Origin of the sequence: Nocardioides panzhihuensis (assembly GCF_013408335.1) — a bacterium.
Lineage (GTDB): Bacteria > Actinomycetota > Actinomycetes > Propionibacteriales > Nocardioidaceae > Nocardioides > Nocardioides panzhihuensis.
This window is the reverse complement of record NZ_JACBZR010000001.1, coordinates 1,868,985-1,982,382: the sequence shown is the minus strand read 5'-3', so window position 1 is coordinate 1,982,382 and position 113,398 is coordinate 1,868,985. Positions and strand designations below refer to the sequence as shown.

Below are 113,398 nucleotides of genomic sequence, written 5' to 3'. Positions count from 1 at the left end.
CCGGGACCTCGTCATGACGACCCCTCGGGCGGGATCGAAACGGTCGGCGGCAGCACGCTCCAGGCGCATCAGGCCGTCGAGGTCGTCGCGCGAGACCGCGTCGACCCGCGCCCACATCGCGTTGCGGACCATGATCTCGAACGCGCGGGTCTGCTGCGACAACGACCGCGGCGGCGGTGGTGTCTCGTGGTGGGCGACCGCCGACGGGATGTGCTCGGGGTCGGAGAGCGCCTCCCACTCGTCCAGCAGCGAGGAGTCGGTCTGCCGGATGGTCTCCCCCAGCCACTCGACCAGGTCCTCGACCTCGGGACTCTTGTGGGACTCGGGGAGGGTGTGCCGGAAGGTGCGGTAGGCGTCGGTCAGATAGCGCAGCACCAGGCCCTCGGAGCGCGCGAGCTGGTAGCGGCGTACGACGTCGGTGAAGGTCATCCCCTGCTCGTACATCTCGCGCAGGATCGACTTGGGGTCGAGCGCGTCCTCGGGCAGCCACGGGTGGGTCCCGCGGTAGACCTCGAACAGCGCCTCGAGCCGCTCGGCCATCGGCTTGGGCCAGGTGATCTCCTCGATGAGCGCCATCCGGTCGTCGTACTCGACACCGTCGGCCTTCATGTTCTCGATCGCCTTGCCGCGGGCCTCGTGCTGCTGGGCGAAGAGGATCTGGCGCGGGGGCTCGAGGACGGCCTCGATCACCGAGACGATCTCCAGCGTGTGCTCCGGGGACTCGGGGTCGAGCGTGTCGAGCGCGGCGAGGGCGAAGTGCGCCAACGGCTGGTTGAGCGCGAAGTCGGCGGGAAGGTCCTCGGTGAGGACATAGCGGCGACCGTACGCATCGGGCTCCGCGAGCCTCGTCAGCACCCCGCTGTGGACCAGGGAGCGCGTCAGCCGCAGGGCCCGGCGAGCGAGCTTGAGCTGGGTGCGTGGCTCCTCGTGGTTGTCCATGGTGATCCGGCGCATCACCGTGAAGGCGTCCTCGTCGCGGGCGACGACGTTGAGGAGCATCGAGTTGTCGACCTTCATCTTGCTCTGCAGCGGCTCGGGGGTGCCGTCGACGAGCTTGGTGAAGGTCGCCTCGGTCCACACGACGGTGCCCTCGGGCGGCTTCTTGAGCTGTGCCTTGGAGTTCTTCTTGCCGGCCTTGCGGCGCTCCTCGGACTTCGCCTTGGCCTTCTCGTTCTCGATGATGTGCTCGGGAGCCTGGACGACGACGTAGCCCTGGGTGTCGAAGCCGGCCCGGCCGGCCCGGCCGGCGATCTGGAGGAACTCCCTGGTCCGCAGGATCCGTTGGCGGCGGCCGTCGAACTTGGCCAGGCCGGTGAAGAGCACCGTGCGGATCGGGACGTTGATGCCGACGCCGAGGGTGTCGGTGCCGGCGATGACCTTGAGCAGACCGGCCTGGGCGAGCTGCTCGACAAGTCTTCGATATCTGGGGAGCATGCCGGCGTGATGGACGCCGATGCCCTTGCGCAGCAGCTTGGACAGCGTCTTACCGAAGCCGGCGGCGAACCGGACCGGCTCGAGCCGCTTGGCGATCTGCTCCTTCTCCTCGGTCGAGAGCTTCAGCCAGCTGGCGTTGAGCAGCGTGGTCCCGTGAGTGACCGCGTCCTTCTGGGTGAAGTGGACGACGTAGACGGGCGCCTGCCCTGTGGTGACGAGCTCTTCGAGAGTCTCCTGGAGCGGTGTCAGCCGCCAGTCGAACGCGAGCGGAACGGGTCGTTCCGCCTGGTCGACGAGGATGGTGTCGCGGCCGTTTCGCCGGGTGAGGTCCTCGGCGAGGGCGCTGGTGTCGCCCAGGGTCGCGCTCAGCAGCAGGAACTGCGCCTGCGGGAGCTCCAGCAGCGGCACCTGCCACGCCCAGCCGCGGTCGGGCTCGCCGTAGTAGTGGAACTCGTCCATGATCACGAGCCCGACGTCGGCGCGCTTGCCTTCCCTGAGGGCGAGGTTGGCGAGCACCTCGGCGGTGCAGCAGATGATCGGCGCGTCCGCGTTGACGCTGGCGTCGCCGGTGAGCATCCCGACGTTCTCGGCACCGAAGGTCTCGACCAGGTCGAAGAACTTCTCGCTCACCAGCGCCTTGATCGGCGCGGTGTAGAAGGAGACCTTGTCCTCGGCAAGCGCCGCGGCGTGGGCACCCGCCGCGACCAGCGACTTACCCGAGCCCGTCGGCGTCGCCAGGATGACGTTGTCGCCGGCCAGGATGGACATGATCGCCTCGTCCTGGTGGGGGTAGAGGCTACGGCCACTCCCCTCGGCCCACGCCACGACCGCCTCATAGACGTCGTCTGGGCTCGCGCCGACCTTCGGGATCCAGTCGCCGGGCCTGGTCGGAGCGCCGGGTTCGGTCGAAGCGGTCACAGGGCCCTCGGGTGTGCGGTCACGAAGACCTCTCGGAGATTGTCCACGGTGACAAGAGTGTAGATCTGCGTCGTGGTCACCGACGCATGGCCCAGCAACTCCTGCACGACACGTACGTCGGCGCCGCCGTCGAGCAGGTGGGTGGCGAAGGAGTGGCGCAGGGTGTGCGGGGAGACATCCTTGTCGATCCCGGCACGCTCGGCGGCGCGGGTCAGGACGGTCCAGGCCGACTGACGGGAGAGCCGGCCACCGCGGGCGTTGAGGAAGAGTGCGCCCCCTGATCGGGCGGCCGCGAGGTCGGGGCGAGCCCGGGTCAGGTACGCCTCGACCGCCTCGATGGCATAGGAGCCGACCGGGACGATCCGCTCCTTGCCACCCTTGCCTCGCAGGAGGACGACGTGGTCGACCCGGTCGAGGTCGTCGACGTCGAGACCGACAGCCTCCGAGATGCGCGCGCCGGTGCCGTAGAGCACCTCCAGGAGCGCACGGTCGCGCAACGAGAGGGCTGTTCCGGGCGCGCCCGCCGCTTCCAGGATCGCCTCGACGTCGGCCAGCGGGAGCGCCTTCGGCAGCCGCTTCTCCGCCCGCGGCGGCTTCACGTGGCCGGCCGGGTTGGCCTCGACCAGCCCGTCGGCGACCGCGAACTTGTGGAACCCACGCACCGCGACGACCGTCCGAGCCGCCGAGGTCGCGCTCAGCGCCGGATGCTCATCGCTGCCCTCGCGCAGGTGCGCCAGGAACGCCGAGACCGTCGTCTCGGAGATCCCGGCCAGATCATCGACACCTTGTTGGCTGAGGAACTCGGCGTACCTCCGCAGGTCGCGCCGGTACGACGACAACGTGTTGGCCGCGAGGCCTCGCTCGACGCTCAGATGGTCGAGATACGTACGCATCGCATGCTCCACCGCCGTCACCCTCTCATCCAACCAGGGGTGATGGAACCGGTCGGGAAGGAATACCCGGTTAACCGGGTATTCCTGCACTTCTCGGGCATTGCATTGCCTGAGAAGTGCAGGAACTCCCTGTACGGCGTGATTCCTGTGACCGTTGTGACTCCGGAGGAGATCAGCCGAGCACGTCCGCGAGCGCGACCGAGTCGATGCCGACCGCCTCTCCGACGGGAGCGTTGGTCAGCTCTCCGGCGTGGGTGTTGAGGCCCTTGGCGAGCGCGGCGTCGTCCCGCAGCGCCTGGGTCCAGCCCTTGTTGGCCAGGGCGACGGCGTAGGGCATGGTCGCGTTGGTGAGCGCGTAGGTGGAGGTGTTCGGGACCGCACCGGGCATGTTGGCCACGCAGTAGAAGGTCGAGTTGTGGACCTGGTAGGTCGGGTCGGCGTGGGTGGTGGCGTGGGAGTCCTCGAAGCAGCCGCCCTGGTCGATGGCGATGTCGACGAGCACCGAGCCGGGCTTCATCCGCGAGACCAGGTCGTTGGTGACCAGCTTGGGCGCGGCCGCACCGGGGATGAGGACGGCGCCGATGACCAGGTCGGCCTGGAGCACCTGCTCCTCGAGCGCGAGCTTGTTGGACGCGAGCCCGTGGACCTGGTTGGAGTAGCGCCAGAACGACATCCGCAGCTTCTCCAGGTCGGTGTCGAGCAGCGTGACGTCGGCGCCCATCCCCAACGCGATGTTGGCGGCGTTCTGGCCGGAGACGCCGGCGCCGATGATGACGACCTTGGCGTTGGCGACACCGCCGACGCCGCCCATCAGCGTGCCGCGGCCGCCTTGGGCCTTCAGCAGGCTGTAGGCCCCGACCTGGGGCGCCAGGCAGCCGGCGACCTCCGACATCGGGTAGAGCAGCGGCAGCGACCGGTTGGGCAGCTCGACGGTCTCGTACGCGATCGCGGTGACCTTCTTGGCGAGCAGCTCCTGGGTGAGGGGCTTGTCGGCGGCCAGGTGAAGATAGGTGAACAGGGTCAGCCCCTCGCGCAGGCGGTGGTACTCCTCCGCGACCGGCTCCTTGACCTTGAGCACCAGGTCGGCGTTGCCCCAGGTCTCGTCGGCGTCACCGAGGATCTTGGCACCGACCGCGGCGTAGTCGCCGTCCGAGATCGAGGAGCCGACACCGGCACCGGCCTCCACGAAGACCTCGTGGCCGTTGGCGACCAGCTCGTGGACGCCTGAGGGGGTGATCGCCACCCGGTACTCGTGGTTCTTGACTTCCTTGGGTACGCCGATTCTCATTTTTCTTCCCCTGAATGTGATCGTCCGCGGGACTGGCCAGGCCGGATGTTCGCCGCCTGATGCGGCAGTTCTAACCCCGTGTGGCGCAAGTCACCAAAACCGCGTCCCCCAGCGGTTGACGCGCCTGGTCAGACTCTGCCACGGGATTTGAGCGCGGCGTACGCAAGCACGGCCTGGACGACCGGCGAGTCGGTCGCCCGGCCGCTCAGCACGGCGTCGAGGAGCTCCTCGAAGGGCACCCGGTGGATGCTCATCTCGGCCTCCTCGTGCTCGAGGACGAAGCCGTCGCGGTCGGTCGCGGTGAGGCCGCGGGCGAGGTAGAAGTGGTGGATCTCCTCGGAGATCCCCGGTGAGGCGTAGGTCGAGAGCAGATGGGTCCACTCGCTCGCCTCGTGGGCGACCTCCTCGCGCAGCTCACGCACGGCCACGTCGAGCGGGTCCTCGCCGGGATAGTCGATCAGGCCGGCCGGCAGCTCGACGAAGCGCCGCTTGGCGGGATGGCGGTACTGGGTGATGACCAGCGCCCGCTCCTCCTCGTCGAGAGCCAGCACCACCGCGGCGCCCGGGTGCTCGACCACCAGCCGCCGGAACGGCTCCTCGTCCTCGTGGCCGGGGCGGTTGATCCGGTCCGCACGCAGCGCGACCACCCAACCGTCTCGATGGAGGTCCTCGCTCGAGGCGATCGGCCAGCTCTCGGGTCCATCCCACTCGGTGAGCGGGTCCAGGTCCAGCGGCACGGCCGCGTCCGAAAATCGTGCGTCCGATGTCATGGCCCGAGGCTACCCTCGGCTCATGTCTGAGACCTCCGCCGCCGCCCCTGCATCACTCACCCAGGACGAGGCCGCAGCGCGGGCCGCCACCGTCACCGTCGAGCGCTACGACATCACGCTCGACATGACCGGCCTGCTCGAGGGCCAGACGCTCTCCAGCGTCTCCACGATCACGTTCTCGGCGACCCCCGGCACGAGCACGTTCGTCGACTGCGTGGCCGAGGTGGCGGCCGCCACGCTCAACGGCACCGAGCTCGACCTCGCCACGATCACCGCCGGGCGGATCCCGCTCGAGGACCTCGCCGAGACCAACACCCTCGTCGTCGCCGCCTCGCAGTCCGAGACCGCCTCCTCGGAGGGGATCCTGCGCACCGTCGATCCCTCTGACGGCAACGTCTATGTGTGGACCTCCTTCGAGCCCGACGACGCCCGCCGGCTGTGGGCCTGCTTCGACCAGCCCGACCTCAAGGCCGTGCACGCGTTCACCGTGACCGCACCGGGGCAGTGGACGGTGCTGTCCAACTCCGCACCGGCCGAGGTCTCGGACCAGGACGCCGGTGCGCGGACCTGGGTCTTCGAGGACACTCCCCCGCTCTCGACGTACGTCGTGGTGGTCAACGCCGGCCCGTTCGTCGAGGTCCGGGCCGAGCGCGGCGGCTACGACCTGGGTCTCTACGCCCGTCAGTCGCTGCGCAGCCAGCTCGAGCGGGACCGCGAGGAGATCCTGCAGATCACCGAGCACGGGCTGGCCTGGTTCGGCGCCAAGTTCGCGATGCCGTTCCCGCAACGACGCTACGACCAGATCTTCGTCCCCGACATGGGCGGGGCGATGGAGAACTGGGGCGCGGTGACGCACAGCGACGCGTTCCTCTACCGCACGACTCCGACCCACGCCGACCGCACCGATCGCACCAACGTGATCCTGCACGAGATGGCGCACATGTGGTTCGGCGACCTGGTCACGATGCGCTGGTGGGACGACCTGTGGCTCAACGAGGCCTTCGCCTCGTGGGCGGCGGTGTGGGCCTCCGCCGCGCTCCCCGACTACGCCGACGTGTGGGCCTCGATCGCCCTGACCGAGAAGAAGATGGCCTACGACGTCGACGCGACGCCCGCCACCCACCCGATCCGCGGGGTGGTGCCCAGCGTCGACGTCGCGATGGCCAACTTCGACGCGATCACCTACATGAAGGGCCAGGCGGTGCTGCAGCAGCTGCACGCCTACATCGGCGAGGAGGCGTACCTGGCTGGGCTGCAGGCCTACTTCGCCGAGCACGCCTACGGCAACACGGTCCTAGATGACCTGATGGGTGCCTTCGGGGCAGCCGCGGGCACGGACCTCTCCGCCTGGACCACCGCCTGGCTCGACCATGCCGGGACCGACGTGATCACCCTCGCTGACGGCAAGGTCTCGGTCACCAGCGCCGACGGGACGGCGCGTCCCCATCGCTTCGACATCGCCTCGTACGCCGCCTCCGGCGCGCTCCTCGCGACCACCCCGGTCACCGTGGACGGCGCGCCCGTCGAGGTCTCGCTGCCCGATGCCGCCGCACACCTGGTCAACGCGACCGACGTGACCTTCGCCGCGGTGCGCTCCGACGATGCCAGCGAGGGCTGGCTCGGGCAGAACGCCGGACTCCTCCCCGACTCGCTGGCGCGGGCGGTCGCGGTCAACAGCGCCTGGGCGGCGCTGTTCCGTGGTGAGATCGCCGGCCCCGAGGTCGTCTCGCGAGTCGTCTCGGTCCTCGAGCGCGAGCAGAACCCGCAGGTCACCGGCGAGTACCTGAGCATGGCAGTGGCCGCGGCCGAGCTGTGGACGCCACCGGCCCGGGTGGCGGAGCAGCGCGCTCTGGTCGCCGGCGCGGCGGCGGCCCTCGCCGAGGACCCCGCCAACCGCGACACCGCGCTACGGGTGCTCGCCTCGCACGCCTCCACGCCCGAGCAGCTCGCGCTGGCCGAGAAGGGGGCAGCCGACGACGTACAGGTGGCCTGGCGGTTGCTCGGGCGACGCGCCGAGACCGGCGACTACGACGCAGAGGCCGTCGCTGCCCTGGAGGAACGCGACCCGGACCCCGAGGCCTGGGTCAGTGCCCTGGGCGTACGCACCGCGCAGCCGCTCGCCGAGGCCAAGGAGGAGGCCTGGCAGGTGACCATGGTCGAGCGCCGGCTGCCGCGCACCGACAGCGCCTACGCGCTCGCCTCCGCGTTCTGGCGGCCGGGGCAGGACGAGATCCTGGCGCCGTACGCCCAGCGCTACCTCGACGCCGTCGCCGCCATCAGGGGCGGAGGGCTGCTCGCCTTCGGGCTCCAGCTCCGGTTCTACCCGGCACAGGCCGGCGAGGATGTCGCCGCCGCGGCGCGAGCCGCGTGCGAAGGCGAGACTCTCGTGCCGTTCGTGCGTCAGGCGGTCGTCCGCCTCGCCGACGTGCACTCTCGTCAGGTCGCCGCTCGCGCGCTGTGAACTGCCGACGGCGTGAGGGTATGGCCGGCGAGGACGACGGGTACCCACCGGTCGTACGCAATCGAGAGGAGACACGACATGAGCACCATCGAGAAGAGCGTCCAGGTCGAGGTCCCGGTCCACACGGCGTACGACCAGTGGACCCAGTTCGAGTCGTTCCCCCAGTTCATGGAGGGCGTCGAGTCCGTCAAACAGCTCGACGACAAGCACCTGCACTGGAAGGCCGAGATCGGCGGGGTGACCCGTGAGTGGGACGCCGAGATCGTTCACCAGGTCCCCGACGAGCGCATCACCTGGCGCGCCGTGGAAGGCAGCCAGAACCAGGGGACGGTGTCGTTCGCCCAGGACCAGATGGGGAAGGCGACGCGCGTGACGCTGCGTCTGGAGTACGAGCCCGAGGGCATGGTCGAGAAGACCGGTGACCTCCTCAACATCGTCGACAGGCGAGCCAAGGGAGACCTCGAGCGGTTCAAGGACTTCATCGAGCAGCGCGGCACCGAGACCGGTGCCTGGCGCGGCGAGGTGAAGCCGACCGGCGAGGTCAACCGCTAGGTCACATACAACGAGCCCCTGGGGTCGGCACACGCCGACCCCAGGGGCTCGTCAGTGGTTGCTCAGGCCTCAGCCGGCTCCGGCAGATCGACCTGGCTGACGTCGCTCTCGCTGACATCGCTGGCGTCGCTGCTGTCGCGGCGCAGGTTGGTCTCGTCGATCGGGAACCGCTGCTCCTTCTGCCGGTCGAGGGCCGCCTTCACCAGCCCGGCGAAGAGCGGGTGCGGGCGGGTCGGCCGCGAGCGAAGCTCGGGGTGAGCCTGCGTGGAGACGTAGTAGGGGTGTACGTCGCGGGGCAGCTCGACGAACTCGACGAGCTGGTTGTCGGGCGAGAGGCCGGAGAAGACCAGGCCGGCCTCCTCGAGCTGGTCGCGATAGGCGTTGTTGACCTCGTAGCGGTGGCGGTGACGCTCTTCGATCGAGGACTCGCCGTAGACCTCGGCCGCGATCGAGCCCTTCTTGAGCTCGGCCGGGTAGAGGCCCAGACGCATGGTGCCACCGAGGTCGCCGGCGCCCTCGACGTACGCCTTCTGCTCCTCCATCGTCGCGATGACGGGCTCGGGGGTATCGGCGTCGAACTCGGTCGAGTCGGCCTTCTCCAGGCCGAGCATGTTGCGGGCGTACTCGATGACCATGCACTGCAGGCCCAGACACAGGCCGAGCGTGGGGATCTGATGGGTGCGGGTGTAGGTCAGCGCGCCGAGCTTGCCCTCCAGGCCACGGATGCCGAAGCCACCGGGGACGCAGACTGCGTCCACGTCGTGGAGGTTCTTGGCCGCGCCCTCGGGGGTCTCGCACTCGTCCGAGGCGATCCAGCGGATGTGGACCTTCGCCTCGTTGGCGAACCCGCCGGCGCGCAGCGCTTCGCCGACGCTCAGGTAGGCGTCGGGCAGGTCGATGTACTTGCCGACCAGACCGATGGTGATCTCTTCCTTGGGGTGGTGGACCCGGCGGAGCAGGTCCTCCCACAGCGTCCAGTCGACGTCGCGGAAGGGCAGGTCGAGCTTGCGTACGACATAGGCGTCGAGGCCCTCGCGGTGGAGCACCTTCGGGATGTCGTAGATGCTCGGGGCGTCGGCCGCCGTCACCACGGCGTCCTCGTCGACGTCGCACATGAGCGCGATCTTGCGCTTGATGCCCTCGGGCAGCTCGCGGTCGGCGCGGCACACGATGGCGTCGGGCTGGATGCCGATCTGGCGCAGCGCCATCACCGAGTGCTGGGTGGGCTTCGTCTTCAGCTCCTTGGACGGGCCGATGTACGGCACCAGGGAGACGTGCACGAAGAAGACGTTGTCGCGGCCCAGGCGCTGGCGCACCTGACGGGCGGCCTCGAGGAACGGCAGGGACTCGATGTCGCCGACCGTGCCGCCGATCTCGGTGATCACGACGTCGACCTCGGGGCCGTGCATGGCCAGGACCCGCTCGGAGATCTCGTCGGTGATGTGCGGGATCACCTGGACGGTCTCGCCGAGGTAGTCGCCGCGTCGCTCCTTGGCGATCACGTTGGAGTAGACCTGCCCGGTGGTCACGTTGGCGTGGCCGACCAGGTCGGTGTCGAGGAACCGCTCGTAGTGGCCGATGTCGAGATCGGTCTCGGCACCGTCGTTGGTCACGAAGACCTCACCGTGCTGGAACGGGTTCATGGTGCCGGGATCCACGTTGAGATACGGGTCCAGCTTCTGCATGGTCACGCTCAGACCACGCGAACGGAGAAGGCGGCCGAGGGACGATGCCGTCAGACCCTTTCCCAAGGAGGAGGCGACGCCTCCGGTGACAAAAATGTGCTTGGTCAAGCTCGCCGACTTCATGGACCTCAATCCTATCAATCCTTCAGCAGGCCGCCGAAACCTGACGCACCGAATTCGCCACCTTCTTGGTTCTTCTGTCGGGCCAGGGCCAGCGGAGCGACGATCTGACCGGTGCTCGACTCGATGCCGTCGACCGACGCGAACCAGCCCGGCCAGTCGTTGGCGCGCAGCGCGGCGAGGTCCCCGGAGTCGGTCGTTCCCGCCACGACCAGCCCTTTCGTGGTCGCCCCCAAGCCGTCGGTCAGGCCCTCGACCGCGGTCGAGTCGTCGTTGTCCTCGCCGAGGACGACCAGAACGAGGTCGGCCGGCCCGGTCGGTCGGCCATGGGCCTTGACCAGGTCTCCGGTGAGCAACGCCACAGCGGCGGTCTTGGCCTGCTTGTCGAACGCCGCGGGTGGCTTCCGGCCGGCGTAGGTCTCCCCGATCACCTGCCCCATGCGCTGATAGGTGGCCTGGTCCCCGTCGCCTCGGCCCAGCTGATCGACCAGCTGGGTGGCCAGACTGTCGACGTACTGCTTACGGTCCGGATCCAGCAGATTCGGTCGTACGTCGAGCACTCCTGCCATGTCGGCACCGGCCGCGGTGATGTTGCCGGTGAGCGCGTCGACCGTCTTACGGTCCGCACCCGGGAAGGTGACGACGGCGACCTTCTGCCCGGCGAGCTTGCCGGGGAGGAGCGCGTCGCCGGCCTCGGCGACGAACTGGGCCTCGGCGCTCTGTCGCGAGCCGGTCTCGGTCCGGCTGCTGCCGCTCTGACCGGAGGTGGTGTCGACCGTGTCTCCTGCGCCGGCGTTGCCCCCGGCTCCGGCGCCGATCTCGCTGAGGCCGCGGCCGGTGAGTCCGTGATCGGCGGCCCAGACACCGGCGGGAAGGCCGATCGCCAGCGCCGTCACCGCGGTGAGGACCGGGAGGACGAGCCGGCGGGCGAGCGGCTCCTTGCGGCGCACCGCGGGGACCGCGGAGGCGTCGATCAGCGTCGGGCCGAGCGCGAGCCGGGTCAGGTACGTGCCGGCCAGCCCCGGACGCTGGTCCTCGAGAAAGTCGGTCAGCGTGGTGCTCAGCCCCGCCCCGACGACCAGCGAGGGGTGCTGGGCGTAGGCGATCAGCAGGGCCGCGTCCTCGGGAGCCAGGGAGGAATCGAAGCGCTTCGGCTGCACCCCGACGCGATCGAGGAGCTCGGCGGCCTGCTCGCTCCCGGAGCCGCCGGGCGCGAGCACGACCTCGGCCGCGCCGGTGAGCACCTTCGGCTCGGGGAACGTGTCGGTGTCGGCGCCCAGGACGAGCACGGCGTGGCGTACCTGCTTCTTGGTCAGCCTCTTCGCCACGGGGCCTACCGCGATGATCGTCGGGCGCTGCTCGCGCAGGAAGCCCTCGAGATCCCTCAGGAGGCGGTCCAGCTCTGGGTGGTCGGCGACCACGACGACGGGACGGCCGGCCAGGGGCGTGTCGAGGGGCGGTACGCCGCGGCCGTGCAGCAGCACCTCTTCCTCGCGCCTGAGCAGCTCGCTGCTGTTGTGGGTGAAGAGCTCCAGATGGGAGCTCAGACCCCGCTTGGCGTTCTCGAGCTCGCTCTCGAGCAACTCCTGGTCGAGCGCCCGGCCCGAGGCCAGCAACCGCTCGCCGTCGAAGATCTCTCCGTCGAGGATGCGCGCCTTGCGCCCGTCGACCAGCTTCTCCAGCCCCGCGTCGCTGATCTGGTCGATCAGCTCGATCCCGGCATCAGCCAGCGCCTTCGGGCCCCGGTTCGGGTAGCGCCCCGACACCATCGGCTGGGCGTTGACCACGGCGACCACGCCCGTGGCCGCGATCGCCAGCGCGGTGCTGCGGTCGAGGTCGATATGGTCGATGACCGCGATGTCGCCCTCTTTGAGCCGCGGGACCAGTGCCCTGGTCGGCCGGCCCGTGCGGAGCGTGCCGCGGAGGCCGGGAAGTACGGAAGGAATCTGGCGTGTCGGCAGTCTCATGTCTCGCCAATCCTCCCCCGGTATCGCTCGGTGTCCCCGGATCTCACCCCGGCGAGTCCCCCTCACGCCGAGACGTCACCCCCGTCGGCCGAGACGTCAGGCGCGTCGGCCGAGTGGGCACCAAGATGACGTCTCGGCCGGCCGCAGTGACGCCTCGGCCGACCGCCGTGACGTCTCGGCCGACCGCAGTGACGTCTCGGCGGGGGACGTCAGGCTTTGGCGGAGCGGGCCATCTCGAGGAGCTCGCGCGCGTGGGCGATGGCGGTGTCGGAGGCCGTCAGCCCGGCCAGCATGCGGGAGAGCTCCCGCTCACGGGCCTCGTCGTCGAGGACGGTGAGGCCGGAGCTGGTGACCACGCCGTCGCTGGTCTTCTCGACGGCGACGTGGTGGTCGGCGAAGGCGGCGACCTGGGGAAGGTGGGTGACCACCAGGACCTGTGCGGTGCGGGCGAGGTGGGCGAGACGACGGCCGATCTCGACCGCTGCGGTGCCGCCGACGCCGGCGTCGACCTCGTCGAAGACGAAGGTCGGGACCGGGCTGGTGGCCGCCAGGACCACCTCGATCGCGAGCATCACCCGGGAGAGCTCACCGCCGGAGGCGCCCTTGTGGAGTGGGCGGGGCTCCGAGCCGGTGTTGGCGGCCAGCAGCAGCTCGATCTCGTCGAGGCCGTTGGAGCCGTAGCGCAGCCAGCGTTCGCCCTTGCCCTTCCCCTTTCCAGAAGACGGGAACCTCAACGGTGCGTGCGGCTCGTCCTCGGAGGCCGGTGCGTCAGTCTCCTTCTGGCGTACGTCGACAACCAGCCGGGCGTGGGGCATGGCCAGTCCGGTCAGCTCGTCACTGACCGCCTCGGCCAAGGCACCGGCGGCGGCGGTGCGTGCGGTCGAAAGCATGGCACCGGCGTCGGCGAGATCGGCTCGCAGCCGCGTACGTTCATTCTTGAGCTCCTCGATCCGGTCGTCGTCGGAGTCGAGCTCGAGCAGGCGCTTGGCACCGGTCTCGGACCAGGCGAGCACCTCATCGATCGTCTCGCCGTACTTCCGCGTCAGCGCGGTCAAGGCCGCACGCCGCTCGGAGACGACGGCCAGCCGGGCGGGGTCGGTCTCGACGCCGGACGCGTAGGAGGCGACGTCGGCGGCGACGTCAGAGAGCAGGTAGGTGACCTCGGCAAGACGCTCGGCCAAGGCAGCGGCGTCGGGATCATGATCTCGGACGCTGTCCAGCGCCTGCCGCGCGACCGATACCGCGCCGAGGGCGTCCGGGGAGTCGATGTCCTCGGAGGAGAGGGCCTCGCGCGCCTGCTCCGCGGCCGTGCGGAGGGTGTCGGCGTAACCGAGCCTCTCCTCCTCCTGGGCAAGGGTGGCGTCCTCGCCCGCCTCCGGGGAGACCGCCTCGATCTCACCGAGACCGAAGCGCAGCAGATCAGCCTCCTGTGCGCGCTCGCGGGCGTGGGTCGTCACGTCGTCGAGTTCGCGCTCGACCTTCTGGAGCTCGGCGTGGAGCTCGCGGTATGCCGTAAGCAGCTTGGCGACGGCGTCGCCGCCGAAGCGGTCCAGCGAGTCGCGCTGGGCACGCGGCTGCAGGAGCCGGTGCTGGTCGGACTGGCCGTGGACGGCGACCAGGGGCGAGGTCACCGAGCCGAGGGTGGCGACCGGGACGGTCGCTCCCCCGACGTACGCCCTTGCTCGGCCTTCGGCCGCGACCGTGCGAGCCACGAGAACCCGGCCCTCTTCGACCTCTCCCCCAGCCTCCTCGGTCGCTTCGATGACGGCGGGCAGCGACCGGGCGTCGATGACACCCTCGACGCGGGCCGTCTTCTTGCCCTTGCGGACCGCGCCGGCGTCGCCACGGCCGCCGAGCAGCAGCCCGAGCGCAGTCACGATCATCGTCTTGCCCGCGCCGGTCTCACCGGTCACCACGGTCAGCCCTGGTCCGAGCTCCAAGGTCGAGGACTCGATGATCCCGAGTCCGGAGATCCTGATCTCCTCAAGCATGCTCGCCTCCGTTCATCCTGAACGGACGCCGTTCCGCGGCGCCTCGCCATCCCTCCACAGACAGTCCGAACTTCCGCACCAGACGATCCGTGAACGGAGCCTGGTGCAGGCGTACGAGTCTGACTGGCTCCACCCCCCGGGTGACCTCGATCCGGGCGCCGGGGCCCAGGTCATAAGAGCGCCGACCGTCGCACCAGAGCACCCCGGCACCGTCGGCGCGGGAGATGACCTCGACGGCCAGCACCGAGGTCGGCGCGACCACCATGGCCCGCGCGAAGAGCGCGTGAGCGCTGATCGGGGTCAGCAGCAGCGCCTCGACGCCGGGCCACACGACCGGGCCGCCGGCGGAGAAGTTGTAGGCCGTCGAGCCGGTCGGGGTCGCGCAGACGACGCCGTCGCAGCCCCACCTCGACAGCGGTCGGCCGTCGATCTCGACGACCACCTCGAGCATCCGCTCGCGGGCCGCCTTCTCGACGCTGGCCTCGTTGACCGCGAACGTACGAAAGACCTTCTTCCCGTCCTCGAAGACACTGACCTCGAGCGCGAGGCGGTCCTCGGAGGTGTAACGACGCTGCACGATCGCCTCGATCGTGGACTCGACGTCGTCGTACTCCGCCTCCGCGAGGAATCCGACGTGTCCCAGATTGACCCCGAGCACCGGCGTGCGGTGGGGCTGGACGATCTCGGCAGCGCGCAGGATCGTGCCGTCGCCGCCGATGACCAGCGCCAGCTCGCATTCTCTGCTGGCCTCCTGCTCGTCGGCGGCCAGCTCGATCGCCGGCTGATAGGCACCCGGGTCGATGCCCAGGTCACCGGCCTCACGAGCCAGCATCCTGACCACGATCCCGTGGACCGCGAGCGACTTGGCACAGGCGAGGGCGACCTCGCGGGCCTCCTCCCGCCCGGTGTGGATGAGCATGAGGACGCGCCGGACCTCGGCTGGGTCCACCGGGCCTGGGACTACAGAGCCTGGGTCCACAGCGGGGGCATCGGCGTCGGTCACGGATCAACCCTCTCAGACGGCACCGACACAGCCCCGGTGGCGGGGCTCTCCAGGCCACGCTGCTCACGCACGGCCTCCTCGATCTCCGTCTCGTCGACGGTGGCCTCGCCGCGGCGCAGCCAGAGGAAGAACTCCACGTTGCCCGACGGGCCCGGCAGCGGGCTGGTCGTGACCGCGCGGGCACCCCAGCCGCGCCTCGCTGCCGCCGCGGCGACGGCGTTGACCGCCTCCGCCCGCAGCGCCGGGTCGCGCACCACGCCGCCCTTGCCGACCCGGTCCTTGCCGACCTCGAACTGGGGCTTGACCATCAGCGCCAGGTCGCCCTCAGGGCTGGTGACTCGGATCAGCGCGTCGAGGACGAGCTCGAGGGAGATGAAGGACAGGTCGCCGACGACCACGTCGACGGGTTCGCCGACCAGCTCGAGAGAGAGGTCGCGGATGTTGGTGCGGTCGTGGACCACGACCCGCTCGTCCTGCTGCAGGCGCCAGGCGAGCTGGCCGTAGCCGACGTCGACGGCGACGACCTGGTTGGCGCCGTTGCGGAGCAGCACGTCGGTGAAGCCGCCCGTCGACGCGCCGGCGTCCAGGCACCGGCGGCCCTTGACCGAGAGGCCGAGCGGTTCGAACGCGGCCAGCGCTCCGGCGAGCTTGTGCCCACCACGGGAGACGAAGTCGGGGCGGCCGGGGTCTTCGGTCACCACGATGGCGACGTCCGTGGTGACACCCGTGGCCGGCTTGGTGGCGCGGTTGCCCGAGACCGTGACGCGGCCGGCTGCGATCAGCTCGCTGGCGTGCTCGCGGGATCGGGCCAGCTTGCGTCGGACCAGCTCGGCGTCGAGGCGCAGGCGACGAGGGGGCATGCGCTCGCCTCTCAGGGCTGGTCGGTCGGCTGGGACTCACCGGACGCCGCGGCGATCCGGGCCATCGCGTCGTGGGCGCCGGTGTCGGGGTCCAGGGCGCGACGCAGCTCGGTGTGTGCGGCCTCGAAGACGCCGACGTGCTCGGCCAGCGGCAGCTCCTCGAGCCGGTCGAGGGTCTCGAGGACCGCGTCGACGCGGGCGACACCGGTGTGCGGCGCCGTGTCGGCGCCACCCAGCCCGGCCGGGGCCGGAGTCTCGTCGAAGTGCTGCTCGCTCATGAGCCCGAGACTACCGTCTCGCCGTCGGCACCCGGGCGAGGCGGCGCGGCCTGTGCGCCGAGCCTCACCACTGCCTCGGTCTCGTCCAGGTGCGCCCAGGCGCTGGTCGCGGCGACCCGCCACCAGTCGTCGGTGCTGCCCTGGCCGGTGACGCGCAGCTCGCCGTCGCGTACCTCCGCCGTCCAGCCGCCCAGTCGCGCGGTCGTGCCATCGCTCTCGGGCGCCGCGTGGGCCTCCAGCAGCCCGCCGAGGTCGGAGGCGATGTACGTCGGGCGCTGGTGCGGCGGGGCGGCGACAAGATCCTCGAGCCCGGTCACGCCGGTGAGCACCAGCAGGGTGTCGACATCGGCGTTGCGCCCACCTTCGATGTCGGTGTCGAGCCGGTCGCCGACCATCAGCGGATGCTCGGCCTCGGTGCGCCGGATGGTCTCCTCCAGCAGCGGACGCGACGGTTTGCCCGCGACGACCGGCTCGACCCCAGAGAAGCGGCGCAGGGTGTCGACCAGGACCCCGTGGCCCGGCGCGATCCCGTAGGCGGCCGGGAAGGTCATGTCGGTGTTGCTGGCGACCCAGAAGAGTCCGTCCTTGATCCGGACGGCCCCGCGGAGGATGTCCTTCCACAGCAGGTCAGGGTTGTAGCCGGTGACGATCGCCTCGGCGTCCTCGTCGACGGCCACCGGCACAAGTCCGGCTGTTTCGAGCGGCTCACGCAGGCCGGCGGCACCCAGGTTGACCACCTTCGCCCCCGGAGCGAGACGCTCGGCCAGGACGTGCACGGCGGCCTGCGCCGAGGTGACCACGTCCTCGGCGGTCGCCTCGATCCCCAGGTTGCGGATGTTCTCGGCCACCTTGGCCGGCGGCCGGGCGGCGTTGTTGGTGATGAACGCCAGGCGCAGGCCGGACTCACGTGCTGCCGCGAGCGACTCGCGGGCTCGCGGGACCGCGGCCCCGCCGATGTAGACCACGCCGTCGAGGTCGAGCATCGCGACGTCGTGGACCGCGGCGAGCGCCCGGTCTGAGCCCTTCAACTGATGGCCGGTCAGCACAGTAAGTTCCTCACTCTGAGTCGGGGGTGCGGCGAATGGGACCAGTGTGACCCTACGATGTGTGGATGGGCGATACAGGTGTGGTGAGGGCGCCGTACCTCCGCCGTCCGCTCCGTCTGGAGCCTTTTCGAGCGCTCTCCTTGGCGCCGTCACGGATCGGGGACCCGACCTCGGCGCGGCTCTACTCCCGCCCCTATCGCGGGGTCACCTCCCGGATCAGCTCGTGGCTGGCCCGTGGTGACCTGCACGAGCACCGCGACGCCGCGCTCTACCTGCACGAGTACACCGCAGCCGGGATCACGGTGCGTGGCGTGGTCGGGATCCTCGACGTCTCGCACCGCACCGACGAGCCCGGTGAGGCCGCCGTGCTCCCCCACGAGGGCGTACGGACCGCTCAGGCCGAGCAGCTGGCCTCCAGGATGCGTCAGATGCGGGTGCACCCGGCGCCGATCCTGCTCACCTACCACGCGCCCGACGGCGTCGCCGAGCTGCTCGACCGGGTGCAGAGCAGTCCTCCCCACGAGCAGTACGACGACCACGGGGGCCAGCATCACCGGGTCTGGGCGATCACCGACGAGGCTGTGATCGGGCAGCTGCGCGCCGCCTGGGCCACCGAGCAGGCGCTGATCGCCGACGGACACCACCGCTACTCGGCCTACGCCGAGCTCCAGGGACCGGCCGATCCCGGCGACGCGGCCGCGACCGACTTCGGCCTGGCGATGCTCATCGACCAGGACGACACCCCGTTGCAGCTCGGCGCGATCCACCGGGTGCTCGCCGGGGTGAACCTGCGCGACCTTCGGGCCGCGGCCGAGTCCGTCGGTGCCGCCTGGACCGCGGGTGGACGTGAGGCTGCCCTGGGCAGGCTCGGCCCCGGCGTCATCGTGGTCAGTGACGGCCGTGGTTGGGCCACGCTCGAGGTCGACACCTCCGAGATCCCTGCGACCGGCGACGTCGGCTACCTGCACGACCGGGTTCTTCCGGAGCTGCGCCGGCAGCCGTCTCGGGTGTTGCACGCGCACCAGGTCGATGCCGCGCTCAAGCGGGCCCGCCCGGGCCGCGATGTCGCCGTGCTGCTGGCGGCGCCGACGTTCGACACCATCCTCTCCTCGGCCTCCGTCGGCCGGCTGCTCCCGGAGAAGGCGACCTCGTTCCAGCCCAAACCGCACCCAGGGGTGCTCATCCGTCTCCTCGACGCCGCGCATCTGGAGAAGTCTCGGCACTAGCTGGCCTGCTTCGTCGCGGCACCGGCCCGGCTGACCCGTCTGGCCGAGAGCACCTCCACCTCGGTCATCGACTGCAGCCGCCCACCGGTCTTGAAGAACCGGCGGCGCAGAGACCCGTTGACCTCGATGACGTCTCCCACCTGCCAGGTCATCGCCGCACGCCGAACCCGAGCGATCCAGGTGTGGCACTCGAGGGCGTCGATCTGCACCCGGCTCCCCCGGCGTTTGTCGCGTGGCCTGTTCACGACCACCCTGAACGCGGTCAGCTGGTCACCGCTCGGCAGCTCCCTCTCCTCCGCGGCCAGCGACAGCCGGCCGATCAGCCGCACCTCGTTGACCGTTGCCAGCCCTTCGGCACGCCCCGCGCGTCCGCCATCGTCCGGGGATGGCTCCTTCTCTACCCTTGCGACCGTCATCTCGATCACCTCCGACCATCATCCTGGTCAGGGGCGCCGACAGTTCTGGCAGTGCGAACAGGCCCTGTGGACAACTCGTGTCTGAACAGGTCCTGTGGATGGCGATCGGCCCGCTCGGAGAGTCAGCGCGCCGGTCGGCCGGGTAACGCTCGCGAGGAAGAACCTCCGCCGGGAATCGCCTCAGTCTCCTGCGACCGGCTTGACTCTCGGACTCAGCCGGTAGGCCGAGACCGTCGGGTCATCAGCCACGTAGAAGCGGTGCTGCCAGTCGTGGGCCTTGCTCACCCCCACCCGAGGACCAGCCTGGATGAGCTCGGTCGGCACCGACTCGCCCTCGGACAGCCTGATCGACGTGCCTGTCAGAAGATCTGCACCGTTGTGCTCTCCGGTGATGCCAAGCGCCTGGCCGACGTTCCCCGGACCCTTGGCGAGGCGCGTGCTCTCCACCCGCTCCCCACGCCGCTCCCGCGCCAGGTCCTCGCCCGCGACAACTCTGCCCGCCCGGATGAGGACTCCCGCGGCAACACCATCGGTCGCAGTGACGACGTTCGCACACCAGTGAATGCCATGGGAACGGTAGACATAGAGATGCCCTGCGGGGCCAAACATGGTGGCGTTGCGGGCGCTGCGGCCGCGGTAGGCGTGAGAGGCCGGGTCAGCTGTACCGGAGTACGCCTCGGTCTCCGTGATGACGATGGTCACAACGCCCTCAGTGGTCTCGCAGGAAAGGGTCTTCCCGAGCAGTTCGGGAGCGACCTCTTCAGCGGCACGGGCAAGGAAGTCCTGATTCATACTGAGCTCCTCGACACGCAGTAGGTGAAGCAGACCCAGCGCCCTCGGGCGGCGACCGCGGGGCGCTGGGCGAGCATCTCGGCGCAAATCTAGCTGGTGCGGAATCCGGCAGACTTGGACCGAAGCTCGGCGAGCTGCTCGGTGACCCGGTCGGGCGCGGTGCCGCCGCGGCCGTCGCGGGAGGCGACCGATCCTTCGATGGTCAGCACCAGGCGTACGTCCGGGGTGAGCGCCGGCGAGATCGTGGCGAACTCCTCGTCGGTGAGCTCGGCAAGCTCCACGCCGCGCTTCTCCGCTGCCTGGACGCAAGCCCCGGCCAGTTCGTGGGCGATCCGGAAGGGCGTGCCCTGCCGGACCAGCCACTCGGCGATGTCGGTGGCCAGCGAGAACCCCTGCGGGGCGAGCTCGGCCATCCGGTCGGTGTTGTAGACCAGCGTCGCGACCTGGCCGGTGAAGGCCGGGAGCAGCACCTCGAGGGTGTCCAGGGAGTCGAAGACCGGCTCCTTGTCCTCCTGCAGGTCGCGGTTGTACGCCAGTGGCAGCGCCTTCAGCGTCGTCAGCAGCCCGGTCAGGTTGCCGACCAGGCGTCCGGCCTTGCCACGGGCCAGCTCGGAGATGTCGGGGTTCTTCTTCTGCGGCATGATGCTCGACCCGGTGGACCAGGAGTCGTGCAGCGTGACGAAGTCGAACTCCCTGGTCGCCCACAGGATGATCTCCTCGGCGATCCGGCTGATGTCGACGCCGATCTGAGCGCACACGTAGGCGAACTCGGCCACGAAGTCACGCGAGGCGGTGCCGTCGATCGAGTTGGCGCTCGAGCCGGTGAAGCCGAGCTCGGAGGCGACCAGCTCCGGGTCCAGCCCGAGCGACTGGCCCGCGAGCGCCCCGGACCCGTAGGGCGAGTCGCAGATCACCCGCTCGCGCCAGTCGCCGAGCCGGTCGACGTCTCGCAGCAGCGACCAGGCATGAGCCATCAGGTGGTGCGAGAGCAGCACCGGCTGGGCGTGCTGGAGGTGCGTACGCCCCGGCATGATCGCGCCCATGTTCTCATCGGCCTGCGCCGCGAGCGCGTCGATGAGGTCGAGCACGAGCCCACGCAGCACCCGCTCGTGGTCGAGCAGGTAGCTGCGGAACAGCGTCGCGATCTGGTCGTTGCGCGAGCGGCCCGCGCGCAGCTTGCCGCCCACCTCCGGCCCGATCTCCTCGATCAGCAGCCGCTCCAGCGCGCCGTGCACGTCCTCGTCGGAGTCGGCCGGGAGAAGCCGACCGGCGGTGAACCGGTCTGCGAGCACGTCGAGACCACGGTGGATCTCGTTCTCCTCGTCGCCGCTCAGCAGCCCCGCGGCGCCCAGCGCCTTGGCGTGGGCGTGCGACCCGGCGATGTCGTAGAGCGCCAGCCGCCAGTCGAACTGCGTCGAGCGGGAGAGCGCCTCGAGCTCCGGCGAAGGACCGCCGGCGAACCGGCCGCCCCAGAGCTTGCCCTCGTTGGTGGTGTTGGCAGGTGTGTTCGACATCAGTCGTTCCCGGCCTCGATCGCCGCCTCGTCCAGGAACGTGTCGTCCAGGACCGGCCCGTCGACGGGCAGTGCGGTCGGGAGCGGCTTGCCGTCGGTCGCGGCGATGCGGTCGAAGCCACCGGCGGGGAGCTCGCCGAAGAGAGTGCCGTTCTCGACCAGGACCGTGCCCTGGTCGAGGGGGTGCCCGGCGTAGACCTCGAGCTTGGAGCGCGAGTCGGCGATGTCGAGGTTGCGCATGGTGAGCTGGCCGATGCGGTCGACGGGGCCGAAGGCGGCGTTCTCGACGCGCTCCATGGAGAGCTTCTCGGGGTGGTAGGAGAAGTGCGACCCCTCGGTGTTGAGGATCGTGTAGTCCTCGCCGCGGCGCAGCCGCAGGGTGACCGTGCCGGAGACCAGCGAGGCGATCCAGCGCTGGATGGACTCGCGCACCATCAGCGCCTGCGGGTCGAGCCAGCGGCCCTCGTAGAGCAGCCGGCCGAGCTTGCGGCCCTCGTTGTAGTAGTTGGACATGGTGTCCTCGTTGTGCACCGCGTTGAGCAGCCGCTCGTACGCCGCCCACAGCAGCGCCATCCCCGGCGCCTCGTAGATGCCGCGGGACTTCGCCTCGATGATCCGGTTCTCGATCTGGTCCGACATACCGAGGCCGTGCCGGCCGCCGATCGCGTTGGCCTCGTAGACCAGCTCCACCGGGTCGGTGTAGGACTTGCCGTTGATCGCCACCGGGCGGCCCTCGACGAAGCTGATCGAGACGTCCTCGGTCTCGATGGCGACCGAGGGGTCCCAGAACTTCACGCCCATGATCGGCTCGACGGTCTCCAGCGAGACGTCGAGGTGCTCCAGCGTCTTGGCCTCGTGGGTGGCGCCCCAGATGTTGGCGTCGGTGGAGTAGGCCTTCTCGGTGGAGTCGCGGTAGGGCAGGTCGTGAGCCACCAGCCACTCCGACATCTCGTGACGCCCGCCGAGCTCGTGGACGAAGTCGGCGTCGAGCCACGGCTTGTAGATGCGCAGCTCGGGGTTGGCCATCAGGCCGTAGCGGTAGAACCGCTCGATGTCGTTGCCCTTGAAGGTCGACCCGTCGCCCCAGATGTTGACGTCGTCGGCCTGCATGGCCCGCACCAGCATGGTGCCGGTGACGGCGCGGCCGAGCGGGGTGGTGTTGAAGTAGGCGCGGCCACCGGAGCGGATGTGGAAGGCGCCGCAGGCGAGCGCGGCCAGGCCCTCCTCGACGAGCTGCGGCTTGATGTCGATGGCGCGGGCGATCTCGGCGCCGTACGCCATCGCGCGGTCCGGCACACCGGAGATGTCGGGCTCGTCGTACTGCCCGATATCAGCGGTGTAGGTGCACGGCACCGCGCCCTTGTCGCGCATCCAGGCGACCGCCACGGAGGTGTCGAGGCCTCCGGAGAAGGCGATGCCGACGCGCTCGCCCTTGGGGAGGGAGGTCAGTACCTTGCTCACGAGATGTTGCTCCTTGCTTAGAAATCTATTGAATGTCTGGGGTCTTGCCGGCGAGGCTGAGGAAGCGGTCGACGAGCGCCGCTCCGCCCTGAGGCTCGCGGCCGATGACGAGCACGGTGTCGTCGCCGGCGATGGTGCCGAGGATGTCGGGATAGTCCGCCCGGTCGACGGCCGAGGCGAAGTACTGCGCAGCCCCCGGAGGCGTACGCAGCACCACCAGGTTGGCGCTCCCGTCCGCGCTCACCAGGAGCTCGCGGGCGAGTCGACCGAGCTTGCTTCGGCCGCTGGCGGACTCCCCCGGTGCCACCGAGCTGCGGTCGCCGCCCTCGCCGGGGATCGCGTAGACGAGAGACCCCTTGGCCGCCCGCACCTTCACCGCGTCGAGCTCGTCCAGATCGCGCGAGAGCGTCGCCTGGGTGACGTGGACGCCGTGCGAGAGCAGCGCCTCGGCCAGCTCCGTCTGCGACTTGATCTCGGTGCTCCAGATGATGTCGACGATCAGGGACTGACGCGCTCCCTTCGTCGCCGGCCGCTGGGCCTCGTTCGTGGTCATCGCCGCTCCCACAAGAAGGCCAGGATCGCCTTCTGCGCGTGGCGCCGGTTCTCCGCCTCGTCCCACACCAGGCTGCGCGGGCCGTCGAGCACCCCGGCCTCGATCTCCTTGCCGCGGTAGGCGGGCAGGCAGTGGAGCACGACCGCGTCGTCGTCGGCATGGCCGATCAGTTCGGTGGTCAGCGCGTAGGGCGAGAAGACCGCGAGCCTGGCGGCCGTCTCGCTCTCCTTGCCCATCGAGATCCAGGTGTCGGTGATGAGTACGTCGGCCCCCGCAGCCGCCGCGACGGGGTCAGGAGTCACGGTGACCGAGCCGCCGGTCTCCTCGGCGATCTCCTTCGCCCGGACCAGCACGTCGGCGTCGGGGGCGTAGCCCTCCGGGGCGCCGAACCGGACGTGCATCCCGGCGGTGGCTCCGGCCAGCGCCCACGAGTTGCCCATGTTGCAGGCGGCGTCGCCCAGGAAGGCCGCGGTCAGACCCGCCAACGATCCCTTGTGCTCCTGGATCGTCAACAGGTCGGCGAGCAGCTGGCATGGGTGGAAGTCGTCGGTCAGTGCGTTGATGACCGGCGCTCCGGCGTACGCCGCCATCTCCTCGATGCTCGACTGGGCGAACGTACGCCACACGATCTCGCCCGCCTGCCGGCCGAGCACCCGGGCGACGTCGGCGACCGACTCCCGCTCGCCGATCCCGGCCAGACGGCCGTCGACGAGCATCGAGTGGCCGCCGAGCTCGGCGATCCCGGAGGAGAAGGAGGCCTGGGTCCGCAGCGTCGGCTTGTCGTAGATCGTCGCGACGGTCACCGGCCCGGCGAGCGGCTTGGCGGCGAACGGGTCCTGCTTCATCGTCGCCGCGAGCGCCAGCACCTCGGCCTGCTCGGCCGGGGTGAGGTCGTCGTCTCGGAGGAAGTGTCTGGTCACTTCGCCCCCTGTGGTTCCTGGGCGGCATCGAGGATCGCGGGCCAGGCGGCCAGGAGGCTCTCGGCGTCGTCCTCGGTGAGCACCAGCGGCGGGACGAGCCGGATCCGCTCGGGCGTGGCGTTGTTGATGATGAAGCCGGCCTCGAGCGCGGCGGCAGCGACAGCGCCCGAGTCGAGACCGGCGAGAACCACTCCGATGAAGAGGCCTTCGCCATCAACGCGCACGACCCGCGGGTCGGCTGCGAGACCGTCGCGCAGCTTCTGCCCGAGCACGGTGACGTGCTCGAGGAGGCCGTCGGACTCGATGGTGTTCACCACCGCGAGGCCCGCCGCGCAGGCGACGGGGTTGCCACCGAAGGTGGTGCCGTGGTTGCCGGGCTCGAAGAGCGTCGCCGCCCGGCCCAGACCGATGCAGGCACCGATCGGGAAGCCGCCACCGAGACCCTTGGCCAGGGTGACGATGTCGGCGGTGACGCCGGAGGTCTCGTGGGCGAACCAGCGGCCGGTACGCCCCAGGCCGGACTGCACCTCGTCGAGCCAGAGCAGCGCGCCGTGCTCGTCGGCCACCGCCCGCGCGGAGGCGAGGTAGTCGGCGGGCGGGACGATCACGCCGGCCTCACCCTGGATCGGCTCCAGGATGATCGCCGCGGTCTCGTCGGTGACCACGGCCGCCAGCGCCTCGGCGTCGCCGTACTGGACGAAGGTGACATCGCCCGGCAGCGGCTCGAACGGGGCCCGGTAGGCCTCCTTGGCGGTCAGCGCCAAGGCACCCATCGAGCGGCCGTGGAAGGCGCCCTGGGCAGCCACGATGTGCTTGCGCCCGGTCCGTCGGGTCAGCTTGAAGCCGGCCTCGTTGGCCTCGGTGCCGGAGTTGGTGAAGAAGACCCGTCCGCTCTCCCCTCCCGGCACCCGAGCCAGCAGCGCCTCGGCCAGCTCGACCTGCGGCTGGGAGGTGAAGAAGTTGGAGATGTGGCCGAGGGACTCCAGCTGCGAGGTCACCGCGGAGACGAGCGCCGGGTGGGCGTGGCCGAGCGCGTTGACCGCGATGCCGGCCAACAGGTCGACGTACTCCTTGCCGTCCTCGTCCCACACGTGGGCACCCTGACCTCGGGTGAGGACCAGCTTGGGCGCGCCGAAGGTGTTCATCAGGGAGGCGGCGTAGCGCTTCCTCCAAGAAATGGGCTCAGCCGTGCTCATCGATCCAGCTCCCTTGCCTTGCGAGTCTTGGTGGTGACGCCGGGGAGCACCTGGGTGCCGACTCCCTCGGCGGTGAACAGCTCCAGCAGCACGGCGTGCTCCTCGCGGCCGTCGACGACGGTGGCGCGTTTGACGCCGCCCTTGACCGCCTCGAGGCAGGCGCTCATCTTCGGGATCATCCCGCTGGCGAGATCGGGCAGGATGCCCTCCAGCGCCTCGGGGCTGATCTCGCCGATGACCTCCTCGGGGTCGGGCCAGTCGAGGTAGAGGCCTTCGACATCGGTGAGCACGAGCAGCTTCTCGGCCTTCAGCGCGACCGCGAGCGCCGAGGCGGCGCGGTCGGCGTTGACGTTGTAGATGGCCCCGTCGGCGTCGGGGGCGACGCTGGAGACGACCGGGATCCGGCCCGCCTCGATGATGTCGAGAACCGACGAGGGACGTACGTCGACGACCTCGCCGACCTGGCCGAGGTCGACCTCCTCGCCGTCCACGACGGTGCTGGCCGGCTCGGCGGTGAAGAGTCCGGCGTCCTCGCCCGAGAGCCCGACGGCCAGCGGCCCGTGCTCGTTGATCAGCCCGACCAGCTCGCGCTGGACCTGGCCGACCAGGACCATGCGTACGACGTCCATCGCCTCCGGCGTGGTCACCCGCAGCCCGCCCCGGAACTCCGACTCGATGCCGAGCCGGTCGAGCATCGAGGAGATCTGCGGACCACCGCCGTGTACGACCACCGGCTTGAAGCCGGCGAACCGCATGAAGGCGATGTCCTCGGCGAAGGCGCGCTTGAGCTTGTCGTCGGTCATGGCGTTGCCGCCGTACTTCACCACGACGATCTTGCCGTGATACTCCATCAGCCACGGCAGCGCACCGGCGAGGGTGCGGGCCTTGGCGGGATCGGGTCGACCAGGCTCGTGGGCGACGGTCTCCAAATCGATCACGGCGCGACTCCGACCGTGCTCAGCCCGGAGGTCTCCTCGAGACCGAGCGCCAGGTTCATGCACTGGATCGCTCCCCCGGCGGTGCCCTTGGCGAGGTTGTCCTCGGCACCGACGACGACCAGCCGCCCGGCGGCCTCGTCGACGGTCACCTGCAGGTGGACGGCGTTGGAGCCGAGCACGGCCTGCGTCTGGGGCCACTGCCCCTCGGGAAGCAGGTGGACGAAGGGCTCATCGCCGTACGCCTTCTCGTAGACAGCACGCGCATCCGCCGCGGTCACGCTGCCGGCGAGCTTTGCCGAGCAGGTCGCCAGGATGCCGCGCGGCATCGGCACCAGGACCGGGGTGAACGAGACCGAGACCTCGCCGTCGACCAGCGCGGAGAGGTTCTGGATGATCTCGGGGGTGTGCCGGTGGGCGCCGCCGACGCCGTAGGCGCTGACGTTGCCCATGACCTCGGCACCGATCAGATGCGGCTTGGACGACTTCCCGGCACCGCTGGTGCCGGTGGCGGCGACCACGACGACCTCGGGCTCGACGATGCCGGCCTCGACCGCCGGGGCCAGCGCCAGGGTGGAGACGGTCGGGAAGCATCCCGGCACCGCGATCCGGCTGGCCGCGGAGAGTGCCGCCCGCTGTCCGGGCAGCTCGGGCAGTCCGTAGGGCCACGTGCCGGCGTGGTCGGTGCCGTAGAACCTCGTCCACGTCTCGGCGTCGGCGAGCCGGTAGTCGGCACCGCAGTCGATCACGACCACGTCGTCGGGAAGGCCGGCCGCGATCGGCCCGGACTCACCGTGCGGCAGCGCCAGGAAGACGACGTCGTGACCGGCGAGAGTCTCGGCGTTGGTGGGCTCCAGCACCCGGTCGGCCAACGGGACCAGGTGTGGTTGCAGGCTGCCCAGGGTCTTGCCCGCGCTGGAGGCGGCGGTCATGGCGCCGATCTCCACCTCGGGGTGGGCCAGCAGCAGCCTGAGCAGCTCACCTCCGGCGTATCCACTGGCACCGGCGACTGCGACGCGCTTCTTCGTCATATGCATGACCATACGCCCACCTGCATGCCTCGCGCAAAACCCGTTCGCACCCTGAGACACCAGCATTTAGTGTTCGCTCCATGACACGCCTCACCCCCACCGCCTACCTCGACCACATCAGGTCGGAGTCGGCGCTCTTCCGCTCGGCGCTCGCGAACACAGATCCCGCGGCCCCGGTCCCGACCGCTCCCGAGTGGACCGCCGCCGACCTGCTGTGGCACGTCGCCGGCGAGGTGCAGCACTTCTGGACGTACGTCCTGGAGACCCGCCCGGCCGCGCCGACGAGCGAGACCTACGACGAGCCCGAGCGGCCGAAGGACGCCACCTACCAGGATCTGCTCGACTACTTCGACCAGATCAACGCCAAGTTCGTGGCGACCCTGGAGAAGACCGGGCCCGAGGAGCCCACCTGGTCGTGGTCCCACGAGCGGACCGCCGGCTTCACCTACCGCCGACAGGCCCACGAGATCCTCATCCACCGCCTCGACGCCGAGCTCACCGCCGGCGCCGTGACGCCGCTCGACCCGGCCCTGGCCGCCGACGGGATCGATGAGGTCCTCGACGTCTTCTACGGTGGCAAGCCCGAGTGGGCGACTTTCGCGGGCAGCGACCAGTACGTGCGGATCGACGCCGTCGACACCGACACCCGCACCTGGGTCCAGCTCGGCCTCGTCTCCGGCACCCGTCCCGACGGCGACAGCATGCAGGACGAGCCAGATCTCAGCGTCGTCGCAGCGCAGTCGATCCCCGCCGGCACCGAGCCGGACGCCGTCGTCGCGGGCACCGCAGCCGACCTGGTCGCCTGGCTCTGGCGTCGCCGCGACGACGAGGGCATCGCGGTCACCGGCGACAAGGACGTCTACGACCGCTTCCGCGCGTTGACCAACCAGCCGATCACGGACGACTAGCCTCTCCCGCATGATCAAGCACCTGGCGGTCTTCCTCGGGTCCCGCGACGGCAACGATCCCACGCTCTCGGAGAGTGCCTACGAGGTCGGCAAGGACCTCGCGGAGCGCGGGATCGAGCTGGTCTACGGAGCCGGTGGTGGCGGCCTGATGGGCCAGATCTCCCAGGGCGCGATCGACGGCAACGGCAAGGTCTTCGGCGTGATCCCACGGTTCATGGTCGACCGCGAGTGGGGTCGCGTCGAAGGCGCGCCGGGGATGCAGACGCTCGTGGTCGACACGATGCACGAGCGCAAGGCGCTCATGGCCGAGCGGGCCGACGCGTTCCTCGCCCTCCCCGGCGGGATCGGCACCCTCGAGGAGCTCTTCGAGGTCTGGACCTGGCAGACCCTGTCGCTGCACGGCAAACCGGTGGGCCTCCTCAACGTCAACGGCTTCTGGGACCCGCTCGTCGAGATGATGGAGCGCATCGCCGCGGCGGGGTTCCTGCACGGCTCCCCCGCCGAGACCCTGGTGGTCGGCGACGACCTCGACGACGTCCTCGCCCGCCTGGACGCCGCCCGCTGACTGGGCCTGTTGAAACCGGAGGATGAGTCGTGAAACCGCAGTGAAGGCGGCCTGAAACCGGCGGCCCACACCCTGGGAGCATGACAACCAACACCGAACTGGCCGTATCGGCCACTGGTCTGGTCAAGACCTTCGGCGACTTCACCGCGGTCGACGGGATCGACCTCGAGATCCGCCGCGGCGAGGTCTTCGGCGTGCTCGGCCCCAACGGCGCCGGCAAGACCACGATGCTCAAGATGCTCGCGACCCTGCTCCCGATCGATGCCGGCAAGGCAGAGATCTTCGGGGTCGACGTCAAGGCCTCCCCCCATCAGGTGCGCCAGCTCGTCGGCGTGACGGGGCAGTACGCCTCCGTCGACGAGAACCTCACCGCCACCGAGAACCTCGTCCTCTTCGGTCGTCTGCTGGGCATGTCCGGCAAGTCCGCCCGCGCGGCCTCGGAGGAGCTCTTGGAGTCCTTCGGCCTCGAAGAGGCCGCCAAGCGGCAGATCTCGAAGTTCTCCGGCGGCATGCGCCGCCGCCTCGACCTCGCCGCCTCGCTCCTGAGCCGACCGCCGCTGATCTTCCTCGACGAGCCGACCACCGGCCTGGACCCACGCACCCGGGGTCAGATGTGGGACACCATCCGTACGCTGGTGGCCGGCGGCTCCACCGTCCTGCTGACCACCCAGTATCTCGACGAGGCCGACCAGCTCGCCGACCGGATCGCGGTCATCGACCGCGGCGTCAAGGTCGCCGAGGGCACCTCGGAGCAGCTCAAGACCTCCGTCGGCAGCTCCACGCTGCACCTTCGTCTGAGCGACAAGACGCAGATCGCCGCAGCAGCCGCAGTGGTCGAGAGGGTCACCGGCGACCGTCCGGTGCTCACGCCCGAGGCCGGCGGCGTCAACGTGCCGCTGGCGGACGCCGACCGAGCCGCCGACGTGCTCATCGGCCTTCGCCACGCCGACATCTCGATCACCACCGCCAACGTGCAGCAGCCGACCCTCGACGAGGTCTTCCTCGCCCTGACCGGCCACGGCACCGCGAGCTCCGAGAACCCAGAGAACCCCGACCGCTCCCAGCCCGCCGACCACGACATCCACACCGAGGAGGTGGCCTGAGATGGCTGCACTGATCTCCACGTACGCCGTCGCCGACCGTCCGCTCAGGGCCCGCCCGGGCGTGGGCGAGACGATCAGCCAGACGATGACCATGGCCCGTCGGGCCTACATCAAGATGATGCGTAGCCCCGAGCAGTTCTTCGACGTCACGTTGCAGCCGCTGCTGTTCACCGCGATGTTCGCCTTCATCTTCGGCGGCGCGATCTCGGGTGATGTGAAGGCCTACCTGCCGATCGTGATCACCGGCATCCTGGCGCAGACCGCGCTGACCGCCTCGATGGCGCGTGGCACCCAGCTGCGCGAGGACATGGACAGGGGAGTCTTCGACCGGTTCAAGGCGCTCCCGATCGCGCGGATCGCGCCGCTGGCCGGACCGGCGGTGGCCGACCTGCTCCGTTACGGGATCGCGGCGACGCTGACCATCGCGGTCGGCCTCGCCATGGGCTACCGGCCCGGTGGCGGGGTGAGCGGGGTGCTCGCCGGCTGGGCGCTGACCATCTTCGCCGGCTGGTCGCTGAGCTGGATCTTCACCTGGCTGGGCACTGTGATGAGGTCCGCCGGCGGAGTCCAGGGGCTCGGGATGATGATCATGTTCCCGCTGACCTTCCTCTCCCCCGCGTTCGTGCCGAAGGAGACCATGCCTGGGTGGCTGCAGAACTTCGTCGACATCAACCCGGTCACCCTGGTCATCAACGCCACCCGCGACCTGATGAACGAAGGTGACCTCACCCTGAGCGTCGTGTGGGCACTCGTCGGCTGCACCGCGGTGGTGGCGATCTTCGCCCCGCTCTCGGTGTGGACCTACAGCAAGAAGCTCTAGCCCGGCATCGATCCTCTCAACCGGGCGACCACGCCGCGGGCCTCGTCCATCAGGGCGGGTCCGCGGCGTTCGGCGTACTCCGCCTCGATCCGGGCCAGCACCCCCGGCGCAAGGCGCTCAGCGTCCGCTACGGCAAGGGCCCAGCGCATGTCGAGCGATGACCGGGAGTAGCCGAACCGGTCGGCGAGCACGAGGAGGCGTACTGAGTCCTCCGACGTCAGCACCTCACGCAACAGCCCCGTCAGGCCGATCGCGAGGAACGCCATGCCGGTGACGGGGTAGTCCTGCGACTGACGTTCCTCGGCCACCAGCAGCGGCGCCTTGGCCCTCAGGACGTCGAAGAGATCATCGCCGTCCGGGGCTGCGCCATGCCGGACGCAGGCCACCAGCGTGACCGCCTCGGCAGCGACCCGCCACGGCATCAGGTCCGGGTCCTGGTTGTAGCCGGGGAACGGCAACCCGCCCATCGTCGCCACCATCTCCCGCAGCAGTGCCAGCCCCTCCTCGGTCCTGCCCTGCGCCAGCAGGAGCTGCGCCCGGGCGCCGTGGACCGCGCCGCGGGACCCGAAGCCGCCACAGGACTGCTCGTGCTCGATCTCGTCGAGCATGGCGGCGGCCTCGTCCAGACGGCCCTGCTCCAGGACGTACGTCACCACGATCGTGTGGGTCTGGACGAGGTCGTCATCGGCGCCCAGCCGACGCAGGACCGGGATCGCCTCGCGCGCGTGATGGGCGGCTTCGGAGAGACGGCCGAGCTGGGCGTAGAGACCGCTGAGCTGCGCATGCAGCATCGCGTGTGGCCAGGGGCCGCCATCGGTGCCCGCGAGGCGCAGTGCCTCCATCCCCGCAGCGACCGCACCCTCGGCATCGCCGAGGTTCTCCCGCTCATGACTGAGGAAGGTGAGAGCACGGGCCCGCACGTCCGGGTCAGGGTCGAGGACCAGCTCGGTCAGCTCATCCTCCAGGGACCGGCCGGGCCGGCCAGCTGTGGCGCTCGACATCGTCTGCATGATCTGCAGCATCACCCTGAGCTGAGCGTCCGCGGCGTCGGCGCCGATCCGGTCGAGGATCTTGCCGAGCCGCTCCAGATCGGACCCACCGGTGACCGCGGCGCCGAAGAGCAGCAGCGCCAGGACCAGCCGGGTCTTCTCCAGCGTCTGAACAGGCGGCTCCCAGTCCTCGAGCAGATCGGTGACCGCGCCGGCCAGCATGATCACCCGCTGGTGCTCGCCCGCGATGGTCCAGAAGACACCCATCGCGCAGAACAGGCGCACCACGGACTCGGTCTCGCCGTCGGCCAGGACCTGACGCAGGATGTCGGCCAGGTTGCTCTCCTCCGCGCGCAGCTCGTCCATCGCGTCGAACTGCTCCGCGGAGTAGATCCTGCCCGCGCTCGCGTCCGCGAACGCCACCGCCCACCCCCGCTGCGCGGATCGTGCCGCGGCATCCTCACCGGCATCGACCAGGTGCATACGCCCGAACTCCCGCACGGTCTCGAGCATCCGGTAGCGGACCCCGCCACGGCCGTCGTCGACGACCGTCAGCAGCGACTGGTCGACGAGCTCCTCGATCGCGGCGAAGGTGTCGGCGCCGAGCATCGACTCCGCCGCCGCGAGAGTGAACCCGTCATGGAAGACGGAGAGCCAGCGCATCGCCCGCCGCTCCTGCTCGGCGAGGAGGTTCCAGGACCAGTCGATCACCGCGATCAGGGTCTGGTGGCGGTCGGGAGCGTTGCGGTCGCCGCCGCGCAGCAGCTCGAACCGGTTCTCCAGCCGCCGGGATATGTCGTCGACCGACATCGCGCGCACCTTCACCGCGGCCAGCTCGATCGCCAGCGGAAGCCCGTCGAGCCGGATGACGATCTCATCGACCTCGGCCTCGTCGAGGTGGACACCGGGACGGGCGGCGACCGCGCGGCGCCGGAACAGCTCGCGACCGTCGTACGTCCCCAGCCGGCCGAGCGGGTAGACCCGCTCCGCGCCGATGGCGAGGGGGCTGCGGGAGGTCGTGAGGACCGTCAGGTCGCGCACCGTGGAAACCAGGAAGGCGACCAGGTCGGCGACTGCCGTCACGATGTGCTCGCAGTTGTCGAGCACCAGCAGGGTCGGCGGCCCATCGAGCTGCTGCGCGATCCGCGACCGCACATCAGCCCGCTGCCCGGGGGTGAGCCGGTCGCGCCGGGCAACCGAGTCACGCACGCCGAGGGCAGACCCGACCTCGCTGACCAGGTCGTCGGGTGCGGTCACGCCGACCAGCTCGACGACGTGGACCACCGGCTGCTCGGCACCATGGGCGATCACCTGGGCCAGGCTGGTCTTCCCCAGCCCGCCGGGGCCCAGGATCGTGACGACCCGCGAGCTCTTCATCAGGGCGGAGATGTCGGCGGTGTCCTGCTCGCGCCCGATCAGCACATCGGCGTCGTGGCGTAGCCCCGAGCGCACCGGACGATCGCGCGCGAGCAGCTCGGCGTGGACGGCACGCAGCCGCGGGCTCGGGTCGACGCCGAGCCCGTCGGCCAGCCCGGACCGGTAGGCCTCGAAGCGCTCGAGCGCCGCCGGCGCACCGTGCACCGCGGCGACCGCACGGAGCAGTGCCTCGGTGACCCCTTCGTCCGGGTCGCGGCGGTCCAGCCGTTCGAGGAGCGGGAGCGCCTCGGCGTACTTCTTCTCCGCCGCCAGCCTCAGCGCCTGCGGGCGCAGCGACCAAGCGTCGACGTCACCGGCCTCGAGGCCGAGGCGGTAGCCCCGCGGCGTACGTTCGATGGCGCCGGCGTCGGTCGCCGACCTGGCCCGGGAGACCACGACCTGGAGCGCCTTGGCGGGATTGGCCGGGATGTCGTCGCGGCCCCAGATCTCCTCGACCAGCGCGGCCTCGGAAGCACCTCGAGGGCCGGCCTCGACCAGGGCGCGAAACAGCGCCCTGGTCCGCTCGCCGGCCACCGGCGCACCTGCCCAGGTGACCTCGTCCAGCACACTCAGCGTCGTCACAGCGGCCATTCTGTCATAGCGATATATCGCGTACGTACGGGATTTAAGGACCTCGCGCAGGCGAGCGGAACCGTCATGACGAGAATAGAACCGTGACCGTCGAACTGCGCTCTGACAACGCCGCCTCCGTCTCCCCCGCGATCCTGGAGGCGATGGCCACCGTCAACTCCGGCTCCGCACTCGCCTACGGCGGTGACGAGGTGACCGCCGCGCTCGAGAACCGGGTGCGCGAGGTCTTCGAGCACCCCACCGCCCGTGTCTTCCCGGTGCTGAGCGGCACCGCCGCCAACGCCCTCTCGCTCTCCGCGCTGACCCCGCCCTGGGGCTCGGTGGTGTGCCACGAGACCGCTCACATCATGACCAGCGAGGGCGGCGCGACCTCGTTGCTGGCCGGCGGCGCGGTGATGACCGGCGTCGCAGGCGAGGGCTACAAGATGGCGCCGGAGGCGCTGCAGGCTCACCTGGACGGCGTACGTTGGGGCGACCCGCACCACTCCCAGCCCACCGTCCTCTCGCTGACCTCACCGTCCGACTACGGCACGGTCTACTCCGTCCCGGAGATCTCCGAGCTGACCGGGATCGCGAAGACCCGCGACCTGCGGGTGCACCTGGACGGCGCCCGCTTCGCCAACGCTGTCGTGGCCACCGGCGCGACGCCCGCCGACCTGACCTGGCGAGCCGGTGTGGACGTGCTGTCCCTGGGCGCCACCAAGAACGGCGCCCTCTCGGCCGAGGCGATCGTCTGCTTCTCCGAAGCCCCCGCCGACGAGCTGGTCTACCGCACCAAGCGCAGCGGCCACGTCACCTCGAAGATGCGCTACCAGTCCGCCCAGCTGCTGGCCTACCTCACCGACGACCTGTGGCTCCGCAACGCCCGCAACGCCAACGAGCGAATGCGCGAGCTCTGCGCCGGGCTGGGCTCGCTGGGGATCCCGCTGCTCAACTCCCCCGACGCCAACCTGGTCTTCGCCGAGATCCCGGACGCGGTCGCCGACCGCCTAGAGACCTCGGGCGTGCTCTTCTACCGTCTCGGCGGCCAGGTCCGCTTCGTCACCTCCTGGGAGACGACGCCAGAGGAAATCGACGGCGTACTGGGTTGCCTCGGCCGCCAGGCAGACCCGAGGTGACCGGGCGCCGAATTCTAGGAATCCAGGGAGTCGACTCGGTAATCTCTGCCGCCTATGTCTCAAGACGTCGAGGTCCCCCACCTTTCCCCCAGCTCGTCCGTCTCAACGAAGCCGTCCGCGACGCCGGCGAAGCGTCTACGCGGTGACGTCCAGGGATTGCGCGCCGTCGCGATCCTCACCGTCCTCGCCGCTCATGCGGGAGTCTCCTGGTTCGCTGGTGGTTTCGTGGGCGTCGACGTCTTCTTCGTCATCTCCGGTTTCCTCATCACCCAGCAGCTCGTGGGCGAGCTCGGCCGCACCGGCCGGATCTCGCTGAGACGCTTCTACGCGCGCAGGGCCCGCCGGATCCTTCCGGCTGCCACGTTCACCCTGGCAGCCACCGTGATAGCAGCGGTGGTCCTGCTGGGTCCGGCCGAGGTCAGCACGCTCGCCGTCGACGCCGTCTGGGCATCGGCGTTCGCCGCCAACATCCGGATGGCCATCTCCGGGACCGACTACTTCCAGGCAGAGCTGCCACCCTCGCCGGTGCAGCATTTCTGGTCGCTGGCGGTCGAGGAGCAGTTCTATCTGGTCTGGCCGCTCGTCGCGGTGATCTGCATCGTCCTGGCAAGCAGGATCGGCGCCGCGCGCGGTGCAACGCAGGACGTCGAGCGAGACTCCGCACGGCCTCGCCGATTTCTGCTCCTGGCCATCGTGCTGATCACCCTGGCGAGCCTGGCGCGGTCGGTCGTCCACACGCCTGGAGAGGCCACCGCGGCTTACTTCTCCTCGCTCACCCGGGCCTGGGAGCTCGGGATCGGCGCTGCTCTGGCGATCCTGGTCACCAGCGGCCGGCTGATGCAGCGGATCGCGGGCTCTGCCTGGGCCCGCGAGGTCCTCGTGCTGGGCGGACTGGCCGCCATCGCCGGCGCCTGCCTCGTCTATGACGAGTCCACCCCGTTCCCCGGCTACCACGCCGCGCTCCCGGTGCTCGGGACCGCGGCCGTGATCCTCGCCGGCTCAACGCCCGCGGGAGACACGACACTGGGCGCCCGACTGCTGTCGGTGGCGCCCATGCGAGCGATCGGCGACTGGTCCTTCTCGCTCTACCTGTGGCACTGGCCCCTGCTGGTGCTGCCCGAGATCGTCCTCCAGCGCGAGCTCACCTGGCCCGAGCGCGGCTTGGCCGTCGCGGGCGCCTTCGTCCTCGCGTACGTCTCCTTCCGGCTCATCGAGGCGCCGTTTCGCGAGGGCGCCTTCTGGCGGCCGACCGGGCGCGCGCTGACCTTCTACCCGGTCACCATCGCGCTGGTGGCGGCCGTGGCGCTCGGCGGCGCCCGTTACGCCGACTTCGAGGCCACCCGAGGTGCCTACCAGCCCGCCATCGCCGTAACCGATGCGCCAGCGGCCGATCCGTCTCTGGACGACCAGGAGGCGCTGGTGCGCGCCTCGGTGCTCGCGGCACGCGACAACACGGCGATCCCGACGGAGCTCCGCCCCGGGCTCACCGAGCTCGACTCCCTCAAACCACACCGGACCAGGTGTGACTACACCGACGACACCGAGCGCGATCTGTGTGTGGACGGCGACCCCGACGGGGATCGGACCATGGTGGTCTTCGGCAACTCCCACGCCTTGCATTGGGTCCCGACGTTGAACAGGATCGCCAAGAAGCATGGCTTCCGGGTCTACTTCCTCGTCAAGAACCGCTGCGTCTCTGCCTCGATCACCACCGACCGGGGCAGCAGCGAGCACGACCCCTACACCGAGTGTGACGACTTCAACCGTTGGGCCTTCAAGCAGTACAAGCGTCTCGACGCGGACCTGACCGTCGTCTCCACCGCTCCCCCGATCAACGGCGTCTTCGACGATGACGGCTCCTGGGTCGGGGACAAAGAGACGATCAACTCGCTGATGCACCCGGCCTACACCGACTTCCTCCGCCGGGTGGACAAGCACACCGGACGTACGGTGCTCATCCGCGACATCCAGGGCTTCGACGCCAACGCCGGGGCCTGCCTCTCACGCCCCGGAGCGGCGCTGGGCGACTGCCTGATGGGCCCGGTGGAGTCGCGGGAGACGGCGATCGACGTGCAGGTCCAGGCAGCCGAGGAGGTGGGTGTCGACGTCGTCGACATGAGCTCCTACTTCTGCTGGGACGGGTCCTGCCCCGCCGTGGTCGGCGACACCATCACCCACTACGACGGCACCCACATGTCGCGCCAGTACGCACCCCAGCTCGCCAAGCCACTGGCCCGCCAGCTGGGACTCCGCGGCCGAGAGTAGGAGCCGCACACAGACCGCGAGGAGGGCGCCCGCACGGATGTGGGCGCCCTCCTCGGTCGAGTCGGTCGAGTTGGGCCGTCAGCGCTGGACGGCGCCGGTCAGCTCGGCAGCCTTGGCGACCGCCGCCTCACGCGCGGCCGCGGTCTCCTCGGCCTTCAGCGTGCGGTCCGGAGCGCGGAATCGCAGCGCGAAGGCGAGCGACTTCTTGCCCTCGCCGACCTGGTCACCCTCATAGACGTCGAAGAGCCGGACGGTCTCCAGCAGCTCGCCGGCACCCTCGCGCAGCGCCGCCTCGACGGCAGCGACGGTGACGTTGACGGACACCGTCAGCGCGACGTCCTCCTTCGCCACCGGCATGGTCGAGAAGACCGGGCCGGCGGCGGTGGCGGGCACCTTCGAGATCAGGTGATCCAGGTCGATCTCGACCGCGGCCGAGCGGGCAGGCAGGCCGAACGCCTTGCACACGTTGGGGTGCAGCTCACCGGCGTGGCCGAACTCGACACCGTCGACAGAGACGACCGCGCAGCGACCCGGGTGCCACGGCGCCCGCGAGGCCGAGGCGACCTCGACGGGGACACCGAGCTCGGCGCCCAGGCGACGTACGACGTCGATGGCGTCGGACCACGAAGCGGTCTCGGCAGCGCCCCACCAGCCGCCCTTCGTACGCTCCCCGGCGAGCACGACGGCGAGGTGCAGCGGCTGACGCGGGATCGCGGCGAGGAGCTTCTCCATCTCCTCGGCCGACGGCCGCCGGTCGACACCGTAAATCGGCGCCGCCTGGTCGACCGGGAAGGCGACGGTCGCGGTCTCGAAGAGAGAGACCCCGTCCTGACCTCGGGAGATGTTGCGGGCAGCGACCTTCAGCAGGCCCGGGAGCAGTGTCGTGGTGTAGCCGGGCTCCTCGCTGCTGAGCGGGTTGGCCAGCTTCACGGTGTGCCGCAGGACGTCGTCGGCGGGCAGCCCGAGACGATCGAAGTCGGCCTCGCCCACGAACGGGAAGTCGACGACCTCGACCAGCCCGGCGCCGGCCAGGGCACGCCCGATCCGGCGGCGCAGCTGCTGAGCGCGGGTCAGCCCACCACCGGTCGCCCGGCGCGGCAGCACCGAGGGGACCTTGTCGTAGCCGACGATGCGGGCGACCTCCTCGACCAGGTCGTAGGGGTCGGTGAGGTCGACCCGGTAGGTCGGGACGGTCGCGGTCAGCGAGTCGCCCGACACGGTCACGCCGGCACCGATCAGCTCGAGCGACTTCACCACCGTCGCCTCGTCGATGTCGAGCCCGATGATGCGAGCCGGCAGGTCGACGGGGATGGTGATCGTCTTCAGCGGCTCACGCGTCTCGGGCGACGCGCCCGGGCCGACCTCGGAGACGCCGACGGCCTGGCCGCCACCGTGCTCGACGAGCAGCTCGACGACGCGCTGCGCCGCGACCGGCGGCAGCAGCGGGTCGACCCCGCGCTCGAAACGCTTGGAGGCCTCCGAGGGCAGCTTGTGGCGCTTCTGGGAGCGGAAGACGGTGGTCGGGTCGAAGTGCGCGGCCTCGACCACGATCTCCGTGGTCGTCTCCGAGATCTCGGTCGACGCCCCGCCCATGACACCGGCGATGCCGATCGGGCCGGAGCCGTCGGTGATCAGCAGGTCCTCGGGCGACAGCTCACGCACGACGTCGTCGAGCGTGGTGATCTTCTCGCCCTCGCCCGCACGCCGCACCACGATGTCGCCGGACAGCTTGGCCCTGTCGTAGCAGTGCGTCGGCTGGCCGAGCTCCATCATCACGTAGTTGGAGACGTCGACGGCCAGCGAGATGGAACGTACGCCGGTGGCCTCCAGCCGCTTCACGATGAACTCCGGCGTCGGCGCCGTCGGGTCGAACCCGGTGATCACGCGCGTGACGAAGTAGTCGCAGGCGTCGTCCTCGAGCCGGACCGGGTAGCCCGATCCGTCGGCCACGGGGAAGTCGATCTGAGCCGGGTCGTGGAAGGGCACGTCGAAGCCCAGCGCGGCGTCGCGCGCGATGCCGCGCATCGAGAGCGCGTAGGCGCGGTCGGGGTTGATCTCGAACTCGATGATCTCCTCACCGAGCCCGAGCACCTCGCGCGCGTCGGTCCCGGGCGCGGGGGCGTCCGCCGGCAGCACGATGATGCCGTCGGCCTCCTCCCCCAGCCCGAGCTCACGCGCGGAGCAGATCATCCCGGCCGACATGTGGCCGTAGGTCTTGCGCGCCGAGATCTGGAAGTTGCCCGGCAGCACGCCGCCGGGCAGGATCACCACGACCTTGTCGCCGGGCTTGAAGTTGTGCGCACCGCAGACGATCCCCTGCGGCTCTCCCGTCCCGTTCGCCGAGCCGACGTCGACGGTGCACCAGTTGATGACCTTGCCGTTCTTCTGCGGCTCGGGCTCCTGGGTGAGCACCTGGCCCACCACGAGCGGACCCTCGATGCCGGCACCCGAGGTCTCGATCGCCTCCAGCTTGAGGCCGAGCGCGGTCAGCCGGTCGGTGATCTCCTCGATGCCGAGCTCGTCGGGCAGCGAGACGTACTCCTTGATCCAGGAGAGGGGGGCCTTCACAGTTCACTCCCGAAAGCAGTAGTAAGCCGGACGTCGCCCTCGAAGAGGGTGCGCAGGTCGGACAGGCCGGTGCGGAACATCAGGGTGCGGTCGATGCCCATCCCGAACGCGAATCCGCTGTACTTCTCGGGGTCGACACCGCACGCGACCAGCACGCGCGGGTTCACGATCCCGCAGCCGCCCCACTCGATCCAACCCTCGCCCTTGCAGGTTCGGCAGGTGATGGTCTGACCGTCTCCGGCATCGACGACCTGGGCGCCACGGCAGACGAAGCAGGTCAGGTCGACCTCGGCGGAGGGCTCGGTGAAGGGGAAGTACGACGGCCGGAACCGGGTCACGATGCCCTCGCCGAACATCTGGCTGGCGAAGTGGTCCAGGGTGCCCTTCAGGTTCGCCATCGAGATGCCCTCGTCGATGGCGAGGCCCTCGACCTGGTGGAACATCGGCGAGTGGGTCGCGTCGTACTCGTCGGTGCGGAAGACCCGTCCCGGGCACACCACGTAGATCGGCGCCTCGCGGGTGAGCATCGTCCGTGCCTGGACGGGCGAGGTGTGGGTCCGGAGAACCACGTGGTTCTCGGCAGGCTCGGTCCAGAAGGTGTCCTGCATGGTGCGGGCCGGGTGGTCCGGGCCCAGGTTGAGGGCGTCGAAGTTGAGCCACTCGGCCTCGATGAGCGGGCCCTCGGCGACCTCCCAGCCCATCGCCACGAAGATGTCGGCGATGTATTCGGCGCCGGTGGTGAGCGGGTGTCGCCCACCGGTCGGCTGCCGGTCGGTCGGGAGCGTCACGTCGACGGTCTCCTCCACCAGCATCCGCGCCTCGTGCTCGGCCTCGAGCACCTTCTGCCGCGCCGCGAGCGCCTGGTTGACCGCGCCACGCGCCTTGCCGACGCGCTGGCCGGCCTCCTTGCGCGCTGCCGGCGGCAGCGCGCCGATCTCGCGGTTGGCCAGGGCCAGCGGCGAACGGTCGCCGGCGTGGTCGAGCCGTGTCTGCTTGAGCTCCTCGAGACTGGTCGCGGCGTCGATGGCCTTCAGCGCAGCATCGCGCGCAGCCTCGACCTCCTCAGCCTTCAAGGGTGTGACCTCTACCGGGTCATAGTCGGTGTTGGGACCGGACATCACTGGCTTTCGTCGCGTCGAGTGTTAAGAGATCGCGATCTCTGGCGACAGTCTAGGAATCCCGCGGCCCGTGACGCGAACCGGTAACCGGTGAAGGGTGTCGCCGGCCCCGGAATCGGCTGACCGAATGTCGAGCCCCTCTAGACAGTAAAGGACTTAGTTAGGCTAGCCTCACCTCATGCCCCCCGCCCTTTCCGGTCATGACCTCGTCCTCGGCTACGCCCGTGCCACGGTGGTCCATGGCGTCTCGATCGGTCTCGAGTCGGGCCGGGTGACCGCGCTGATCGGGCCGAACGGCTCCGGAAAGTCCACCGTGCTGCGCTCCCTGGCCCGGCTGCACCGGGTGACCTCCGGGTCGGTCCAGATCGAGGGCGCCGACAGCGCGCCGCTGAACGCGCGGGCGTTCGCGCGCAAGGTCACGCTGCTCTCCCAGTCCCGGCCGCACCCCTCCGGCCTGACCGTCCGCGACGTCGTCGGCTTCGGGCGCCACCCCCACCGGCGGCGCTTCGCCGCGCTGACGGAGGAGGACCTGGCGAGCATCGGTCGGGCGATGGAGCTCACCGGGACCGCCAAGATGGCGGACCGCTCGGTCGACCAGCTCTCCGGGGGTGAGCTGCAGCGGGTGTGGCTGGCCAGCTGCCTGGCCCAAGACACCGGCGTGCTGCTCCTGGACGAGCCCACCAACCATCTCGACCTGCGCTACCAGGTCGAGATCCTTGACCTGGTCCGCGACCTCGCGGACCACCATGGGACGGCCATCGGCGTCGTCCTGCACGACCTGAACCAGACCGCCGCAGTGGCGGACCAGGTCGTACTGCTGCACCACGGCGATGTGCACGCCGTCGGCGAACCCGCCGACGTGCTCACCGCCGAACACCTCTCCGAGGTGTACGGGCTCCCGATCGAGGTGACCTCCGATCTGGAGACCGGGCGCGTCCGGGTCGAGCCACGCGGCAGGCATCACGCCCGGCTCTGAGCCGGCGGACACGAACACGAAGAGGAATGACGATGTTTCGACGTACGACGACTGCTGCCCTGACGGCGGCCGGCGCCCTGATGCTGGCCGCCTGCGGACAGACCACGACCGCCGCCGACTCCGGTGGGTCCGAGAAGAAGGCGACCGCTGGCTGCGAGGACGTCGCGACCTCCACCGGCCCGGTCAGCCTGACCGACGCCTTCGGCAACAAGGTCGAGCTCGACAAGCCCGCCGAGCGGGTCGCGGTGCTCGAGTGGCAGCAGACCGAGGACCTGCTCACCCTCTGCGTCGACCCGGTCGCGGTCGCCGACGGCGAGGGCTTCCGCACCTGGGACTCCGCCGAGGAGCTCCCCGAGAGTGCCACCGAGGTCGGCACCCGCGGCGAGCCGAACCTGGAGACGCTCTTCGGCACCAACCCCGATCTGATCGTCGTCGAGGCCTACACCGCCGAGGACGAGATCCTCGAGCAGCTCGCCGAGTACGACGTCCCGGTCCTCGCCACCAAGGGAGCGGACGCCAAGGACCCCGTCGGCAACATGGTGACCACCTTCGAGATGATCGCCGAGGCGACCGGCCGTGAGGAGCAGGCCGAAAAGGTCGTCGGCGAGCTCGACGACAAGATCGCCGAGTCGAAGAAGGCTGTCGCCGACGCCGGTGCCGCGGGGACCGAGTTCGTCTACTACGACGGCTGGGTCGACGGCGCCAACGTCGCCATCCGCCCCTTCGGTCAGGGTTCGCTGATCGGCGAGCTCGGCGAGGAGATCGGCCTGAAGAACGCCTGGACGGGCAAGGTCGACCCGGCGTACGGCCTCGGACAGACCGACATCGAGGGCATGACCACGCTCGGTGAGGCCACCTTCTTCCACACCGGCACCGTCGACCCCGCCGGTGACGTCAACGCCGAGCTGGCCAAGAACAAGGTCTGGAAGTCGATCCCCGCCGTGAGCGAGGGCCGCGACCACGCCTTCCCCGCGGGCATCTGGACCTTCGGGGGTCCCCGCTCCGCCGAGCAGGTGCTGGACGCGTACGTGGACCTGCTCGACAAGTGACCGATGCCGCCAACGCCCCGCGGGCGGGTGCCGGAGGGGCCTCTGTCGTCCTCCTGTGCCTGCTCGCCGGGCTGCTGCTGACCGCCGGCTGGCACCTCACCCAGGGCACCTCCGGGGTCGGCCCCGCCGACTTCCTCGACGCGATGCTCGGGCGGGAGCAGATCCACGGCGCGACCGCGTCGACGATGGACATCATCACCGGCTCGCGGATCCCACGTCTCGCCGCGGGCATCGCGGTCGGGTTCGCCCTCGGCGTCGCCGGGGCGCTCCTCCAGTCGCTCGCCCGCAACGCGATGGCCTCTCCCGACACGCTGGCCGTGACCGGTGGGGCCTACTTCGCGGTGACGCTGGTCGCCGCGTTCGGTCTCTCGGTGCCCCTGTGGGCGTCGGGCATCACGGCGTTCCTCGGCGGCCTGGTGGCCGCCGGCATCGTGCTCGCTCTCGCCGGTGGCGCAGGCACGTCCACGACCCGCCTCATCCTGGCCGGGTCCGCCGTCGCGCTCGCCCTCCAGGCCGGTACGTCGACGCTCCTCATCCTCTACGCGGAGGAGACGACGAGCCTGTTCGCCTGGGGCAGCGGATCACTGAGCCAGCTCGGGCTGCAGGCGTTCTGGCAGGTGGCTCCGGTGGTGATAGTCGCGACGGTCGCCGGTCTGCTGCTGGCGCGCCGGCTCGACCTGCTCTCCGCGGGCGACGACGCCGCCTCGGTCCTCGGCGTGCCGGTCCGCTCAACCCGGGCGATCGGGACGATCCTCGCGGTGCTGCTCACCTCGGCGGCGGTCACCCTGGCGGGGCCGATCGGCTTCGTCGGTCTCTGTGCCCCGGTCTTGGTGCGTCTGCTGGGCCGGTTCGTCCCGGCCCTGAACCGGCATGCGGTGCTGCTGCCGGCCGCGGGCCTCGTGGGCGCGCTCGTCGTCGTCGTCGCGGACGTCGTCGTCCGCGCCGCCCTGGGCCCGGACGAGGCCATGTCCGTCCCGACCGGGGTGACCACGACGATCGCCGGCGCCATCGTGATGGTGCTCCTGGCTCGCGGCGGACGCGACTCCGGCCCCACCCGCCGACCGCCCGGCGCCGCCGTCACGATCCGCAGCCGGCTCCGGTTCCTCGTCGTTCTCGTCGTCCTGCTCGCCCTGACCCTCGGTGCCATCGTGGTCGCTCTGCTCGCCGGCCACCAGTGGCTCTACACCGGCGACATCGTCGCCTGGTTGCAGGGCGAGGGCATCCCGCTGGTCCAGTTCGCGCTCGACGAGCGGGCGCCACGTGTCGCCGCGGCCGTACTCGCCGGAGGCGCCCTGGCGCTCGCCGGCTCCTTCGTCCAGGCCACCTGCCGCAACCCGCTGGCGGAGCCCGGGATCCTCGGCATCACCGGCGGTGCGGGCGTGGGCGCGGTCGTCGTGGTGACCGGTCTGTCGACGGGCTGGAGCGGCGGCACCTCCGCCGCCGCATCGACCACGTCCGTGCTCATCGCCGCGACAGTGGGTGCGCTGGTCGCCTTCGGCCTCGTCTACGGCCTGGCCTGGCGACACGGGATCGACACCGACCGGCTGGTGCTCATCGGCATCGGCGTCTGGTACGGATCGGTCTCCCTCAGCACCTTCCTGCTGGTGCGCTCCAACCCCTGGGACACGCCGCGGATCTACACCTGGCTCTCCGGCTCTACCTACGGTCGCAGCTGGGAGCAGGTCATCCCGGTCGCCGTCGCCCTGGCTGCCGCGATCCCGATCGCCTTCGTGGTACGCCGCGAGCTCGACCTGCTCACGCTGGACGAGGACACGCCGCGGCTCGTCGGGGTCTCCTCGGAGCGGGCTCGGCTGCTGATCCTGCTGACTGCCGCGGTGCTCACCGCGATGGCTGTCTCCGCGGTCGGCGTCGTCGGCTTCGTGGGCCTGGTCGCCCCGCACATCGCCCGGGCGCTCGTCGGCGCACGAAGCGCGCGGGTCGTCCCGGTCGCCATCCTGGTCGGGGCGTTGCTCCTCGTGGTCGCCGACACCATCGGCCGCACCGCGATCAGCCCTGCGCAGGTCCCCGCCGGCCTCGTCGTCGCGCTCATCGGCGCGCCGTACTTCATCTTCCTGCTGGCCCGCTCCCGCGCCTGAGCCCGCCGAGCCGCCAAGCCCGGCGGTCTCAGTCTCAGGTGGCGGGCTGCTCCCTGGGCCAGGTGACCTCGATCCGGGCGCCGCCGCTGTCGGCGTCAGCGATCCTGACCGTGCCACCGTGGGCGTGGGTGAGGCCGCCGACGATGTAGAGCCCCAGGCCGGAGCCGCCGCGGGCACCGTGCTTCCAGAACTTCGTGAACACGCGCTGGCGGAGCTCGGCAGGGATGCCCTCACCGTGGTCCTCGACGACCAGCAGGACCTGGGCGGGGTCGTCCGGCGACGCACTCAGGCTCACGGTGACGACACCGTCACCGTGGCGTACGGCGTTCTCGACGAGGTTGGTGACGACCTGGGTGAACTTGTCCGGGTCGGCGTGGATCTCCAGCTCGTCCTCGGCCGCGCCGTCGATCCCGCCGTCGATGCCGCCCTCGATGCCGCCGTCGATGCCGCCCTCGACATGGAGCTCGATCGGCCGCGAGGTGGCCGACCGCACCGACTCGACCACCCGGGTGACCAGCACGGTCGCGTCGCTGGCGCGCGGATAGAGCTGCAGCCGACCGGTGTCGATCCGGGCGACGTCGAGGAGCTCGGCGATCAGCCTCGAGAGCCGGTCGGAGTCGGAGGCGACCGTCTTGAGCATCAGCTTCTTCTGATCGTCGTTGAGCTTGTCCCACCGGTTCAGGAGCGCCTGGACGAACCCCTTGACCCCGGTCAGCGGCGAGCGCAGCTCGTGGGCGACGGTGGCGACCAGGTCGGACCGCTCGCGGTCCAGGCGCTTGCGGCCCCTGCCCGAGCGCAGCGAGATCGCGACCTGGTCGACCGGCACATTCAGGGACGGGCGCCGGATCGTCGAGACGACCAGCACCTCGGTGCCGTCCGGCAGCAGCCAGGCCTGCTCGGGGGTGCCGGTGACGGTCCGCAAGGTGTCGTAGGGCCGGTTGGCCTCGGCCCAGGTCTGCCCTTCGGTGTTGCTCAGGGTGAGTACGTCGCCCAGCGGCCGCCCCAGGCTCGCGCCCGGGTCCACGCCGAGCATCCGCCCGGCCAGGGCGGAGACCAGGACGACCGCTCCGGCCGCATCGGCGACGACGACACCGTCGGGCAGGGCATCGGCGAGTTCTCTGGCGTCCACGCCGATACCCTAGTGGTGCGTCCTGGAAGTTCCTGGATGCTTGGCGTCGTCAGGGTGCGTGCATCGCAAGGCCGGCGTCGCGAAGTCATACCGGGCGTCTTCCGAGCGGCGCCAACGCCGCGAGGCGATGTCCTGAGCTTGTCGAAGGGTGCGTGCCATGGCGGCGCGAAGCGCCTAGGAACTTCCGGGACGCGCCACTAGACCGCCCACGGCGTCCGGGCGCTACTGCGGCCGATTGCCCAACGGCAGCGTGATCGGCGCCGGGTCTCCGGGCGAGAAGTAGATCTTGATGAAGGTGTGCACTGCCTCCGGGAGCAGGTTGGAGACGATCGGGATGTTGGGGACGGTGCTCTGGTAGGAGGTCACCAGCAGCGGCACCGTGGTCGCCCACAGCGACGCGAGCAGCGGGTCCTTGTCGAAGCCGATCATGTCGGCGTACGCATCCCCGATCACGTACCGCCCCAGCGACTCCAGCTCGTGGCGCAGCAGCGGGTTGCCCTCGCCGATCACCGAGTCGAGCAGTGCCTGGGCGAGCTCGACGCCCTCCCGCGTGCCGCCGGTCGCCGGGCCCATCACCTGGTCGTACTGTGAGTACGCCGCGGACCAGTCCTTCGGCAGATACTGCTCCTGCACGCCGAGGAGGTGGAGGTCGACGTTCCAGGCGTGCAGGAACGCGTCGGCGAGCTCCTGGGTCGGCTCGATGTTCCACTCGGTGAACTTCTTCATCACCCAGGTGCCAAGGCTGTGGAAGGTGACCAGGATGTCGGCCTGGCTGATCGGGATCTTCTGCCCGGCACCGACGCTCGACCAGTGGGGAGACTGCGGCAGGAGATGACGCACCGCGGCGTGGACCATCCTGGTCTTGACCGAGTTCACCATGAGCCGGCCCGATGCGGTCCAGCCCTGGGCGTCCATCACGTCGTAGCCGAGCACGGTCGTCTTGGCGATCCGGTCGCGCATGTCGGACCCGCCGTAGGAGTAGTAGACCGACCAGGCCTCGCGCTTGATCGCGCAGCTGATCAGGCCGCTGCCGAGGGTGTAGAGGAGAGCGAGGAAGAAGCCGTACTTCTCCTCGTTGAACGTGCCGGCCAGCTTCAGCTTCCCCTGGTCGGCCCAGGCCGGGAGCCGGCGCGCCTCCTCGATGAAGTCGACCAGGTAGCCCGGCAGACCACCGGGAAGCGGCTGGTCGTTGGTGGTCCAGCTTTTCAGGATCTCGTTGACCTCGGCGACCTTGTCGATCCCCTCGCCGTAGAGGCGCTCGATGACCGGATCGGCGCGGACGTCCCAGACGTGATCGGGGTCGAGGCCCGCTCCCGTGCCCGCGATCGAGGCACTCGGCGACCACGTCCACAGCGGGAGGGTTGCGCCCGCGGCAGCCGCACCGCTCGAGGCCAGCAGCCTTCGTCTGCTCAGGTTCGTCATGCCGTGCTCCTTCGCAACGCCTGGAGAGCTTCCGCATCCGAGTGAAACAGGTTTGCCTTTCGTGTATCAGACCCCCACGGGTATCCCCGGCGGGCGGTGTCCGTTACCCGCTGATCCCCGCGAGATCGCCGGGCTGAGGCAACCGCGCGACCCGGACAGCCGCCGGCACGGTGGCCAGGAGCAGTGCGGCGATGACGGCAAGAGCCAGCCGTACGTCGACCCCGGCCGCCACTCCGAGCAGCGGTGTCGCCAGCAGGACCGGTCCCGTCTGGGCCAGCTGGGTCAGGCTCGAGAACCGGGCGAGCATCTCCGGCGGGGTGCGCGCGACGTAGGCCGGGAAGAGGTACGTGGTCAGCATGGTGGTGCCGACGCCGACGAGGCCGATCGCGAGGATCCCTGCCCAGATCTCCGTACGCACCGCCAGCAGGAGCACCCCGCCGGCCGCCAGCGCCGGGCCGGCGACCGCGACGGGCGCGCGCGGGGCACCCCAGCGAGCCACCGCGAGGGTCACCACCAGTCCCCCGGCCACCCAGGCGCCGGAGACGAGCCCGGTCTGGGCCGCCGTCCAACCACGCTCGCGACCGGCGAGCGGCAGCGCGAGCATCACCAGCGGGAGCACCGTCGCGGCGAGGCCGGTGATGGCGACCAGAACAGGGACGACCCCGGGCGTACGCACCGCCGTCCTGGCACCGTCGGTCAGGCTGTGCCAGACCGAGCCATGGTCAGGGTCGGGGGTCGGCTCGTGCGGCGGGCGGATCGCCAGCAGCGCGACGAGCACGAGTGCGAAGGTCGCGGCGTCCAGGCCGGCGGTCAACGGCAGACCGCCGTGGCCGATCAGGAAGCCGCCGACCGCGGGCCCCGCGGCGCGAGCGACCTGGTGGGCCGAGCCGACTAGAGCCATCCTCCGGTCCAGATGCTCGGTGCCGAACAACCGCGGGAAGACCCCCTCAGCGGGTCGGCGAAGCGCCTGGATCGTGCCCGACAGGGCGCCGACCCCGACCAGCAGCCACAGCTCGGCGCCACCGATCGCACCGAAGGCGAACGCAACCATGAGCAGCACCATCGCGGCATCGCACGCGGCCATCGTGCGCCGGATACCGATCCGGTCGGCGAGCACTCCCCCAGCGAGCACCAGCACCGCGAGCGGGATGCCCTCGACGGTCAGCACCAGGCTGGCCGCGTCGGCGCCGAAGCCCGCCGCGGCCCAGCCGATCGCGAAGAAGGTCACCGAGTCACCGAAGACGGACGCGGTCGATGCCGCCAGCCAGAGGCGGAACCCCCGAGCCGGTCTATACACGTTCATCTCAGCCGGCGGGGTCGTGGCGCACAGGCATGACCAACGCGGTGAAACCGGGCTGGTACGGCGAGGTGAGCACCATCGGCCGGTCGGGCGCGGTCACCGCCAGCTGCACCTCCTCCCCCAGGGACGCAACCAGCGCGCGCCCGAACAGGGCCGTGCCGAGCCGGAGCCGGATCGGCGGGCCGGTCACCACGCCGCGTACGTCGATCTGCTCGGCAGTGCTCGGCGAGCGAAGACGTGTCTGCTCGCCGAGGAAGAGGTCGACCTCGGCGTAGGCGGCCGCATCGAGGCCGGCGAGCAGGTCGGCCTTGGTGAGGACTGCGCGGGTGGAGGCAGGCTCGAGCCCGCCGAGCACGAGCCGGTGGGCCGGGTAGGTGGTGTCGCGACCCAGCTCCTGTCCGACGAGCGTCAGGGTGCCGTCGGCGATGTGGAGCTCGGCCGTGGTGATCGCGTCGAGCCGGTCGGCCAGTGCCACGGCATCGGGCAGGGCCAGCACCGCTCGACCACCGTCGCCTTCCGCAGCTGCTGGCAGTGATCGAACCGCCATCCAGTAGCGGTTGGTGGCCACCACGTCGACGCCGGCGCCCCCGACGTCGACAAGGACCGAGGCGAGCTCGGAGGCCGGATCGGACTCGGCTGCGTGCCGCACCTGACGGATCGCCGCTGCCAGCACGGGACCGGGGAGCTCGACGAGCGCCGGCCTAGCGGCAGGCCCGGCGTCGACGGCGGCCAGGACGCCGCGTACGGCCTCCTCGGCCCGCGCCGTGCGTGCACTCTGGTCCTCGAGGAACTCCGCCAGTGCGGCCCTGGCCTCACCAGTCGGCGAGTCGAGGACCACCCGCATCGTCTCGATCGGGACTCCCGCCTCGCGCATGCCGACGATCAGCCGAGCCCGGTCGGCGAGCTCGGGCGTGTAGTAGCGATAGCCCGTCCCGGTGTCGACCTCCGCCGGCACCAGCAACCCGCACTCGTCGTAGTGACGCAGCGCGCTCGCGGTCAGGCCCACGGCCCGTGCGAACGCCCCGATCGTCAACAGTGGCTCATCCATGCCTGCAACCATCGTCCTTCACGCGAGTTGAAGGTCAAGCCCCGCCGAAGCGTCACGTACGTCGGCCGAGACGTCACGCACGTCGGCCGAGACGTCACGTACGTCGGCCGAGACGTCACCGAAGTGCCCACTCGGCCGACGCGAGCGACGCCTCGGCCAGTGAGAGTGACGCTTCGGCCGACGGGAGTGACGCCTCGGCGTGCCGGAGAGGGCGGGATGCTCACCGAGTCACCTCGGTGAGCATTCACCGGCGCTGAGCCCGCGCCGAGGCGTAGAGACAGAGCGCGGCAGCGGTGGAGAGGTTGAGCGACTCGGCCTTGCCGAAGATCGGGATGCTCACGATCTCGTCGGCCTCGGCGGCGAGCTCGGCCGGGATACCCCAGGCCTCGTTGCCCATCAGCCAGGCAGTGGGTCGGGCGAGGAGCTCGTCGGCGGTGAAGAGATCGGCCGTGCCGTGCATGTCGGCGGCCAGGACGGTCAGGCCCGCGGCCTTGGCGGCCTTGACCGCCGCCAGTGGGTCGCGCTCGATGGCGACCGGGAGGTGGAACGCGGAGCCGACCGAGGCTCGGATGGTCTTGGGGTTGTAGAGGTCGACCGAGTCGCCCGCGAGGATGACCCCGGAGGCACCGGCCGCGTCGGCGCACCGGATGACGGTGCCGGCGTTGCCGGGGTCGCGTACGTCGGCACAGACCACCACGAGCGGGCCGGAGATGTCGGCGAGCGGAACGTCCAGGAAACGGCACAGTGCCACCACCCCGGCCGGGGTGACCGAGTCGGAGAGCCCCGCCATCGCTCGGTCATCGACGAGCGTGACCGGCTGGTCGGCCAGTACCGAGGCGTACGCCTCGGCTCCGGCTTCGGTCGCGAAGATCTCCTGCACACAGCCCGGGACACCGAGCGCACCCTCGACCGCCTTCGGGCCGTCGGCAACGAAGAGCCGCCGCTCGGTGCGTACCGAGCGGCGGCTCAACTTGCGAGCCTCTTTGACGCGGGCGTTCGCCGCAGACAGAGGCGTCATATGACTCAGGCGTTCGCCGGGGCGTTGACGTCCTCAGGCAGCGCAGCCTTGGCCTGGGCGACGATCGCGTTGAACGCGGCCACGTCGTTGACGGCGAGGTCGGCGAGGATCTTGCGGTCGACCTCGATGCCGGCCAGGTGGAGACCCTGGATGAAGCGGTTGTAGGTCATGCCCTCCGCACGCGCAGCCGCGTTGATCCGCTGGATCCACAGCTTGCGGAAGTTGCCCTTGTTCTTGCGGCGGTCGTTGTAGGCGTAGACCAGGGAGTGAGTGACCTGCTCCTTCGCCTTGCGGTAGAGGCGCGAGCGCTGGCCACGGTAACCGGAGGCCCGCTCGAGGGTGGTGCGACGCTTCTTCGCAGCGTTCACTGCGCGCTTGACGCGTGCCATTTCAATGCTCCTTGAATGCTTTGGGGAAAGTTCGGGTGATCAGACGGTCAGCGACCGAGAAGCCTCTTCGCGCGCTTGACGTCGGCGGGAGCGAGCTCCACCAAGCCAGCGTTGCGACGGTGCTTCTTGCGCGAACCGGTCGTCGGCGCAGAGGCGAACGCAGCGCCGGACTTGCGGCCGGCCTGCAGGCGCTGGATCTTCCCGGAACCGGTCACCTTGAAGCGCTTCTTGGAACCGGAGTGGGTCTTGTTCTTCGGCATGTTCTTCTCTCTCTCGTCGTCCGGCCGGTCACGGGGCGCCGCGGCGGCGGAAGTCTCTTGCTGGGCCAGGGAGGCTCAGACGTCGATGTCGGGGTCGAGGTTCTCCGAGCGGCGCTTGGCCTTCGGGGCGGAGACCGGACGGGCAGCGTTCGCGGCCGTACGCTCCGCCTTCTCGGCGGCCTCGTCGGCGGCGCGCTCGGCGGCCTTCTCCTCCTTGGCCTCCTTGGCCTCGACCTTGGCGTCGGCCTTCTTCTTGTGCGGCCCGAGCACCATGATCATGTTGCGGCCGTCCTGCTTCGGCGAGGACTCGACGAAGCCCAGCTCCGCGACGTCGTCGGCCAGCTGCTGCAGCAGGCGGAAACCGAGCTCGGGACGGTGCTGCTCACGACCGCGGAACATGATCGTGATCTTGACCTTGTCCCCGGCGTTGAGGAACCGCACTACGTGACCCTTCTTGGTCTCGTAGTCGTGCTTGTCGATCTTCGGACGAAGCTTCATCTCCTTGATGATGACGTTCGTCTGGTTTCGACGGGTTTCACGGGCCTTCTGGGCGTTCTCGTACTTGAACTTCCCGTAGTCCATGAGCTTGCAGACCGGCGGCTTGCCCTGCGGGGCGATCTCGACCAGGTCGAGGTCGGCCTCCTGGGCCAGGCGCAGCGCGTCAGGGGTCGGCACGATGCCGACCGTCTCTCCGTTGGGACCAACGAGGCGGACCTCGGGAACCCGGATCCGATCGTTGATACGAAGCTCAGTGCTGATGTGTCCTCCAGTTGTTGTGGCTGCGGAGGCTCTGGATCTCGGTCTCCGGGCCGCGTGCACGGGCGGTCCGGAAATCAAAAAAGGCTTCCGCTTGATTGTCACAAGCGGAAGCCAGTCAGGACGCTCACCCGAGCAGGGCTCGCACCACCGAATCCTCTGACCCATCAGTTTCCTGGGACATCTTCTTCGGGACCGGACCCGACGACCTTTGTTGCTTGCGGTCGATGCGGGTGGGAGAACGCTTTCGTGATCTCCGCTTGTTGGATCAGAACGACGGCGTACGTCGGTCTGATCGGTCAACACGGAACATTACTGCAACATTCCGCACCGGACCAATCCCCGGAGCGCTCCGGGCGTCGGTCAGCCCCTCAGGGGCGCACCCAGGCCGTACGCTGCCCGACCATCGCCAGCTGCCAGCCCTCGGCCACCTTGCGCAGGTCGTCCCCCTCGATCGCGAACGGGACCGGCCCGGCGAGATCGAGCACGAGGGCATCAGCCCCGTCGTGGACAGCGGCCTGGGCGGCGTCGCGCAACCCGACCGGCACCGGCCGCGCATCGGCCTGCCACGCCCGCAGCGGCGCCAGGCCGGTGAACCCGAGCAGCGCCTGTCGCCCGTCGGCCCCGGTGAGCAGCACGGTGGCCATGTCGGAGGTCTTGTCGTGGGCCAGACCGGCCTCGTCGACCTCGACCTCGCCCAGCACGGCGACGACGGGCACCAGGACGCGGGCAGCGGCCAAGGTGGTGAGCACGTCGGCATGCGTGGCCTGACCCGCGGCGTACGACCTCAGCACGGCCTCGACCTCGGAGCTGGTCTCTCCGGTGTCACCGGGGAACGCGGTGCCGAGGAGTCGCTTCTCGTTCATCGCCCCCATTGAACCGCAGAGGAACATCAGGGCCGACATCAGGGACAGTCCGGGTGTCAGACGACCAGGAGAGTGGAAGACTGCAGGTATGGACCAAGGCGCCTACCTCGCACTAGCTGCCGCGCTCACCATTCTGGGCGCGATCTGGACCTGGGTCGCGCTCCGACGGCGTGGCCTCGGAGCCGGCGTGAAGGCGCTGGGGTGGACGCTGCTCGCCCCGGCGGCCTATCTGACCGGCCTCCTGCGCGCCGGCGGCAGGATCGTGGACGCGATCGCCGACTGGGCCGCGCGCCTGGTCTTCAGCCCGACGGTCTGGATCGGGTTCGGCATCGCCGCGCTCGCGATCCTGCTCATCTTCCTCGCCCGCTTCCTGCCCACCAAGGAGAAGCCGAGCCGTGCGGCTCGGAAGGGGACGGCCGGTGCCGCACCCGCCGGATCGGCCGGCCCGGCCCCGGTCGCCGCTCCGAGGACGGCCAAGAGCCCGGTGGTCGACGAGGACGACGACGACTTGGCCGACGTCAACGACATCTTGAAGAAATACGGCATCTCCTGAGTTGACCGACTCCCCCTCCGCCGATCTGCTGATGATCGCGATGAGCCGCCCGGCCACCCTCGGCCCGGGCCGGCTGATCTGCGTCGACGGCCCCGCCGGCTCCGGGAAGACGACGCTGGCCACCGCCCTGGCCGACATGACGCAGGCGCCGGTGGTCCACATGGACGACCTGTACGCCGGCTGGGAGGGTCTCGCCGAGGGCATCGCCCAGCTCGAGACGATCCTGCTCCCCCTCGTCGAGGGTGCCCCGGGCTCCTACCGCCGTTACGACTGGCACGCACGCGAGCTCGCCGAGACCGTGCTGGTCCCACCGAGCCCGCTGCTCGTCATCGAGGGCGTCGGCAGCGGCGCCGCCGCATACGACGGCTTCCGCACCGCCCTCGCCTGGGTCGACGCGCCCGAGGACGAGCGACGGCGACGCGGCATCGACCGCGACGGCGACACCTTCGCGCCCCACTGGGAAGCCTGGGCGGCGGCCGAGACCGAACACTTCGCCCGCGACCAGACCGCCGCCCGCGCCGACATCATCGTGGCGACCTAGCCCGGCCCGTCGACCGGGACGGCTCCGGCCCCTGGATAGCCTGTGTACGTGCTTAGACCGAGTGGAGAGCAGTTCACGATCGACGGCGGGGGCTACACCGCGACGGTGACGGAGAGTGGTGGCGCGCTGCGGCTGCTGTCCTACGAGGGGCGGGAGCTGGTCGCCGGTTTCGGCGACGACGAGCAGTCCAGCGGTGGCAAGGGACAGCTGCTGGCGCCGTGGCCCAACCGGATCCGCGACGGCCGCTACGAGTTCGCCGGGAAGAGCTACCAGCTCGGGCTCACCGAGGCCTCGCGCAACAACGCCTCCCACGGGCTGGTGCGGTGGGCGCAGTGGCTGCCCATCGAGGAGTCCAAGAGCTCGGTCACCCTCGCGACCCGGCTGATGGCGCAGAGCGGCTACCCCTGGACGCTCGACCTGGAGGTGACGTACGCGATCGGGCCCGACGGCCTCACGGTGACCCAGTCCGCGACCAACCACGCCGACTCCCCTGCGCCGTACGCCTCCGGTGCCCACCCGTATCTCGCCGTCGGCGCCGGCCCGGTCGACGCCTGGACCCTCACCCTCCCGGCCCGCACCCGCGTGCTGTCGGATCCCGAGCGCAAGCTGCCCACGGCGAGCGAGGCGACAGCGTCGACGGCCTACGACTTCACCTCCGCCAAGACCATCGGCGACGTCGTGCTCGACCACGCCTTCACCGATCTCGACCGCGACGATGACGGGCGGGCAAGGGTCACCATCCAAGGACCGGACGGTGGCGTCGAGCTCTGGGTCGACGAGCGCCACCCGTGGCTGATGGTCTACAGCGCCGACGACCAGTCACCCGCGCGAGGCAGCCTCGCGGTCGAGCCGATGACCGCTCCCCCGGACGCTTTCAACTCGGGCACCGACCTGATCGAGCTCGCTCCCGACGAGCGTCTCGAGGTCTCCTGGGGCATCACCGCGCTCCGATGACCTTGCTGAAAGTCTCCGGGCTCAGCAGGACCTACGGGGAGAACGCGGTCCTCGACGGGATCGACCTCGTCCTCGAGCCCGGTCAGGCGATCGCGCTCACCGGCGCGAACGGGTCGGGCAAGTCGACCCTGCTGCGGTGCGTCGCCGGTGCCGATCAGCCGACGGCCGGCGAGGTCCTGCTCGATGACGAGTCCTACGACGAGCGGTCCGCGCGGGTCCGCCGCGACGTCGCTACGCTCCTCGACGACCTGGATCTCTTCCCCGACCTCGCGGTGGTCGAGCACCTCGACCTCGTCGCGCACGCCCATCGGGTCGAGGATCCGACGGGCACCGTCGACCGTGTGCTCGACGAGGTGGGCCTGACCGGCCAGGCGAGCCAGCTGCCCGGATCGCTCTCCTCGGGGCAGCGCCAGCGGCTCGGCCTCGCCTCGATGCTGGTGCGGCCGCGTCGGCTCCTCCTGCTCGACGAGCCCGAGCAGCGGCTCGACGCCGACGGCGCGCTCTGGCTCGCCGGGCTGCTCGCGCGCGAGAAGGAGGCTGGGGTCGGGATCCTGTTCGCCAGCCATCAGCCGGCGCTCATCGAGGCCGTGGCCGACGAGGTCGTCCGCCTCGGCTCCCCGGCCAGCGCCGAATGATCACCGAATGAGCACCCACCGGGGCGTGGACGCCAGCACCCTCCCGCCGACACCCGCCGAGATCCGCGGGCTGATCCGATCCTGGCGTCGCGGGCGGGTCACGGCGCCGTGGGGAGAGATCCTCTACCAGGCGTACCTCGCTCTGCTCACGGTCCTCATCTTCGGCTCGGGGCTGGTGAGCGCGGTCGTCAACGCCGGGCAGGCTGTCGCCGTCTGCGCGAGCGAGACCTGCGTCGGCACGCGCACCGCGGGGCCGGTGCTCGTCGTCTTGATCTGGCTGGCGCTGGGCGCCGCGGTGCTGCGGCTCCTGGGGCCGCTCATGTCGTCTCCGGCGACCTCGGCGATGGTGCTCTCGACGCCGGTGGACCGCGGCCGGTGGCTGTGGCGGCAGTACTGGGCGATGGTGCTTCTCGCTGCTGCGACCGCGGCGGTCCCGGCGGCCCTCGCCGCCGTCACGGCCGGGTGGGCGCTGACGACCGTCGGCGCCCTGGCGCTCGCCGCCGCGGCGCTCGGGTCGATGACGTACGCAGGCGGCGCCGTCGCCCAGTCCCGAACCCGTTCGGCCTGGCGGATGATCGGTCCGATCGCCGCGCTCGCTGCCCTCGCCGCTCTGGCCGGGGTGGCAGCCGGGATCACGAGCGGGTTCGCGCCACCCGCCAGCGCGTGGTGGTGGCTGGCGCCCGCCGCGCTGACGCCTCTCGCGGGCTCGGTGGCTGCGCTCGGCCACCGTCGTCTCGGGCGCCTACGGCGCCGCGAGCTGACCCGCGGGCACGGGTTGGCCAACGGCCTCTCCGGTGCGCTCGCCGGCCTCGACACCGCTCTGGCCTACGATGTCGTCCTGCAGCACACCAGCAGGCAGCGCGCTGTCGTCCGGTCCCGCCGTCCGTGGGGACCGCGGGGGCCGCTCGCACTGGTCACCGCTGATCTCATCAGGCTGCGCCGGGCACCAGTGCGCGTGCTGGTCCTGGCGGCAGCGGTCGTGCCGGCGTACGCGCTCGCCGAGGCCGGGGCCGGTGCCCTGATGGTGCCGGTGATGGTGGTGCTCGGGTTCTGGGCGGCCGTCCCGCTCGGTGCCGGCCTGCGGGTGCTGTCCCGCTCGGGCGGCCTGGTCCGGCTGCTGGGCGCCCGGTCCTGGCAGCTGAGGGCCGGCGCGCTCGTGGTGCCGATGGCGCTGCTGCTCGCGTACGGCCTGGGCTCTCTGTGGGCGCTCCCGCACCCGCTCCTGGCACCCGCTGTCGGACTCGGCGCGCTGGCGGCGCTGACCCGGTGGCTGGCCGCGCCACCTCCGGACTACGCCTCGGCGATGGTCTCGACCCCGATGGGCGCCATGCCGGTCACGCTGTTCACCAATGCCGTCCGCGGCTTCGACATCGCCGGGCTGGTCAGCATCCCGGCATTGTTCGCCCCCAACGCGGCCGGCGCCACCATCTCGCTGGCACTGTCGGCGATCACGCTCTGCGTGCTCGTCGGGCGGCGCTGACCGCTCAGCGGTCGCAGTCCAGCAACGACAGGTCGACCGCCTCTGCCATCGCCGCATAGCCGGCGTCGCCGGGGTGGAGATGGTCCCCGGAGTCGTACGCGGGAAGGAACCGTGCCGGCCGAGCCGGGTCACGGGTGGCGGCGTCGAAGTCGGCGACACCGTCGAACTCACCGGAGGTCCTGATCCAGTCGTTGACCGCGGCCCGGATCCGGTCGCGCGCGGGGGTGTAGCGGCTGCCACCCTCGTACGGCGTCAGGGTCGCGCCCACGACGCAGACGTCCTCCGCGTGCGCCTGCGCGATCAGGTCGCGGTAGGCGACGATCAGGTCGGAGGCCTCGTCGGCCTGGTCCCAGCGGATGTCGTTGATGCCCGCCAGCACCACGACCGTGGCGACCCCGGGCTGCTCGAGCACATCTCGGCGGAAGCGGTCCAGAGCACGCTCCCCGCCGGAGCTGTCGGCCAGGACGCGGTTGGCGGAGATACCCTCGTTCATCACCCCGAACCGGCCGGCGAACCGGCTCGTCGCCACCCGGTCGGCCAGCACGTCGGGGTAGCGCCGGTTGGCTCCGACCGTGGAGCCGTTGCCGTCGGTGATCGAGTCGCCGAAGAGCACCGCGGTCCTGACCCGGCGGGGCTTCTCGACGACGACGCTCTCGACCCAGTACCAGCTGGAGATCTGCGTCGTGAACGACGTGCCCGACTCCTGGCCGGCCACGTCGTCGCCGGCCGTCCCGGAGACGTAGGAGGTCTGCGTGGCCACGTCGTGCCCGGTGATCGGGCCGCTCTCGCCGACGACGTGGAAGCTCACCGCGAGGGTCGTATCGGCCGGCACCGTCGCGTCGACCGGGTCGCTGAGCACCTCGGTGCCCGGGGCGACGGTGACCTCGTCGGCGCCCCCGAAGGTCACCGGCCGGTTCGTGCCGGGCACCACCGCGGCCCCGTCCCCGGCCAGACCGAGGTGTGCCGAGGCGAAGGTCACCGGGCGGTCGCCGAACACGTTGGAGAGGGTGATGCGTACGCCGGAGCCACCCAGCGAGTTGTGCACCAGGTTGCGCACCGACCGGTCCACCAGACCGACGGTGCCGACCGCACCGCCCACCATGTCGGCCGAGGCACCCCAGGTGCCGACGGGGTGCACCGGCGCGGCCTCGGCCGGAGCCAGCGTTGCGAGTGCGATGACGGCGCCCAGGGTGAGGCCAGGAGCAGCGAGGCGAGTCCACGACGTAGAGGTCACGGAAAGCACGCTAGGCCAGCCGTCGCCGCAGGTCAGCCGTTCTGGTCAGGATTGGGTGAAGCGTCGTGCGCGGTTCGCCGACCGGTCATCTCCGCCGATCAGGAGAGCTCGTCGACCAGCGTCCGCAGTGTACGCACGGCTTTCTTCGACGAGCCGCCGTCGGAGGCCTGGATCCCGTGGACGGAGATGTTGTGACCGGAGGCCAGATCGATGTTGGGCCACGGCGCACCTCGGGGGAAGTTGATCGCGAGGATCTCGGCCCACTCCAGATCACGACGCTTGTAGCCGTTGACGACGGTGAGGCCGCCCTCATGGGCGACCACTCGCGACCGGGTCAGCGCGTGCACACAGACGACGATCCCGAGCCCCACAGCCCCGAAGGTCAGTCGCTCGAACATGGTGACCTGGGCCTTGATCTCGGGCGTGAAGCCGACCCAGACCAGCGTGCACATCACTCCGAGCGCGGCGACGAGGAACCAGGCCATCACGCGGACACCGAGCGGACGCCAGGTGTGCGGAAGTGTCACCGGCAGGGCCGTCCGGTCAGGGTCAGGCTCGGCAGGGTCAGATCCGGCAGGCATTGATCTCCGTCAGCAGAATGGCTCGGGCACCCACGGCGTAGAGGTCGTCCATCAGCTTCTGCGACCCCGCCCGCGGCACCATCGCGCGGACGGCGACCCACCCCTCGCGGTGCAGCGGGCTGACCGTCGGTCCCTCGAGACCGGGGGTCATCGCGGAGGCCTCGGCGAGGAACTCGGCACGGATGTCGTAGTCCATCATCACGTAGCTGCGCGCGATCAGGACGCCGTCCAGACGGCGCTTGAACGTCTCGTACTCCGCCGGCAGCTGCGCGCCCGACCGGGTGATCACCACGGCCTCGGAGCGCATGATCGGCTCGCCGAAGATCTCCAGGCCGGCCTGCCGCATCGTCGAGCCGGTCTCGACCACGTCGGCGATGGCGTCGGCGACGCCGAGCTGGATGGAGGTCTCCACGGCGCCGTCGAGGCGGGTCACGCTGGCATCGATCCCCTCGCGCTCGAGGAAGTCGGAGACGACCCCGACGTACGAGGTCGCGATCCGCTTGCCGCGGAGCTCCTCGACCGAGGTGAAGGCGCCGGCGCGGCCGGCGAAGTGGAACCGGGACCGGCCGAAGCCGAGCCCGATGACCTCGTCGGCCTTGGCGCCGGAGTCCAGGAGCAGGTCACGGCCGGTGATGCCGATGTCGAGGGTGCCCTCGCCGACGTAGAGCGCGATGTCGCGCGGACGCAGGTAGAAGAACTCGACGCCGTTCTCGTCGTCGATGAGGGTCAGACGCTTGCTGTCGTCGCGCTGGCGATAGCCCGCCTCGCGCAGCAGCTCGGAGGCGGAGGTGGACAGCGAGCCCTTGTTGGGCACCGCGATCCGCAGCGGGCGGGTCGCTTCCTGCGGACTGGGGCTTTCGGAGTTCATGGAGTTCCTCAGAGGTGTGAGTAGACGTCGTCGATCGAGATTCCGCTGGCGAGCATGAGCACCTGGGCGTGGTAGAGCAGCTGGGAGATCTCCTCCGCGGTTGCTTCCTTGCCCTCGTACTCGGCCGCCATCCAGGACTCGGCGGCCTCCTCGACCAGCTTCTTCCCGATCGCATGGACCCCGGCGTCGAGCTGCGCCACGGTGCCGGATCCTTCAGGTCGGGTCCGGGCCTTCTCGCTCAGCTCGGCCCAGAGCTCGTCGAACGTCTTCACAAGCGTCAAGCCTAGGCCGTACGCTGCCCCGCTCCCGAATCGTCTCACCGAATCCATAGCAGGCCTGCTATGCACAGCCATAGCAGAACTGCGATAGCTTCGATATCATGAGCACCGACGACGAGGACACCGCGTTCTACGTCGGGATCGCCGCCCAGGTCACCGAGCACCGGGTCGCGCGGGGCCTGTCCCAGCGCGAGCTCGCCGAGCTCTGCGGCACGACCCAGTCGGCGATCGCGCGGCTGGAGTCCGGGTCCCGTCCGCCCAAGATCGACACCCTCCTCCGGGTGGCCGCCGCTCTCGACTGCCGCCTCGAGGTCGGCTTCCACCCCCGCACCAGAGCCCACAGGAGCACGCCATGAAGACCCCGATCGCCGCCGACGAGGTCGAGTCGACCCGCACCGAGCGGTTCCTGGCGGTCGCCCTGACCGCCTTCCTGCTCGTCGGCACCGTGTGGTTCTACATCAAGGTCGCCGGCTGGTGGCCGCGCCACATGGAGTGGGACAAGTGCAACGACGGCGTGATGCCGTGCGAGATCCCCGGCCACGAGGCGATCCAGATCGGGATCCGCCTCGGCTTCATCATCCTGCTCTGCCTGGTCGGCTTCTGGGTCCTCTACCGGCTGCGCCGCAGCGGCTCCCGGTTCCTCCCGCTCGGCTTCGCGCTCGCCGCGACCGGGGTGATCATGGCCTTGGTCTTCGCCTTCCACTACACCTTCGAGTACGCCGACTTCGGCCCGCTCATCCTGTCGCTGTTCGGCGCGGTGGCGACCGTCGGTGTCTTCGTCGCCGTCCAGCGACTCCTCGCCAAGCGGATCCCCGCTATGCGCGTACGCAAGGGCGACTGCCCCTACTGCGGCTACCCGGTCCGCGGCAAGCACTGCGAGGGCTGCGGCCGCGAGACCATCGCCCCGTGCTCGGCCTGCGAGGCCGACCGTCGGGTCGGCTCGCTCCACTGCGTGGCCTGCGGCGCGGCGTAACCCTCAACCTCGACAACCCTCAACCTCAACTTCAGGGTCAGGGTTGAATCGGGCGTACGGTTGCGCGGTGCAGCTTCATACTGTGCTCTTTCATGAGGGCCACGTAGCCCGGCGCGTTGAGCTCCAGGATCGCCGCGGGGTTGGTGCCGGGCTCGATGGTGCCGCGCACCTTGGCCGGCACACCCATCACCAGGCTGTGGTCGGGCACCTCGGTCCCCTCGACCACCATCGCGCCGGCGGCGATCAGGCAGCCGTCGCCGATGACCACGCCGTCGGAGACGACCGCCCCGTTGCCGATCAGCGACCCGGCCCCGATCCGGTCCCCATGCACCACGCAACCATGCGCGATCGTGCTGTGCGGCCCGAGCTCGAGGGAGGAGCCGGGACGTACGTGCAGCACCGAGTTGTCCTGCACGTTGGAGCCCTCGCCGATGATGATCGGCCCGATGTCGGCGCGCAGCACGGCGCCGTACCAGACGCTGGCCTCCGGCCCGAGGCGTACGTCACCGATCAACGTCGCCGTCGGCGCCACCCAGGCGTCGGGGTGGATCTGCGGACTCTTACCGTCGAATTCGAAGATGTTCATCAGGCCAGAGCCTAGAGGCAGCCGTCAGTGCGTTCCTTCGGGGCTGACGTGCAGGACGACGCTGGTGAGCCGGGGCAGCGCCTCCAGAAGGTGCTCCTCGGCATGATGGGCGATGTCATGACCCGCGGAGACACGGAGGTCCGAGGGCACGACGATGTCGCCGTCGGCATGGAGGGTGTGCCCGATCCAGCGCAGCCTCAGGCTGCGGACCTCGAGGACGCCTTCCACGGTGCTCACCGCCGCCCTCGCCCTGCGTACGTCCTCGGGGGTGACCGCGTCCATCAACCGCGCGCCGACCTGCTTGAGCGCGGAGCGCAGCACACCGAGGATCGCGACCGCGATCAGCAGCCCGACCAGCGGGTCGGCCCAAGGCAGCCCGGCCGCGACCCCGACAGCGCCCAAGACGACGGCCAGCGAGGTGAAACCGTCCGTACGAGCGTGGAGCCCGTCCGCGACCAGGGCCGCCGAGCCGATCTGTCGCCCCACCCGGATCCGGTAGCGCGCGACGAGCTCGTTGCCACAGAACCCGACCACGCCGGCCGCGGCGACCGCCCAGGCGTGCTCGACCTCGCGCGGATGGAAGAGCCGGTCGATGGCCTCCCAGCCGGCCAAGATGCTGGACAGCGCGATCATGGCGACGACGAAGAGACCGGCGAGATCCTCGGCCCGACCGTACCCATAGGTGAAGCGGTCGTTCGCCGGACGCCGGGCAAGCCAGAACGCCACGAGCAACGGCACCGCCGTCAGCGCGTCCGCGACATTGTGGAGCGTGTCGCCCAGCAGAGCCACCGACCCGGTCAGAGCCACGACGACCGCCTGGACTGCGGCCGTCAGGGCGAGGACACCAAGGCTGATCCACAACGCCCGCCGGCCACGCACGTCGGCCTCGAGCGCTTCGTCGACCTGGTCCGCCGCATCATGGGAGTGCGTCCCGAACACGTCCGAGACCGCATGCCGGACCCTGGCCCACCGGCCTATGTGCGCATGGTCGTGGCGGTGATGGTCGTGGCTGTGGCCGTGGGCATGGTCGCGTGAGTGATCGTGCAGCGTATGGGTCATGCCGGCTCCTCGGCGGACCGATGATGCGCCGGGACCTGGTCCAAGAGATGCTCGACGTGACCGATCGTGTCGAGGACCAGCTGGCGCACATGTCCGTTCTCGACCCGATAGAGCACCGAGGTCCCCTCCTTGCGGGTCGTCACCAGACGCGCCATCCGCATCTTCGCCAGATGCTGCGAGACCCCCGGCACCGGCTTGTCCAAGATGCCGGCAAGCTCCGAGACCGACCGCTCCTCGTCCAGCAACAGCCCCGCCACCTGAAGGCGAGTGGGATCAGCCAGCATCCTCAGCACCTCGACAGCGAGGGTGACGACATCGTCTCCCCAGACCGGAGGTTGCGTATTTGCATGCATGCGCAAATTCTAGGCGGTTCGGCATGCCAGCACTACCCGCTTCCACGAAGCGGGCACGAGACAGACGCAACCACTCTGCGCCTCGGCGCGATCGGTGGGCCTATCTGCGTCTGGCGAAGCGGATGTCGCCGTTGGGCAGGCGTTCGTGAACGTACGCCGCGTCATGTGCGCGGTGGTGGTGATGGGAACAGAGCAGGGCGGCATTCTCGAGATCTGTTTGGCCTCCTTGTGCCCAGGCGAGCCAGTGGTGGGCTTCGGCCCAGGTGCCGGGGATATCGCAGCCCTCGGCCTCACAGGTCGCAGACCTGAGCAGGAGAGCTCGGCGTTGAGCTGCGGTGAAGAAGCGTTCCTTGCGGCCGAGGTCGAGAACCTCGGAGGCACCGCCGAGCACGGCGGGGATGATGTTCGCGGTGCAGGCCAGGCGGCGGGCTTCGGCTGCGGTGATCGGGCTGCCGCCCACGATCTGGCCGATGCCGGCGTCGGTGCGGAGCTGGTCGAGGTCGATGGTCACGATCACCGTGGTCGCGTCCCCGCCATGGATGGGCAGCCTTGCCGGGTCCAAGGTCTCGAGCATCTGGCAGAACGCTCGTCCGAGCCTGCGGCCATAGGGCAGGTATTCGCCTGTGTCGGTGCGGGTGCCGTCATCGCGCCGCGGCGAGGCGAAGGCCTCCAGATTGGTGGCCAGCCGGTCCGCAACTGCATCCGGGATGACCGCGGAGATGCGGGTGGTTCCGTCCCCGAGCCGGCGCATGGCTAGGCGGGTCTTCTTGCGGGCGTGGGCTTCCTCGGCCGCGAGGCGTTTGGCTTCTTCGGCCTCGGCGATCTCGGGGGCGATGAGGTCGAGGATGCGGCGTCCGAGGCGGCGGAGTCGGGTGGGGTCGAACTGGGTCGCGTACCCGACCAGGGCCTCTTCGGCCCGGTCCTTGACCTCGGGGTCAAGGCCGGCAGGCAGTTCGTCGAGCGCCGCGACGATCACCTCTGCTTGGGAGAGGTTGCAGTCCCCGGCGCGCATCGCGGCCGCGACCCGGCCATAGGTCCGGTCCAGTGCGGCCGCGAGCCGTAGGTCGGCTCGCAGGGCCTCGGGGCGTTGGTGGGTGTGGTGATGCAGCCACGCGGCCACATCACGAGCCGCGCTGTCCGCCGCCACATCATCAACAGTCGCCATCACCCGCAGCTCGAGCTCCGCCAACTGGGCTTTGGCCCGGGCGATCTCGATCAGAGTGGCGGCCTTCTGATCGGTCGCCATGAACGACGGATTCGCATCGGCGACCTGGTCCAGGGAGGCGGTGATCGCGACCACGGCCTCCAGCACAGGATGCTGCGGCTGTTGCAGTGCGGTCATCACGATCACCTCCCGACGTACGAACTCAAAGGATCTGCACACGCAGATCCGGCTTTGGTTCGCTGGTCCCGGAGGCCCGTCAAACACGGGCTATTACTTACCCTCGCAGCTCAGCGCTCACGCCCCTGGATCCCCTGGAATACCCCGCACCCGTTGTCTCCCGGGCGGAGAGGCACGCCTCTGTCGAGGTGGTCGGCCTTCACGTTCACGCCTACCCCCACCATAACATATTATGTGATCGGAAGCACGCGAAACCTGGAAGAAAAAAGGTCGAGAACCCGATCAGGGACAGGTATCCCAACCCAAACTCGAACCGCTGCTGGAAGCCCGCAAGACAGGTAAATGGCACCCGCCCAGACACCCTGCTTCTAAATCTCCCAACCCAGACAACGTATTGGCCCCACCCGTGCTGGAACCAGACACGAGACCAAACGGACACACATCCACCCCTCCCATACGAAGGCGGCCAGCGAGCGAAAAACCCATTACCCTCACCCCGATGCCCACCAACAACATCGCCGCCGCCTACAACAGCCGAGCAGCTGAATACATCGACCTCTTCGGAACAATCGACAAGCTCGCCGAACAAGATCGCGACACGATCACCACCTGGCGTGACACCACGACCGGCCGCCTCCTGGACGCCGGCTGCGGCCCCGGCCACTGGAGCCAAGAGCTCACCACCCAAGGCGTACGCGAAGTAGTCGGCCTGGATGCCTCCGCCGAGTTCGTCACATCAGCACAAGAGCGCTTCGGGGCCATCGCCTTCCAACAGGCCGACCTCGCCGCGATCCCGCTGGAGGACCGGTCGGTCGGCGGCATCCTGGCGTGGTACTCGATCATCCACACCCCTCCCGCCGAACTCCCCGCCATCCTGAGCGAGTTCGCCCGCGTCCTCTCCCCCGGCGGGTCGGCGCTGATCGGCTACTTCGACGGCGAGCCTGGCGAGGCGTTCGACCACGCCGTGCACACCGCCTACTACTGGTCGGCAAAAGCGCTCGAAGACCTGCTCGCCGAGCACGGTTTCGTCGTCGAGCGCACGTCGACAAGGCAGGATCAGGGCGTACGCCGGCCGGGCGACCTGGTCGCGAGACTCATCGCCTGATCGCCGGTCGGCTTGACCCTCACGCGGCGTGAGGCTGAACGATTCCTCCCATGAGCGACTACTACGACGCATTCGAGGTCAGCCCCGTGCCGAAGCCGGGACGCGACGCGGTGGCCCCAGACCCGTTTCGCGGGATCTACGGGATGCCTCAGTTCCTGACGGTGCCGTGCACCGACCTGGCGGCCTCGACGGACTTCTGGATTCGTGGGCTCGGGTTCATCGAGCTGTTCAGCGTCCCTGGACAGGTGGTGCACCTGCGCCGCTGGATGTTCCAGGACGTCCTGCTCGTCCCCGCCGGGCCCGAGCTCACCGAGCCGACAGCGCCGCCGGTGACGAGTGTCAGCTTCTCCTGCGTGATGAGCCAGATCGAGGAGATCGCAGAGAGCTGCCGGGCGATCCTTCCCGACAACGTCGAAGGACCACGCGACACGTATTGGAACACCCGCGACATCGAGGTGATCACGCCCGAGCGCACCCGGGTGATCTTCACGGCCGCAAAGCAGTACGAGGCGACGAGCGAGGGAGCCCGCAACCTCGGCGCGATGGGCATCCCGGCACCGAGCGAGTCCTGAGGGCACAATGTCGTACGTGGCTGAGCGACCGCATGACACCGGCCTGACGGTCGGCGACACCGCCGCGCTGATCGGCGTGACCGTGCGGATGCTGCACCACTGGGACGAGATCGGCCTGGCCACACCATCGGCTCGTACGCCGGCGGGCTACCGTCTCTACACCGACGCCGACCTGCAGCGACTGAACCGGATCCTCGCCTACCGCGAGACCGGCCTCGGGCTGGATGCGATCCGCGGCGTACTCGACGATGCGGCCTCCGAGATCGGAGCCACCCTGCAGGAGCAGCGCGAACGGCTCGCCGCGCGGATCGCAGACCTGCAACGGCTCGAGGACCGGCTGGCCAGGATGGCCGAGGCTCACGAGCACGGGATCCCGCTTAGTCCCGACGAGCAGGAGACCACGTTCGGTCCCGGCTGGGATCCCGCCAGGAACGCCGAGGCTCGTGCCCGCTGGGGCGACTCACCTCAATGGGCACAGTTCGCAGAGCGTGCCGCCTTCCGCTCCAAGCAGGAGTGGGGCGACCTGAGCCAGGCGATGTCGACGCTCGAGCAGGATCTCGGTGTCGCGCTCGAGCGAGGCGTACGGCCCGGCAGCCCCGAGGCCAACGGGCTCGCCGAGCGTCACCGGGAGATCTTCAGCAACTTCTTCCCGATCAGCCGCCAGATGCAGGTCTGCCTCGGCCGGATGTTCGAGGCAGACCCCGGCTTCGCGGCCCACTACGACGGCATCCGTGACGGTCTGGCGAGCTGGTTCCGTCAGACCGTCGACGAAGCGGCGAGAGCCCACGGCATCGACCCCGCCCTGGCCACCTGGCGCTGACGGCACAGGTGGCCAGCCGGCGATCAGTAGTGGCGCACGCAGTCGCGCAGGGCGAGCGCGGTCTCCATAGCGGCCGCGGCGGCCTCGTAGCCCTTGTCCTCGCTGGATCCCTCCAGCCCGGCCCGGTCGAGCGCCTGCTCCTCGTTGTCGCAGGTCAGCAGCCCGAAACCGACCGGGATGATGTGGTCGATCGCGATCCGGTTCAGCCCGTCGGTGGCAGCCGAGCAGACGTAGTCGAAGTGCGGGGTGCCGCCGCGGATGACGACCCCGAGCGCGACGATGGCGTCGTAGCCGGACTTGGCCAGCGCCGCCGCGGCGACAGGGAGCTCGAAGGCGCCGGGCACCCGGACGACGGTCAGGCCGCCGACGGAGGCCTCCTCGAGTGCCCTCTCGGCGCCGTTCAGCAGGCCGGCCATGACCTCGTCGTGCCAGCGTGACGCCACGACGGCGACCCTCAGGTCGCTCGCGTCGACGACCTCAGGCTTAGGGGCACCTTTGCCACTCACGCCGCCACCTCCGTAGGGCAGTGCAAAGAATACGGACGCGACGGCGTGAAGCCCATTGTCGCTCGCTGGCGCTCGCTCATCGGTTCTCCTCAGACAGATCAGGCAGCGCGTGGCCCATCCGGTCACGCTTGGTCAGCAGGTAGGCGAGGTTGTGCTCGTTGGGCCGCGGAGTGAGCGGAACCCGCTCGGCGACCTCGACACCGTACGCCTCCAGATGACTCACTTTCTCAGGGTTGTTGGTCATCAGCTTCACCGAGTCGACCTTGAGGTCGCGCAGGATCTGCGACGCGGCGCCGTAGTGCCGCGCGTCGGCGGGCAGCCCGAGGTCGAGGTTGGCGTCGACGGTGTCCCGCCCGCCGTCCTGGAGCTGGTAGGCCTGCAGCTTGGCGAGCAGCCCGATCCCGCGGCCCTCGTGGCCGCGCAGGTAGACCACCACGCCGCGCCCGGCGTCCGCGATCCGCGCGAGCGCCTCCCGCAGCTGCGGCCCGCAGTCGCAGCGCCTCGACCCGAAGACGTCCCCGGTCAAGCACTCCGAGTGCACCCGGGCGAGCACGGGCTCGTTCCCGCCGATGTCACCGTGGACCAGCGCGACGTGCTCGACCTCGTCGTCGGTGGTGAGATAGCCGTACGCCGTGAACTCGCCGAACTCGGTGGGCAGCCGCGTCACCGCGCGACGCTCGACCAGCACCTCCGTACGCCGCCGGTAGGTGACCAGGTCGGCGATCGAGATCATCGCGAGACCGTGCTCGTCGGCGAACTCGCGCAGCTGCGGCGCGCGCTGCATCGTGCCGTCGTCGTTGACCAGCTCGACCAGCGCACCGGCCGGCTCCAGGCCGGCCAGCCGGGTCAGGTCGACGGCGGCCTCGGTGTGGCCCACCCGCACCAACACACCCCCGTCACGCGCGCGCAGCGGGAAGACGTGGCCAGGACGGGTCAGGTCACCGGCCACCGAGCCCGGCCCGGCGAGCAGGCGTGTGGTGAGCGCCCGGTCGGCCGCGGAGATACCGGTCGAGACGCCCTCGCGCGCGTCCACCGAGACGGCATACGCGGTCTGCTTCCGGTCCTCGTTGACACGAGTCATCGGGGGCAGGTCGAGAGCGTCGAGCCGCTCCCCCGGCAGCGCCACGCAGATCACACCGGAGGACCAGCGGATCGCGAAGGCCATCACCTCTGGGGTGGCCAGCTCGGCGGAGAAGATCAGGTCGCCCTCGTTCTCCCGGTCCTCGTCGTCGACGACCACGACCGGCTTCCCGGCCGCCAGGTCGGCGATCGCGTTCTCGACCGGATCCAGCCGGACCCCTGCGTACTGTTCTTCCTGCGTCATGACCGCACCCCTCCCAGAAGCTTCTCGACGTGCTTGGCGATGATGTCGGTCTCGAGGTTGACCTCGTCGCCGACGGCCCGGAACCCGAGCGACGTACGCGCCAGGGTCTCGGGGATGAGGCTGACCGTGAACGCGTCCTCGGTCACGGACACGACCGTGAGGCTGATCCCGTCCACCGCGATCGAGCCCTTCTCGACGACATAGCGCGCGAGCTCCGGATCGATGGAGATGGTGACGACCTCCCAGTGCTCGCTGGGCTCGCGGGAGACGACGCGTCCGACGCCGTCGACGTGGCCCTGGACGATGTGGCCGCCGAGCCGGGTGGACGGGGTGACGGCTCGCTCGAGGTTGACCTGGTCACCGACCTCGATCGCGTGCAGACTGGTGCGCTTGAGCGTCTCCAGCATCACGTCGGCGGTCCACTCCTTCTCTCCGAGCGTCGCGACGGTCAGGCAGCAGCCGTTCACCGCGATGGAGGCACCCAGCTCGGCGTCCGACAGCACCGTCTCGGCCGTGATGGTGAGGCGTACGGCGTCGCCCTGGTCCTCGATCCCGGCGACGGTGCCGAGCTCCTCAACAATCCCGGTGAACATCACTGCTCCCCTTTCTGTGGTTCCAACAAGCTGTGCGGTTCCAAGATGAAGCGCACGTTGGGCTCCTCGCCTTCGGCAGCGGGAGCGAGGACGTCGACCGAGCGCACTCGCGGCCGGTAGGCGTCCGAGATGGTGGTGATCCCGAGGTCGGCGACCGCCGAGCGGCCGGCGCCGAGCAGGAACGGGGCGACGTAGACGACGATCTCGTCGACCAGTCCCGCCTCCAGGAACGCCGCGGCCAGGGTCGGCCCGCCCTCGAGGAAGACATGGCGGCGCTCGCGCTGCCACAGCGTGGCCAGCGCCGAGCGCGGGTCGCGGGTGCGCAGATGCAGCGACGGCGCCTGGTCGTCGAAGATCCGGCGGTCCTCGGGAAGGTCGCGCTCCCCCATGACGACCCGCAGCGGCTGTACGCCGAGCGGCCGGTCCCCCGCGTCACGGACCGTCAGTGCGGGGTCGTCGACCGCGACCGTGTTCGTCCCGACCAGCATCGTGTCGCTCAGCGCCCGAAGCCTGTGGGTGTCGAGCCGCGCGGCGCGCGAGGAGACCCAGCGCGAGGTGCCGTCGGCTGCGGCGCTGCGGCCGTCGAGCGTGGTCGCGAACTTCCAGGTGACGTAGGGACGCTGCAGCTCCGCTGCCCGCGTCCAGACCAGGTTGAGCGCACGGGACTCTGGCGCGTAGAGGCCCTGCTCGACCTCGATGCCGGCCTGCTTCAGCGTCGCGGCGCCGCCCGCGGCGACCGGGTTGGGGTCGGACTGGGCGTAGACGACGCGGGCGACGCCGGCGTCGATCAGCGCCTGCGCGCACGGGCCGGTGCGGCCGGTGTGGTTGCACGGCTCGAGCGTCACGACAGCGGTCGCACCGCGCGCCGCGTCTCCGGCCCTGGCAAGAGCGTCGACCTCGGCGTGCGGGGTGCCGGGGCCACGATGGAACCCCTCGGCGACCGTCGACCCGTCAGGGCTCAGGAGTACGCAGCCCACCCGCGGGTTCGGATAGGTGGCCGGCCCCGGGGCGCCGATCGCAGCGGCCAGCTCCAGGGCGCGACGCATCGCCGCCGACTCCTGGTCACGCTGGTCCAAGCTCTTCATCTGATCCCCTCTGGTCCGTCTCACGGACTCCGGGGTCAGGCCGAGACATCGCGCCGGGCCCTGTGGAATCAGGGTGGTCGCGACGAATCGGGCTGCGTGCGTCTTCCCATCCGGACTTTAACCGTCGGTCCAGGACTGAGAAGTTTCCTTCTGGCACCTGGTCAACCGATGACTGGCTGTCATCGGGTCGCGGACTTCTGAGTCAGACTCAGTCACCGCCGGCTCGGAATTTCACCGACCCCAGAGCACGCGAGCACAAGCTCGTCTCCCACAAGTGTGCCACATGCGTGGCACGACCCCGGATCAGGCGTCGACGGCTGAGACGGCCTTCTCGCGCAGCGAGCTGATCATCGCGTCCGGGTCGGCGGCCGAGTAGACGGCGGAGCCGGCCACGAAGACGTCGGCTCCGGCCTCGGCGCAGCGATCGATCGTCTCCAGCGATACCCCGCCGTCGACCTGCAGCCAGGTCTCGACGCCGGCCTTGTCCATCATCGCCCGGGTCCGGCGGATCTTGGGCAGCACCAGGTCGAGGAACTTCTGCCCGCCGAAGCCCGGCTCGACGGTCATCAGCAGCACCATGTCGAGCTCGGCCAGCATGTCCTCGTAGGGCTCGATCGGGGTCGCCGGCTTGAGCGCCATCGACGCGCGGGCGCCCTTCGCCCGGATCTCCCGAGCCAGCCGAACCGGCGCCTTGGTGGCCTCGACGTGGAACGTCACCGAGCCGCAGCCGGCCTCGACGTAGGCCGGTGCCTCGCGGTCGGCGTTCTCGATCATCAGGTGAGCGTCCAGCGGCACCGAGGTGGATCGCGCCAGCGCCTCGATCATCGTCGGCCCGAAGGTCAGGTTGGGCACGAAGTGGTTGTCCATCACGTCCACATGGATCCAGTCGGCGCTGGGGATCCTGGCCACCTCGGCCCCGAGGGCGGCGAAGTCGGCGTTGAGGATGGACGGAGTGATCTGGATGTGGCCCACGGAAGGCACCCTAGATGACCTCGAGGGTCAGAGGGCAGCTAGGTCGGCGTACGTCATTCCCTCGAGCGTGTCGCGGAAGATCCGGCGCTCGCCGGGCGCGACGGGGACGTGGTTCTCGATGACCAGGACCGTGCAGCCGGCGGCCTCGGCGGAGCGGGCGCCGGTGTTGGAGTCCTCCACCGCGACGGTGTCCTCGGCCGCGACCCCGAGGGCGGCGGCCGCGGTGAGGTAGGGCTCCGGATGGGGCTTGCCGTTGCGCACCATGTCGCCGGTGACGATGACCTTGAAGGTGCCCTCGGGCAGCTGCTCGAGGATGGGACCGACGAAGCGGGCGTACGACATCGTCACCAGCGCGCACGGCACGCCCTGCTCGACCAGGTCGCTGAGCAGCTCGCGCGCCCCGGGCCGCCACGGGACCTCGCGCTCGACGCGCTCGACCACGCCGTCGAGGAGCATCTCGACGATCTCCTCCGGCTCATGGGGAAGGCCCATGCCCACCTTGATCAGCCGCGCCGACTCGACCAGCGCGTTGCCGACCAGCTCCATCGCCTGCGCCTCGGACCAGGTCGCCCCGAAGCGCTCCGCGATCGCATACTCCGTCGCGATCCAGTAGGGCTCGGTGTCGACCAGAGTGCCGTCCATGTCCAGGAGAACAGCCGCAGGCTTCATGGCGAGAATCCTGCCACAGCGGCTTTACCCGGACCCCTTCCGGAGGCGTCAGCGGACATACTCGTCGAAGGTCCGCTGACCACGGAATGGGGCGACGTGCTGGGCGACGATCCCGACCGGGACGGTCTCACGCTTGAGGACCCCGTACTCCTCGGGCCAGCTGCCGTCGCGGGGCAGCTTGAAGGAGCCCATCAGCATGTCGATCACCGGCAGGTGGATGGCGTAGTTGCGGTCCCAGTAGTCGAGGTGCCGGGCGTGGTGCCAGTGGTGGTAGCGGGGCAGGACGATCAGGTACTCGAGCCAGCCGAACCGGATGCCGATGTTGGCGTGGGCGACGACCGCCTGGATGCCGACCAGCACGGCGTACGCGTTGACGACGGAGGTCGAGAAGCCGAGGAAGAGCAGCGGGAGCAGCACGATGCTGCGGGTCAGCACGGTCTCGACGAAGTGCACGCGGGAGCCGGCCAGCCAGTCGAGCTCGGGGCTGGAGTGGTGCACCGCGTGGAAGCGCCACAGCACCATGATCCGGTGATAGCAGCGGTGCAGCACCGCCTGGGCGAGATCGGCGAGGAAGACCGCCAGCGCGAAGGCCAGCACGAACGGCAGACGACCGATCCATTCCTGCACGCCCGGGACCTTCACGGTCGAGACGACCAGCGACGTCGAGGTCGTGACCAGGATCAGGATGAACTGCACCAGGACATGGCTCATGAAGAAGTAGCACGCGTCGGTGCGCCAGCCGGGTCGGAAGACCGGCACCGGCCGACGGGCGAAGGCATGCTCGAGGGGGATGAAGACCAGCGCGGAGAAGAAGAGCGCGAGCACGAACCAGTCGAGACCGAGCGCGAACGGCGTGTCGTTCACCTGGCCGTCGAAGGGGACATCGGTGCCGCCGAGCAGCACCGCGGCGGTCGCCGTGCCGACACCGATGAACGCCATCCGTTTGTGCTGGTCGCGCAGCACCGCGATCGTGCCGGCGAAGAAGGCGGCGGCCAGCCCGACCAGGAGCAGCGTACGCGCGAAGTCCTCGGTGTAGACGGCGCGGAACTCAGGGGTGGTCAGCAGCTCCGGGAAGTGGAAGCAGAGCACCGTGGCCAGGCTGAGGACACCCAGGAAGCAGGAGCTCGCGGGCGCGAGCAGGTGGTGACGCAGCAGGGCGAGGAAGCGCGGCTGCGTTCTGGTGGCATCGGTCTCGGGCATGGCAGCAGTCTGGCCGACCGGACACCGGCTCGGCTTGAGCTCACGTACTCATTTCCGACCAGCCTCACTTCCGACCAGCCTCGTCCCCGCAGAGCGGTCAGCCGACGGGGACCACCTCGATGCGGTCGGTGCCGGCGTAGATGTTCATCGAGGAGCCCCGCAGGAAGCCGACCAGGGTCAGGCCGCTGTCGTCGGCGAGGTCGACGGCGAGCGAGGAGGGAGCCGAGACGGCGGCGAGCAACGGGATGCCGGCCATCACGGCCTTCTGGACGAGCTCGAACGAGGCCCGGCCGCTGACCATCAGCATGCTGTTGCGCAGCGGCACCAGGCCCTCGCGCAGCGCGTGCCCGATGACCTTGTCGACCGCGTTGTGGCGGCCGACGTCCTCGCGTACGCAGAGCATGTTGCCCTCGGCGTCGAAGAGCCCAGCGGCGTGCAGACCGCCGGTGCTGTCGAAGACGCGCTGCGCCTCCCGCAACCGCTCAGGCAGGATCGTCAGGAGCTCGGGGGTGACCCGCAGGCTGTCCTCGGCGACCGACCATGCCGAGGAGGTACGCACCGCCTCGAGGGACGCCTTACCGCACAGCCCGCACGAGGAGGTCGTGTAGAAGCTGCGCTCAAGCGAGGCGTCCGGCGGCGGGACGTGCGCGGCCAGGCCGACATCGACCACGTTGTAGGTGTTGCCGCCGTCGGCGGTCGCGCCGGCGCAGTAGCGGACGCTCACGACGTCCTCGGCGGAGTGCACGACACCCTCGCTGACCAGGAAGCCGATGGCCAGGTCGAAGTCGCCGCCGGGAGTGCGCATCGTGACCGTCAAGGGTCGACCGTTGACCCGGATCTCCATCGGCTCCTCGGCGGCCAGCGTGTCCGGGCGCCGCGAGACGACGCCGTCCCGCACCCGCAGCACGGGCCGCCCAACTGTCACTCGTCCCATGTCAGCTCCTGAGGTGAGGGGTGGGCGTTCCTCGCCCGGACACCAGCATCACAGCAGAACCCTCGGCCGCTGCGCTTGAGGCAGAGGAGGCCGACACAGCGGCCATCGTCGACCACGGCCAGACGGCGGCGGCCGCTCTCGGTCATCCGCACCCAGGTCTCCCACAGGTCGGCGTCCGACGAGGTCGTGCGGCCCTGCAGCGTGCCCAGGGCGCTCGCGGCTGCCTCCTCGCAGGCCTCGGCCTCGTGCGGCTCGATGACCGTCAGCAGCCGTTCACCGTCGACGACGAGCGCCGCGTGCACGTGGTCGTCGCGGAACAGGTCGCGTACGTCGCTGCTGGTCGCCGTCGCCGTCAGCAGCTTCGGCCGACGGACCATGGCGTCGGCCACGGTCGCCTCCCCCGGCGCGTACGCCAATCGCCCGCCGCCGTACTCGACCCCATCCATGGGCCGGGTGGTCGGCTTCCCGATCCGGGTGAGCGGCACGCTGTCCTCGGTTCTCTCTACGGTGCTGGTATCTCAAGTCTGCCCCGGGACCATCCTGACATCACGAAGGTGCCACCAGTTGAGCCGCCGACTCGGCACAGGATCACCGGGCCACGTACGATCTGCCTACCCTACGACTGGTCCCGGAGGTTCAGTGAACGAGATCCAGCTCAGCGACCTGAGTCTGGGACGCCATATCGCCCAGGGCTCACAGGGCCGCATCATCGAGCTGGCCGACCATCCCGGGACGGTCGTGAAGCTCTACCGCACCCGTGAGCTGGGCCTCGTGGACGGCCGTGCTCTGGCGGAGCTGGTGCGCATCCGCGGGCTGGTCGAGAGCGAGGGCCTCCAGGTGGACCACTTCGCCGCCTGGCCGCACACGGTGGTCCTGGACGGGCTGCGTACCGCGGGCTTCCTGATGCAGCACGTGGCCGAGCCGTTCCTGGCCGGGTTCGGTCCGACGACCTCGCTGGCCGAGCTGGGGCTGCTCGTGAACACGGGCGACGTCCAGCAGCCGGGAGTCTATGAGCGGGTGCTGCTGATGCGGGCGCTGGCGGCGGTGATGGATGCGCTGCACCGTCAGGGGCTCGTCCTCGGCGACCTCTCGCCGCGCAACATCGCCTGGTCGGTGTCGCCGGTCCCCCGGGTGATGCTGCTCGACTGCGACGGGATCCGGCCCGCCGGTGAGGACGGCGTCCTGCCGCCTGCCGACACCCGCGGCTGGGAGGACCCCAGCAACGCCGGGCGGCCGCCTACCGCCGACAGCGACCGGTTCAAGCTGGCTCTCACGATCGCCCGCGTCCTGACCGGGAACCGCAACGCCGCCCCCGCCCTCCGGCCGGACCTGGGCTTCGCGGGCGAGGCCGGCATCCTGGTCGGCCCGCTCACCCGGCTGATGGACCAGGCCGCCGGTCCTCCAGGGCTCCGTCCGACCGCCTCGCAGTGGGCCACCGTCCTGGACGTACGCAGCCCCTGGGCCGGCGCCGCAGCGCCGATGCCTCCCCCGATGCGCCCGCCGATGGCTCCCCCGATGGCTCCTCCGATGTCCTCGCGCGGTCCGTCTCCCAGCGGGGAGATCCTGCGGCCCTTCCGGCGACGCTGATCTGAGCGACCTCAGGTCGCCGACCACCCGGACCATCGGGTGACCTCGATGACGATCACCGGTCCGTTCGGTGGGTGCTCCCGGTAGTCGGCGTACTTCGCGACCAGCGGGGCGAGGTCGTAGGTCGGCTGCACCCGCGCAAGACCGTCGGCGCGGGCCCACCACAGCTGCGACCAGTCGTCGTCGTAGACGTCGACCAGCAGCGACACCGCCGGGTTCTCCGCGATGTCCTGCAGCCGCCGCAGGCGGGTGGTCGACTTCGGCTTGTGGTCGACCGCCGTGATGATCGCCTCATCGGCCAGTGCGAACACGATCGGCACGATCCGCGGCGCACCGTCGGCCGAGACCGTGGCCAGGCGCGCCACCCTGGCGTCGGCGAACCGCTCCCGGGCCCACTGCTCCTCGTGTCGCACCGCTCGAGCCTAACCGGGCGCCCGCCTTGACGCAGGCGCCCGGGAGCCGGACGGTTACGGTTTGCCGCATGGCTCTCGACCTACTGTCCCGTGCTGCCCGCTGAGGCCGAGCGGCTGCTCACCGTAGAGCTGGTCGAGTGGCTCGCCGATCTGGTCGACCCGGCGCTGCTGCGCCGCGAATCGCCCAAGGCGCGGCTGCAGGGGCTGCGTAGCGCGGTCGTCCACCGGATCGGGGTCAACGAGGCCTCTGCACTGCTCCACTTCCGCGACGGTCTCGAGCACAACCCGTTGCCCCTGCGCGATCCGGACGGGCTGAGGCTCGTCCTCGTCACCAGCCGCGGCGATGACCTGGCCGTCGACGACGTGGAGTTCGCCGACTGGAGCCGCGACGACGACTGCCAGCGGTGCCGGACGGCGCTGGAGAGCTGGGTGCCGCCGGCCTTCGACCCCGCCGCACGGATCACCTCGGTCGGCGGTCTGCACATCGCCTACGACCATGCCGACCGCGCCGGGATGGAGTCCGAGGAGCTCCTGGCCCGGCTACGGCCCGCAGTCGCCAGGGCCAATGCCACGCTCGGGTCCTGGGACGCGTCGACGGTCGGGGCCTACTGGTATCCCGGCACCGAGACCTGGGCTCACGTCATCCCGCTGGCTCTGGACCCGGAGCGCGATCCGGTGGCGGGCGTGCTCACCCGCCACCCGGACGGCTACCACCTGGTCACGATCCTGACGCGGCGATCGGCCTTCTGGAACGTGGTCAGCGTCGGTCAGGTCCCGCCGGCGTGGACGGACAACCCCGAGGATCAGTCCTCCGGGTCGTAGCCCAGGTTCGGCGAGAGCCAGCGCTCGGCCTCGGCCATCGTCCAGCCCTTGCGCTTGGCGTAGTCGGCGACCTGGTCCTGCCCGATGCGCCCCACGACGAAGTATTGCGACTCGGGGTGGGCGTAGTAGAGGCCGGAGACCGAGGCGCCGGGCCACATCGCCATCGACTCGGTGAGCTCGATGCCGGTCTTCTCCTCGACGTCGAGCAGCGACCAGATGGTCTGCTTCTCGGTGTGGTCGGGGCAGGCCGGGTAGCCCGGGGCGGGGCGGATGCCGGCGTACTTCTCGGCGATCAGGTCCTCGTTGGACAGCGAGCCGTCGGTCTCGTCGGCGGCGTAGCCCCAGAACTCGGTGCGTACGCGCTGGTGGAGCCGCTCCGCGAACGCCTCGGCCAGGCGGTCAGCGAGCGCCTCGACCATGATGGCGGAGTAGTCGTCGAGGTCGTTCTTGAACGCCATGACCCGCTCGGGCAGGCCGATCCCGGCGGTCACCGCGAAGGCGCCGACGTGGTCGGGGCCCGCGCCGACCGGCGCGACGAAGTCGGCCATCGACTTGTTGGAGATGCCGTCGCGGTGCTGGCCCTGCTGGCGCAGCTGGAACAGCGTCGCCCGCTCCTCGGTGCGCGAGGGGTCGGTGTAGACGACCACGTCCTCGCCGGTCGAGTTGGCCGGGAAGAGCCCGTAGACGCCCCGCGCCTCGATCCACTTCTCCTCGATGATCTTGTCGAGCATCGCCTGCGCGTCGTCGAAGAGCTTGCGCGCCTCCTCGCCGGTGGCCGGGTTGTTGAGGATGTCGGGGAAGCGGCCCTTCATCTCCCAGGAGTTGAAGAACGGCTGCCAGTCGATGTAGTCGCGCAGCTCGGCGATCGGATAGTCCAGCAGCGTGTGCACCCCGGGCTGCGCCGGCTCGGGCGGCAGCGACGAGTAGTCGATCTCGGGCTTGTTGGCCTTCGCCTGCACGTGCGTGAGGGAGACCCGCTCGCGTCGCTCGGCGTGGCGAGCGCGCAGCGAGTCGTAGTCGTCCTTGACCTCGGCCATCAGCTTCTCGCGCCGGCCGGCGTCGAGGAGGGCTGCCGCGGTCGGCACCGAGCGGGAGGCGTCCTTGACCCAGACGACCGGGCCGTCGTACGCCTTGTCGATCTTGACCGCGGTGTGGGCCCGCGACGTGGTGGCGCCGCCGATGAGCAGCGGCAGGTCGAGCCCGACCCGCTGCATCTCGGTGGCGAAGCCGACCATCTCGTCCAGCGAGGGCGTGATCAGCCCGGAGAGACCGATGATGTCGGCGTCGTGCTCCTTGGCGGCGTCGAGGATCTTCTGCGCCGGGACCATCACGCCGAGGTCGATCACCTCGTAGTTGTTGCACTGCAGCACCACGCCGACGATGTTCTTGCCGATGTCGTGGACGTCGCCCTTGACCGTGGCCATGACGATGGTGCCCTTCTTGGTCTCGGCGTCACCGGGCTTCTTCTCGGCCTCGATGAACGGGATCAGATAGGCGACCGCCTTCTTCATCACCCGGGCGCTCTTGACGACCTGCGGCAAGAACATCTTGCCGGCGCCGAACAGGTCGCCGACGACGTTCATGCCGTCCATCAGCGGGCCCTCGATGACCTCGATCGGACGGCCACCACGAGCCGAGATCTCGGCGCGGAGCTCCTCGGTGTCGGCCTCGACGTAGGCGTCCAGGCCCTTGACCAGCGCGTGGGTGATCCGCTCGCCGACCGGCAGCTCGCGCCAGACCTCGGCCTTCGCCTCGGCCTCGGGTGTGTCCTTGTTGTACTTGGAGGCGATCTCCAGCAGCCGCTCGGCCGCGTCGGGCCGCCGGTTGAGCACGACGTCCTCGATGCGGTCGCGCAGCTCGGCGTCGACCTCGGAGTAGGGCACCAGTGCGCCGGCGTTGACGATGCCCATGTCCAGGCCCGCCTCGATCGCGTGGTAGAGGAAGACCGCGTGGATCGCCTCGCGCACCGGGTTGTTGCCACGGAAGGAGAAGCTCACGTTCGAGATGCCGCCGGAGACCTTGGCGCCCGGGAGGTTCTGCTTGATCCAGCGGACCGCCTCGATGAAGTCCTGGCCGTACGCCGCGTGCTCCTCGATCCCGGTCGCGACCGCGAACACGTTGGGGTCGAAGATGATGTCCTCGGGGTCGAAGCCGACCTCGTCGACGAGGATCCGGTAGGCGCGCTCGCAGACCGCGATCCGACGCTCGTAGGAGTCGGCCTGGCCGTCCTCGTCGAAGGCCATCACGACCGCTGCGGCGCCGTAGCGCTTGCACAGCTCGGCGTGCTCGACGAAGGACTCGACGCCCTCCTTGAGCGAGATCGAGTTGACGATCGGCTTGCCCTGGACGAGCTTCAGCCCGGCCTCGATGACCTCCCACTTGGAGGAGTCGATCATGATCGGGACCCGGCTGATGTCGGGCTCGGAGGCGATCAGGGTGAGGAAGCGGGTCATCGCCGCGACCCCGTCGATCATGCCCTCGTCCATGTTGACGTCGATGACCTGCGCGCCGTTCTCGACCTGCTGCGCGGCCACCGAGAGGGCGGTGTCGAAGTCACCGGCCTTGATCAGGTTGCGGAACCGCGCCGAGCCGGTGATGTTGGTCCGCTCCCCGACGTTGACGAAGAGGCTCTCCTCCGTCACCGTGAACGGCTCCAGACCGGACAGACGCAGCGCGGGCTTCACCTCGGGGATGCCCCGGGGCGCGACGCTCTCGACCTGCTTGGCGATCTCGGCGATGTGGGCCGGCGTGGTGCCGCAGCAGCCGCCGACGAGGTTCACGAAGCCGGCGGTGGCGAACTCGTGGACGTGGCCGGCCGTGTCGGTCGGGCCCTCGTCGTACTCGCCGAAGGCGTTCGGCAGGCCCGCGTTGGGGTAACACGACACGAACGCGTCCGAGATCCGGGCGAGCTCGGCGATGTAGGGGCGCATCTCCTGCGCGCCGAGCGCGCAGTTGAGGCCGACCAGGAGCGGCTCGGCGTGGCGTACGGAATCCCAGAACGCCTCGGTGACCTGCCCGGACAGCGTGCGTCCGCTGGCGTCGGTGATCGTCCCGGAGATGACGACGGGCCAGCGGCGGCCGTACTCCTCGAAGACCTGCTGGACGCCGAAGATCGCCGCCTTGGCGTTGAGGGTGTCGAAGATGGTCTCGATGAAGATCAGGTCCGAGCCGCCCTCGAGGAGCGCGCGGGTGGCCTCGGCGTAGGCGTCGCGGAGCTGCTCGTAGGTGACGTTGCGGGCGCCGGGGTCGTTCACGTCGGGGCTGATGGAGGCCGTCCGCGACGTGGGGCCCAGCGCGCCGGCGACATAGCGCGGCTTGTCGGGGGTCGAGTAGGCGTCCGCGGCGGAACGGGCCAGCCGGGCCGCCTCGAAGTTGATCTCGTAGGCGAGGTCGACCATGTCGTAGTCGATCAGCGAGACCGCGTTCGCGTTGAACGTGTTGGTCTCGATGATGTCCGCGCCGGCCTCGAGATATTCGCGGTGGATGCCCTCGATGATCGGCGGCTGGGTGAGGTTGAGCAGGTCGTTGTTGCCGATCAGGTCGACGTGCCAGTCCTTGAACCGCTCACCGCGATAGCCCGCCTCGTCGGGACGGTCACGCTGGATGGCCGTGCCCATCGCGCCGTCGAGCACCATGATCCGCTCCTTGAGGGTGGCAGACAGGGTCTCGGTGACATCAGGGCGCAGACTCACTCTTGGTTCCTTCCCGGCGTACATGCTGGTGTGATCGGCTTTGCCTGAAACACGCTACGGCGTAGGTGTGCGGGCAACGCCATCTCATTCCGCATCCTGACACCGCCGGTCCACCAGGTGGGAATTCATGAGGTGTACGCAGGGTGAACGACGCCGTCGTACTGGTGCTCATGGCTAGGGTGGAGAGCGTGATCGAGATCGAAGAGACCCGCGACCTGGTCGATCCTGTGGTGATCGCCGCGTTCGAGGGATGGAACGACGCGGCCGATGCCGCGTCCGGCACGGTTGACCATCTGATGGACGTCTGGCACGCACGGGTGGTGGCCGAGATCGATCCCGAGGACTTCTACGACTACCAGGTCAACCGACCTGTCACCGGCACCGACGAGAACGGCTTCCGTTCGATCACCTGGCCCACCACCCAGGTCGCCGTCTGCTCCCCGCCCGACCTGGACCGCGACATCATCCTCGTGCGCGGCATCGAGCCCAACATGCGCTGGAAGCAGTTCGTCAGCGAGATCCTGGAGTGCGTCGACGAGCTCGGCGGCCAGCTCGTGGTGACCCTCGGCGCGCTTCTGGCCGACGCGCCGCACACCCGCCCGATCCCGGTCTCCGGCACCGCCACCGAGCCCGACCTCGTCGACCGGCTCAAGCTCGACTCGCCGACGTACGAAGGGCCGACCGGCATCGTCGGCGTGGTCCAGGAGGCCTGCGTCCAGTCCGACATCCCGGCGGTCTCCTACTGGGCGGCGGTCCCCCACTACGTCGCCGCTCCGCCGTGCCCCAAGGCCACCCTCGCGATCATCAACAAGCTCGAGGACCTGCTCCAGTGCTCCATCCCCCTCGGTGACCTCCCCGAGGACGCCAAGGCCTGGGAGCGCGGCGTCAACGACCTCGCCGAGGAGGACGAGGACGTCTCCGACTACGTACGCTCCCTGGAGGAGGCTCGCGACACCGTCGACCTCCCCGAGGCGAGCGGTGACGCGATCGCCCGGGAGTTCGAGCGCTACCTCAAGCGTCGCTCCGACGACTCGTAGACGCGTGCAGCGATACCCGGTTAACCGGGTATCGCTGCGCTTCTCAGGCAATGCAACACCTGAGAAGCGCAGCGATTGCCTGAGCGGTGTGACGCATGTGACACCTGGGGCCAGCTGCTAGAGCTTGATGCCCAGCGCCGAGTCGACGAGCTTGGCGACGGTCTCGCCGGCGAGCGAGTCAGAGGTCTCGGCGAGGCCGCCCTCACCGAGGGTGGCGGCGACCCAGGCGTCGACGGCCTGGACCGCACGCGGGGCGTCGAGGTCGTCGGCCAAGGCGCCGAGGACGGTCTCGACGACCGGCGCCGCAGGGGCGCCACGGCCGAGGGCGACGGCCTTGCGCCATTCGGCGACCTGGTCGACGGCGTCGAAGAGCTTGGCGTCGGTCCACTCCCAGTCGTCGCGGTAGTGGTGGCCGAGCAGCACCAGCCGGATCGCCATCGGGTCGATCTCGGAGTTGCGCAGCGCGGAGACGAAGACGAGGTTGCCCCGCGACTTGGACATCTTGTGGCCGTCGTAGGCCACCATCCCGCCGTGGGTGTAGATCTCGGCGAACTCCTTGCCGGCCGTGCGCGAATGCGAGCCGGACATCTCGTGGTGCGGGAAGATCAGGTCGGAGCCGCCGGCCTGGACCGTGAACCCGGCACCGAGGTGCTCCAGGGCGATCGCGGTGCACTCGATGTGCCAGCCGGGTCGACCCGGGCCGTAGGGCGAGGGCCAGGACGGCTCACCCGGACGCTCGCCGCGCCACAGCAGCGGGTCGAGCGGGTCCTTCTTGCCGGCCCGCTCGGGGTCGCCCCCTCGCTCACCGAAGAGCTCGAGCATCTCCGAGCGAGACATCCGCGACTCCTCGCCGAAGGCCTCGTCGACGGCCACCGAGGCGTAGACGTCCTCGTCGACCTTGTAGATCGCACCGGCCTCCTCGAGCTCGCCGATGAGCGAGGTCACCAGCGGGATCGACTCGACGGCTCCGATGTAGTGCTGCGGCGGCACGACCCGCAGCGCCTCCATGTCCTGGCGGAAGAGCTCGGTCTCGCGCTCGGCGAGCGCCTCCCACTCGATCCCGACCTTGTCCGCCCGCTCGAGCAGTGGGTCGTCGACGTCGGTCACGTTCTGGGTGTAGTCGACCTCGTAGCCGGCGTTGAGCCACGCCCGGTGGAGCAGGTCGAAGGCGACATAGGTGTTTGCGTGGCCGATGTGGGTCGCGTCGTAGGGCGTGATGCCACACACGTACAGCGAACGGCGTCCCTGACCTTCAGTCGGGACGACCGCGTCCCGCTGATGGTCATAGAGCTGCACCTCGGGCCCTCTGGCGGACAGTTCTGGGACTTCGGGTGCAGACCAAGCGCGCATGAGTGCAGCCTACTTGGCGCGCACCACGTGTCTCAGAAGGGCGGCCACGGGATGACATGGCGGTCGTACTCCGGCCGCGGGAAGACCCCCTCGGCGAGCAGCGTCTCGCACCGTAGAGCGAGCGCCTCGAGGTCCCCACCCGAGAGGTACGCCGCCAGCTCCCGTCCGAGCGCACCGGAGAGCCCCGCGTGGACCGTCCGGATCCCGGCGAGCTCCTCGTCGGAGAAGCCCAGCCCGTGCCATCCCCACAGGATGGTGCGCAGCTTCGGCTCCTCGTGGAAGGTCAGTCCGTGATCGCAGCCGAAGCGGTGTCCGTCGGCGACCGGCAGGACGTGTCCGCCCTTGCGGTCGGCATTGTTGGTGATCGCGTCGAAGACCGCCATCCGCCGCAGGGCGGGCGTGTCCTCATGAGCCAGCGACACGACCTGGTCGAGCGCATCGTAGCCGTCGAAGACGTGCCGGAACCCGTCCGGGATCTCCCCGGCCGGGACGATCCTCACCGGCTCCACGCTCTCGTCCGCCGAGATCCAGCGCTGCACCATCCCGACACCGTGCGGTCCTTCGCCGAGCCAGGTCTCGGGCACGACCGACCAGTCCATCGCCTCGGAGACGAGGTAGGAGGCGACCTCGCGGTGGGCGAGGTGGCCATCGGGGAAGTCCCACAGGGGCCGCTCCCCCGCGATCGGCTTGTAGACCACCTCGGTCTGCCCGATGGTGGCCAGGAACGTCGCGTTCGAGGCAGTCGTCAAACGTCCGACGAGCTCCATCGCCCCGTCGGCCGCCCCGGTGGACTCGATGACCGGCTCCACCGAATCAGACCGGGTCGCGCCGCTTGAACCCGTTCGCCCGGACGCACAGATGTCCTTCGGGGTCGATCGGGGTGCCGCAGAACGGACAGTTCGGACGTCCGGCGCCCAATACCGCCTCGGCGCGCTTGACGAACGCCCGGGCGTTGCCCGGGTCGATCCGCACCAGCAGCACCTCGTCGGGCTCCGACGCCTCCAGCTCGATGGCCGCCACGGCGTCCTCGTCGACCAGGTGGCCGGCCTCGTCGACCTCGGCGATGATCTCGGTCTCGCTGATCGGGAAGACCTCGAGGACCACCTTGTCCTCGTCGGGGTCCCAAGCCAGCGTCATCGTGCCCGCCCGGAACTCCTCCTCGATCGGCTGCTCCAGCGGCCGGTTGTCGTCGAGCTCGAAGGGAGCGATCGCGGGCACCACGGCGGGGGCCGACTTCATCACCTCGTCGAGGAGCTCGTCGAGCCGCTCGGCGAGCACCGTGACCTGCTGCTTCTCCAGGGCGACCGAGACCACCCGGGTCCCTTCACGTGCCTGGAGGAAGAACGTACGCGCCCCGGGCACCCCGACGGTGCCGACGACGAATCGTTCGGGCGGATCGAAGGCGTGCATCACAGGCATGGTCAAACCTTATCCAGACCTTCCGCGGGACCCGAGCCACCGCCCACGACGGCGTCGTTCCGTCGCCGCGACGGCTTGCGCCCCTTCTTCGCGGGCGCCCTCTTGGAAGAGCCCTGTGGCGCCAGCCAGGAGAGATCACCGGCGTGGGTGTTCGTGGCCAGGACCGAGGGGCGTCCCTCGCCGTAGCGGACCACGGAGATGGAGGCCGGGTCGACGTGCAGGCGCTGGAACAGATCCAGGTGCATGCCGAGCGCGTCGGCCAGGATCGCCTTGATCAGGTCGCCGTGGCTCACGCACAGCCAGACCGCCGAGTCTCCGTGCGCTGCCGTGACGGCGGCGTCGTGGCGGCGTACGGCCTCGACTCCGCGGGCCTGCATCGCCTGCATCGACTCTCCGCCGGGGAACGTGACCGCGGACGGCTGGGCCTGCACCGTCTTCCACAGCTTGCGGCGCGCCAGCGTGCTCAGCTTCTCTCCCTGCCACTCGCCGTAGTCGCATTCGGACACGCCGTCCTCGACGACGACGGCGGGCTGCTCGGGGCGGCCCTCCAGGATCACCGAGAGGGTCTGCTGGCAGCGCTCCATCGGGCTGGTGACCGCCAGCGCGAGCGGGACCGGCGCGATCCGCTCAGCGGCCCTGCTCGCCTGCTCCACTCCGCGCTCGTCCAGCTTCACCCCAGGAAGCCGGCCGGCCAGGGTGCCGGATGCGTTCGCCGTCGTACGGCCGTGTCTCACCAGGATCATCGTCGCCACGATTGGCGACCCTATCCATCCAGGTGAAGGCGCATGGCATGCCCTAACCTGAAACCGTGATCGTCGACAGCGCTCTCTACCGCGCCGGTGTGCGCGAGCAGACCGACTGTTCGCCCCACGACTACGCGGCGCTGCGCCGCGGGGTGAAGGGCGAGGGCGACTTCGTCTGGCTCGGTCTCTACCAGCCCAGCCAGTACGAGCTCGAGGAGGTCGCCGAGGCCTTCGGCCTGCATCCGCTCGCCGTCGAGGACGCGCTGACCGCCCACCAGCGTCCCAAGCTGGAGCGCTATGACGGCGCGATGTTCCTCGTCGTCAAGACGCTGTGGTACGTCGATGCCGACGACGCCGTCGAGACCGGTGAGGTCGCCTTCTTCATCGGCCCCGACTACGTGATCACGGTCCGCCACGGTCGCGGCTCCCGGCTCGCGCCGGCTCGCGAGCTGCTGGAGACCAGCGACGAGCACCTGCTCACCGAGGGCTCCTACTCGGCGGTCCATGCGGTCGTCGACTACATCGTCGACGGCTACGTGGACGTGGCGAACGACCTCACCAAGGACGTCGACGAGGTCGAGACCTCGGTCTTCTCCGACGAGCGCACCCACGACTCGGCCCGGATCTACCGGCTCCGCCGCGAGCTGGCAGAGGTACGCCGCGCGGTGATGCCGCTGCGCGAGCCGGTGCGCCGCTTCGCCAACGGGGAGGGCGGGATCGACCCCGACCTGCGCCCCTACTTCCGCGACATCCTCGATCACCTCTCCTCCATCGTGGAGTCGATCGAGAACCTCGAGACGTTGCTGTCCTCCGCCTTCGAGGCCCACCTGGCGCAGCTCTCGCTCCAGCAGAACGACGACATGCGCAAGATCTCCGCGGGCGCGGCGATGATCGTGGTGCCGACCCTCATCGCCGGGATCTACGGGATGAACTTCACCCACATGCCCGAGCTCGACTGGAGGTTCGGCTACCCGTTCGCGCTGCTGCTGATGGGTGGCGTGATCACCGGGATGTGGATCTTCTTCCGCAGGTCCGGCTGGTTCTAGCCGCCACGCTGGTCTCGACACGCCTCCGCCTAGCGGCTCCGGCGGCTCGACCAGCGGAGCTCAGTGCAGGAACGTGAACAGCGGTGAGTCCGGCGCGATCCGCTCGATGAGCAGGTCGCTGTCCCCCATCCGCTCGAGCAGGCCCTCGAGCCCGTCGGCGGAGTCGAGGTCGATCCCGATCAGCGCCGGGCCGAGCTCGCGGTTGGACTTCTTCACGTACTCGAAGACGACGATGTCCTCACCGTCGGCGAGAACGTCGTCGAGGAAGCCCCGCAGCGCCCCGGGCGCCTGCGGGAACGAGACCAGGAAGTAGTGGCGCAGCCCCTGGTGGATCAGCGCCCGCTCGAGCACGTCGGCGTAGCGGGAGACGTCGTTGTTGCCGCCGGAGAGAACGGCCCCGACGCGAGTGGCGCCACGAAGGTCGACCTGCCCCAGCGCAGCGACCGCGAGCGCGCCGGCGGGCTCGGCGATGATCCCCTCGGTCTGGTAGAGCTCGAGCATCTCCACGCAGACCGCGCCGACCGGGACGGAGACGAGCTCGTCGACGTACGCCTTGACGATCGGGTACGTCACCTTCCCCGCGGTCGCGACCGCGGCGCCGTCCACGAACGTGTCGAGCGCCTCGAGCCGCACCGGGCCGCCGGCCTCGATCGCGGCAGCCATCGAGGCGGCGCCCGCGGGCTCGACCCCGATGATCCGGGTCTGCGGCCACACCTCGCGCACCCAGGTCGCCACCCCGGAGGCGAGCCCACCGCCGCCGACCGGCAGCAGCAGCACGTCCAGCGGCTCGCTGATCTGGGAGGTCAGCTCGTAGCCGACGGTGCCCTGCCCGGCGATCGTGCGCGGGTCGTCGAAGGCCGAGACGTACGTCGCCCCGAGCCCACGGCCCAGCTCGTAGGCGTAGGCGGAGGCCTCGTCGTAGGTCGAGCCGTGCAGCGTCAGGGTCACGTGCTCACCACCGAGGGCGGTGATCCGGTCGCGCTTCTGCTTGGGCGTGTTGGTCGGCACCACGATGTGACCGGGCACGCCGAGGCGGGCGCACGAGATCGCCACACCCTGGGCGTGGTTGCCGGCGCTGGCGCAGACGACGCCGCGCTCGAGCTCGTCGGGCAATAGCGAGCTCATCAGGTTGTAGGCGCCCCGGACCTTGTAGGAGCGGCCCAGCTGCAGGTCCTCGCGCTTGAGCAGGACCTCGGCGGCGTACCTCTCCGAGAGTCTGACGGAGCGTTCGACCGCCGTGCGCGTGGCGATCGTGCGCGCGGCGGCTTCCTCGATCGCAGCGGGTGTTACGACGGACTTCGCACCGGACTCAGACACATCCGTGAGTTTGGCACGATCACCACTCGGTGAGCACACCCACGCCGAGGAGCACCAAGACGGTGAGACCGAGGACGACCCGGTAGATCACGAACGGGGTGTAGGTGTGGTGCGAGAGGTACTTGAGCAGCCAGGCGATCACCGCGTAGCCGAGCACGAACGAGACGATGGTGGCGACGATCGTCGGGCCCCAGCCGTAGAGGTTGGCGCCGTTGGCGATCTCGCCCATCTCGAACAGGCCGGCTCCGAAGACCGCCGGCAGCGCGAGCAGGAACGCGTAACGGGTCACCGTGGCCCGCTCGTAGCCGAGCGCGCGGCCCATCGAGATCGTCGCCCCCGACCTGGAGACGCCCGGGATCAGCGCGCAGGCCTGGGCGAAGCCCATCAGGACCGCGTCACGCCAGGACAGGTCGTCGAACTGTTTGCGGTTCGCGCCGAGCCGGTCGGCCACACCGAGGACGATGCCCATGACCACGAGCATGGTGCCGACGACGTACAGGCTGCGCAGGTCGTGCTCGATGACGTCCTTCATCACGACGCCGATCGCCGCGATCGGGATCGAGCCGACGATGATGAACCAGCCCATCCGGGCGTCGGTGTGGCTGCGCAGCTCGGCGTTGAAGAGGCTGCGGAACCAGGTCACGATGATGTCGCGGATGTTGCGCCACATGTAGAGCACCACGGCGAGCTCTGTGCCGATCTGGATCACGGCGGTGAACGCCGCGCCGGGGTCACCCCAACCGAGCAGTTCGGGGAAGATGCGCAGGTGCGCACTGGAAGAGATGGGCAGGAACTCGGTGAGTGCCTGAAGAATGCCCAGTGCGATCGCCTGCAAGTAATCCACGGGCGCAAACTCTAAGGGGCACGTACGCACCACCCGACCGCTGCCTCCCCGCCGGAGTGTCCGCCGTCACTGCCAGCGTGTCCGCCCGAGCCCTCGTGGAGGGCACGGATAGATTGTCCCCATGCAGAGCCGACTCCTCGGAGCCACTGGGCTGCGAGTCTCGTCTCTCGCCCTGGGCACCATGACCTGGGGCAGCGTGACCGATGAGCACGAGGCCCGTGAGCAGCTGGCCGGCTTCGCCGAGGCCGGCGGCACCCTCCTCGACACCGCCGCGGGCTACGGCGACGGCGCGTCCGAGGCGCTGCTCGGCTCGCTCCTCGGCGAAGGCATCGTGGCCCGCGACGACGTCGTCCTGGCGACCAAGGGCGGCATCACCTGGCGCGGCGGCGACCGCGGTGTCGACACCTCGCGCGGCGGGCTGCTCACCGGTCTCGACGCCTCGCTGAAGCGGCTCGGCGTGGACCACGTCGACCTGTGGCAGGTGCACGTCTGGTCCCCCGAGGTGCCCCTCGAGGAGACGCTCTCGGCGCTCGACATGGCACTGAACAGCGGCCGGGCGGCGTACGTCGGGGTCTCCAACTACAGCGGATGGCAGACCGCCCAGGCGGCGACCTGGCAGCGGGCCGTGCCGGGGCGAGCGACCCTGGCCTCGACGCAGGTGGAGTACTCGCTGCTGGCCCGCGACGCGGAGTACGAGGTGCTGCCGGCCGCCGAGGCGATGGGGCTGGGGCTGCTGGCCTGGTCCCCGCTGGCAGGTGGCGTGCTGACCGGGAAGTACCGCACCGGCACACCCACGCACTCCCGCGGCGCCGACCCGCACTTCTCGGCCCGGGTGGATGCCTACGACGACGAGCGCTCCCGCGGGATCGTCACCGCCGTCGCCAAGGCCGCCGAGGGTCTGGAGTGGACGCCCCTGCAGGTGTCGCTGGCCTGGGTGCGCGACCGGCCGGGTGTCACCGCACCGATCCTCGGGGCGCGTACGGCCGCCCAGCTCAAGGAGGCGCTGCAGGTCACCGACCTCACCCTGCCTCCCGAGATCGCGCTCGCTCTCGACGACGTCTCCGCCGTCTGAAACCTCTCCCGCGGGAACATCGGATCCGGCACACTGGTTCTCCTGAGTAGTCCATCAGAAGGAGTGCTGCCTTGGCTCGAGCCGAACGCCGCCCGCCCCGCCCAGGAGTGGTGTGGGAGTACGACAAGGTGATCTTCTCGCGGGAGTTCTCCCGCAACATCGTGACGAAGCTTCTCGTCGAACGCGCCGAGCACGGTGGCTGGGAGCTCGACCGGGTGCGGATCACGGCCGACGGCACCCGACGGGTGACGCTGCGCCGCAAGATCATCCGGCAGCGGCTCACGGTCTGAGCGCGTCTTCGCGACCCTCGCCGTTCGAGAGATTAGGGTCCAAGCGTGATCCATCTCGTACGTCACGGTGAAGCCGCCGGTGAGGACCAGGCCGATCCGGGCCTCTCCGATCACGGCCGCCGCCAGGTCGAGGCCGTCGCCAACCGGCTGGCCTTCCGGCCGATCCGCCAGGTCCTGCACGGCCCGAGCCGGCGTACGTCCGAGACCGCCTGCATCCTCACCGAGAACCTCGGCGCGGGCGCGACGCCCTCTGACCTCCTCGTCGACCGTACCCCGGTGCCATCGGCGGAGCGGCGCGGCGACTACCCGACCCACCGCTGGGAGTGGTTCGAGGACGTGCCCGCCACCGAGCGCGACCTCGACGGTGCCGAGCTCACCGAGGCCTGGCACCGGCTCTGGTTCGAGCACCATGACGAGGAGATCGTGCTGGTCACCCACGCGTTCGTGATCGCCTGGTTCGTACGCCAGGTCCTCAACGCCCCACCCGCGACGTGGATGCGGATCGGTCCGATCGGCAACGCGACCCTGACCAGCATCGGCCCCAACCTAGCCGGCGAGCCGGTAGTAGAGACGTTCAACGCCGAAGTAGTCCTCCCCCCCTAACCCCACCGAGAAGTCAGAATCTGACGCCGAGGCGTCAGTTTCTGACGGCGAGGCGTCGGTTTCTGACAGCGAGGCGTCGGTTTCTGACAGCGAGGCGTCGGTTTCTGGAGACGCCCTGCCAGAAATCGACTCCTCGGCGTCAGCAACTGACCTCTCGGCGTCAGAAATCGACTTCTCGGTGGCGGGTTAGACGTCGTCCAGGAAGCGGTCCATCACCCGCGCGCCGAACTGGAGCGCGTCGACCGGCACCCGCTCGTCGACGCCGTGGAAGAGAGCGGTGAAGTCGAGCTCCTCGGGCAGCCGCAAGGGCGCGAAGCCGTACGTCCTCATCCCGAGCCGCTTGAAGTGCTTGGCGTCGGTGCCGGCCGACATCAGGTAGGGCGCGACCAGGGCGTCGGGGTCCTCGGCGATGAGCGAGCGCTCCATGGCGGCGACGATGGCGCCGTCGTAGGGCGTCTCCCACGGCATCTGGTTCTGCTCGAACTCGATGTCGATCCCCTCGCCGCACAGCTTGCTCAGGGTCTCGAAGAAGTCGTCCTCGAAGCCGGGCAGGAAGCGGCCGTCGACGTGGGCGGTGGCCTCGGTGGGGATGACGTTGACCTTGTAGCCGGCGCTGGTCATGGTCGGGTTGGTGACGTTGCGCAGCGTGGCGCCGATCATCCGCGCGGCGGGGCCGAACTCCTCGACGAGCCGCTCGGCGTTCTCCGGGGTGGGCTCCTCCCCCGCGATCTCACCGACCGCAGCGAGCAGCGTCTGCATCGTCGGGGTCAGCTGCACCGGCCACTCGTGGGCGCCGATGCGGGCGATCGCGCCGGACAGCCTGGTGATCGGGTTGTCCCGGTTGATCATCGAGCCGTGCCCGGCGGTGCCGCGCGCGGTCAGCTTCATCCAGGCCATGCCCTTCTCGGCGGCCTCGATCAGATAGAGGCGACGCCCCCTCACGGTCGTCGAGAAGCCGCCGACCTCGCCGACCGCCTCGGTGCAGTGGGCGAGCAGGTCGGGGTGGTCCTCGACGAGCACGTGGGCGCCCTTCATCCCGCCGGCCTCCTCGTCGGCGGTGAAGGCGAGCGTGATCGGGCGCTCGGGGATCCTGCCCGTCCGCTGGCGGTCCCGGACGACCGCGAGCAGCATCGCGTCGAAGTCCTTCATGTCGACCGCGCCCCGCCCCCAGACGTACCCACCCTCGATCTCGCCGGAGAACGGGTCGACCTGCCAGTCCTCGGCAGCGGCGGGAACGACGTCGAGGTGACCGTGAAGCAGCAGCCCGTCACCGGACGAGCCGCCCCACTGCGCGACGACCGAGGCCCGCCCGTGCTCGGACTCGTAGATCTCGGAGGAGATCCCGACCTCGTCGAGCTGTGCCGCGACGTACTCGGCCGCCTTCCGCTCCCCCGGCCCCGGGTCGTTGCCGTAGTTGCTCGTGTCGATGCGGATCAGGTCACGGCAGAGGTCGACGACCTCGGTCTCGGCGCTGGTCATGCAGCCACCGTATCGACCTGCCGCGACAACCCGCCCCCTGAAGTCCACCTGAGCGCAACCTGAGGATTTAGATGCGGTCGAACGGGTGGGTTTCCATGGACGCATGCAGACGCGGGCCCTCCTCTCCGCTCACCGCGCCGCGGCGCGGCAGTCGGGGCACCGCGACAACTCCTGGGAGTCGCTGCTCGAGGCGGTCCGGATGGAGGTCGACTACGTCGAGTTCGACGTGCACCGCACCCGCGACGGCGAGCTCGTCCTCCACCACGACAGCCACGTCCGCGACCGCATCGGCCGCAAGGTCAAGATCAAGGAGAGGACGTACGCAGCGCTCTCGCGGCTCGCGCCGTTCCGTCTGGTGCGCTACCGGGAGGCCCTCGAGCTGCTCGCCGCTCACGGCAAGTACGCCCACATCGACCTCAAGTTCGCCTCCCCGGCCAACCACCTCGGGCTCCCGCACGAGGTCGACGCCGCCGAGATCGCGCTCGAGGTGATGAACGAGAGCTTCATCGTGACCACGATGGTCGACGAGTCCGTACGCGTGCTGCGCGACTGGGCCGACCTCCGCTCCCCCTCGACCCTCGTCGGCCTCTCCCTCGGCGGCGTCGACTTCCGCCACCACCCCTTCAAGCTGCTCGGGCTGAAGCTGTCGGAGTTCTTCCCCGAAGGCCGCATCCGCCGCTGCCGCTCCAACCTGGTCGTCGTCGAGCATCGCCTCGCCGACGTCTGGCTGCTGCGCTGGGCCCATCGCCGCGACATCAAGGTCCTCGTCTGGACCGTCGACGACCCCGGCCGCCTGCGCCGTTTCGTCTACGACAAGCGCGTCTGGATGGTCACCAGCAACCACCCGGCTCGGGCGCTCTTGCCGGCCTGATCCTGAGCTGGTCGACCACAGGCTCAGCGCTACCAGCGGTCGCGGCGCCGACGCGTCTCCTCGTCGAGCCGACGAGCCGCTTGGACCTCAGCCGTGCTCGGACTCGGTCCACCCGCATCACCGAGCGAGTCCAGACCTCCAGCCCGCGCTCGTTCCTCCTCAGCCTTGGTCCGCCCGACCGCGTCGACGTCGTCATAAGGCACCCCGTCGCCGTCTCGATCCGTCGCATGGTCACCGTGACCACTGCGCACCGCGAGCACTGCGACGGCCCCGAGTGCCACGACGATTGCGAGGAACCCGATCATCACCATCAGAGAGAGCACAGACCCACCTCCACAAGTTTCGAGGGCTCGTCTCCCTCGCCGTATCCAGCGTGCCCCACGCCTCCACCTGGGTCTACCTCATAGCGGACGCTCCCGCGCTCACGGATGGGTCATCTCGCTCTGATGCAGCGCCCTGCGCGGAGAACTACCCCGATTCGGCACCAACGCCCCCTCCTGATAATGTTCTTCCTGTTGCGCGCGGGTGGCGGAATAGGCAGACGCGCTAGCTTGAGGTGCTAGTCCACGTACTAGTGGGTGGGGGTTCAAGTCCCCCCTCGCGCACGCAGAGAATTGTGGCCCTGACCTGAGGAAACTCAGGCGGGGCCACTCTTCATTTCAGCCTGTCCGGGCACCGTTCGGGCACATCGGCTGGCACGGATCCGCTGTTGAACTGTCCCAACCAGCGTATCCGAACCATCACGAACGCTGTGACCGCCGGAGGAGTCGGTCGGGCAGAACTCCGCCCGCGGCCAGTTGGACCCACCTTCACGCCAAGCCCGACCCCCGGGATCCTCCGATCCACGCCATCCGGTGCCCAAAGTCGAGGCAAGCCCCTGCCGTTGGAAGCCGAGTCGATGGATCAACGTTCCTTAGCAAGTCGCGGGGCTTGACCGTTCTGGCGTGGACATGACCCCACATTGGCGCCGACAGGGCCGCCGTGAGCGAGGGTTCGGCCACTCAGCCCAGATCCCCTAAGGCCGCCGCCGCGAGCGCCACCGGGTGGGTATCCCGGCAAGGCGCCACAGGGGACGTCCGTCTGGTCGCGCGCAGCAGGCGGAGAGCGGTGCTCTGGGCTCAGGTCGCGTCTGTGAGCAAGTAGGGAATATCGTCGCGCTCAAGGAGCTGTTTGAGTAGCTTCAGCCTCGCCTTGGGCACCACCAAGATCAAGAGCTTTCGCGCCCTGCTGATTCCGACGTAGATAACGCGGCGCGCCTCGCTGTTCTCATCCGACATCCAATCGTCGAGAACGTACGGTTCGCCTGCATTCGCTCGGGGCGGAAGGACGTAGATGACGGCTTCGAACTCGGAGCCCTTGACGGCATGCACGTGGGATGCACGAAGTCCCGGCGTCGTCCCGTAATGTATCTCGGATCGAAACGCGGCCCACGGCTCCCATATTTTGGCTGTGGGTTTCGCGAGGACCTTGTTGAGGTTGCTGACCACGTCCAGACTGGTCGCCTCCGCGAACCGGCGAACCAGATCTTGGACCGTAGTGCAGAACGCTTTCGCGTCGACTGCATCTCGCGCTACCCCGATAACCATCTTCGCCAGGATCCGGAGGCGGTCAACGGTGATGCCGAGCAATTCGACGCGCTCGCTCTTATCCGTTGGCTGTCCGTCGGCCCCCCAATCCAGCTGGTCCAGCATGTGCTGCTCGATACGCCCTATCGCTTGCAGGCGGTGCTTGGTGTCCGTAGCCCGAAGGAACTGCGCTGCTGCAGCCAGGATGCTGCCTAGTACTGTCGCCGTGGCCGGGAGTTCCGTTGTCCCGGGACCAAGGCTCTGGGCATCTGCGCGGCGATGGGCGATGACCCGGCAGGCGACGGGATCGACGCCAGAGTCATTCAGGACACCCCGTGCCGCAATCTCTGCGGCCTGACCGCGTCCGACGACTACATGTATGGCCGGGAACGACATGTCACGAGGATCACTCGATTCGATGGCTTTCGGCGTGCTTCGCAAGCTCGTCACCGCAGCGCAGATCGCCGGCCTCGACCGATAACAGGTCGTGAGCGTGACCACCTCGTGGTCTTCCAAACCTGCGAGGTATTGATCGTAGAGGTTCGACGGGCCGACCTGACGGAACTCGTAGATTGCCTGATCGGGGTCTGCGACGGTCACCACATGGGTTCCGGCCTGCTGGAGGTGTCGCAGGATGCTGTGCTCTACGATGTCGCAGTCTTGGAACTCATCGACAATGACTTCGTTGAATCGCGTCACGAGGCGGTTTCGTAGGATTGACCCGGGTGTATCTAGCAACTTCAACGCAACTCGCCGGGATTCCTCGGCGCTGTATACGTGCCTCGCCAGCAGACTCTTGATAAGGCTCCGTCCTCTCTCGGTAATGTCCCGCTGCGTCCACGGTGAGACTTGGTCCCAGGCACGACGCTCGTCGTAGCCGAGCCGCCTCACGTCGAGGGCGATCGACCCGTCCCCGGATCGCGTCCAGCGGGAGAGTCGGATACCCAGACCTCCGTTCGTGGGACGAACCCTTGAGAGCTCGGTCGGGAGGTCGTCCCAAGACGCGAGGTACTGAGGAGTGACCCCAGTGGCGCGCCGTACGCTGGGCGTAACGACATATCGGTTGAAGAAGGCATCGAAGGTACCCACGAAATTGGGCGTGCGCAGCAGATGTGGACTGCCTTTCGACCGCTCCCGCGCCACGTCGACAGCTGCGTTGGTGAAGGAGAGCAGCGCAACGCCTGGTCGAGCCTCGGCTTGCTGCTGGAATCGGGCGACCACAGCGCGGGTCTTCCCGGAGCCGGGGCCGGCCTCGACATGTCGAACGGTCTGCTCAAGGACCGCCGCCTGCTCAGCGCTCAGCGCAGCGTTCACTCGTCCTCACTCGTCTGCTCTGCCAGCGGCGCGATCGCCTCGAGGGCAGCCTGCAGGTATGTGGGAACAACAAAGCTGCCGTTGTCGTCTGCTTCGATCGCCTCTGCGACGAGATGCGCAAAGTCCCCCTTCGAGATGTCGAGCGTTGGCATCTCTACCGGCGTGGCCACCGTGTTGACGACGGTGTCAGTGGACTCGCCCTCGTCCCCCGTAGCGACCTGAGGCGCAGGCTTCTTCGGCTTGGTGATCGCGCAGGCGAAGATCGCGGCTCGTTCGTCAGGTGTAGAGCCGGCCGCTGCGCTGACTTGGTCCCACTTCGCGGCCGACTTCGAGTGCAACTTGAGGAAGGCATTGCGCAAGACAGACTCGTTTGCTTGTTCACCGAACAGCTCAGCCTCCAGCGTGGTGCCGCCGACGCATACTATCAGTCGCCCGTCGGTTACCTGGGTCTTAAAAGCGTCCTCGTACGCAGACCGTCGACGGTCGCCTTGGCCGTTGTCGCCGTCGGTTATCACCACCACACGGTCCACTCGCTGACGTGAACCATTGAGTAAGAGCTTCAGGTACGGACCAAAGTCAACCCCCTCCACCGACACGAACGTCAGCCCGCGAAGATGCCGTCGAGCGGCTGCTTCGTCGCTAGAAGGCAGCGCCGCCTGCTTTAGCCGGAGTGCCGCTAGCACCGGAAGCAGAAGCATCTCGGCAGTTCCTTCGACGAGGACAACGTGCCGGGCGAACAGCAGGGATGCCCGGGTGACGCTGAGGTAGCGATCGATCTTGCGTACCTCTGGCGCCGTGAGGCCGAGACCGGCCAAGGAGATGGCCTGGGTCTGCCATGTCGACTCGCACTTCTCCCGCGCGACGACCACGACATTCTTGATCGAAACCTCGCTAGCGAGGTTGGGCGAGTGGGTGGTGACGACAACCTGGACCCTGCCAGTGGGATGCAGGCCATCGGAGTCGACTCCGCTCTTTTCCGCCTGGTCACGCAGGAAGCCGAGCAACACCACTTGGAGCTGCGGGTGGAGATGAGCCTCCGGCTCCTCGACGAGCAGGATCGTCAAGTCGTTCTCGCGGGCGCGGACCAACTCGAGCACGATCATGGCGACGTACAGCAAGTTCGCGTAGCCCAGGCCAGCGGAGGCGATGTCCCCGATGGAGGTGCCCGATTCGAAAAGCTGGATGCGGAGCATCCTGACGATCTGCCTGAGCCGAAGGTCCCGCCCGCTGAGCGAAAGGTCGTGTTCTCGATCGGGCGGCGTGGTCTGCCCGAAGTAGTCCTGGATGACGTCACGGGTGGTGGTCGCAACCTCGTGCTTGGCGATCGTGCCTACGGCTTCCTGGGCGGTTGCGACGAACCCGTCTTCGTCGATCCCGTTATCGGGATCACTGAGCAGGATGCGCACCACGTCGTGCAGCAGGTCCGAGGTACCGCTGTCGATGTCGCGCACCGCATCGCGAAGCGGCGGGAGGTAGACGTGGCTGATCCGGCTACGTGCTACTGGCTCAGGATCGTCGGCGCCGGCGTCACCGATGCTCCACGTCTGAACTTGGCGGCGCGGCACGGCCGGGTCGGTCGCGAACGTCGTGCGGTAGACGAGGTCGTCGTGGGTGTCGACAAGCTGCGCCATGTATACCGCCTCTTCGGACACGGTCAGGCCCGAATAGCGAGCCGCGATCTCCACCGGCTCACCGATGTCGACCCCCCGAGTCAGGTCTCGGTCGGCTCGAAACCATGCTGTCTGCTGGCGCCCGGTCGCTGGGGCGACCAACCGCATGGCGTCGATGATGGCGCTCTTCCCCGAGGCGTTCTCGCCGACCAGCACCGAAAGCAACGGGTCGAGGTCAAGTGTTGTGTCCCCGCAGGATCGGAAGTTTCGCAGCTTCAGACGGTTCAGGTGCACCGAGAATTCCCCCCACGTGGTTGACTTACCCGAAACGTAACGGCGTTCGTTCGTCCGCGAAGCTGCTTCGATCGCTTGCCGCTGGATCTCACCGATGTTGGGCAACTTCGCGGCGCCCAGTTCCGCCGGCGCAACCCTGGAAGCGCGCTGGACCAGGCAGTGGATTCGCTCTGCATCCCACCCCTCTAATCCCCTAGGTCCGGCGCCGGGTCAGCTAGCAGGATGCTCCAACTCCGCGGCCGATTTCAGACCGTGGCAAGGCCGCGGACGCCTAGCCAACTGCACGACCCCTTCGTGGCTGTTAATGCTCTGGAGGTTCCTTACGCTGGAGCCGGTGACTGCGTTCTCGGTTCGGCTGATTACAGAGATGAATCCAGGATTCCAGTCACTTGGAGCAGCGTGTCGCTCGGTGCGTGTCAAGCCGTCTCCAAACCAGCAGCGGCGGCGTGAGCGCAGCGAGGGCCGCAAACTTCAAGGCATCGATGAATGCAACGAGCGCGACCAGCAGAAACCAATCGGTTGCACCCCCGTCGACGAAGGTGGTCACCAATCGGGCGACGAACAGGTAGACAGGAACCGCTATCACGGCCACTGGAATCGCCAACTTGAGGCCGGGCTCAGAGCGTAGGTAGTCGATGGCGATGTTGGACGGGGCGTACGCCCTGACATAGCCGTGGACGGTGGCCACTGTTCGCCAGACGCATAGGAAGAGAATCGTGAGCACAGATCGACCTCCGGTTGGGGCAGGGGTTGCAGTCCACGATGCAACCGGTCGCTCGTTTGCGTCGTGGCCTGTGGAGAAACGTCCGCTGAGGCGACTATCTGAGGCCCGACTGCAAGGACGCCGCGGGCTTTGCTCGGTCTGCGGCCAGGGTCACGGCAAGGCTTTCCGCTCGCCGCTGGGCGATAAGGGCGAGGGTCCGATCAGCTCGTTCTGCTTCACTTCGCGCGCCCGGGCCGAGTGGGATGTCGCTGGTGATCTGGTAGCGGTCGCGGTAGGCGGCGATGGTTCCGACCGCGGCGATCCAGTCACGGCGGACCGCGGGCGATGTCGGTGGTTCGCCCAGCCGACGGGTCCAGGCAGGGCGCTCAAGCACCGCGGTCTCGGCGAGGGCCTTGGCTCGTGCTTCGACCAGGCCCCTGCGCTCGTCGAGGGCTTCGCGCATCGCGGTGGGCATCTCGCCGATTGCTTCGGGGATCATGCCCGCGATGAAGCGCTGGGCTGAGGCCACTCCCCTGCGGGTCGGCTTCGCGTTCGTGGCGAGGCGGAGTCGGTATTGAAGGACAGCAGCAACATCCTCTGCGTCGGTGAGGTCGCGTTGGGCTACGAGGCGTGGGAGGAGTCGGTCTACCGCGTGGCCATTGGCTTCGGCGCGGCGCAGCGACGCGGTCAGGGGCCCAAAGGCATCACCTGCGACGACGTCGTCGGCTTGAGAATCGGTCAGACCGGAGCGGCGGACGAGGTCGGCCCACCGGTCGCGTTGGGCGACGGCGGCGATGGTGTCGTACTCAGCTGCGAGTTGAGCGATGGAGCTCCAGGTCTCGTGTTCGGCCGTGATGGTCTGATGCGCGGAGAGCTCGGCGCTGGAGTGTTGGAGTACGCCGCAGAGCACGGTGTGGGCGTTCGTCTCGCCGTCGTCGGGGTGGCCGGCGTGGGTGTCATCGGGCTGGTCGAGGGCGACGTAGGCGGTGTTGGCGTCGCGGCCACGGGTCATGGAGACGTACAGGTTCTCTCTGGTTGTTCTCGAGGATGCGAGGACGTGGGCGGTGTCGACGGTGATACCTTGGGCGCGATGGGCGGTGATGGCGTATCCGAGGTCTACGTGTTCGGAGACGTAGTCGGCGGGAAGGATGACGGTCGCGGCGTGGTTGGCCCGGCGGGAGACGACGAGGGTTCCATCTTTGCCGACGTCGTCGATGCACCATCGGTCGCCGTTGCGGACCCAAGCGCCACGCAGGGAACGGAGGCGGCGGTCGTTCCGGCGGGTGATCACGATGTCACCGACTGAGGCGGGTTCCCCGCTGGCGAGGGTGACTTCGCGGGAGGCTTGGGTCTGGCCGGTGAGGATGCGTTCTGCTCTTGCGCGGGCGTTGAGGGCGTGGACGGTTTCGGTGGTTTCGGTGACGAGAACGCTCGCTCGGCCGTTGGCCTGGTCGTTCAGCCAGGCGGTGTAGGCGGCTTCGACCATCTCGTCGGTGGTGCCATCGCGGAGGCGGTCGTGTCGGGCATACGCCGTTATGGCCTCAAGGCGACCGGCCCGGAGGTCGAGGCTGGTTTCGCGTTCCCACTCGTTGCGGAAGCGGTGGACCTCGGCGAGTTCGGGGACGTCTGTTCTGGCGGCGGCGAGCAGGGTGAAGGCACCGCCGGCATCGACGGACTGGAGTTGTGCCCAGTCCCCCACGAGCAGGACCTTCGCGCCGGCGATGGCGGCGAGGCTGGTGATCTGGTCGAGGGTGGTGGTGTCGGCGAGGGTGGCTTCGTCGATGATGACGAGCTGGCCTCGGTGGAGGCGCACGTTGCCGGCGGTGTGTTCGTGGAGCCATTTCGCGGTGTTCTCGCAGCGGATGCCGAGGTCTCCGGCGAGTACGTCGGCTGCGGCTGCGGAGGGTGCGAGGCCGACGACGCTGCCTCGGCCGTGCTCGCGCCGCCAGGCGGTGAGGAGGGCGTGCATGGCGGTGGTCTTCCCGGCGCCGGCTGGACCGACAAGGAGGTCGACCAGTCTGCTGGAGTTGGCAATGGATTCGAGGGCGTCGGCTTGGTTGCGGGTGATGCGACGGCCCTGGTAATTGCAGCGTACGGCGCGGGCGACCGTTTCGGGGCCTAGCCTCGGGGCCGTGCGGGACTCGGCGCGTTCCAGGAGCCGGCCCTCGGCCGCCATCACCGCGGTTGATGAGTATTTGGTGGCGTGGCGCGGCCGGAACACCGACGTGCCGTCTTCCATCTGGAACTCAGGCGGGCTCGGGGTCAGTTCGGGCGGAGTGAGCGCGACCGAGTGGGCTTCGGCCGCTTCGACGATCTTGCTGACGACGTATTCACGTTCGGCGGCGTTGGGGAAGCGCCAATGCATGGTTTGGCGGGAGGCTTCTGCCCATAGGTTCCAGTGGCGCCAGGTCGACCGCTTCCGTTCGACCTCGGCCACGACGCTGCGGCCGATCTCTTCGATGAGCTCAGCCGGAATCTGCTCGGCCCTCACGATCGCCGGGAGGCAAGGCCGCGTCAAGCCGCGCGCCCAGGACATGGCGTCGCAACGAAGAAGCCGTCCGGCACGGAGGCGCCATTCGGTAGTCAGGTCGAGCAGTGACCGCAACTGCTTCTCGGGACGGGTAGCTAGGGTCGCTCGGGCGCGGAAGACGACGATGGTGGCGTTGCTGGGGCGGCGACCGTGGCGGGCGACGTACTCGTCGATCATCCGGTTCTTCTCCACCTCGATGGAGCGGGACCGGTTGGAGAACTCCTTGATCAGCGCCTCGTCGACGCCGGCAATCTCCCACTGCGGGTTGCGATCAGCGTCCCTCCCCCGCTGCTCCCACGCGAGCCCGAAGGTTCCGGTGATCCGGTCGGCGAGCACCGCGTTGTAGTGCGCGGAGACGGCGGTGACCGCGGCGTGCATCGGCCGGCTGTCGAGGCTGCGCCACCGACCGTCGAGCGCGGCTTGGACCTTGTTGGAAATGACCACGTGGGTGTGAAGTTGAGGGTCGCCGGCGCGCGAGTCCCAATGGTCGAAGGCGGCCGCGATGATGCCCTCAACGCCGACCTGCGAGACGGCACCGTCGGCATTGGCAACCCCGGCCCTTGTCGCGGCCACCTCGCGCTCCATGTAGTCGATGACGTCGGCGACCGCCGCATGGTGCGCCGCCAGGAGCAGTTCCTGGGTGTTCGCATCGGCCACGCCCCACATCACTGAGACCGACTTGGGGACGCTGAAAGTGAAGTCGTACGCCGCCACCGCCCGCCGTCCGGACTGGGCGGCCTCCTCGGCCTCGATCCGCGCCGTCTCCGTCGCTCGATCGTCGTCGCTGAGGTTGGAGTCGAGGTGGCGTACACGGTCAGCGATTCGCTCCTCGGTCGGCTTGTATTCGGGGTACGCCCGGCCGAGCGGCTCGCCGGTCACCGGGTCACGGCCAGCGCCGATCAAGAGCGCGAGCTGTGTCTCGGTCACCTGGGCGCCCTGCCTGATCCTGCCTCCGCCGACGCCCGGTAGCCCAGATCCCATCCACCGTCCCGGCGGGGTGCCCGCTTCGGCGTAGTAGCGGGTCAGCGGCGTGGACAGCGCTCGGTTGCCGTCGCCGGCGGCCACACTCTTCAGGAGATACTTGTAGCCGTCGCCCGCGTGCATCACCCGCATCGACACCACCACGGCGCCCCTCCTCTGGGTCCGGGGATGCGTGTCTGCACCCCGCTCACCACTGAGGTGCCCTCGATCTGCCAATCGTGTGCTGCCGTGAGGGGCGCAAGGGGAACCTGGGAAGGTCGGAGCACCTTGGAGCGAGGCGGGCTGGGCCAGAGAGAGCAGCAGATGAGCAAGCTCGGCGACTGTCCGTTAATGGTTGCAAACAAAGATTAGCGTTGCAATTTGGGTAAAGGTCAGTGAAGACTGAGGACCAGTCTGCGTCGCCGCTGGGCACCAGCGGGGCGCATTCTGCGTCCTCCAGCCGGAGGAAGCAGGTACCCCATCATGAGGATCACGGCAAGAACGTTCAGCGCCACGACAGCAGTTCTACTGTTCGCCGTCGCTACTTCTTGCGCCCAGTCACCGGACGGGACGGGTCCGACGAGCAAGCCGGATTCGTCGTCGAAGGAGCCGATTTCGACGGCGCCGGAGTCTCAGGAGGATCGCGCCTCGGCCGATGCGGAAGACGCTGTGCGGGCATTCTTCAAGACGGTCGATGAGCTTCAGCAGGATCCTGACAAGGATCTTGAAGGACTTGCGAACGTTGCGATCGGCGTCCAGCTCAATGCCCAGAAGCTGTCGATCGAGCAGCTCCGGAAGGCTGGCCAGCATCAGACCGGCAGTACCGACGTCGCTGAGATGAAGGTGCAGTCGGTGAGCTTGGACAACTCCGACCCGAAAGCCGGGAAGGTGCCGACGGTAACGGTGGATGCCTGCTGGGATGTCGCCGACGTTGATGTCGTCGACAAGAACGGGAAGTCGGTGGTGAGTCCGGATCGACCGGATGACGGCTGGACACGTTTCACCGTGGCCAACTACCACTGGTCCAAGAATCCGAGCGGCGGCTGGCGCATCGCCAACGGCCAAGACCTCGAGCAACCGTCATGCAAGGTTTCCTGACACGCGTCTTCATCATCGTCCTCCTCGCGGCGGGCGCAACTCTTCTCGGCACCGGCACGGCGTCGGCCGACACTCGATGTCAGCAGACCAACAAGTCGACCGGCGAGTGCATCCTCTGGGTTGAGACCGGATCGCCTGGTGGCGGCGCCGGCGGATCGGGTGGTGAGGGGAAGCCGGCTGGGTCGACCAGTGGACCGAAGGACTCCGGCTCGGGGAACAGTTGCTACTGGGACCCGGCCAAGCAAGGAGTTGGCGGGCCACCGGCTGGTCCGGTGCCGTGCACATCGTCCTATGGCACCTGGAGCAATGACCGCAACTGCTATGTGGAGGCGTATGACCCTCCTCCCCCACCGGGTGACCCTGCTTGGGAGGGACACGAACCCGATGATGGCGCGGTCTACAACTGCTACCAGCCGCAGACGTCGCTGCTGGTGACCTTCTGGTCCCAGACACCTCCAGAGGCTGCGGAGGCCGGACCATCGCCACGTGAGGTCGCGCTGATGGCGATCGAGAAGATGAACCTTCGAGCCATCGACATCGGGATCACCCCGGAGGCCGGCGAGGACCGCGTCGGGCTGGTCGGGATGCCGGTGTGGCTATGGGTGAACGACCCGGGTCCGTCCACGTTCGGTCCGGCGACGGCATCAGCGTCGGCCGGTGGGATCACGGTGTCTGCAACGGCGCGGGTGCATGAGATCACCTGGGACATGGGAGATGGCACGCAGGTCGTGTGCCGGAGCGCGGGGACGCCGTACGAGCCGAGGTTCGGGAAGCGGAAGTCGCCGGACTGTGGCCACGTTTATGAGAAGTCGAGCGCGCACCAGCGCGGCGAGAAGTACACCGTGACGGCGACCTCGGACTGGGTGATCACCTGGGCCGGCGCGGGACAGACCGGAACGATCCGGCTGGGCGGCCTGGCCCGTTCGGTCGACATCACGGTTGGGGAAGCGCAGGTGCTCGTGAGCTGAGGCCCGTGAGCAGGAGAGGGACCACCGATGACCAGCACCACAGTACGCAGCGACCGAGCCACGCCGTCCGAGGGCCCGAAGGCGTTGCCGCCGCCAAAGCTGCGCCGCCGGCCGTGGCTATCGGTCGCCGCCGCAGCCGCGATCGCGCTCGGCGCGTTCGGAGGCACGTGGGTCTGGGCGGCGACCACGGACACGGTCGAGGTGCTGGCGGCGCGTACAACGATTCCTCGCGGTGCGCTGATCACGCACGACGACCTCGAGCGGGTGCGGATCACCACCGACCCAGCTCTTGCTCCCCTTCCGGCGAATGCTCTGGATGACGTGGTGGGCAAGCGAGCGGCGTACGACATCTTGTCCGGGGGTCTGATCACTGCTGAGGCTGCGACGGATGACCCGGTGCCCGGTGAGGGGAAGTCGGTGGTCGGGGTGGCGCTGACTCCGGCGCAGGAGCCGGGGGTGGCGCTTCGCAGTGGGGATCTCGTCCGGGTCGTGGTCGCTCCGGCCGTCGGCGAGGAGGTGCCGAGCGGTACGCCGCAGTTCTCCGAGGCGGAAGTCGTCGAGTCCCACCGCGGCGAGGATGGGACGCTGGTGGTCAGCGTGATGGTGCCGCATGCCGAGGCGACGCTGCTGGCAGCACGTGCTGCCAGCGGCAACGTGGCGCTCGTGCTCGACTCCGGGGTCGAGTGATGGCGGTCATCGCGCTCGCGTCGGCAGGCGGATCACCTGGAGTCACGACCACGAGTCTAGGGCTCGCGTTGGCCTGGCCACGCCCGGTCTTACTCGTTGACGCGGATCCGACCGGAACCGCCGGGGTGTTGTCGGGATTCTTCCGCGGTACGTGGGCACCCGAGCTGTCCTTGATCGACCTGGCGCTGAGTCCCCTCGGTGTCGCTGACGCTCTACCAACGGTGGCGCAGAGACTGGAGGGCACCTCGGTCTCGATCGTCGCTGGCATCCGCGATCACGCACAGGCAACTGGCCTTCGAGATCTCTGGGCTCCGCTCGCCGAGGCGCTGGCTGCCTTGGAGTCGACGGGCCAGGATGTGATCGTGGACGGCGGCCGGCTCGGGCTTCCCGGTTACCCGGAACCGCTGCTCGATGCCGCGGACCTGACCTTGATGGTGACGCGCTCGCCGCTTCCGGCCCTGGCCGCGGCGCGTACGTGGTCGGCGACGGTACGCCGCCAAGACTCCGGATGGCGGAACCCTGGCGCGCTCCTGATCGGTGAGGGCCAGCCCTACAAGGCGGCCGATGTCGCCAGGGTGATCGGCATACCAGTGATCGGAGTTCTACCGGACGAGCCGGAGGCCGCGGCGGTCTACTACCGCGGTGCCCATGCTCCAGCGCAGTTCGAGAACGGGACGTACGTCCGCTCACTGATCGCACTGACAGAAGTCATCCAGGCGTGCGTCGCCCGCAGTCGCGCCCAGCTGATCGAGGAGGTGACTCGATGAACGACCACCGTCCGCGGACGAGCAACATCGAGCCGCCAGATCCGAACCGGTTGCCGCTGTTCGCGCCGCAACGGACCATGCCGACATCAACGGCACCGCGGAACGGTCACCGGGTGGGGTCCGGGCCGCTCGCTTCCTCCGAGACTGGTATCGGTTCTGTCGAGGTTGACTGGTCGCTGGTCGCTGCGCTCCGTGCTCAGGCTTCGGAGCAGCTGAGCCAGGCGGTGGCCGCTGACGGCGTACGTCTGGACAAAGAGTCGCAGGAGGAGCTGGCCAAGGCGATCGTGCTGGACCTGATCGAGGCCGCGATGGCGGACGACATGGACGTCGGCGCGCCGACCTGGACCGCGGCGAAGCAACGCGCGGTCTTCAAGGCGGTGCTTGACTCGCTCTTTCGACTCGGCAGGCTGCAACCGTTGGTAGAGCGTGAGGATGTCGAGAACATCCTGGTCACCGGATGTGACGAGGTCTTCCTCGAGCTCGTCGACGGGACCCTCCTCGCCGGACCACCAGTGGCGGATTCGGATGAGGAGCTGATCGAGTTCCTCGTGTTCCTCTCCTCTCGAGGCGAAGGGTCCTCGCGGCCGTTCTCGCCGGCGCGACCGACGTTGCATCTGACCTTGGGTGAGTACGCCCGCCTCGCCGCCGTGGCCTGGCGGATGCCTCGACCCTCCATGGTGATCCGCCTGCACCGCATGGTCGAAGTCACCCTCGATGACTTGGTGGACATGCAGATGCTCACCCCTGTCGCGGCCTCGTTCCTCCGCGCCGCCGTCAGAGCCCGGGAGTCGATCGTCGTCTCAGGGGTCCAGGGAGCTGGCAAGACAACCGTCGTCCGTGCGCTGTGCAACGAGATCCCGCCACGCGAGGTGCTCGGCACCTTCGAGACCGAGTACGAGCTGTACCTGCACAAGCTCAAGACCCAGCACCCGATCGTCTACCCGTGGGAGGCCCGACCGGGCTCGGGCGAGTACGGCCCCGACGGACGCCAGGCTGGTGAGTTCACCCTGGACGAGGCGCTGTATGACTCCTTCCGGTTCAACCTGTCGCGCCAGATCGTCGGCGAGGTCCGAGGCAAGGAGGTCTGGCCGATGATCAAAGCGATGGAGTCCGGCCCCGGCTCGATCTCGACCACTCACGCCTCCGATGGCGTCGCGGCCCTGCGCAAGCTGGTCACCTGCGCCATGGAGGCCGGGCCTCACGTCACTCACACGCTGGCCACCGCCAAGCTCGCCGCAACCCTGCGCCTGATCGTCCACCTGGAACTGCACACCACCCAGATTGCCGACGGCGAGTGGCAGCGCACCCGCCGAGTCGCAGAGATCGTCGCGGTCGAGCCCGGCGAGCACGAGCTCGGGTACGCCACGACCCCCGTCTTCACCACAGACCCCGCCACCGGGATGGCAACGCCTACGACCCTTCCGGACAGGTATCGTGCCCTCGCCGCGTACGGGTTCGACTATGCCGGGTACCTCGCGACGCAGACTCCCTACCGCCCGGACGGTGTCTCATGACGCCGCTCATTCCCGCGATCTCCGGAGCGCTCATCGTCGCCGGGGCCATAGGCCTCACCGCCGGCCTTCGCCGCGCGCCGGTCGTCGAGCGCGTCCCGACCCGGTCGAGGTCGTTGAACCGGATTCAGTCACTCCCCCGCCAGACTCGCCTATTGCTCGCTGGCGGGTTCATGGCCGGCGTGCTCGGCTGGCTGGTGACCGGCTGGCTGCTAGCTCTCATCATCGGCCCGGCGGCGGTCATCGGACTCCCTTACCTCTTGGCCACCTCGCCCGCCAAGGCACGCATCGCCCGCCTCGAAGCACTCGAGGAGTGGTCCAGGTCCCTCTCGGGCGTACTCACCGTCGGGGCCGGCCTGGAACAGGCCCTCATCGCCACGCTGCGCTCCACTCCAGCGCCTATCGCCGGCGAGGTCGGGCGCCTCGCAGCTCGCCTGCGTGCCCGGTGGCGCACTGAGGATGCGCTCCGGGCCTTCGCCGATGAGCTCGATGACGCCACCGGCGACCTGGTCGCGGCGAACCTCATCCTGGGTTCCCGGCGTCGTGGGGCTGGTCTCTCGGCCGTGCTCGACTCGCTGGCCGAGTCGGTCGCTGCCGACGTACGCGCTCGGCGTCAGGTCGAGGCCGACCGCGCCAAGCCGCGCGCGACCGCGCGGTGGGTGACGATCATCAGTGCCACCGTGCTGCTGGTCCTGGCGCTCTCCGGCGGCTACGTCGAGCCGTACTCCACCCCGCTCGGCCAAATCATCCTGACCATCCTGCTCGCTGCCTACGCCGCGCTGCTGGTGTGGATGCGCCGGATGGCTGAGGGCAGGCCGCCGCCCCGAATCCTCGGCAACCGCCGCGAGCTCGCGAAGGCTGAGCTGTCATGACCGGTCTGCAGATCATGATGGCCTCCGGCGCGCTGATCGGGCTCGGCATCGTGCTGCTCCTGGCCCGCGTACTGCCGGCGCATCCCGATCCGGTCGACGCGCTTGACCGGCTCACTGCCAAGGCGGCACCAACCAGGGCGGTTGCGACTCCGGCGAACCGGACAGAACGGCTCGGCACCTGGGCGATCCGCGCTCTCCCGCCGGCGATCTGGGTGCGTACGCCAACACGCGAGCTCGCGCTCCTACGGCTCTCGCTGGCTCGGTTCTACGGCGAGAAGATCATCTTCGCGGCACTCGGGCTGGTCATCGCGCCCGTGTTCGCAGTCTTCCTCTCACTCATCGGCCTCGGGCTCCCCGTCGCAATCCCTGCCATCGGTTCGGTTGCTCTTGCCGTGGTGATGTTCTTCATTCCGAACTACAACGCGCTCGACGATGCCCGTGCAGCGCGGCTCGAGTTCACCCGGGCATTGGGGGCCTATACCGAGCTGGTCGCGCTCGAGCGCAACAACGGATCTGGTGTACGCCAGGCCATGGAGGCCGCTGCCGAGATCGGCGACTCGTGGGTCTTCACCCGGCTGACCGAGGAGCTCACCCGCTCACGCTGGTCCGGCCTACCACCCTGGGAAGCGCTCCACGCGTTGTCGGAGGAACTCGGCCTTCCCGAGCTCGATGACTTCGCCGACATCATGCGTCTCTCCGGTGAAGAGGGCGCGTCGGTCTACTCGACCCTGCGCGCCCGCTCCGCGGCGATGCGCACCGCCATGCTCAACGACGAGATCACCGAGGCCAACGCCGTCGGTGAACGTATGTCCATCCCCGGCTCACTGCTCGGGGTGGTCTTCATGGGGCTGCTCCTGGCTCCATCACTGCTCCGGATGGTCATGCCCACCTGAGACGTACGAAAGGGCTCACCGACACACGAAACGAGATATCTCCTCATGCACCGACTCATCACCTTCATCCTCGGACTCATCCTGATCGGCCAGCACCATCTGGACGTGGCCATCGAGGGTCGCCGGCGGCGCGACGAGCGCGGCTCGGTGACCATCGAGAACGTCCTGTGGGCCGTCGCCGTGATCGCGATCGTCGCCATCGTCGTCGCCGCGATCAGGACCTTCGTCACCAATGAGTCCAACAAGATCAGATAGGCACCGCCGGGCTCGCAACGAACGAGGCGCCGCCTCGATCGAGCTCGTCATTCTGCTACCCGCCCTGTTCGCGGTCATGTTCCTCGGAATGCAGGCCGCGCTCTATTACCACGCCCGCACGATCGCGATCGCCGCTGCACAAGAGGGTGCCCGAGCGGCCGGCGCAGAGGGCGCGACCTCAACCGATGGCAGGCGATCGGCTCGCGCCTATCTCGCCGACGTCGGCGGAGACGCACTGAAGTCGAGCCGCGTCAACGTCACCCGAACCGGGACAACAGCCACAGCGACAGTCACCGGGCGGAGCCTGAGCGTATTGCCCGGGTGGCAGCCTCGAGTTCGGCAGTCTGCGAGCGTGACCGTCGAAAGGCTCACTGCGCCATGACCTCGAGACGACGAGATGAGCGTGGATCCTCCGCGATCGAGGCAGCCATCGGCGTACCTGCCTTCGGTCTCTTCGTCGGCCTGATCATCTTCGGTGGACGTATGGCCGTCGCGCACGAGTCGGTGCAGTCGGCCGCAGCGGAGGCCGCGCGTACGGCTTCGATCGCCCGGTCCTCCTCCGACGCGACGCGAACCGCGACCGACGCGGCACGAGCGAGCCTCAAGAGCCAAGGAATCAACTGTCGTACGGTCTCGGTTCGAATCGACACCCGGGCATTCCAGACAGCCGTCGGAGAGCCGGGCGCGGTGGCCGCCACCGTCACCTGTCGCCTGGATCTGACCGACCTGTCCGCGCCCGTGCCAGGGAGTCGCACGATTCGGGCCACGATGTCCTCGCCAGTTGACACCTGGCGGGAGCGAGGTGATTCACGATGAATCACCTCCGCGATGAGCGCGGTTCGGTCACAGCCTGGATGGCGACCGGAGCCTTCGTCATGGCCACTCTTGTCGGGCTGGCCGTCGACCTCGGTGGGCAGGTTCACGCCCAGCAGCGAGCCCACGATGTCGCCGCCCAGGCAGCGCGCACCGGCGCCCAGGAAGTGCAGGCGGCACCCGCGGTCCAGGGCCGGTACGCCCGGATCGACACCAGTGCCGCACGCCAGGCAGCCCAGGCGTACCTCTCCGCCGCCGGCATGCGGGGCACGGTCTCGATCAGTAACGGCGACCGGATCGTCGTCGAGACCCGCGACACCTACCGCACCAAATTCCTCGGGATCATCGGTATCACCAGGGTCACGGTCCATGGCGAAGCGACCGGCCACCTCGTACGCAGCCTCGGAGGTAACCAGCGATGATCACCAGGCTCCGCGGACTCGCCGCCACCCTCGCCCTCGCGGTCTTCGTGATGGGCGGTCCAATCTTCCTTGTCTATGCCCGGTCGCTGCCTGACTTCAGCGCCTTCACCTGGGACCGGCTCCAGGACCGCGACGACGGCACCGTGGCGCTCGCGGTCATCTACGTCGCGTGCTGGGTCTGCTGGGCGCTGTTCACTATCTCGGTCTTCGTGTCCATTGCATCGATGCTGCGAGGGATCCGGGTCCCTCGCCTGCCGGGTCTCAGCCTTCCTCAGGGTGCAGCGAACCATCTCGTCGCCTCCGCCGCGCTTCTGTTCATCAGCGCACCCGCAGTGACGCAGACGATGACTTCGCCCCCGGCGGATGCATACGTCCCTCAGGACGTGCCGGTTCAACTGGTCAGCGACCCTTCGGGCGACGAGCCACCCGAACCACGCAACCCGACTGCCGCGCAGCCCACCCCAAAGGCGACAGCCTCCGGCGAGACCGTGGCCTACACCGTCAAACGCGGCGACAGCCTGTGGCGGATCGCCGAAAAGCACCTGGGCAGCGGCGAGCGGTTCAAGGAGATCGCAGCCTTGAACACGTACGTCCTCTCGAAGAATCCCGACTACCTCGAAGCAGGTCTCATCCTTCGCCTTCCCGCTCCCGCGAAACCGGCCGAGAACACCGACGCCGGCGACGACACTTACGTCGTTGAACCGGGTGACACTCTCTCGGAGATCGCCGAGGAGGAATTGGGGGATGCCGAGAGATACACCCAGATCTTCAACGCCTCCACCAACACGGTTCAGCCCGACGGCGCTCGGTTGACCGATCCCGACCTGATCCGCCCAGGCTGGACGCTGCAGCTCCCCACGACAACGAAACCCCAGGTCAGGAAAGGGGGGCCTCCCGCAGCACCGCCTCCGATCTCGCCGACCCCATCGAAGTCCCCCACCCCTGAGACATCACCACAGACGTCACCTTCGACATCCCCCTCACCCGTCCCGGCAACACAAGCACCCGACGACGCGAGTGACAACGCCTCACACACTCCAGCCTGGGTGCTCCCCGGGCTCACCGGTGCCGGCGCGGTCCTCGCCGGCCTGGTCTTCCTCGCGCTGCGCTCCTACCGACGCACCGCGCTCCGCTTCCGCCGCCCGGGCCACATCCTCTCCACTCCCCCAGAGATCACCGACGTGGCCAAGACCGCTCAGTTCGCCGGCAGCGTCACCGGCCCGAACATCCTTGGCCTCAACCACCTTCTCGAAACGCTCGAGAAGACGGAGGACTCGATGCCAACGCTGAGCTGGGTCGCCCTCGGGAAACGCACCGCGACCCTGCACCTAACGGAGAGCGCGCACCTTCCAGACCCCTGGACCGGTGACGGAAAGATCTGGATGGCCCCGCTGCCAGAGAACCCATCCGATCCCGAGTACTCCTGCCCTTACCCCCTCCTCGTCGGGATCGGCTCCAACAACAGCGGCGACCATGTCCTGCTTAATCTCGAGGAACACTCCTACGTCGCCGTCACCGGTGAGCCTGCCAGGAGGGCGGCGTTCGCGAGGTACGTGAGCGCCGAGCTCGCCTTCAACCCCTGGTCGATCGTCGCCACCGTCGACACCTTCGGCGTGGCCTCTGAGGTCACCTTCTGGTGCGACGACCTCTCAGGAGGCGACCAGGGCGGGGCCAACCACCACCCGGCCCACGACGACCGCTTCGTAACTGAGCTCGCCCAAGTGCTCGACCCCAAGTTCGCTCATTCAGAGATCGACACCTACCACGCCGTCATCGCGACCAGCGACCACGCCGACCTGGCCCAGCAGGTGGCCGAGATCATCGCGGCGTACCCCTCCCGATCCGGCGCCACTGTCCTTCTCCTCGCAGACACCATCCCACCAGGAAGCACCCCCATCGCACTCACCCACGACGGACGCCTCCACCTGACCGTCCTGGACCTCGACCTGACCGCGGCCGGGCTCACCGAATCCGAAGCAGCCGCCTGTGCCACCCTCTTCGCTCTCGACCCGGTCCCCGACAACATCACGTTGCCCACCTCCAAGAACGCGAACGGCCGGAAGGCCACCACCGACGAGGCCGGCGCACTCGTCCCCGAGCAGACCGAAGCGCGCCCCATCGACCAACCAGCAGGACCCGGTTCACTCCTCCCAAAGGAAACCAAGCAGTACGTCGCAGCCGCGGCCACCACGACCGACGACATCGATCAGCTGGCTCCCGTCACGACCCACCCACGTCCAGACCTGTCGGCGGACGCTGAGCCCACCGATCTGAACACGCCTGCGGATCCTGCTGCCGCGTCCGAGAAGGAAGGTGCCGGAGGCACCGCCGAAGACGATGACGCGAGCCTCAACGGCACCGTCGACACCTGGTATGACGATGACTGCCCCTACCCCCGCCTCACCCTCCTCGGCCCGCTGGCCGCCCGAACCCACGGCGACCACAAAGCAGTGGCCCGGCGACGCCCGTTCTACCTCGAGCTCCTGACGTACCTCGTCCTCCACCCGCAGGGTGTCACCGGCGCCCAGATGGCCGAAGACTTCGGCCTCAAGATCCAGCGCCTGCGCACCGACATCGCAGAGGTACGCAAGTGGCTCGGCACCAACCCAGACACCGGCGAACTCCACCTGCCCAAAGCCGACACGACCGACGCCACCGGCTCCCGCGGCTCGTCCCTCTACCGGGTCGATGGCGTCCTCACCGACTGGGATCTCTTCAAACGACTCCGCGCCCGCGGTCAACGCCGCGGTGCCGACGGCATCGAAGACCTCATCGCCGCCCTCGACCTCGTCACGGGCGAACCCTTCACCCACCTACGCCCCGCCGGATGGGCCTGGCTCAACGACCTACGCACCAACGACATCGCCCAATGCGCCATCGTCGACACCGCCCACATCGTCACCGCCCACGCCTTGGAGAAGCACGACACCAACCTCGCTCTCGTCACCGTCCAGATCGCCACCAAGGCGTCCCCCTACGACGAGATCTGCCGCCTCGACCTCGCCCGCGTCAAAGATGCCATCGGAGACATCAGTGGCGCCGAGGAGATCGTGCGGCAGGAGATTTTCAATCGCACCGATGATCACCAAGGCCCGATCGAAGAGTCCGCCAGAACGAGGGCAGTCGCTACCGATGCCGGCTGGATCCGCGGGGACGGCCGGCGCGGTTCTTGACCAGGGTGCGAGTTCAGCACAACCATCCACCGAAACATCAGCCTCGAATAGGCGCTCTCCACTCATGCCGCAGGCAGCCCGC

The 113,398-nt window shown here is 69.3% G+C and carries 105 protein-coding genes, 1 tRNA gene and 1 riboswitch (1 of these 107 running past the window's edge); of the genes, 43 read left to right on the top strand and 63 right to left on the bottom strand.

Features of this window, described 5'->3' with window-relative positions; all coding sequences use genetic code 11:
* The 4 genes from BJ988_RS09335 to BJ988_RS09320 all read right to left on the bottom strand — a co-directional run.
* Positions 1-2,352 carry the 5' portion of a DEAD/DEAH box helicase gene (locus tag BJ988_RS09335; protein ID WP_343051546.1) on the bottom strand. The gene continues 285 nt to the left of window position 1, outside the view, so 2,352 of the gene's 2,637 nt are visible here — the first part of the coding sequence; the start codon lies at positions 2,350-2,352; its stop codon lies beyond the left edge, outside the window.
* Positions 2,349-3,245: a site-specific tyrosine recombinase XerD gene (xerD, locus tag BJ988_RS09330; RefSeq protein WP_179657739.1), complete on the bottom strand. Its 897-nt coding sequence runs from the start codon at positions 3,243-3,245 to the stop codon at positions 2,349-2,351. The genes BJ988_RS09335 and xerD overlap by 4 nt, the downstream gene beginning before the upstream one ends.
* A 172-nt stretch (positions 3,246-3,417) precedes the next feature.
* Positions 3,418-4,533, bottom strand: coding sequence for an alanine dehydrogenase (gene ald / locus BJ988_RS09325; protein WP_179657738.1), 1,116 nt, complete (start codon positions 4,531-4,533; stop codon positions 3,418-3,420).
* A 128-nt stretch (positions 4,534-4,661) separates the two neighbouring features.
* Positions 4,662-5,303, bottom strand: coding sequence for an NUDIX domain-containing protein (locus BJ988_RS09320; RefSeq protein ID WP_218860702.1), 642 nt, complete (start codon positions 5,301-5,303; stop codon positions 4,662-4,664).
* A gap of 22 nt (positions 5,304-5,325) precedes the next feature.
* Here BJ988_RS09320 and pepN point away from each other — a divergent pair, with 22 nt between their 5' ends.
* Positions 5,326-7,764: an aminopeptidase N gene (pepN, locus tag BJ988_RS09315; protein WP_179657737.1), complete on the top strand. Its 2,439-nt coding sequence runs from the start codon at positions 5,326-5,328 to the stop codon at positions 7,762-7,764.
* 78 nt (positions 7,765-7,842) lie between these two features.
* Positions 7,843-8,316: an SRPBCC family protein gene (locus BJ988_RS09310; RefSeq protein WP_179657736.1), complete on the top strand. Its 474-nt coding sequence runs from the start codon at positions 7,843-7,845 to the stop codon at positions 8,314-8,316.
* A 62-nt stretch (positions 8,317-8,378) separates the two neighbouring features.
* Here BJ988_RS09310 and pyrG read toward each other — a convergent pair whose 3' ends face one another.
* The 7 genes from pyrG to BJ988_RS09275 form a co-directional block, all read right to left on the bottom strand.
* A complete protein-coding gene (gene pyrG, locus BJ988_RS09305) occupies positions 8,379-10,124 on the bottom strand; it encodes a CTP synthase (RefSeq protein ID WP_179657735.1) in 1,746 nt (581 codons plus the stop codon).
* 14 nt (positions 10,125-10,138) lie between these two features.
* On the bottom strand, positions 10,139-12,088 hold the full coding sequence (gene steA / locus BJ988_RS09300; protein ID WP_179657734.1) for a putative cytokinetic ring protein SteA: 1,950 nt from the start codon (positions 12,086-12,088) through the stop codon (positions 10,139-10,141).
* A gap of 209 nt (positions 12,089-12,297) precedes the next feature.
* Entirely contained in the window at positions 12,298-14,079 is a 1,782-nt protein-coding gene (gene recN, locus BJ988_RS09295) for a DNA repair protein RecN (RefSeq protein ID WP_179657733.1), read from the bottom strand.
* The gene (locus BJ988_RS09290; protein ID WP_343051545.1) at positions 14,072-15,082 is read right to left on the bottom strand and encodes an NAD kinase; all 1,011 of its coding nucleotides are present in this window, start codon (positions 15,080-15,082) and stop codon (positions 14,072-14,074) included. Before BJ988_RS09290 ends, recN begins: the two co-directional genes overlap by 8 nt.
* Positions 15,079-15,942 carry a TlyA family RNA methyltransferase gene (locus BJ988_RS09285; RefSeq protein ID WP_179657732.1) on the bottom strand — a complete coding sequence of 288 codons (864 nt, stop codon included), beginning with the start codon at positions 15,940-15,942 and terminating at the stop codon, positions 15,079-15,081. Before BJ988_RS09285 ends, BJ988_RS09290 begins: the two co-directional genes overlap by 4 nt.
* Positions 15,943-15,953: 11 nt before the next feature.
* Positions 15,954-16,220, bottom strand: coding sequence for a hypothetical protein (locus tag BJ988_RS09280; protein WP_179657731.1), 267 nt, complete (start codon positions 16,218-16,220; stop codon positions 15,954-15,956).
* Positions 16,217-17,266 carry an HAD-IIA family hydrolase gene (locus BJ988_RS09275; protein ID WP_179657730.1) on the bottom strand — a complete coding sequence of 350 codons (1,050 nt, stop codon included), beginning with the start codon at positions 17,264-17,266 and terminating at the stop codon, positions 16,217-16,219. The genes BJ988_RS09280 and BJ988_RS09275 overlap by 4 nt, the downstream gene beginning before the upstream one ends.
* A gap of 65 nt (positions 17,267-17,331) precedes the next feature.
* Here BJ988_RS09275 and BJ988_RS09270 point away from each other — a divergent pair, with 65 nt between their 5' ends.
* Positions 17,332-18,492, top strand: a complete 1,161-nt coding sequence (locus tag BJ988_RS09270) for a DUF1015 family protein (protein ID WP_179657729.1) — start codon at positions 17,332-17,334, stop codon at positions 18,490-18,492.
* Here the strand turns inward: BJ988_RS09270 and BJ988_RS09265 are convergent.
* The 9 genes from BJ988_RS09265 to argC form a co-directional block, all read right to left on the bottom strand.
* On the bottom strand, positions 18,489-18,908 hold the full coding sequence (locus BJ988_RS09265; protein ID WP_179657728.1) for a single-stranded DNA-binding protein: 420 nt from the start codon (positions 18,906-18,908) through the stop codon (positions 18,489-18,491). The two genes, BJ988_RS09270 and BJ988_RS09265, sit on opposite strands and share 4 nt — an antisense overlap.
* 180 nt (positions 18,909-19,088) lie before the next feature.
* Positions 19,089-19,700 carry a DNA-3-methyladenine glycosylase gene (locus tag BJ988_RS09260; RefSeq protein ID WP_179657727.1) on the bottom strand — a complete coding sequence of 204 codons (612 nt, stop codon included), beginning with the start codon at positions 19,698-19,700 and terminating at the stop codon, positions 19,089-19,091.
* Positions 19,701-19,789: 89 nt separating this feature from the next.
* Complete coding sequence (argH, locus tag BJ988_RS09255; protein WP_179657726.1) at positions 19,790-21,214, bottom strand: argininosuccinate lyase; 1,425 nt, start codon at positions 21,212-21,214, stop codon at positions 19,790-19,792.
* Positions 21,214-22,674 carry an argininosuccinate synthase gene (gene argG / locus BJ988_RS09250; RefSeq protein ID WP_179657725.1) on the bottom strand — a complete coding sequence of 487 codons (1,461 nt, stop codon included), beginning with the start codon at positions 22,672-22,674 and terminating at the stop codon, positions 21,214-21,216. Before argG ends, argH begins: the two co-directional genes overlap by 1 nt.
* Positions 22,675-22,699: 25 nt before the next feature.
* The gene (locus BJ988_RS09245) at positions 22,700-23,227 is read right to left on the bottom strand and encodes an arginine repressor (protein WP_179657724.1); all 528 of its coding nucleotides are present in this window, start codon (positions 23,225-23,227) and stop codon (positions 22,700-22,702) included.
* On the bottom strand, positions 23,224-24,147 hold the full coding sequence (gene argF / locus BJ988_RS09240) for an ornithine carbamoyltransferase (RefSeq protein ID WP_179657723.1): 924 nt from the start codon (positions 24,145-24,147) through the stop codon (positions 23,224-23,226). The genes BJ988_RS09245 and argF overlap by 4 nt, the downstream gene beginning before the upstream one ends.
* On the bottom strand, positions 24,144-25,343 hold the full coding sequence (locus BJ988_RS09235; RefSeq protein ID WP_179657722.1) for an acetylornithine transaminase: 1,200 nt from the start codon (positions 25,341-25,343) through the stop codon (positions 24,144-24,146). Before BJ988_RS09235 ends, argF begins: the two co-directional genes overlap by 4 nt.
* Positions 25,340-26,194, bottom strand: a complete 855-nt coding sequence (gene argB, locus BJ988_RS09230) for an acetylglutamate kinase (protein ID WP_246321827.1) — start codon at positions 26,192-26,194, stop codon at positions 25,340-25,342. The genes BJ988_RS09235 and argB overlap by 4 nt, the downstream gene beginning before the upstream one ends.
* A gap of 83 nt (positions 26,195-26,277) precedes the next feature.
* A complete protein-coding gene (argC, locus tag BJ988_RS09225; RefSeq protein WP_179657721.1) occupies positions 26,278-27,315 on the bottom strand; it encodes an N-acetyl-gamma-glutamyl-phosphate reductase in 1,038 nt (345 codons plus the stop codon).
* Positions 27,316-27,389: 74 nt separating this feature from the next.
* On the opposite strand from argC, the gene BJ988_RS09220 reads away from it, so the two are divergent.
* The 4 genes from BJ988_RS09220 to BJ988_RS09205 all read left to right on the top strand — a co-directional run bounded on the left by BJ988_RS09220 (position 27,390) and on the right by BJ988_RS09205 (position 30,705).
* The gene (locus BJ988_RS09220; protein WP_179657720.1) at positions 27,390-28,217 is read left to right on the top strand and encodes a maleylpyruvate isomerase family mycothiol-dependent enzyme; all 828 of its coding nucleotides are present in this window, start codon (positions 27,390-27,392) and stop codon (positions 28,215-28,217) included.
* Between the two features lie 10 nt (positions 28,218-28,227).
* Positions 28,228-28,782, top strand: a complete 555-nt coding sequence (locus BJ988_RS09215) for an LOG family protein (RefSeq protein WP_179657719.1) — start codon at positions 28,228-28,230, stop codon at positions 28,780-28,782.
* Positions 28,783-28,862: 80 nt separating this feature from the next.
* A complete protein-coding gene (locus BJ988_RS09210; protein WP_179657718.1) occupies positions 28,863-29,885 on the top strand; it encodes an ATP-binding cassette domain-containing protein in 1,023 nt (340 codons plus the stop codon).
* A 1-nt stretch (position 29,886) separates the two neighbouring features.
* Positions 29,887-30,705 (top strand): ABC transporter permease, encoded by an 819-nt coding sequence (locus tag BJ988_RS09205; protein ID WP_179657717.1) that lies wholly within the window; start codon positions 29,887-29,889, stop codon positions 30,703-30,705.
* On the opposite strand, the gene BJ988_RS09200 is transcribed toward BJ988_RS09205, so the two are convergent.
* Entirely contained in the window at positions 30,702-33,692 is a 2,991-nt protein-coding gene (locus BJ988_RS09200) for a winged helix-turn-helix domain-containing protein (protein ID WP_218860699.1), read from the bottom strand. The two genes, BJ988_RS09205 and BJ988_RS09200, sit on opposite strands and share 4 nt — an antisense overlap.
* 92 nt (positions 33,693-33,784) lie before the next feature.
* Here BJ988_RS09200 and BJ988_RS09195 point away from each other — a divergent pair, with 92 nt between their 5' ends.
* Complete coding sequence (locus BJ988_RS09195; RefSeq protein ID WP_179657715.1) at positions 33,785-34,819, top strand: beta-eliminating lyase-related protein; 1,035 nt, start codon at positions 33,785-33,787, stop codon at positions 34,817-34,819.
* Positions 34,820-34,873: 54 nt separating this feature from the next.
* Positions 34,874-37,084 (top strand): acyltransferase family protein, encoded by a 2,211-nt coding sequence (locus BJ988_RS09190; protein ID WP_179657714.1) that lies wholly within the window; start codon positions 34,874-34,876, stop codon positions 37,082-37,084.
* 78 nt (positions 37,085-37,162) lie between these two features.
* Here BJ988_RS09190 and pheT read toward each other — a convergent pair whose 3' ends face one another.
* Entirely contained in the window at positions 37,163-39,652 is a 2,490-nt protein-coding gene (pheT, locus tag BJ988_RS09185; protein WP_179657713.1) for a phenylalanine--tRNA ligase subunit beta, read from the bottom strand.
* Positions 39,649-40,770 (bottom strand): phenylalanine--tRNA ligase subunit alpha, encoded by a 1,122-nt coding sequence (gene pheS / locus BJ988_RS09180; RefSeq protein WP_179657712.1) that lies wholly within the window; start codon positions 40,768-40,770, stop codon positions 39,649-39,651. Before pheS ends, pheT begins: the two co-directional genes overlap by 4 nt.
* Positions 40,771-40,948: 178 nt before the next feature.
* On the opposite strand from pheS, the gene BJ988_RS09175 reads away from it, so the two are divergent.
* Genes BJ988_RS09175 through BJ988_RS09165 form a run of 3 tightly spaced genes read left to right on the top strand, consistent with a single transcriptional unit; the run spans position 40,949 to position 44,891 of the window.
* Positions 40,949-41,746, top strand: coding sequence for an ABC transporter ATP-binding protein (locus BJ988_RS09175; RefSeq protein WP_179657711.1), 798 nt, complete (start codon positions 40,949-40,951; stop codon positions 41,744-41,746).
* 32 nt (positions 41,747-41,778) lie between these two features.
* Complete coding sequence (locus tag BJ988_RS09170; protein ID WP_179657710.1) at positions 41,779-42,795, top strand: iron-siderophore ABC transporter substrate-binding protein; 1,017 nt, start codon at positions 41,779-41,781, stop codon at positions 42,793-42,795.
* Positions 42,792-44,891: a Fe(3+)-hydroxamate ABC transporter permease FhuB gene (locus BJ988_RS09165; RefSeq protein WP_179657709.1), complete on the top strand. Its 2,100-nt coding sequence runs from the start codon at positions 42,792-42,794 to the stop codon at positions 44,889-44,891. The genes BJ988_RS09170 and BJ988_RS09165 overlap by 4 nt, the downstream gene beginning before the upstream one ends.
* Positions 44,892-44,925: 34 nt before the next feature.
* Here BJ988_RS09165 and BJ988_RS09160 read toward each other — a convergent pair whose 3' ends face one another.
* The 9 genes from BJ988_RS09160 to BJ988_RS09120 form a co-directional block, all read right to left on the bottom strand.
* Entirely contained in the window at positions 44,926-46,020 is a 1,095-nt protein-coding gene (locus BJ988_RS09160) for an ATP-binding protein (RefSeq protein WP_179657708.1), read from the bottom strand.
* 222 nt (positions 46,021-46,242) lie between these two features.
* Positions 46,243-47,442 (bottom strand): oxygenase MpaB family protein, encoded by a 1,200-nt coding sequence (locus BJ988_RS09155; protein ID WP_179657707.1) that lies wholly within the window; start codon positions 47,440-47,442, stop codon positions 46,243-46,245.
* Between the two features lie 103 nt (positions 47,443-47,545).
* On the bottom strand, positions 47,546-48,745 hold the full coding sequence (locus BJ988_RS09150; protein ID WP_179657706.1) for an MFS transporter: 1,200 nt from the start codon (positions 48,743-48,745) through the stop codon (positions 47,546-47,548).
* Position 48,746: 1 nt separating this feature from the next.
* Positions 48,747-49,790: a MerR family transcriptional regulator gene (locus BJ988_RS09145; RefSeq protein ID WP_179657705.1), complete on the bottom strand. Its 1,044-nt coding sequence runs from the start codon at positions 49,788-49,790 to the stop codon at positions 48,747-48,749.
* 244 nt (positions 49,791-50,034) lie between these two features.
* Entirely contained in the window at positions 50,035-50,808 is a 774-nt protein-coding gene (locus tag BJ988_RS09140; protein WP_179657704.1) for a TrmH family RNA methyltransferase, read from the bottom strand.
* Positions 50,809-50,813: 5 nt separating this feature from the next.
* On the bottom strand, positions 50,814-51,197 hold the full coding sequence (gene rplT, locus BJ988_RS09135; protein ID WP_179657703.1) for a 50S ribosomal protein L20: 384 nt from the start codon (positions 51,195-51,197) through the stop codon (positions 50,814-50,816).
* A gap of 47 nt (positions 51,198-51,244) precedes the next feature.
* Positions 51,245-51,457 carry a large ribosomal subunit protein bL35 gene (locus BJ988_RS09130; RefSeq protein ID WP_179657702.1) on the bottom strand — a complete coding sequence of 71 codons (213 nt, stop codon included), beginning with the start codon at positions 51,455-51,457 and terminating at the stop codon, positions 51,245-51,247.
* A 75-nt stretch (positions 51,458-51,532) separates the two neighbouring features.
* On the bottom strand, positions 51,533-52,276 hold the full coding sequence (infC, locus tag BJ988_RS09125) for a translation initiation factor IF-3 (protein ID WP_343051542.1): 744 nt from the start codon (positions 52,274-52,276) through the stop codon (positions 51,533-51,535).
* 308 nt (positions 52,277-52,584) lie between these two features.
* Complete coding sequence (locus tag BJ988_RS09120) at positions 52,585-53,079, bottom strand: SseB family protein (RefSeq protein ID WP_246321447.1); 495 nt, start codon at positions 53,077-53,079, stop codon at positions 52,585-52,587.
* Positions 53,080-53,167: 88 nt separating this feature from the next.
* Between BJ988_RS09120 and BJ988_RS09115 the strand changes: the two genes are divergently transcribed.
* The 5 genes from BJ988_RS09115 to BJ988_RS09095 are packed head-to-tail and all read left to right on the top strand — an operon-like array spanning position 53,168 to position 57,242.
* The gene (locus BJ988_RS09115) at positions 53,168-53,632 is read left to right on the top strand and encodes a hypothetical protein (protein ID WP_179657699.1); all 465 of its coding nucleotides are present in this window, start codon (positions 53,168-53,170) and stop codon (positions 53,630-53,632) included.
* Position 53,633: 1 nt separating this feature from the next.
* The gene (locus BJ988_RS09110; protein ID WP_246321446.1) at positions 53,634-54,173 is read left to right on the top strand and encodes a nucleoside/nucleotide kinase family protein; all 540 of its coding nucleotides are present in this window, start codon (positions 53,634-53,636) and stop codon (positions 54,171-54,173) included.
* Positions 54,174-54,221: 48 nt separating this feature from the next.
* Positions 54,222-55,127, top strand: coding sequence for an aldose epimerase family protein (locus BJ988_RS09105; protein ID WP_179657698.1), 906 nt, complete (start codon positions 54,222-54,224; stop codon positions 55,125-55,127).
* Positions 55,124-55,762, top strand: coding sequence for an ABC transporter ATP-binding protein (locus BJ988_RS09100; protein WP_179657697.1), 639 nt, complete (start codon positions 55,124-55,126; stop codon positions 55,760-55,762). Before BJ988_RS09105 ends, BJ988_RS09100 begins: the two co-directional genes overlap by 4 nt.
* Positions 55,763-55,769: 7 nt before the next feature.
* The gene (locus tag BJ988_RS09095; RefSeq protein WP_179657696.1) at positions 55,770-57,242 is read left to right on the top strand and encodes a DUF6297 family protein; all 1,473 of its coding nucleotides are present in this window, start codon (positions 55,770-55,772) and stop codon (positions 57,240-57,242) included.
* A 4-nt stretch (positions 57,243-57,246) separates the two neighbouring features.
* Here the strand turns inward: BJ988_RS09095 and BJ988_RS09090 are convergent, their stop codons facing one another.
* From BJ988_RS09090 to BJ988_RS09075, 4 genes are all read right to left on the bottom strand, one after another.
* The gene (locus tag BJ988_RS09090; protein ID WP_343051541.1) at positions 57,247-58,476 is read right to left on the bottom strand and encodes an SGNH/GDSL hydrolase family protein; all 1,230 of its coding nucleotides are present in this window, start codon (positions 58,474-58,476) and stop codon (positions 57,247-57,249) included.
* A 98-nt stretch (positions 58,477-58,574) separates the two neighbouring features.
* On the bottom strand, positions 58,575-59,057 hold the full coding sequence (locus BJ988_RS09085) for a PH domain-containing protein (RefSeq protein ID WP_179657695.1): 483 nt from the start codon (positions 59,055-59,057) through the stop codon (positions 58,575-58,577).
* Positions 59,041-59,925 carry an ATP phosphoribosyltransferase gene (gene hisG, locus BJ988_RS09080; protein ID WP_179657694.1) on the bottom strand — a complete coding sequence of 295 codons (885 nt, stop codon included), beginning with the start codon at positions 59,923-59,925 and terminating at the stop codon, positions 59,041-59,043. The genes BJ988_RS09085 and hisG overlap by 17 nt, the downstream gene beginning before the upstream one ends.
* An 8-nt stretch (positions 59,926-59,933) precedes the next feature.
* Complete coding sequence (locus tag BJ988_RS09075) at positions 59,934-60,254, bottom strand: phosphoribosyl-ATP diphosphatase (protein WP_218860697.1); 321 nt, start codon at positions 60,252-60,254, stop codon at positions 59,934-59,936.
* A 50-nt stretch (positions 60,255-60,304) separates the two neighbouring features.
* Between BJ988_RS09075 and BJ988_RS09070 the strand changes: the two genes are divergently transcribed.
* Both BJ988_RS09070 and BJ988_RS09065 read left to right on the top strand, forming a co-directional pair.
* Entirely contained in the window at positions 60,305-60,559 is a 255-nt protein-coding gene (locus BJ988_RS09070) for a helix-turn-helix domain-containing protein (protein ID WP_160023855.1), read from the top strand.
* A complete protein-coding gene (locus BJ988_RS09065; RefSeq protein ID WP_179657693.1) occupies positions 60,556-61,176 on the top strand; it encodes a hypothetical protein in 621 nt (206 codons plus the stop codon). Before BJ988_RS09070 ends, BJ988_RS09065 begins: the two co-directional genes overlap by 4 nt.
* A gap of 37 nt (positions 61,177-61,213) precedes the next feature.
* Here BJ988_RS09065 and BJ988_RS09060 read toward each other — a convergent pair whose 3' ends face one another.
* The 4 genes from BJ988_RS09060 to BJ988_RS09045 form a co-directional block, all read right to left on the bottom strand.
* Positions 61,214-61,762: a gamma carbonic anhydrase family protein gene (locus BJ988_RS09060; RefSeq protein WP_179657692.1), complete on the bottom strand. Its 549-nt coding sequence runs from the start codon at positions 61,760-61,762 to the stop codon at positions 61,214-61,216.
* Between the two features lie 24 nt (positions 61,763-61,786).
* Positions 61,787-62,821, bottom strand: a complete 1,035-nt coding sequence (locus BJ988_RS09055) for a cation diffusion facilitator family transporter (RefSeq protein WP_179657691.1) — start codon at positions 62,819-62,821, stop codon at positions 61,787-61,789.
* Positions 62,818-63,174 carry an ArsR/SmtB family transcription factor gene (locus BJ988_RS09050; RefSeq protein ID WP_179657690.1) on the bottom strand — a complete coding sequence of 119 codons (357 nt, stop codon included), beginning with the start codon at positions 63,172-63,174 and terminating at the stop codon, positions 62,818-62,820. The genes BJ988_RS09055 and BJ988_RS09050 overlap by 4 nt, the downstream gene beginning before the upstream one ends.
* Positions 63,175-63,274: 100 nt before the next feature.
* On the bottom strand, positions 63,275-64,516 hold the full coding sequence (locus tag BJ988_RS09045) for an HNH endonuclease signature motif containing protein (RefSeq protein ID WP_179657689.1): 1,242 nt from the start codon (positions 64,514-64,516) through the stop codon (positions 63,275-63,277).
* A 499-nt stretch (positions 64,517-65,015) separates the two neighbouring features.
* On the opposite strand from BJ988_RS09045, the gene BJ988_RS09040 reads away from it, so the two are divergent.
* The 3 genes from BJ988_RS09040 to BJ988_RS09030 are packed head-to-tail and all read left to right on the top strand — an operon-like array spanning position 65,016 to position 67,013.
* The gene (locus tag BJ988_RS09040) at positions 65,016-65,621 is read left to right on the top strand and encodes a class I SAM-dependent methyltransferase (RefSeq protein ID WP_179657688.1); all 606 of its coding nucleotides are present in this window, start codon (positions 65,016-65,018) and stop codon (positions 65,619-65,621) included.
* 50 nt (positions 65,622-65,671) lie between these two features.
* Positions 65,672-66,193, top strand: coding sequence for a VOC family protein (locus BJ988_RS09035; protein WP_179657687.1), 522 nt, complete (start codon positions 65,672-65,674; stop codon positions 66,191-66,193).
* A gap of 16 nt (positions 66,194-66,209) precedes the next feature.
* Complete coding sequence (locus BJ988_RS09030; protein WP_218860696.1) at positions 66,210-67,013, top strand: TipAS antibiotic-recognition domain-containing protein; 804 nt, start codon at positions 66,210-66,212, stop codon at positions 67,011-67,013.
* 23 nt (positions 67,014-67,036) lie between these two features.
* Here BJ988_RS09030 and ribH read toward each other — a convergent pair whose 3' ends face one another.
* From ribH to BJ988_RS30935, 9 genes are all read right to left on the bottom strand, one after another.
* Positions 67,037-67,519, bottom strand: a complete 483-nt coding sequence (gene ribH, locus BJ988_RS09025) for a 6,7-dimethyl-8-ribityllumazine synthase (protein ID WP_179657685.1) — start codon at positions 67,517-67,519, stop codon at positions 67,037-67,039.
* Between the two features lie 76 nt (positions 67,520-67,595).
* The gene (locus tag BJ988_RS09020; RefSeq protein ID WP_179657684.1) at positions 67,596-68,843 is read right to left on the bottom strand and encodes a bifunctional 3,4-dihydroxy-2-butanone-4-phosphate synthase/GTP cyclohydrolase II; all 1,248 of its coding nucleotides are present in this window, start codon (positions 68,841-68,843) and stop codon (positions 67,596-67,598) included.
* Positions 68,840-69,436 (bottom strand): riboflavin synthase, encoded by a 597-nt coding sequence (locus BJ988_RS09015; protein WP_179657683.1) that lies wholly within the window; start codon positions 69,434-69,436, stop codon positions 68,840-68,842. Before BJ988_RS09015 ends, BJ988_RS09020 begins: the two co-directional genes overlap by 4 nt.
* Complete coding sequence (ribD, locus tag BJ988_RS09010; RefSeq protein WP_425490918.1) at positions 69,436-70,512, bottom strand: bifunctional diaminohydroxyphosphoribosylaminopyrimidine deaminase/5-amino-6-(5-phosphoribosylamino)uracil reductase RibD; 1,077 nt, start codon at positions 70,510-70,512, stop codon at positions 69,436-69,438. Before ribD ends, BJ988_RS09015 begins: the two co-directional genes overlap by 1 nt.
* Positions 70,513-70,613: 101 nt before the next feature.
* Positions 70,614-70,774: riboswitch (FMN riboswitch) on the bottom strand.
* A 50-nt stretch (positions 70,775-70,824) separates the two neighbouring features.
* Positions 70,825-71,493, bottom strand: a complete 669-nt coding sequence (gene rpe, locus BJ988_RS09005) for a ribulose-phosphate 3-epimerase (RefSeq protein ID WP_179657682.1) — start codon at positions 71,491-71,493, stop codon at positions 70,825-70,827.
* A 27-nt stretch (positions 71,494-71,520) separates the two neighbouring features.
* Positions 71,521-72,162: an HAD family hydrolase gene (locus BJ988_RS09000; RefSeq protein ID WP_246321444.1), complete on the bottom strand. Its 642-nt coding sequence runs from the start codon at positions 72,160-72,162 to the stop codon at positions 71,521-71,523.
* Between the two features lie 48 nt (positions 72,163-72,210).
* Complete coding sequence (locus tag BJ988_RS08995; RefSeq protein WP_179657681.1) at positions 72,211-73,362, bottom strand: sterol desaturase family protein; 1,152 nt, start codon at positions 73,360-73,362, stop codon at positions 72,211-72,213.
* Positions 73,363-73,459: 97 nt separating this feature from the next.
* Positions 73,460-74,296, bottom strand: a complete 837-nt coding sequence (fdhD, locus tag BJ988_RS08990) for a formate dehydrogenase accessory sulfurtransferase FdhD (RefSeq protein WP_179657680.1) — start codon at positions 74,294-74,296, stop codon at positions 73,460-73,462.
* Complete coding sequence (locus tag BJ988_RS30935; protein ID WP_179657679.1) at positions 74,284-74,781, bottom strand: CBS domain-containing protein; 498 nt, start codon at positions 74,779-74,781, stop codon at positions 74,284-74,286. Before BJ988_RS30935 ends, fdhD begins: the two co-directional genes overlap by 13 nt.
* 154 nt (positions 74,782-74,935) lie before the next feature.
* On the opposite strand from BJ988_RS30935, the gene BJ988_RS08980 reads away from it, so the two are divergent.
* Entirely contained in the window at positions 74,936-75,883 is a 948-nt protein-coding gene (locus BJ988_RS08980) for a hypothetical protein (protein WP_179657678.1), read from the top strand.
* Positions 75,884-75,894: 11 nt separating this feature from the next.
* Here the strand turns inward: BJ988_RS08980 and BJ988_RS08975 are convergent, their stop codons facing one another.
* Positions 75,895-76,296, bottom strand: a complete 402-nt coding sequence (locus BJ988_RS08975) for a TIGR03668 family PPOX class F420-dependent oxidoreductase (RefSeq protein ID WP_179657677.1) — start codon at positions 76,294-76,296, stop codon at positions 75,895-75,897.
* Positions 76,297-76,386: 90 nt separating this feature from the next.
* Between BJ988_RS08975 and BJ988_RS08970 the strand changes: the two genes are divergently transcribed.
* Complete coding sequence (locus BJ988_RS08970; RefSeq protein ID WP_179657676.1) at positions 76,387-77,118, top strand: hypothetical protein; 732 nt, start codon at positions 76,387-76,389, stop codon at positions 77,116-77,118.
* Here BJ988_RS08970 and metH read toward each other — a convergent pair.
* Positions 77,100-80,810, bottom strand: a complete 3,711-nt coding sequence (metH, locus tag BJ988_RS08965; protein ID WP_425490825.1) for a methionine synthase — start codon at positions 80,808-80,810, stop codon at positions 77,100-77,102. The genes BJ988_RS08970 and metH overlap by 19 nt on opposite strands.
* 188 nt (positions 80,811-80,998) lie before the next feature.
* Between metH and BJ988_RS08960 the strand changes: the two genes are divergently transcribed.
* On the top strand, positions 80,999-81,847 hold the full coding sequence (locus BJ988_RS08960) for a PAC2 family protein (protein WP_179657674.1): 849 nt from the start codon (positions 80,999-81,001) through the stop codon (positions 81,845-81,847).
* 117 nt (positions 81,848-81,964) lie between these two features.
* Here the strand turns inward: BJ988_RS08960 and mshC are convergent, their stop codons facing one another.
* Genes mshC through BJ988_RS08940 form a run of 4 tightly spaced genes read right to left on the bottom strand, consistent with a single transcriptional unit; the run spans position 81,965 to position 85,359 of the window.
* Positions 81,965-83,197, bottom strand: coding sequence for a cysteine--1-D-myo-inosityl 2-amino-2-deoxy-alpha-D-glucopyranoside ligase (gene mshC, locus BJ988_RS08955; protein ID WP_179657673.1), 1,233 nt, complete (start codon positions 83,195-83,197; stop codon positions 81,965-81,967).
* Positions 83,198-83,229: 32 nt separating this feature from the next.
* On the bottom strand, positions 83,230-84,006 hold the full coding sequence (locus BJ988_RS08950; RefSeq protein ID WP_343051539.1) for an SCO1664 family protein: 777 nt from the start codon (positions 84,004-84,006) through the stop codon (positions 83,230-83,232).
* 4 nt (positions 84,007-84,010) lie between these two features.
* Positions 84,011-84,616, bottom strand: a complete 606-nt coding sequence (locus tag BJ988_RS08945) for a DUF3090 domain-containing protein (RefSeq protein ID WP_179657672.1) — start codon at positions 84,614-84,616, stop codon at positions 84,011-84,013.
* Positions 84,617-84,618: 2 nt separating this feature from the next.
* Entirely contained in the window at positions 84,619-85,359 is a 741-nt protein-coding gene (locus BJ988_RS08940) for a histidine phosphatase family protein (protein WP_218861384.1), read from the bottom strand.
* Positions 85,360-85,424: 65 nt separating this feature from the next.
* Here BJ988_RS08940 and corA point away from each other — a divergent pair, with 65 nt between their 5' ends.
* Positions 85,425-86,405, top strand: a complete 981-nt coding sequence (corA, locus tag BJ988_RS08935) for a magnesium/cobalt transporter CorA (protein WP_179657670.1) — start codon at positions 85,425-85,427, stop codon at positions 86,403-86,405.
* A gap of 60 nt (positions 86,406-86,465) precedes the next feature.
* On the opposite strand, the gene ilvA is transcribed toward corA, so the two are convergent.
* Positions 86,466-87,722 carry a threonine ammonia-lyase IlvA gene (gene ilvA / locus BJ988_RS08930; RefSeq protein ID WP_179657669.1) on the bottom strand — a complete coding sequence of 419 codons (1,257 nt, stop codon included), beginning with the start codon at positions 87,720-87,722 and terminating at the stop codon, positions 86,466-86,468.
* Positions 87,723-87,741: 19 nt separating this feature from the next.
* Complete coding sequence (locus BJ988_RS08925; protein WP_179657668.1) at positions 87,742-88,566, bottom strand: undecaprenyl-diphosphate phosphatase; 825 nt, start codon at positions 88,564-88,566, stop codon at positions 87,742-87,744.
* A 121-nt stretch (positions 88,567-88,687) separates the two neighbouring features.
* Here BJ988_RS08925 and BJ988_RS08920 point away from each other — a divergent pair, with 121 nt between their 5' ends.
* The 3 genes from BJ988_RS08920 to BJ988_RS08910 all read left to right on the top strand — a co-directional run bounded on the left by BJ988_RS08920 (position 88,688) and on the right by BJ988_RS08910 (position 90,531).
* The gene (locus BJ988_RS08920) at positions 88,688-89,638 is read left to right on the top strand and encodes an aldo/keto reductase (protein WP_179657667.1); all 951 of its coding nucleotides are present in this window, start codon (positions 88,688-88,690) and stop codon (positions 89,636-89,638) included.
* A gap of 107 nt (positions 89,639-89,745) precedes the next feature.
* Entirely contained in the window at positions 89,746-89,928 is a 183-nt protein-coding gene (locus tag BJ988_RS08915) for a DUF5703 family protein (RefSeq protein WP_179661391.1), read from the top strand.
* A gap of 45 nt (positions 89,929-89,973) precedes the next feature.
* Entirely contained in the window at positions 89,974-90,531 is a 558-nt protein-coding gene (locus BJ988_RS08910; protein WP_179657666.1) for a histidine phosphatase family protein, read from the top strand.
* 186 nt (positions 90,532-90,717) lie between these two features.
* Here BJ988_RS08910 and BJ988_RS08905 read toward each other — a convergent pair whose 3' ends face one another.
* Positions 90,718-92,010, bottom strand: coding sequence for a M20/M25/M40 family metallo-hydrolase (locus tag BJ988_RS08905; protein WP_179657665.1), 1,293 nt, complete (start codon positions 92,008-92,010; stop codon positions 90,718-90,720).
* A 103-nt stretch (positions 92,011-92,113) separates the two neighbouring features.
* On the opposite strand from BJ988_RS08905, the gene BJ988_RS08900 reads away from it, so the two are divergent.
* The gene (locus tag BJ988_RS08900; RefSeq protein ID WP_179657664.1) at positions 92,114-92,881 is read left to right on the top strand and encodes a glycerophosphodiester phosphodiesterase; all 768 of its coding nucleotides are present in this window, start codon (positions 92,114-92,116) and stop codon (positions 92,879-92,881) included.
* 29 nt (positions 92,882-92,910) lie between these two features.
* Here the strand turns inward: BJ988_RS08900 and BJ988_RS08895 are convergent, their stop codons facing one another.
* Positions 92,911-93,204 (bottom strand): hypothetical protein, encoded by a 294-nt coding sequence (locus BJ988_RS08895; protein ID WP_179657663.1) that lies wholly within the window; start codon positions 93,202-93,204, stop codon positions 92,911-92,913.
* A 196-nt stretch (positions 93,205-93,400) separates the two neighbouring features.
* Here BJ988_RS08895 and BJ988_RS08890 point away from each other — a divergent pair.
* Positions 93,401-93,486 (top strand) — tRNA-Leu (locus BJ988_RS08890).
* Between the two features lie 513 nt (positions 93,487-93,999).
* Here the strand turns inward: BJ988_RS08890 and BJ988_RS08885 are convergent.
* The 4 genes from BJ988_RS08885 to mobF form a co-directional block, all read right to left on the bottom strand.
* Positions 94,000-95,760, bottom strand: coding sequence for a UvrD-helicase domain-containing protein (locus BJ988_RS08885; protein ID WP_141780764.1), 1,761 nt, complete (start codon positions 95,758-95,760; stop codon positions 94,000-94,002).
* Positions 95,757-97,769, bottom strand: a complete 2,013-nt coding sequence (locus tag BJ988_RS08880) for an ATP-dependent nuclease (protein WP_179657662.1) — start codon at positions 97,767-97,769, stop codon at positions 95,757-95,759. The genes BJ988_RS08885 and BJ988_RS08880 overlap by 4 nt, the downstream gene beginning before the upstream one ends.
* Before the next feature lie 280 nt (positions 97,770-98,049).
* Positions 98,050-98,388 carry a hypothetical protein gene (locus tag BJ988_RS08875; protein ID WP_141780766.1) on the bottom strand — a complete coding sequence of 113 codons (339 nt, stop codon included), beginning with the start codon at positions 98,386-98,388 and terminating at the stop codon, positions 98,050-98,052.
* Positions 98,389-98,482: 94 nt separating this feature from the next.
* Positions 98,483-102,022, bottom strand: coding sequence for a MobF family relaxase (gene mobF / locus BJ988_RS08870; protein WP_343051538.1), 3,540 nt, complete (start codon positions 102,020-102,022; stop codon positions 98,483-98,485).
* A 318-nt stretch (positions 102,023-102,340) separates the two neighbouring features.
* On the opposite strand from mobF, the gene BJ988_RS08865 reads away from it, so the two are divergent.
* The 12 genes from BJ988_RS08865 (at position 102,341) to BJ988_RS08810 (ending at position 113,316) form a co-directional block, all read left to right on the top strand.
* Positions 102,341-102,955 carry a hypothetical protein gene (locus BJ988_RS08865; protein WP_141780767.1) on the top strand — a complete coding sequence of 205 codons (615 nt, stop codon included), beginning with the start codon at positions 102,341-102,343 and terminating at the stop codon, positions 102,953-102,955.
* Positions 102,940-103,923, top strand: coding sequence for a hypothetical protein (locus BJ988_RS08860; RefSeq protein WP_141780768.1), 984 nt, complete (start codon positions 102,940-102,942; stop codon positions 103,921-103,923). Before BJ988_RS08865 ends, BJ988_RS08860 begins: the two co-directional genes overlap by 16 nt.
* Before the next feature lie 27 nt (positions 103,924-103,950).
* A complete protein-coding gene (locus tag BJ988_RS08855; protein WP_141780769.1) occupies positions 103,951-104,610 on the top strand; it encodes an SAF domain-containing protein in 660 nt (219 codons plus the stop codon).
* Between the two features lie 221 nt (positions 104,611-104,831).
* A complete protein-coding gene (locus BJ988_RS08850) occupies positions 104,832-105,377 on the top strand; it encodes a hypothetical protein (RefSeq protein WP_246088101.1) in 546 nt (181 codons plus the stop codon).
* Complete coding sequence (locus tag BJ988_RS08845) at positions 105,374-106,891, top strand: TadA family conjugal transfer-associated ATPase (RefSeq protein ID WP_141780771.1); 1,518 nt, start codon at positions 105,374-105,376, stop codon at positions 106,889-106,891. The genes BJ988_RS08850 and BJ988_RS08845 overlap by 4 nt, the downstream gene beginning before the upstream one ends.
* Positions 106,888-107,760 carry a type II secretion system F family protein gene (locus tag BJ988_RS08840; protein ID WP_141780772.1) on the top strand — a complete coding sequence of 291 codons (873 nt, stop codon included), beginning with the start codon at positions 106,888-106,890 and terminating at the stop codon, positions 107,758-107,760. The genes BJ988_RS08845 and BJ988_RS08840 overlap by 4 nt, the downstream gene beginning before the upstream one ends.
* Positions 107,757-108,653, top strand: a complete 897-nt coding sequence (locus BJ988_RS08835; protein ID WP_141780773.1) for a type II secretion system F family protein — start codon at positions 107,757-107,759, stop codon at positions 108,651-108,653. The genes BJ988_RS08840 and BJ988_RS08835 overlap by 4 nt, the downstream gene beginning before the upstream one ends.
* A 45-nt stretch (positions 108,654-108,698) precedes the next feature.
* The gene (locus BJ988_RS08830; RefSeq protein ID WP_218861830.1) at positions 108,699-108,908 is read left to right on the top strand and encodes a hypothetical protein; all 210 of its coding nucleotides are present in this window, start codon (positions 108,699-108,701) and stop codon (positions 108,906-108,908) included.
* Positions 108,886-109,290 carry a TadE family protein gene (locus tag BJ988_RS08825; RefSeq protein ID WP_141780774.1) on the top strand — a complete coding sequence of 135 codons (405 nt, stop codon included), beginning with the start codon at positions 108,886-108,888 and terminating at the stop codon, positions 109,288-109,290. Before BJ988_RS08830 ends, BJ988_RS08825 begins: the two co-directional genes overlap by 23 nt.
* Positions 109,287-109,724 carry a TadE/TadG family type IV pilus assembly protein gene (locus BJ988_RS08820; RefSeq protein WP_141780775.1) on the top strand — a complete coding sequence of 146 codons (438 nt, stop codon included), beginning with the start codon at positions 109,287-109,289 and terminating at the stop codon, positions 109,722-109,724. The genes BJ988_RS08825 and BJ988_RS08820 overlap by 4 nt, the downstream gene beginning before the upstream one ends.
* Positions 109,721-110,143 carry a TadE/TadG family type IV pilus assembly protein gene (locus BJ988_RS08815; protein WP_141780776.1) on the top strand — a complete coding sequence of 141 codons (423 nt, stop codon included), beginning with the start codon at positions 109,721-109,723 and terminating at the stop codon, positions 110,141-110,143. The genes BJ988_RS08820 and BJ988_RS08815 overlap by 4 nt, the downstream gene beginning before the upstream one ends.
* A complete protein-coding gene (locus BJ988_RS08810) occupies positions 110,140-113,316 on the top strand; it encodes a LysM peptidoglycan-binding domain-containing protein (RefSeq protein WP_141780777.1) in 3,177 nt (1,058 codons plus the stop codon). Before BJ988_RS08815 ends, BJ988_RS08810 begins: the two co-directional genes overlap by 4 nt.
* Positions 113,317-113,398 lie beyond the last annotated feature (82 nt).

Bases quoted from the DNA above. Each gene is read 5' to 3' on its own strand.
- xerD (WP_179657739.1), bottom strand. From the start codon at position 3,245: ATGCGTACGTATCTCGACCATCTGAGCGTCGAGCGAGGCCTCGCGGCC.
- ald (WP_179657738.1), bottom strand. From the start codon at position 4,533: ATGAGAATCGGCGTACCCAAGGAAGTCAAGAACCACGAGTACCGGGTG.
- BJ988_RS09320 (WP_218860702.1), bottom strand. From the start codon at position 5,303: ATGACATCGGACGCACGATTTTCGGACGCGGCCGTGCCGCTGGACCTG.
- pepN (WP_179657737.1), top strand. From the start codon at position 5,326: ATGTCTGAGACCTCCGCCGCCGCCCCTGCATCACTCACCCAGGACGAG.
- BJ988_RS09310 (WP_179657736.1), top strand. From the start codon at position 7,843: ATGAGCACCATCGAGAAGAGCGTCCAGGTCGAGGTCCCGGTCCACACG.
- pyrG (WP_179657735.1), bottom strand. From the start codon at position 10,124: ATGAAGTCGGCGAGCTTGACCAAGCACATTTTTGTCACCGGAGGCGTC.
- steA (WP_179657734.1), bottom strand. From the start codon at position 12,088: ATGAGACTGCCGACACGCCAGATTCCTTCCGTACTTCCCGGCCTCCGC.
- recN (WP_179657733.1), bottom strand. From the start codon at position 14,079: ATGCTTGAGGAGATCAGGATCTCCGGACTCGGGATCATCGAGTCCTCG.
- BJ988_RS09285 (WP_179657732.1), bottom strand. From the start codon at position 15,942: ATGCCCCCTCGTCGCCTGCGCCTCGACGCCGAGCTGGTCCGACGCAAG.
- BJ988_RS09280 (WP_179657731.1), bottom strand. From the start codon at position 16,220: ATGAGCGAGCAGCACTTCGACGAGACTCCGGCCCCGGCCGGGCTGGGT.
- BJ988_RS09270 (WP_179657729.1), top strand. From the start codon at position 17,332: ATGGGCGATACAGGTGTGGTGAGGGCGCCGTACCTCCGCCGTCCGCTC.
- BJ988_RS09265 (WP_179657728.1), bottom strand. From the start codon at position 18,908: ATGACGGTCGCAAGGGTAGAGAAGGAGCCATCCCCGGACGATGGCGGA.
- BJ988_RS09260 (WP_179657727.1), bottom strand. From the start codon at position 19,700: ATGAATCAGGACTTCCTTGCCCGTGCCGCTGAAGAGGTCGCTCCCGAA.
- argH (WP_179657726.1), bottom strand. From the start codon at position 21,214: ATGTCGAACACACCTGCCAACACCACCAACGAGGGCAAGCTCTGGGGC.
- BJ988_RS09245 (WP_179657724.1), bottom strand. From the start codon at position 23,227: ATGACCACGAACGAGGCCCAGCGGCCGGCGACGAAGGGAGCGCGTCAG.
- BJ988_RS09235 (WP_179657722.1), bottom strand. From the start codon at position 25,343: ATGAGCACGGCTGAGCCCATTTCTTGGAGGAAGCGCTACGCCGCCTCC.
- argB (WP_246321827.1), bottom strand. From the start codon at position 26,194: ATGGAGTATCACGGCAAGATCGTCGTGGTGAAGTACGGCGGCAACGCC.
- argC (WP_179657721.1), bottom strand. From the start codon at position 27,315: ATGCATATGACGAAGAAGCGCGTCGCAGTCGCCGGTGCCAGTGGATAC.
- BJ988_RS09220 (WP_179657720.1), top strand. From the start codon at position 27,390: ATGACACGCCTCACCCCCACCGCCTACCTCGACCACATCAGGTCGGAG.
- BJ988_RS09215 (WP_179657719.1), top strand. From the start codon at position 28,228: ATGATCAAGCACCTGGCGGTCTTCCTCGGGTCCCGCGACGGCAACGAT.
- BJ988_RS09210 (WP_179657718.1), top strand. From the start codon at position 28,863: ATGACAACCAACACCGAACTGGCCGTATCGGCCACTGGTCTGGTCAAG.
- BJ988_RS09205 (WP_179657717.1), top strand. From the start codon at position 29,887: ATGGCTGCACTGATCTCCACGTACGCCGTCGCCGACCGTCCGCTCAGG.
- BJ988_RS09190 (WP_179657714.1), top strand. From the start codon at position 34,874: ATGTCTCAAGACGTCGAGGTCCCCCACCTTTCCCCCAGCTCGTCCGTC.
- pheS (WP_179657712.1), bottom strand. From the start codon at position 40,770: ATGTCCGGTCCCAACACCGACTATGACCCGGTAGAGGTCACACCCTTG.
- BJ988_RS09175 (WP_179657711.1), top strand. From the start codon at position 40,949: ATGCCCCCCGCCCTTTCCGGTCATGACCTCGTCCTCGGCTACGCCCGT.
- BJ988_RS09170 (WP_179657710.1), top strand. From the start codon at position 41,779: ATGTTTCGACGTACGACGACTGCTGCCCTGACGGCGGCCGGCGCCCTG.
- BJ988_RS09155 (WP_179657707.1), bottom strand. From the start codon at position 47,442: ATGACGAACCTGAGCAGACGAAGGCTGCTGGCCTCGAGCGGTGCGGCT.
- BJ988_RS09150 (WP_179657706.1), bottom strand. From the start codon at position 48,745: ATGAACGTGTATAGACCGGCTCGGGGGTTCCGCCTCTGGCTGGCGGCA.
- BJ988_RS09145 (WP_179657705.1), bottom strand. From the start codon at position 49,790: ATGGATGAGCCACTGTTGACGATCGGGGCGTTCGCACGGGCCGTGGGC.
- BJ988_RS09140 (WP_179657704.1), bottom strand. From the start codon at position 50,808: ATGACGCCTCTGTCTGCGGCGAACGCCCGCGTCAAAGAGGCTCGCAAG.
- rplT (WP_179657703.1), bottom strand. From the start codon at position 51,197: ATGGCACGCGTCAAGCGCGCAGTGAACGCTGCGAAGAAGCGTCGCACC.
- BJ988_RS09130 (WP_179657702.1), bottom strand. From the start codon at position 51,457: ATGCCGAAGAACAAGACCCACTCCGGTTCCAAGAAGCGCTTCAAGGTG.
- BJ988_RS09120 (WP_246321447.1), bottom strand. From the start codon at position 53,079: ATGAACGAGAAGCGACTCCTCGGCACCGCGTTCCCCGGTGACACCGGA.
- BJ988_RS09115 (WP_179657699.1), top strand. From the start codon at position 53,168: ATGGACCAAGGCGCCTACCTCGCACTAGCTGCCGCGCTCACCATTCTG.
- BJ988_RS09100 (WP_179657697.1), top strand. From the start codon at position 55,124: ATGACCTTGCTGAAAGTCTCCGGGCTCAGCAGGACCTACGGGGAGAAC.
- BJ988_RS09095 (WP_179657696.1), top strand. From the start codon at position 55,770: ATGAGCACCCACCGGGGCGTGGACGCCAGCACCCTCCCGCCGACACCC.
- BJ988_RS09085 (WP_179657695.1), bottom strand. From the start codon at position 59,057: ATGCCTGCCGGATCTGACCCTGCCGAGCCTGACCCTGACCGGACGGCC.
- hisG (WP_179657694.1), bottom strand. From the start codon at position 59,925: ATGAACTCCGAAAGCCCCAGTCCGCAGGAAGCGACCCGCCCGCTGCGG.
- BJ988_RS09075 (WP_218860697.1), bottom strand. From the start codon at position 60,254: ATGGATTCGGTGAGACGATTCGGGAGCGGGGCAGCGTACGGCCTAGGC.
- BJ988_RS09070 (WP_160023855.1), top strand. From the start codon at position 60,305: ATGAGCACCGACGACGAGGACACCGCGTTCTACGTCGGGATCGCCGCC.
- BJ988_RS09065 (WP_179657693.1), top strand. From the start codon at position 60,556: ATGAAGACCCCGATCGCCGCCGACGAGGTCGAGTCGACCCGCACCGAG.
- BJ988_RS09060 (WP_179657692.1), bottom strand. From the start codon at position 61,762: ATGAACATCTTCGAATTCGACGGTAAGAGTCCGCAGATCCACCCCGAC.
- BJ988_RS09055 (WP_179657691.1), bottom strand. From the start codon at position 62,821: ATGACCCATACGCTGCACGATCACTCACGCGACCATGCCCACGGCCAC.
- BJ988_RS09050 (WP_179657690.1), bottom strand. From the start codon at position 63,174: ATGCATGCAAATACGCAACCTCCGGTCTGGGGAGACGATGTCGTCACC.
- BJ988_RS09045 (WP_179657689.1), bottom strand. From the start codon at position 64,516: ATGACCGCACTGCAACAGCCGCAGCATCCTGTGCTGGAGGCCGTGGTC.
- BJ988_RS09040 (WP_179657688.1), top strand. From the start codon at position 65,016: ATGCCCACCAACAACATCGCCGCCGCCTACAACAGCCGAGCAGCTGAA.
- BJ988_RS09035 (WP_179657687.1), top strand. From the start codon at position 65,672: ATGAGCGACTACTACGACGCATTCGAGGTCAGCCCCGTGCCGAAGCCG.
- BJ988_RS09020 (WP_179657684.1), bottom strand. From the start codon at position 68,843: ATGACGCAGGAAGAACAGTACGCAGGGGTCCGGCTGGATCCGGTCGAG.
- BJ988_RS09015 (WP_179657683.1), bottom strand. From the start codon at position 69,436: ATGTTCACCGGGATTGTTGAGGAGCTCGGCACCGTCGCCGGGATCGAG.
- BJ988_RS09000 (WP_246321444.1), bottom strand. From the start codon at position 72,162: ATGAAGCCTGCGGCTGTTCTCCTGGACATGGACGGCACTCTGGTCGAC.
- BJ988_RS08995 (WP_179657681.1), bottom strand. From the start codon at position 73,362: ATGCCCGAGACCGATGCCACCAGAACGCAGCCGCGCTTCCTCGCCCTG.
- fdhD (WP_179657680.1), bottom strand. From the start codon at position 74,296: ATGGGACGAGTGACAGTTGGGCGGCCCGTGCTGCGGGTGCGGGACGGC.
- mshC (WP_179657673.1), bottom strand. From the start codon at position 83,197: ATGCGCGCTTGGTCTGCACCCGAAGTCCCAGAACTGTCCGCCAGAGGG.
- BJ988_RS08945 (WP_179657672.1), bottom strand. From the start codon at position 84,616: ATGCCTGTGATGCACGCCTTCGATCCGCCCGAACGATTCGTCGTCGGC.
- BJ988_RS08940 (WP_218861384.1), bottom strand. From the start codon at position 85,359: ATGATCCTGGTGAGACACGGCCGTACGACGGCGAACGCATCCGGCACC.
- BJ988_RS08920 (WP_179657667.1), top strand. From the start codon at position 88,688: ATGCAGAGCCGACTCCTCGGAGCCACTGGGCTGCGAGTCTCGTCTCTC.
- BJ988_RS08905 (WP_179657665.1), bottom strand. From the start codon at position 92,010: ATGACCAGCGCCGAGACCGAGGTCGTCGACCTCTGCCGTGACCTGATC.
- BJ988_RS08900 (WP_179657664.1), top strand. From the start codon at position 92,114: ATGCAGACGCGGGCCCTCCTCTCCGCTCACCGCGCCGCGGCGCGGCAG.
- BJ988_RS08865 (WP_141780767.1), top strand. From the start codon at position 102,341: ATGAGGATCACGGCAAGAACGTTCAGCGCCACGACAGCAGTTCTACTG.
- BJ988_RS08860 (WP_141780768.1), top strand. From the start codon at position 102,940: ATGCAAGGTTTCCTGACACGCGTCTTCATCATCGTCCTCCTCGCGGCG.
- BJ988_RS08855 (WP_141780769.1), top strand. From the start codon at position 103,951: ATGACCAGCACCACAGTACGCAGCGACCGAGCCACGCCGTCCGAGGGC.
- BJ988_RS08845 (WP_141780771.1), top strand. From the start codon at position 105,374: ATGAACGACCACCGTCCGCGGACGAGCAACATCGAGCCGCCAGATCCG.
- BJ988_RS08840 (WP_141780772.1), top strand. From the start codon at position 106,888: ATGACGCCGCTCATTCCCGCGATCTCCGGAGCGCTCATCGTCGCCGGG.
- BJ988_RS08835 (WP_141780773.1), top strand. From the start codon at position 107,757: ATGACCGGTCTGCAGATCATGATGGCCTCCGGCGCGCTGATCGGGCTC.
- BJ988_RS08830 (WP_218861830.1), top strand. From the start codon at position 108,699: ATGCACCGACTCATCACCTTCATCCTCGGACTCATCCTGATCGGCCAG.
- BJ988_RS08825 (WP_141780774.1), top strand. From the start codon at position 108,886: ATGAGTCCAACAAGATCAGATAGGCACCGCCGGGCTCGCAACGAACGA.
- BJ988_RS08820 (WP_141780775.1), top strand. From the start codon at position 109,287: ATGACCTCGAGACGACGAGATGAGCGTGGATCCTCCGCGATCGAGGCA.
- BJ988_RS08815 (WP_141780776.1), top strand. From the start codon at position 109,721: ATGAATCACCTCCGCGATGAGCGCGGTTCGGTCACAGCCTGGATGGCG.
- BJ988_RS08810 (WP_141780777.1), top strand. From the start codon at position 110,140: ATGATCACCAGGCTCCGCGGACTCGCCGCCACCCTCGCCCTCGCGGTC.